Origin of the sequence: Bacillus sp. AR13-1 (genome assembly GCF_008042285.1) — a bacterium.
In the GTDB taxonomy this organism is placed as follows: domain Bacteria; phylum Bacillota; class Bacilli; order Bacillales; family Bacillaceae_G; genus Bacillus_A; species Bacillus_A mycoides.
In genome coordinates, this window is the sequence record NZ_QNUA01000021.1 from 1 (window position 1) to 115,343 (window position 115,343).

The following is a 115,343-nucleotide window of genomic DNA, read 5'->3' on the forward strand; positions in this document are numbered from 1 at the left end:
TATTACTTATTACTTATTACAACTACATTGTATGACTAAGTAGATGGAATGTCAACTCGATTTTTAAATTTTTTCTTAAATCCGCTTTTGCCTATTGGATACTGAATATATTTTTAAAAACTACGCTATTCAGTATTACTCATTACCACTACATTGTATGACTATGTAGATAGAATGTCAACTCGATTTTTAAATTTTTTCTTAAATCCGCTATTATCTATTGGATACTGCCTATTTTCTTCTTAAGAAATCTCACCACATACCTATCCAGCTAAGAAAAGGAAATACCCAAAACAAAAATTCCGCATTTTTATTTTGGGCGTTATAATATTCCGAAGTTAATGAATGTGGATAGCTCTCCTTATTAAAAAGACGGATCATTCTTTTGTTCTTCTACTAATGCACCTGTGCATCTAATACATGAGCTTGCGAATACATACAAACTCTTTATAAAGTCAACTCTACATATAGGACATCCTTTTTGTTACGATAACATCATATTCATGTCTTCTGCTGCGGTTGTAATTAGTTTTAAACCGAATGTCTCTTGTAATACATCAAGCACGCCAGGTGAAACAAATTCAGGCGCCTTTGGACCAATGCGAATATCTTGAATTCCAAGACTAAATAGCCCAAGTAAAATAGCAACCGCTTTTTGTTCAAACCATGATAAGACAATACTTACTGGCAATTCATTCACTTCACATTGGAAAGCATCTGCTAAAGCGGCCGCTATTTTCACTGTAGAAATTGAATTATTGCATTGTCCTAAATCAATGTAACGCGGAATCTCCGTACCAGGTACAACACCATAACTCACATCATTAAAACGGAATTTCCCGCAAGAAGTTGTTAAAATAACCGTTTCTGGCGGAAGCGACGTTGCTAATTCACGATAATATTCTCCGCCTTTTCCCGGAGCATCACAACCTGCGATGACAAAGAAACGCTTAATCTTTCCTTCTTTTACTGCATTAATAATTTCCGGAGCTAATGATAATACTGTATTATGATGAAACCCTGTTACTAACTGCTCATCCGACTCCATATGTACTTCTGGAAGTTCAAGCGCTTTTTGAATCAATGGTGCAAAATCATCATTTTCAATTTTTTGTACACCCTCTAAACCTGCAATATCATATGAAAAGAATCGATCAGAGTATGATCCTTTAATTGGCATAACACAGTTCGTTGTAGCTAATATGGCACCTATAAATTTTTCGAAAAGGCGTCGTTGATCATACCATGCCTTACCAATGTTTCCTTTTAAATGTTTATATTTTTTCAGTTGTGGATATCCGTGTGCTGGTAGCATTTCAGAATGCGTATAAATGTTAATTTCTTTTCCTTCTGTTTGCTTTAATAACTCTTCTAATGCAAATAAATTATGACCAGTAACTACAATTGCCTTACCTTCTACATGGTTCTGCGTAATTTGAACAGGCTCCGGAACACCAAAGTGATTCGTATGTGCCTCATCTAATAACTCCATTACTCGTAAAGCCGATTTCCCTACTTTCATAGCCATATCAATATGTTCTTGTTCATTAAAGTTAGAATTTGTTAATGTCATATATAGCGCTTCTTGAGTTGTAGCATCTACAAATGCATCTGTATACCCTAGCTGCGCAGCATGCGTACGATAAGCCGCTATTCCTTTTAATCCGAACACAATCGTATCTTGTAAACTTGCAATTGTTTCATTCTTACCACAAACACCCATCACTTTACATCCGCCTGTTGGCGTTTGTTCACATTGATAACAAAACATATCATCCCACCCTCTCCCAATCATTCGTTACAAATTAAGCATAATACCCATTGAGAAAAAGGGATGTGATATGAATCACAATAATATATATAAATTTGTGACAGTTCATATTGTTGACATAATATTTTTATTGACATCAAAAAAACATACAGAAAAATGGACAACTTTGTTGATGCTTTCAAATAGCTAGATAATTGATTTAGAGAACTATTAGCAACTAATAAGCATACAAAAACGCTATTCTATCATTCAACAGAAAGAATAGCGTTTTTTCATTTTGAAGAACTATCAATTTTTTGATTAAAGATTTTATAGGAAACCTCTTTATTTACAATACATTTACACCATCTTAACATTTTTTACATTATTTATATGATATATTTATATAGAAACTACTTAAGAAATTTCATGTACATTGTTATCTTTATGATCTCTTATTTAATTGATAAGAGGTCATGTTATATTTTTATAACAGGGGTGAATTAGGATGACTGAAACTTTAAAGACACTTATAATGCTTGATGTTACTTACGTTGTTATAGCAATTATGACGGTACTGGTATTTGTATATTTAGAATTAAAATCTCAGTAACATATTTAGGCGTAATCAATAGCTTCGGCATTTCAATATAGTTAAAAGAAAAAGAGGAGGAAATAGTTTTCTCCTCTCTTTTGTATTCCAAAAATTTCTTAAATCTACAATTCGCTTCATTATTACTTTATTTCTTGTTTCTTATTTCAACAAATTCAGTGTATGTAAAAGCAATCCTTTATCACCTATATCACCATGACCAGGTACTACTGAATTCGTATTTCCATATCGGTTCAATACATTCTCAATCGATATCGACCATTCATTTACATATGCATCAGCAACATTCCCTAAATCTTTAGCTTCCGCAGATTTCACTAAACAGCCTCCAGCTAAAATGTTGTATTGCGGTAACCATACGACAATATTATCTTCTGTATGCCCTTTCCCTGGATAGAACGTTTCTACTTTTATATTTCCAAACTTCATATTCGTAATTGTTTGTAAGTCTCCAAGTGGCTCTTCATATCCATTTTTCTTTGCTAGTTCCGCAGTTAATGCTGTACTATGCGCTTTAATGCCTCTTTCTTTCAACGTTTTTATCCCGCCAATTCGATCAGCATGCGCATGTGTAATAATGACATCCGTTACGCACTTCTGAAATTTCTTTTCTACCATCTCTATTAGTTCCTTCGTTAACTTATCATCCCAAGAAGAATCGACAAGCACTAACCCTTTAGAAGTGTTAAGAACTAGACCGTTCGAAGGAACTGCTACTCCATTAAAATAACCTAACTCAGTATGAACCCATACATTTTTGTTTAACTGAGAAATTGAAATAGTTCCTGTCTCATTCTTTATTACTTTTTGCTCTAGCTTTTGTTCCGCTTTCACAGAAGAAATTGTGCTAACAAATTGAATTGTTCCTAGTAAACTAACACATACCCCTACTTTTAATAATATATTCTTTTTCATTTTCTCCACCCCTTCTTTCAAACTAAATAGTTATTTCCTATATTAGACAATTCGTCTCAAATGTTTGTTCCATCTTTTTTTACATATTTTTCATACCATTAATAAAAAGCGCACAAAATTTTGTGCGCTTTTTAACCTTCCTTTTACCATTCACGTTTTTTATTAATCATCATTTTTTCTTCAAACGCCTTCTCTAAATCAATTTCTAACTTGTTTGCTAAATCACATACATTCCAAATTACATCAAACATTTCTAAACCAATCTCTCTTTTCGAATCTTGTATTTTATCACGCTTTAATATAACTTCCGCTAATTCACCTAATTCCGCCATCGCATACATCGTACGCTCTTCAATTGTTGTATCTTGAAATCCTTTTTCTTTACTGAAACTCGATACATATTGCTGGAATTCCGAAATATTCATATGTAATCTCCCTTCATCGTAAATATCTCATTTTTAATAAACTTAAAATCAAAAATGTATTTTGTTAAATTATAACATTCATACTATAATTTATTTATAGCCCTTTAACGGAGGTGTTCTCAATGACTCTCTTCGCTTCGCCATCATTATTCATACTAGCCATCATTTCATTTGCACTAGCTTATTTCATCGGAGTAAAACAATACACTTGGCTCTTATCAGGATTCAATGAACGCCGTGTACCTGACAAAGTGAAGTTATCAAAAATAGTTGGTCTTTATAATTTAATTGCTGGTGTTATTGCCACAATTGGCAGTGTCTTCATTACTCCTAATGTTAAAATTATATTTCCCATCATTATTATTGGCCACGTTATAATCGCTGCTTATGTAAATACACGTATGGTTCAGTAAAAAAAGACCATCCAATTGGATGATCTTTTTTATAACTTATCAACATATTGCTTCGCTTCTAACAATGAAAATCCAAAAGCCTCTCTTACTCTCTTAATTGCTGTAACTGTTTTTCCTTCTTCCACAAGCTGGCGTAATTCTTTATTAATTTCAGGTTCTCTATCTACAATTCCCATTTCTTTCGAAATTAATTGTAATCTATCTTCCATCCTCTTTAAACGCGTATCTGTTTTCTTTTCGATTTTATTTAATTTTTCAGCGAGATACATAAATCCAAAGGCCGCTATCGGTATGACAATCCAAAATTCCAAGACTGTTCCTCCTCACTAGCATTGTTTTATTTAAGTAATTTATGTAAATTTTACCACAGGACACATTTAATGTATAATAGTAATATACAACATTATTGATAAAGTGAAACTTTAATCAGTGGGGGTTTTGTTCGTCCCCCACTGATTATTAGTCTTCACCAATCGGGTGTTTACGGGCAGCCCGACTCCCACCTAACTTCTTTGCCCCAGTCGAATTTTGAGGTGGGAGTTTTACTGCCCGTTAATGCGGGATAAAACCTTTTATTTTAGGGGACACTTTATGAAGAGATTTTTTAAGACGTTACTACAATTTGTAGTTCTTTCAATTGCACTACATTTGTTATTTGATATAGTTGGTTGGCTTGTTTTCAATGCACCAATTAAAAACAAACAAATCTTTATTTCCTTTATAACAGCCTCATGGCTTATGTACATGTACAGAGATAAATTTTTTAAAGCATTTACTTCGAATTAACTTAAACTAAGAAAACACTTCATCGATAAAAGATGAAGTGTTTTCCTTTTCTCTCTATTTACTACTGTATAGTAAAGTTAATATTCTGTTTTTAAAAGAAAGGAGTCACTATGAACTTAAAAAGTAACAATATATATGAGAAAATGAACCAATATTCTGTTGCAGGGTTAAGCTTTGCCGTTATACGTGACGGTAAACTTGATGAAGCTACTGCTTTCGGAACACTTGAATCTGGAACAACTAGAACTGTCACTACGGATTCCATATTCAATTCTTGTTCTATTAGCAAATTCATCACTTCAATGCTTGTACTAACGTTATCAGATCAAGGAATCGTATATTTAGATGAAGACGTAAATGATAAACTCACATCTTGGAACATCCCTACCAATCTATTTACTTCACAGAAAAAAGTCACGCTGCGAAACTTATTAAGTCACCAATCTGGAATCATTGATCCTCCCAATAGTTTTGAACATTATAAGCTAGTGCAAGGAATACCTAAAATCCCTAAGCTCCTTGCTGGTAAAACATTATATTGCCCAGTACCTATAGAAGTAACTTATGCACCAGAAAGCCAATTCCACTACTCTGACGCAAATTTTTGTATTATCGAACTACTACTTGAAAATATAACTGGAAAACGATTTAACCTTTTACTTGAAGAATATATCTTTCAACCACTTCAACTGAAGAATAGTACGGTATTCCCTACTGAAGATATAAATAAATTAGATACATTTGCTTGTGGACATAATAAAGATGGCACCGTTACAAATGAGAAGTATCCATTTTATCCATTCGCAGCTGCTTCAGGCATTTGGACAACACCAACTGACTTATCAACTTTAATTATTGAAATCATTCAGTCCTTACAGGGAAATAGCAAACTGGAACTTTCTCAAAAAACAGTACAAGATATGATTTCTCCTCAAGGATGCACCAAATGGACTGGGTTAGGTGTTTTTCTAGAGTATTCTAATGAAGACTTACAAATTCATTCACTTGGCTGGGGTGTTGGATTTCAATGTATGATGGTATGTAATCCATACCGAGGTAATGGCGCTGTTATTATAACGAACTCGGATTTAGGTGTTCATCAAAAGGATGGGATTATTGGTGAGATTTTAAAAATGTTATCCTTATAATTAACGAAGTAAAACAAAGAAAGAAGCTGATTCTCCCAGCTTCTTTCTTTATATAACATTTTTCACCACAATTTTAATATGTTCTGGTGCGATAATTTCAGTTATACTTTCTTGGAAATCTTCATGCAGCAGTTCTTCAATATGCTCTAACTGCACTTCGACATGTGTGCATTCTAAATTATGTATGTTTAATAGTGCATAATGATCTTTCTTCTTAATTACTAAATATTGATTTTCTTCTGTTATGAGTACAGAACCTAATCGTATTCCTAGTAGACGTTGATCATCAAACTTCACAATTTTTTCCCCTTTCCAACTGCGAATGTAATTACTATACAAAAAACCTAATTTAAGGAAAAGAATCTTATATAGACTATATCATAATTTACTAAAATATAAATATCATATTTTCTTTCAATAGAAATCCCCGTTTTTTTATATATTTCGATACAAAAAACTTTCTCAACAAAAAATTACAATTTTCAGTTTTTTATTTCATGAAAATCTATTATACTAAAGCTAATAAACGTTTGAAATGTTTGACCTCTCCTAATTCATGTACATATGGATGATCAGTAGCTGTTGCTACTGATCTATTTTTTGATTTCAGAAAGCAAATACACCGCATCCTTTCCTACACCACAAATAAGCGCAGAACCCCTTTGAGATTGCCACGGCAGTCCAATATAATACAATCCTCTTACTGGACTCATTCCCTTTGTATGATTAGGCAATCCATTCATATTCACTGCCTTTTCTATTTCAATCCACTTATAATCTTGAACAAAACCAGTAGACCATATAATACTTTGTGCACTATACGTGCCACCATTCTGAAACATAATATTATTTCCTGATGCACTTACCACTTTTCCCTGTAGTTTTATTGCTCCACTACGAATAAGTTCCTTACCTTCAAAACCAAAAATGGGATCCTTTCGCTTCTGAAACCACCTTCCTCTCTTTGTATGTATTTCGGCATACAATAAACCCATTTTTTCTAACCAATTAAAAATGCTTTTTCTAAAAAGATATAACGGTAAAAAGGTTAACGGATGACTTATAGCCATTGTAACTTCATGAGTTTTTGCAAGTTCTACTGCTATTTGCATGCCTGAATTCCCACCACCTACTACAAGTACTTTTCCCTTTGGAATTTGTAATGGTGATTTATATTGTGATGAATGTATTTGAAAAATATGTGATGAAAGATGTTGTGAAAATGAGGGGATGAATGGTTGCTGAAAACCACCTGATGCGATAATAACTTTTTTCGATTGTAAAATTTCTGTAGGAGTGTGTAATTCAAATATTTCTTTCTCTTTTCTTATTTTTAAAACTTGAGTCTGTAATTGTACCGGCAATTGAAAATACCTTGCATATTCTTCTAAATAAATTGCAATTTCATCTTTACATGGAAATCCACTCCCTTCTCCTTTTAATATCATACCTGGTAAACTACTATATTCCCTTGGTGTGAAGAGCTGCAAAGAATCATAGCGGTCTCTCCAAGAATCGCCAATTCGGTTTCCCGCCTCAAGTAATAAGAAACTATATCCTTCCTGCTTCAAGTAGTATCCCATTGTTAATCCAGCTTGACCAGCTCCAACGATAATTATATCTTTCATTCCAATTCCTCCTTCTCACAAACACATGAATACATGTTCATATGTTCATACGTTTCCATAATCATAACATTTTATTTTTTTATAATTCAATATCTATCCAAAATAAAAAAGAGCAGTTCACTATAAAGTAAACTCCCCTTAATATGTATCATCTCGTTACTCATTAATATTTCAATTGTCCCCAAAGGATCTAACGGCCCATACACACTATCACCTAAATTTATTATCATTTCGAATATCTTTTAATACCGCCTTTAAAGCGTGACTATTCCCATTAATATCTGAAATCATCGCTATTTTTCTCTTCATTGTAACCCCTACTTTGATAAATTATTTATAACACCTCAATTTCTAAACCCTTTCCTCATAAAATGTAATTCTATTTGAGAACGGATCAATCACAGTTAATTCAATTGTATCCCAAGGTGTTCTCTCTATATCAGGTTTTGAATACGCATAATCTTTACTTGATAAAATAGCATAATAACTTTTTAAATCCTCTATTTTCACACGAATTGCACCGCCTGGTGAAGCATCCCCATGATGTTCAGATAGATGTATTACAGTATCATTTAACGAAATTTGCATATATAATGGCATATTTTCCTCATACCGATGTTCCCAATCCAGTTTAAACCCTAAAAAATTCAAGTAAAATAACTGAGCCTTTTCAATATCAAAAATTCTAAATATAGGTGTAATCATTTATAATACCCTCCTATTTATAAACATCCGCCGCCAATTCCCGCAAAACATCTACATTCATCACTTCAAAGCAACCATTATTTTTCTTTATAATTTCTTTATCACAAAAAACATTTAATGTACGTAATAAATGCCGATAACTCGTCCCTAACAATTCAGCTATTTCCGTTAAATTCCCACTAAACACAATTCTATTTCCGTGCTGAACCGCCCGTTCCCCTGCTGCTAACATGTAACTCGCAAGTCGATTTTCAAGTGGATACAGTAAATTAATTGTACTATTTTTTGAAAGTCGATTTAATTTATGGGCTAAAGAACCGCAAATACATCTTAAAAATTTCGCATCATGAAATAATTGGTTTCTCACTTTCCCTAAAGGTAGCCCAACACAATATGAGTCTGCCATAACTTGTACGTTTGAATTGATTCTTTGAGAGTGAATTAACTCTACATCTCCTAGCAACTGCAAACTGTCATAAAAACATAATAATACAGATTTCCCGTTACTTAATGTGTTAAACGCTTTCGCTTTTCCTTCAACAAAGAAATATAAATAATCTATCTCTTCGTTTTCTCTGCAAATGAACTCATTCTTTTTAAAAAATATAAGTTCCATATATGGTTTCATATCACTACTAAAAAATGAATCAATATTATTTTGTTTCATATACTCTGCTAATTTATTAGAATTACATACTTTCTTCATAGTCCCCCACCTTTACAACTCATCCCAATTGTAAACAAAATTTTCTTCTTTCACTATGACATATGTCATAGTAATACACAATTTCAGCATGATACAGTCATTACAAATATGAAATATAAAAAGGGGATATTACATTGTATAACTTTCTTTCTGTCTTTATTGGTGTCCTTATTGCCATTATGCTCCCATTGAATGGGATTTTATCTGAAATAATCGGTAATTATACAGCGAGTGTTGTCATTCATCTTGTCGGTTTAATAGCAGTTATTTTCGTTTTAATCCTTAACAAAAATAAAATCCATTTTGATAAAGGTATTCCACTTTTTTTATATAGCGCTGGGGCAATTGGAGTATTCACTGTTCTTTTTAATAATATAAGTTTCTCTGCTCTTGGTGCCTCTATTACGATTGCATTAAGCTTACTTGGTCAATCCATCGCTTCCATAGTTATTGATCATTTTGGTTTATTAGGAATGAAAGTTTCGAAGTTTGATAAGAAAAAATTAATTGGATTATTATTCATCTCTTCTGGAATTATAGTCATGACAATTTATTAATGGAGGCAAGAAAATGTTATATATTTGTATCGCTATTTTAGCTGGTGTTTCTATCGTTGTTGCTAGAATTATTAACGCGAATTTAGCAAAGGAAATTGGAAATTGGGAAGGCACATTTTTCAATTATATTACTGGATTATTTTTCTCCATGTTATTTTTAATTTTCAGTTCAGATTCGTTGTATATTTCTAGTCATACGTTACAATCCATACCTATCGCTGTATACTTAGGCGGATTAGTAGGCGTTATCGTCATCTCATTATCAAACTATATTACTCCTAAAATATCAGCATTTTATTTAACATTACTCATCTTTATCGGACAATTGTTTACGGGGACTATCATCGATTTCTTCCTGTCACACGAACTATCAACCGGAAAAATTATCGGTGGAATTCTCGTATTAATAGGGCTCACTTACAATTTACTCGTTGATCGCCCTATAAAAACCGTGAAGCATAACCACGTTCAACTATAATACTTTACGCTTACCTATCATATATTAATAGAAAAGCTCTTCACATGAAGCCATAGAGAGGAGAATACCCTATTAAGAAAATCATTTTATTGATAGGTAGCGCATTGATTGTTTTTGGAACCGTATGGTTTTTAAACTCTGGAAAATCTATTCAAGATCTCTATACAGCAAGTAAACCAAAGAAGAAAGCTACTATTATTTCAACTCAAAGAGACCCAAATGCACCTCCTGTTTTTTTAGGAAAGCAGGAAATAAAAGATATACATGTAGAGTCGCTTAAGACAAAAAAATCTATCTTCCTTACAAAAACAGATGAATTAAAAACATTCATTAACAGTATGGATACAGCAAAAAAAGGCGATTTAACGCTAGATGAAGAAGGTTCTGATTTAGTAGATTGTAACATGTGGATTACTTTCCAAGATGGAACTTATAAACAATATTTAATTTGGATAGTAGATAACAACAGTAGTGAAGTTATGATTGCCCATCAAAACACTCCTGATGACGTAGACCTTACTTATTATCAATTAAATGAAGGTAATTCAAAAAAAGTATATAACTTATTTAAAAAGGTTATTTAATAGAAAAAGTCATGAGCTACTAGGCCCATGACTTTTTCTATTTATATATATTCAGGGAACACTTTACAACTCTTTTCCTGCTCTATATCATGTCCAAAGAAAACAATTGGGTTCTCTTTCCTAACAACTTCTTTTAAACGTTTAATTGAAGATAAAGCTAATTCCGAATCAAATCCAGCGAACGGCACTTCATCTTCAAAATTTTCTTTCGTATAAGATGCATCAATCGTTAATAACACAGGACCGGATTTTTCTGTCTCAATTAATAGCGACTGATGCCCCGGAGTATGTCCTGGTGTATACAATAATTGAACTCCTGGTACGACTTCATAATCCCCTTCAATGATCTTGTAGTTTAAATTTGGCAAGATACATTCTTTCATATATTCTTCACTATGTTGTGCCGCCTCGTATTCAGCACGCTGCACAATAATCGGTGTATTTGTAAAAGCACCATTTCCTCCTGCATGATCAAAATGTAAGTGAGAACTAATAATATAAAGAAGGTCTTCCGGCTCATAACCAACGCGTTTTAAAATATTTACGATTCTATCTTCTTCCGTCATTTTCGGTAAAATCTGTCCTTCAACAAATGTACCGTTAAAAAGATCTTCGTTATTAACGGCACACTCTGGCATGCCTGTATCTACTAAAATAGGTCCTTCTTCAGTCTCCAAAAGATAACACCAAACCGGTAAGTCTAATAATTCCCCTGGTGTTAATGTACTGTTAACAGACGAATGATCCAACATACAACGACCTGCTGGGACGAAATAAAGCTTCTTTACTGTCATTATGTATCCACCTTTACAAATAATTTAAGATAAAACAATACTATATTTCGCTTATGAGAAATAAACTCCTTCTCACCTTTCATTATTTCAACTATTATCTTTTCAATTGTTCACAACTTTTCATTCCAAATCCAGTGATACTGGAAAGCCTATGCAGAAATCCAATCCTCCTTTAAGTATATAAGATAAAAGTATCACTTTTTCTTATAATAACACTTCCATTATCTGAAAACAGAATATATTTTATATTTTCAGATAATTAATTAAGTCGTCGAAACCAAGACGTTAAAACGAATTTTGGACATAAAATAACCGACTACCTACATGTTTAAAAAAAGGAGTCGGCTATTTTGCTTATTTATTATTGATTTGCATGCTCTTTATATGTGATGAGCGAAAATTCCCAAGATTAATATGCTACTTTAGTTTCCATGCTTTTTCACTGAAATACTTCCGTTATGTGTGTTTAATTTAATTTGATTTTCTCCCTTCCCAATAACTGCATTTCCATTATATTTATTCAGGATATTCGCTTTTCCATTGTCGACAGAGACATTAAATTGAACATTAGTTGGTTCTTTTTCAGTTTCAATATTAATCTTGCCATTGTGAGTCGTAAAATTGAGATTTCGATCAAGTTCATTTGTTTTAAGAGAAAGACTTCCGTTTTTAGATTGCCCTTCTAGTTCACCTTCAACATGATCTAGCATTATTCGTCCATTATTCGATTTCACATGAATATTTTGTGCCGTTATATCTTTAAAGTCCATACTTCCATTATTTGTTTCCGCATTAATTTTTTGCGAATTGATCTCTCTTAATTCAACACGCCCATTGCTTGTATTGATATCAAAATGCGTTGTATTTTGTTGTTTTGCAGAAACGTAACCATTGTTATTGGAAATTTTTAATGAATCATATTGTTTTTCAGGCAGATAGACATTTAATGTTAATGGGACCAATACTTCAGAAATGTTGAAGTTGAACCAAATCTGTTGTTTTTCTTTGTAAGAAATGAGAAGCGTTGAATCTTTTTCATCCGTAGCTAATGTTCTTTTTATGTTAGGATTAACTTCCCCATCTAATGTTACTTTCATGTTACTTTCTGTTGTAGGATTGATGTTAACACGCACGTTATTCGTATCGATAATGACGCTTGACACATTATTATTGTTAATGACCTTTTCTTCTGAAATTGGTACTGTGGCAATTGAACGATAAGTGAATAGACTTCCCACAATCCCAATAATGAAAATAATACCTGCAATGATTGAAAGTTTCTTTTTATTTATCATGCTTAAAACCACCTTTTACTAGTGCTATATTGAACTTTAAATAACGAACAAATCCATTCTTTGCTAACTTCGTTAAAGATAACATAGCGATTACAATGAAATATCCAAGTCCACAAAGTGCTAAAGAAACGAAAAGGTTAAAAAGTAAGAATGTATTTGGAGGCACAATGGTATCAACAATAACAAGCAGTGGTGAACACAAAAATGAGATTCCTAGAGTCCACCCTGAAAAAATCAATGCGGTTACTGCAATTGCAGGTCCAAGCACGATTACTAAATTGAAAAATCCTAATCCAATTACTGCCCAAATTGCCCGAAAAACATTCCCTGTTGTTGCACTCGCTGTTACTTTCTCAATATGATAACCTGCTAATAACTCTTTGGCGATTTGAGCTGGCGAACCTAATGAAGCTGTAATTTCTTCTTCAGTTTTTCCTTCCTCTAATCCGAAAGTAAAATGTTCTTCATAATCTTTTAAAATATCTGCACGTTCTTTTTCAGATAATCTTTTTAGAGATACGTTTAATTGTTGTAAAAATTTATCTTTCGTCATTACGTACACCTTCTTTTATTAATTGATTGACACCTTGTGAGAACTCATTCCATTCCTCCAAAAGTTGGTACAAATACGTTCTACCTTTATCCGTCAGTTTATAATACTTCCTTGAAGGCCCTTCTGAAGACTCCTGTAAATACGTTGTAAAATATTCTTCTTTAGTTAATCTACGAAGTAGAGGATAAACAGACCCTTCTGATATTTCAATTTGATTGGAAATACTTCGAACTAATTCATACCCATAACGGTCTTGCTTATCAAGTAAAACAAGAACACAAAGTTCTAAAACTCCTTTTTTAAATTGTACATTCAATATTCATTCACCCTATTCTAATTGGCATCTACTACTACTTATTGTTTAGTACTGTTTTATAATAAGTAACTACAAGTATAATATAACACTTGGTATTGTTCATTGCAAGGTACACTGGAAAAATAAGTATATATTTCATCCGACGCTTATAAAATCAAAACGATGGCTCCTCTCCATTTACAAAGTTCTAAATGAGGCTGAAACCAGCCTTTAACAAAATGGAAAGGACTCAACTTTTTTACATAATGACACTTTACCTACTATAATAAAAGAGAAAAAGACTCTTACTTTAATGGAGGGAATAAAAATGAAAGCAATTGGTTTACATGAATACTTACCTATTGAAGAAGAAAACAGTTTAATTGATATTGAAGTTGAAAGACCTGTTGCCACAGGAAGAGATATACTTGTAAAGATTAACGCTATTTCCGTTAATCCAGTTGATACAAAAGTTCGATCTCCGAAAGATAAAAAAGAAGATATAGCAAAAATACTTGGCTGGGATGCTAGCGGTGTTGTCGTGCAAACTGGCGATGGTTGTACGTTATTTAAAGAAGGCGATGAAGTGTTTTACGCTGGAAGCATTACAAGGCAAGGTACATACAGTGAATACCATTTAGTTGATGAAAGAATTGTTGGTAAAAAACCAAAAACGTTAAGTGATGCTGAATCTGCAGCACTTCCTTTAACAGCCATTACCGCATGGGAAGGTTTGTTTGAACGTTTAGGGATTGATTATAATAAGAAAGATGAAAATTCATTTAAAAACATTTTAATTATCGGCGGAGCTGGTGGTGTTGGCTCGATTGCTATTCAGTTAGCTAAATGGGCTGGACTAAACGTAATCGCAACCGCATCCCGCAACGAAACTATACACTGGGTGGAAAAATTCGGTGCCGATTATATAGTTAATCATCACCAACCTTTAAAAGATCAAATATTAGAATTTGGGCTAAAAGATGTAGATTATATCTTCTGCTTAAACAATACTGATCAGCATTGGCACGCGATGGGTGACATCATTAAACCACAAGGTAAAATTTGCTCTATCGTAGAAAATGAACACCCTCTTGAGATGGGAATTTTAAAAAGTAAAAGTGCTACATTCGTTTGGGAGTTTATGTTTACAAAAGCGATGTATGAAACTGGTGATATGAGTACGCAGCACGAACTATTAAATAAAGTAAGCGAACTATTAGATGAAGGCATTTTAAAGACTACATTAAATGAAACATTCACACCAATTAACGCTGAAAACGTAAAGAAAGCACATGCACAACTTGAAAGTGGGCGTACAATTGGAAAGATCGTTTTAGAGAAATTTTAATAATAAAAAGTCCGATTTCTAAACGGGAAATCGGACTTTTTACTATCTTTATTTACTTGAAATCTCTTGATCATTTTGAACATCTAACGGAGGTCGTTTCCCTATTCCGAAAGCATAGAAACTAATTGTGACGATAGCTAAGAAAACAATACCTACAACTAATGAAATACGCGTATCATCGTTAAACCACATTCCGATTAATACCATAATTAAAAAGGCAATTGTCAAATAGTTTGTAACAGGAGCAAATGGCATTTTGAATGGATGATCTTTCATCTCTGCTCCTTTTTCTTTTCTAAAATTAATTTGACTAATTAAAATGACAAACCATGGCACCATACCAGGAAGTACACTCGCACTATATACATATACGAATAAGTTTTTTGGTGCAATATAACTTAAAACAACACCAACCGCTAAACCGATAATTACACCAACTGTACCGAATAAAGGTACACCGTTATTAGAGATCTTCGTAAAGTATTTCGGTGCTTGTCCATTTACTCCTAGTGTATAAAGCATACGTCCAGCACTATAAATACCACTGTTACAACCAGACATTGCGGCTGTAATAACAACGAAGTTAATAAGTCCCGCAGCTGCCGTAATACCAACTTTCGCAAAAGTTGCTACGAACGGACTACCAATTGAACTTAATTGATCCCAAGGATAAACAGTTACAATAACGAAAATAGCACCAATATAGAAAATTAAAATACGCCAAATTGTACTTTGAATTGCTCTAGTAAGTGTCTTCTTCGGATCTTTCGCTTCACCAGCAGTAATCCCGATTAATTCCACACCTTGATACGCTCCAACTACAAGTGATAATGCAAAGAAGAATCCTGAAAAACCACCTGTAAAGAAACCGCCGTTTGCCCAAAGATTAGATATGCCAATCGCTTCTCCGCCGTTACCAATTCCAAAGAAAATAAGTCCAAATCCCGCAATAATCATTAATAGAATCGTAACGATTTTGATCATCGCAAACCAAAATTCAAATTCACCAAATGACTTAACCGAAATTAAGTTGGCCGCACCAAGAATAACCATCGCGATAATACCAGGTATCCAAGCCGGTAAATCCGGGAACCAATATTTCATATACGCTCCAACTGCGATAATCTCTGACATTCCAACAATAACCCACTGGAACCAGTTACTCCACGCTGTCATATAACCAGCTAATGGATGAATATATTTGTGACCAAATGTCGCAAATGAACCTGTGCTTGGCTCCATATACAACATTTCTCCCATGGCACGCATAATGAAGAAGATGAAAACACCTGCGATTGCATATGCAAGCATTACTGACGGACCTGTCCATTTAATCGTGCTGGCTGACCCCATAAACAAACCAACACCAATTGTTCCGCCTAAAGCAATCATTTGAATATGACGTGCTTCTAAACCTCGTTTCAATTCTTTGTTTGCCACTTCATTTCCCCCTCTTAGATGATTCATAGCCGCATTTAAAGTAAGATGGTGTACCCTAATTCCTTTCGGCCCTGAAAATGATGAAACAAACGTCATTTTAGACTAACTTTAAAGCTATCCTAAAATCTCATTTTGCCTCTTATAAAATTTTCCAAACCCCTCATCTTCCTATTTTCTATAAAATTTAAAATTGCTCACTTCATATTAATTCATTTATCTGAAAAGTTCAATTATTTTTTCAGTAAATTATTATATATTAGTTTGATTAATTTTTAACTAAATTAACAATAAAATACATCTATTCAATATGATTCCGGTATAAATATTATTACAATATAAATAACCGAGGAGATCCTATCTTCCTCGGTTTCATACCGCATATACTTCACTATTTATAGTTTGTACCGTAATTGCTTACACATGCGATTAACACCTCTCACATAAATTTAATATATTAGTAAAACAACAAAGTCACTAGCTTCTACATCTCTTATTTATCCCGTTCTCACAACTAAAAATTCTCTATCCCATCTCCTACTTTAAGAAAAATATAACTACACTTAAAACAATCAACAATACACCGGAAAGAGGAAAACTCTTCTCCTCAGCTTTTATCTTTTCCTTAATAATACCTTTAATTTTTGTCTTTATACCCTCTGGGCATTTTCTAAATAAAATATTAGTTGTATGTAATGGTCTATTCAATATTCGAATTTTAACAGGAGATCCTGATAAATATATATTATTTTTATCCAATGTAAATTCTATGTTCGCTTCGGTTAACCCGTCTTTCACTAATATATTCACTCGGCTAGAAGCTAGATTAAATACCGTATAATCGTTAAAAGCGAGCCCTCTAATCTCGAAATGTGAGTATATAAGAATAAAAGTTATCAGCAACAAACATAGTATCAATATGGTTTTTGTTAACGAAAGTTGCTCTAATACGTAGGAAGATGTTGTCATATAAGCACAAAAGAATGCCATTAAATTACAAAGATAGTGGTTTAAAATGAAAGTATTTCTTACAACTATAATAAGTCCGGAAATGATTAGTAGAGCGCATACTAGATTCATTAACATATTTTTACCCTCCCTAAAAACTATAACTATACAATTTTGTTATATTTTAACATTAATTATATATTCATACCTATAGTTATTTTCATAAAATATAAAAGAGTCTCATTAAAAAATGAGACTCTTTTACCATTTCATATTTAAATCGTTTTTGAAGTTTGTTTACCAAAAATAAACACTTTAGTAAATACCATCATGATAACTACTATAGCCAGAAAATAAAGCGGCATCACCATTAACGAGCCCGTATGAAGCTGACTCATTCCCCAAATTGTCATCGTTACAATTACATAGTAGCCTAAGCTAAACAATGCTCCAGCTGTACCAATGACATCTTGAAAATCTACTAATGCTAAACTTAAACAGTTAGGCAATGCTACCCCAATTCCTAATAGCAATATAAACATCGCTACTAAAAATCCAATCATATATATTATGTTTGGATTTGATCCAAATGAATTAATAACAGTTAAGAAGATAGCTCCTCCTGTCATTACAAGACAACCGATATATATAATTTTCTCTGGTTTATAAGTAGCAAGTAACCGCTTTGAAACTTTCGCCCCAATAATAGAAGCGGAAGCAACAACAATTCCTAGAAATCCGTACATACTAGGCGATAACTGAAAGTATTCAATAAAGATAAACGGCGCTTCTGCATAGTAGCTAAATAAAACACCATTCGCTCCTCCAATTATTAACCCATATGTTACTACTTTCGGATTTGTAATCAACCGTTTTAATACAGAAAATACATTTATTTTCTCCGTTACTGATTCCGTTTTTGTTTCCGGAAGAGAAACAAACGTATATAACAAAATCCCAACACTCATAACAACTAAACTTAAAAATACTATTTTAAATCCAAACATTTGATCAAGAAAGCCCCCAATTAGTGGACCTATCGCTGGTGTAAAAGCAATGACTGCCGAAATTTGAGCAAACATAACATGACGTTTATGCCCCTCTACACTTTCACGAAGAATCGTTTGTGTCACAACTGAACCAGCACTTGCTCCAAATGCTTGAATAAAACGACTAAACAATAAAAATTCAATAGAATTTGCAATATAGCATAAGAAACTTCCAGCGCCATATACTACAATTCCAAATAACATTGCTGGGCGACGACCAATTATATCTGATAACCATCCAATAAAAAATACACCTAAAGCAAATCCAGCAAAATAAACACTAAGCGTTAACTGTACCTCATTATTACTTACGTGCAACGCCTTTGAAATATCCGGTAAAGACGGTGTGTAAATTGTTTCACTAATTTGCGGAAATGCCACAAGAATAATCATTAACCAAAGTGATGGTACTGAGACTTTTTTCACTTTTAATACCCTCCTATAACTTTGAAAATCTCAGAAATGAATAGACTTTCCTTAGCTATGGAACAGGAGGGGCCATTATAGAAATTCGATCATAAAACAACAAAGAAAACACCTCAATTACGCATGTTAATACTTATAGGAGGGTAATATTAACATTGATTTTAAAATATAGTCTTTCAATTATATGATAGGTTGTGTTCATTTTCTAGTGTTCATAATCTGAATATTTGTTAGTAGACGAATATCCTTTCAATTCTCTCGGAAAATTAATACGATTTGAAAAGCGCAACTAAACAACTGAAACGCCCCTTCAATTGTTAAAATCATTCTCACAATTGAAGGGGCGTTTTTTTATTGCTACATTTTCACTGATTGTTCTTTTTGATAAATAATTTCACCATCAATAATTGTTGTTTCTACTTTTAAATCTTTAATTTGGTTTGGATTGACACTTAAAATGCTGTCATTTAATATAACTAAATCCGCCAGTTTTCCGGCCTCTATGCTTCCTTTTATCTCTTCTTCAAAACTCGCATAAGCACCATTCCATGTGTATAGTTTAATAGCTTCCATTACGCTTATAGATTGATTAGCACCAACCTCTATTCCAGACTTAGTTTTTCTATTGACAGCAACATGAATTCCTAATAAAGGATTATAGTCAGTAACTGGTGCATCCGAACTACCTGCTGCAATGATGCCACGATCAATAAAATCACGAGCAGCGTACATGTGATTAACGCGATCACCATAGTGCTCTACATATATCTCTCCGAATTCATATGGAAATGGAGGATTTGGAATAGGAATCATCTCGAGTTTTTTCATTCTCTCTTGTAAATCTGGTGAAGAAATTCCCGCATGCTCGATTCGATGACGGTGATTTTTTCTTGGTGATTCCTCTAGCGCCCTTTCTACACAATTCAAATACATTTCAATAGCTTTATCACCTTGTGCATGTACAGTGATTTGATAGCCTTTTTTATGCGCTTCACCTAAAACCTTATAGATTTCTTCCTCACTATAATAAAGAATGCCGTAATTGTTAGGGTCACTTGAATATGACTTACGGGTTGCAATTGTAGGCCCCGTGCTACTTCCATCTGTAAACAATTTAGCTGGTCCGATTTTGAATCTTTCATCTCCGGTACCAGTTACCACACCAGCTTCGACCATTTTATTAACAAATTCATGAGAGTTATTTATTTGACATATCATTGCATATATTCGGACACGAATATCCCTACTCTTCACAGCTCGTTGTAGTAAACGAAAACTCTCCGGTCCATCTCCACCTGCGTCATGTATACTTGTTATGCCAGCTGCAACGAAATGATCTGATGCAATTTTCACAGCCTTCATCATTTCACTTTCTGTATAACTTGCAACCTCGCTCATACTCATATTTGCTGCTTCAATTAACTTTCCTGTAAGCCTTCCTGCCTGATTCTTTTCAATAACTCCCCCACTCGTATCCGGTGTGTTCTCGTTAATTTGCGCAATTTCTAATGCTTTGCTATTCACCACGCTTATGTGGTGACAAGTACGAGTTATAATAATAGGATGTTCAACTGAAATTTCATCCAGCTCAGTAATTGTTGGATAACGCTTTTCCTCCACAGCGGTTTCATTAAAGCCCCAAGCACGTATCCATTCACCTTTTGGCGTTTCTAAGGCCTTCTTTTTCAGATCATCTAATAAAGCATCGATAGAATCAATATGTTCAGCTTTACAACTGACAGCCAACTGATTTAGTCCATGAGAAATGATGTGGAGATGGGAATCAATGAATCCAGGAAGAAGCGTTTTCCCTTGCAGGTCAATTACATCCGTGTTTTCTCCTATAAAACTCTTAACCTCCTGATTTGAGCCAACAACTACGATTTGATTATCTTTTATTGCGACAGCTTCGACTACTGCATTCTTTTGGTCTACTGTAATAACTTCTCCATTTATCAATACAACATCAGCTTTCATAAACTCAACCCTTTCGGAATTACTCTTTTCGAGTAATTCATTCAGTATTTAAAGTTACATCTCCTAATAGGCTCATCCGCTTTTTAACAAGATTTATCAATAATTAATTAAAGTTGAGCTAAACATTCTTTCATTGTTTTAACGATAAAAGTAAAGTCTTCCTCTGTGATGCTTAATGGAGGAGCAAGCTGTAAAATATTATTGTAACCTGCAACAGTGTCACCATTTTTACCAATAATTAGACCTTTTTCTTTACAAGCATTGATGACTTTGTTCATCTTTTCAATGGAAGCCGGTTCTTTTGTTTGCTTATCTTCCACTAGTTCAATGCCTAAAAGAAGGCCCTTTCCGCGAACATCCCCTACGTTTGGATGCTCTTTTACATCCTCTAGCTCATATAACAGTCGTTCACCCAATTCTTTGGAACGTTCAATGAGTTTCTCATTCTCCATAATTTCTAAATTCTTCAAAGCTAAAGCGCAAGCAGCAGGATTTCCTCCGAACGTATTTACATGGCGGAAGCGATCATAATCATCACTACCTACGAATGCCTCATAAACCTCTCGTCTAACTGCTGTTGCTGACAAAGGAAGATACGCACTTGTAATACCTTTTGCCATTGTTATGATATCTGGTTTGACGCCATAATTCATAAATCCAAACGGCTTCCCTGTTCGTCCAAATCCACATATAACTTCATCACAAATGAGCAACGCACCGTGCTTCTCGCAAATTTCTTTTACTTTTTCCATATATCCATCAGGAGGCATTAAAATTCCACCCCCAGTAATGATTGGCTCCATAATCACACCGGCTACTGTTTGGCTTAACTCCCATGTCATGACACGATCGATTTCCTCAGCACTTGCCAGTGTATGAACATCCTCTGGATTTCGATACGTATCAGGCGGTGCTACATGCAGGAATCCTTGCCCGAGTGGTTCATATTTATACTTTCGCTGTGCTTGACCTGTTGCTGCAAGAGCTCCCATTGAGTTACCGTGATAAGCCCGGTAGCGTGAAATAAACTTATAGCGTCCATGATCACCTTTTTGTTGATGATATTGACGAGCAATTTTAAACGCTGTTTCATTCGCTTCCGATCCACTGTTAGAAAAGAAAATAACGTATTCATCATCAAGCCATTCATTCAATTTTTCTGCTAATTTAATAGCAGGAACATGACTTTGAGTCAGAGGGAAATACGGCATTTCTTCAAGCTGCTCAAACGCCGCTCTTGCAAGCTCTTTTCGGCCGTATCCAACATTCACACACCAAAGACCAGACATACCGTCTAAATAACGGTTTCCATCAATATCCGTCACCCATGCCCCTTCTGCTTTTGTGATAATTAAATTCGTTGGACTAGGGGCTGCTCCTCTCATCGCATGCCAAAGGTACTTTTCATCTGTTTTTTTCAAACTTTGTGTTTGTTCTGTCGCTTGCACAATCACCAGCTCCATTCTATCTTTTTATGGTTTTACATCACTCTTTCAATAACGAGCCGTAAGCATTTTCTTGCGAGTATAGAATTCTACGCCATCTTTTCCATTTGCATGGAGATCACCATAGAAAGATTTCTTATAACCTGAGAACGGGAAGAATGCCATTGGAGCAGGAACTCCAAGATTAACCCCAAGCATACCTGCATCAATTTCTTCACGGAATTCACGAATAGCTTTCGCGCTATTTGTGTACAGACATGCACCATTTGCGAATGGTGATGCATTAGCAACATGAATCGCTTCCATCAAGTCTTTTACGCGTACAATAGAAAGAACCGGTGCGAAAATTTCATCTTGCCAGATTTTCATTTCCTCTGTCACGTTATCAAAAATCGTTGGGCCAACAAAATAACCTTGGCTGTTTGCTACATCGTCTTCACGTCCGTCACGAATAAGTGTCGCTCCCTGCTCTACACCGGATTGAATGTATCCGAGTGTCCGCTCTTTATGTACTTCACGAATAACGGGACCAAGGAAAACACCTTCTTCCAGACCATTACCAATCGTAATTGCATTAGCCTCTTGAAGCAGTCTATTAACGAGCTCATCTGCAACGTCTTCTTCCACGACAACAACAGCCGCTGCCATGCATCGTTCACCAGCTGAACCGAAGGCAGCACTTGTAATTTCTTTCACTGTAGAACTAAGGTCCGCATCTTTTAATACGATCGAATGATTTTTTGCCCCTGCAAGAGCTTGTACACGTTTACCGTTAGCTGCTGCTGTTTTATATATATACTCAGCCACAGGTTGAGAACCAACGAAAGATACAGCTTTCACATCCTCATTGTCAAGAATGCCGTTAACGACGTCATGTGCACCATGCACAATATTTAGTACTCCATCTGGAAGACCTGCTTCTTTAAACAGTTCAGCTATGCGATTAGCCAATAGCGGTGTTCTTTCAGATGGTTTTAATACAAATGTATTCCCGCATGCAATCGCGAGTGGAAACATCCAGCATGGCACCATCATCGGAAAGTTAAATGGCGTTATTCCTGCGATTACTCCGATCGGATAACGATACATCCCTGATTCAACACCAGTAGCAATATCGGGAAGTTGCTCTCCCATCATTAAAGTGGGTGCGCCTGCGGCAAATTCAACACATTCAATCCCCCGCTGCACTTCACCGTATGCTTCCTTATAACTTTTTCCGTTTTCCAAGGTTACGAGTTTAGCTAACTCTTCCCAGTTTTCAATCAATAGCTGTTGATAGCGAAATAGAATCCGAGCACGCCGAGGCACAGCGACCTTTCTCCATGTTTTGAATGCTTCTTTCGCAGTTGCTACAGTTCTATCTAAATCTTCTTTAGTCGAAAGAGGCACACGAGCAATATTCTCTCCTGTTGCTGGATTTGGTACATCTTCAACTTGCTTACTTGTGGATTCTATCCATTGTCCGCCAATATAATTTTTCAACGTTTGTACATTTTTCATTACTACCATGGTGAAGCCTCCTATTTTAAGATAACCGTCCTATGTTATCGCCCCTAAAAAGAAAGCGCATTCATTTGACGGTATGTAAACTTATTTACATACATTTCTTCAACATTATTAATCTTATTCATTGAATACGCAGGAGCAGTCATCTGCTTAGCATTTGTCCACTCCCCAGTTCACATTATTTCAGATGGATCTCATGGTTCATCTTATAATTCTTTTTCAAAAATACTGGGCAATCCCATTCACAAACAAGGTCCTTAGCCAAGGAAACGATCCAGTCCTTTGTAATATGATAATTTTCCCCATCAACAGTAATAAACACTTCACCACCTGTCACATAGAAAACTTCCTGATCTTCTACATGCCACGTTCCTTTATTCGGTTCGCCTACCCACGGTTCCCATGCGTTGGCACCTAGTTGCTCTGCTTCTTCTGCTGTAAGTTTTTTCGCAAAAAACATGACAATCCTCTCTCTTTCGTATTGATAATTTTGAAGGAATAAGTCTATAAATCTACTGCCTTAACACTTGGATTTTTTAAACGTTTAAACTCTTTTTTCATAAAGTATATGGCAATGAGAACACCTGGAATTTCTGCAGCAGGAGCAGCGTACCATACACCTTCTACACCCCAGAATTTCGGGAAAATAAATAGAAACGGTAACATGAACAACAATATTTTGCTTACACTAATAAACGTTGCGGACCAGTTTCTCTCTTGCGATTCGAAATAACCGGAGATAAGCAGGCTAACTGCACTAAGCGTAAACAAACAATTGAATACAACTGTCGTCCAAATGCCCAGTTTTTGCAATTCAGGATTACCACCGGAAAAAAATGACACAATTGGATCTGCAAAAATGACTAGTATGGCTGTCACGATTACAAAGAAGGAAACTGTAAAAATGAGTCCCATCTTAATTGCTTGTTTCACACGATCAAGGTTGCCCGCACCGTAATTATAACTAATAATCGGTTGAAGCCCTGTCATCCCACCAAGCGCTGCTAAGGCGAGGAGATTTGTAATATAACCGTTTTGAATCGTGAAAGCTGCAACGTGTAGACCACCACCGTAGCTTTGCAGTAAGTTGTTGGTGAAAATAATTGCAATAAACATCATGAACTGACTCGAGAAAGATGCAAAGCCCGTCCAAACCACTTCACCAATCTTCTTGAGATTAATCATCATATCTTTCATTTTTGGCTTAAGTTTTGTTTTACCAAACCAGAAATAAAAGATTAGGAGAACAGGAATCGATTGCGAAATCGTATTAGCCCATGAAGAACCCATCATCCCCATGTCATACTTCACTACCATAATCCATTCCATACTCCCAGCAACAACCGCTGCGACTAACCAACTGTTCATTGATAATATAGGCTTTTCATCGATATTAGCTAAAATACTTAATACAACGGCCAATATCGTTAATGGCAACGAAATCCATAGCAGTCGGCTATATTGCACCGCATACGGAAGTGCTTCATCACTTGCTCCGAATAAAATCATAATATCATTTTCAAAGACCAACCCAAGTATAGCTAACAAAGAAGATAGGAAAAGAGTAAACCATAAAGTTTGTCCCATAATACTTCTAGCTTCTTCGATTTTCCCTTTCCCCAGTCGAAGTGAAATGACCGCTCCGGCTCCCACACCTAAAAGAACACCAATCATACGGGTAATAACCATGACCGTAAATCCAATTCCGATCCCTTCGACTTCCAGCTCCTGAAAGCCACTGACGAAATAGCCATCAACAACCGATACAACTCCTAAAATTACGTTAGCCATAATTCCCGCCAAAGCAAACCGTAAATATAGTAACGGAATACTTTTGGTTCCTAGCACTGAATCATCCACCGGCTTATTCATTACTTCTGGTTGCTCTATTTTTGATGACGGACCGTTGTCCACTATTTTCATGAGCATATCCCCTTATAAATAATTTATATAGCACGTTTTGCTCAATTAATTCGCATACCACCCTACCGGATTTGCATGCTGGTGGATATTGATTTGCTTCGTTTCCATAAAGTGCTCCAGTCCGGCAACACCTAACGCTCTGCCGATGCCACTTTGCTTATACCCTCCCCAAGGACCTTCCACATAAGCGAGATGATAACTATTAATCCAAGTAATTCCCGCACGCAATTTACTAATGACACGTTTTGCCAGGTCCATATCTTCCGTAAATACAGCACCGGCTAATCCATAAATAGAATCATTCGCTTTTTGGATGGCATCTTCCTCATCTTTAAATTTCTGTACAACAAGGACTGGGCCAAAAATCTCTTCCTTCACAATACACATATTCTCATTTACATCAGCAAAGATTGTTGGTGCAATGAAAAACCCTCGATCGAGCCCATTTTCTGTTAAGCGCTTACCACCACAAACTAATTTTGCACCTTCTTCGATTCCTCTCTGAATATAATGTAAAACTTCATTCATATGAGACTCGTTTGTAAGCGCTCCCATTTCAATATTCTCACTTTCCCCGTTGCCAACTACAATTTTGTTCGCACGCTCGGCCAATCTTTCAACAAACTTATCATAAATAGTCTCTTGTACAAGTAAACGAGATGCAGCTGAACAAACTTGCCCAGCGTTGTGGAAAATACCAAACATCGCATTATCAACTGCGGTTTCAAAATCCACATCGTCGAACACAATAAGTGGAGATTTACCACCTAGTTCAAGTGTGATTTTTTTCATATTGCCTGCAGCTGCGCGCATAATACTTTGACCTGTTTTTGTTCCACCAGTAAAGGCAATTTTGTCGACATCATGGCTCTCTGCAAGCTCATTCCCAACCTTTGAACCAGGTCCCAATACTAAGTTTGCTACTCCATCCGGAAGTCCAACCTCTTCGATAATTTCAAATAATTTGAATACACTTACAGGAGTGACGTCAGCAGGCTTAATTACAATTGTATTCCCTGCGGCAAGTGCAGGAGCAATTTGCCAAACAGCTAACATAAGCGGGAAATTCCAAGGTACAATAAGTCCACAAACACCAATCGGTTCATGAATAATAATCGTTTCTGAAGCATCATCACGAGTGTAAGATTCCTTTTTCATACCTTTAATCAAGTCAGCATAATAGCGGAAGCATTGAATCGATACAGGAATATCTACATAGGTTGTTGCACGGATAACCTTACCGTTATTTGCAGTTTCCAAACGGGCAATTTCAGCTGTATTCTCTTCAAGACGGTCTGCAATCTTATATAGATAGTCAGCTCTTTCATCAGCCGATAAATCCGACCAGATCCCGCTATCAAACGCTTTACGAGCCGCCTTAATTGCTATCTTCGCATCATCTGCTGATCCATGAGCAGACGTTGCGATAACCTCTTCGGTTGCAGGATTGATAATGTTTCGTCTAGCACCCGATAATGCTTCTACCCATTTCCCGTCAATGAACATGTTAATTTTCATAAACACCTCTCCTTTACGCGATAATATCTACCAGTTTGAAACCAATATGTGCTATATTGACCAGCATCGTTTTCTGATTATAGAATGGGAATGATTTAAGGCGTTCTTTTTCAAATCGATATCCACCTGCACTCCCCGTAACGATCCATTGTGCCAATAACTTACCAAACAATGTCGAGAGAGACGCGCCATGTCCCGTATAACCCGTTGCAAAATATGCGCCTTCTTTGGATCTACCGATAACCGGGAACGTATCAATTGTAACCCCGATAAATCCACCCCACCTGTAATCAATCTTGCTTCCTTCTAGTTTTGGCATTATTTTAACCATGGCATCGTAAACATTTTGATAAACAGCATCACCTAAGTTTGGACGAATATCGCCACCGCCAAATATGATCCGATTATCTGGTGTACGCCTGAAATAGTAAAGGAAACTGCTTGTATCAAAAACCATGCGATCTTTAGGAATGACGCTATTCACCAATGATTCTGGAAGCTGTTCAGTACCAAGAATACGTGCCGAAATTGGCAGTACGCCTTTATTCAATTCAGCCATAATTTTTCCGGAGTAACCATCTGTAGCCACAATAATGTCTTTCGCTGTAACAGTACCTTTTTCTGTAATAACTTTCACACTATTTCGGCCGTACTCAATAGATAGTGCTTTCGAATGCTCAAAGATTTTTGCACCGATCGATTTAGCTGCTTCTCCCAAACCAATTGCATAGTTCAGCGGTTGGAACGAGTAACTCGAGTCGTCGACTAAGCAACCATAATATTGCGGGGAATCAATTTCTTGATGCAACTGACTTCGATTAAGCACGCTACAGTCATATCCAAAATTTTTGTTTAAGTATTCACTTTCAAGTTTCAACCCTTCAAAATGCTTGGCTTTGTAAGCCGCCACAATGTGACCTGTCTTTCTGAAGTTACAGTTGATTTGATGCTCGTCAATAATGTTTTTAACTAATTCAACACTAAGCAGAGAAAGATCGTTAAGCTGCCTCGCCTCTTCGGCACCATACTTCTTGGCAAGCTCCTGCATCGTTGACTTATAGCCTGGCAATACCATCCCGCCGTTGCGACCGCTTGCGCCATATCCGATTGTTTCCTGCTCAAGGACAATGACACTCTTCCCTAACTTTTGCAAATGATATGCAGAAGAGAGACCTGTGAAACCTGCGCCAATAATGACAACATCCGCCTCTTCATTTCCTTCAAGAGGTTTTCCTTTGTCATATCTGTTTGCAGTCGCTGTCCATAGTGAGAGTGTATCCATATGATCCATCTTATCCATAGCTAATCCTTCTCCCTTCGTGACATGTATGTTACAATACAGTCAAAAATATTCTTAATATTCAAACTTATCGAGTTAATAATATGACTTAGAGTTTCCTCCAAGTCAATAGCTATTTGAGAGTTTTTTGAATTCATTTTGCGAAAAAAGTGGAGTAACTCCACTTTTTTCATTGGGGGGTACATCTATGAAAATTGGTACATTTGCGAAGCTTTTTCATGTTACGACTGATACCGTTCGTTATTACATTGAACTAGGATTATTAATACCAGACAAAAAAAACACTCAGTATCAAATGAACCAATTGTGTTTCGACGACATGGCTTTTATTACTGAGCTGAAAAAATTTCATTTTTCATTGATAGAAATCCAACGAATTTTATCATATCGACGTGTCACAAACTTCTCGGACCATGAGGATATCGACTACTACAACAACTCGCTCATTGATAAAAAGGACGAGCTAACCAAGAAAAAAGAAGACATATCAAAAGCTATCCAATTGATTGAAAAAGCGGTTCAAACTAGCTCGCCTTCATCCAAAGAAGAAAGTATTACAGGAATCCCGCTTGACTTTGTAAATTTTCTCTATTGTCCAAAATGCCGCATTCCACTTGAAATGAAAGATGTAACGATTAAAAAAGTCTACATTCACACGGGGAGTTTAACTTGTAGCTGTGGATACGAAGCAGCTATCGAGGAGGGTATTATCATTACCGCGAACTTGTACGAGACGTCTCCTTATCCATCTTATTTTTACGATAAAGAAACGATTAAAGAGATCAATCCCAAAATGATTAACTTATTTGAAAAAAGTAATTTTCGATTTCAAAAAGTTCTACAAAATATAGATTTGAAAAACAAATTAATTGTGGAAACAAACGTTGATGCTTTTGTATCACTACCTAAATATATCGATGTTCTTGAACCAAGCGCAAACTATGTATTCAGTGGCTATTCGCTTGCAATGCTCAAGAAGGTGAGAAATAGAATTGAGCGTGTGAATCCGAAGCCACGCGTCCTTTATATTTTGAATTCCGATTTAAATCTACCATTGAAACCGCTTAGCATCGATGTTTTTGTGGATAGTTTTACAATAACTGATTTTTCACTGCTCAACCCAGAGTTCCCAAGTCATGTTCTAAAAAACTATTTACATAACAGTTCAACAATTGTCGGTGGATACTCGTATTATGATAACTCGGCCAAATCCTTGAAAAATATTTCAGCCTTATATCCAAATTCCCATGAGCATATTTTACATCCAAAATACTTAGAAGAAAATTTATCAGTTAACGGATTTCAAATCATGCAAAATGAAAATATCGGTTACTGTACAGATCCAGGACCTTATTTCGATTATCATGTAAGAGACGAAAAATTCCACATGCTCATGTATTTGGCTAATACGAAACAATAGCACAAAAAGCGCCATCACAAGTGACGGCGCTTTTTCTATGTAAGAGCTACTAGAAGGTACCCTTCTAGCCTACTCCCATTTATAAGTCCAAAACTGTTCAAGTTGCAGCCATTTTAATGTTGCTGCGTCTTTGTTTTTTATTTTTGCATGCGTTTCTTCTAGCATCGCTTCCGTTTGTGAACGATGCGCGCCTAGTGCAGCTAATTTATGTTCAAATACTTCACTAATATTATTTACAACATCCGGTTCACCGAGTACTGCTTCGCGATTTCTCGTAATCGCAACCGCATGAATGGCTGGACGTTCTTCTTTAGGCATACGTGATACAGCGCGAACTACAGCGCGGCCAAATGCATCATGATCCGGATGTACGCCGTGTTCTGGATAAAATGTAATAATTCGAGATGGATTTACTTCTTGAATAATCGCTTCGATTTTATCGGCAACAAAATCAACATCTTCAAATTCTAACGTTTTATCATGGAAACCGAGCATTCTTAAATCTTGAATCCCCATCGCTTCACATGCATCTTTTAATTCTTTTTCACGTATATTTGGAATCGTTTCACGGTTAGCGAATACGTTTTTCCCCATGTTACGTCCCATTTGTCCAAGAGTACCACATGCGTACGTTACAGGTACTCCTTGATCTGTTAATAAGCGAATTGTTCCTCCCGCAGCAAATGCTTCATCATCTGGATGCGGAAATACAACAAGTACATGTCTCTCCATAAGTTTCCCTCCTTCTTACTTAAATGGCGTTAAGCTTAGCTCAAGCGCTACCGCTAAGCGGCCTTGGTTATCATGCCCTGCTAGTAATAAACGCTCTTTATCGTCTACTTCCCAGTGCGTAATGCCTTCTGCATATACCCAGCCATGATCCATTTTCAAACCAACTCGGTATGGGTTTGTTCCAGTTATTTTCCCACGCTCAAAGCGAATAATTGCATTTCGAATGAATGCTCCTACTGTCATCATCTTTTCATTAAAGTGTGACGCATACGCTCCATTCGTCGTTTCTAAATGAATATATACATCTTTATTTACAAAACGTTCAATTTCATTTTGAATAAGAGAACTATCTTTTACTATTTCCATCGGAATTCACCTCTTTAAACCATTTTACGCAAAAATAATGTAAATTGCTATCTCTATATTAGAGGACAACGCCCACTTTTCCTAATAATTTGCACTGTGTTTTTTATATTTTTTATATGATATGTAAAAATCACATTTTTTCCTTCACTTTGTTAAATAGTTTTCTTTCTTTTTTGAATTTGCTACAATATATTTTATCCCGTATTAATACAGCGAGATACATTTCGACAATTGAATACATACTTTAAAGAAGGTGACATGATTGGAACAATCAGCACATGAAGTAGCAAATTGGCAATATTATTTTACAATTGCCGTATTTTTAGTCACGTACGGTTTTATTATTTCTGAGAAATTGAATCGTGCTGTAATCGCACTATTCGGTGCTGCTATTATGATTATTTTTGGAATTGTAGATTTACATACTGCTTTCACATCGCATATTCAATGGGAAACGATTACCCTTTTAATTGGGATGATGATTCTCGTACATATTACGAGTCAATCAGGCGTATTTGAATTTGTAGCCATAAAAGCAGCAAAAGCAGCTGGCGGAAAACCAATCCGCATTTTATTATTACTATCCCTATTAACTGCTGTCGGTTCTGCATTTTTGGACAACGTAACAACCGTATTATTAATCGTACCTGTTACACTATCCATTACACGTATTTTAAAAGTAAATCCTGTTCCTTATTTAATTTCAGAAGTACTATTTTCAAATATAGGCGGAACAGCAACATTAATTGGTGACCCGCCGAACATTATGATTGGATCAGCTAATAAGCATTTAGACTTTAATGCCTTTTTACTAAACTTAGCTCCAATCGTAATCATTATTTCTATCGTTACACTTGGCATTATTTACTTCATGTATCGCAACAAACTAAAAACAACGCCTGAGCAAATCGAAAAGCTAATGGCATTAAATGAAAAAGATTATATTAAAGATCAGAGCCTCCTTTTAAAATCCATTACGATTTTAGGACTAACTATTTTAGGCTTTGTACTTCATTCTATTATTCATGTAGACGCTGCCGTTATTGCGATGACAGGTGCTACACTTCTTATGTTAATCGGTGTGAAAGAACATGATATTGAAGATGTATTTGCCCACGTTGAATGGGTAACAATTTTCTTCTTCGCTGGACTATTCGTTCTCGTTGGCGGATTAATTGATATCGGACTTATTTCTTCACTCGCAAAAGAAGTACTCGACGTAACAAATGGCGATATCGGTTTCGCTGCTATACTTATCTTATGGGTATCTGGCATCGCATCTGCGACAATTGATAACATCCCATTTGTCGCAACGATGATTCCACTTATTCAAGATTTAGCTACAGGACTCGGACTATCTGTCGATTCTCCGCAAATTGAAGTACTATGGTGGGCGTTATCACTTGGAGCTTGCCTAGGAGGCAACGGAACATTAATTGGAGCATCAGCAAACGTAGTCGTTGCTGGTATTGCAAAACGTGAAGGACATGGGTTCTCTTATATGGACTTCTTAAAAATCGGTTTCCCCTTAACGATCATTGCGCTATTGTTATCACATGCTTACATTTATTTACGTTATTTAATGTAGAAGTTGTATTGCATGAAATTATGTCGTCAAATAAAAAAGGTTTGCAGCACTATGCTACAAACCTTTTTTCATCACCAAAATATACCTATAATTGCTAATCCACCTAAAATCATACCACCAATTTGTCCGATGATTGTTGGTGATAGTTGAACACCTTTTCTCACTTCAACAACTGGTCTTTCGTGCCTTAGTTGCTGCACTTCACTTTGAAGTTGATGTACACTTCCGTGTAGTTCTTTAATTAGTTCTTTTAATTCAGCGACCTCTTCATTTACTGGCTTACTTTTTTCTAAGTTCATCTCGCATAACTCCTTATAAATTCAATCAGTTCACTGTAAATTTTCGCCAATTATCGTTATATCTCCTGCATACTACATATATAATATGGAATGTACCTTTATTAACAAGACCCTTTTAAGAACAAATTTAGATATTTTAGAAAGACAACTTTCATTAGTTCTTTATATATATATAGGACTAATATATTCAACAATTCTATTCTTTATAGTTTCTTTTTCATACAAAAAGCTTCACTAAAATTTAGCAGGTGTACCTTGATGAAAATACATTTGCCATCTTCCTTCTCTAAATTTCCATATCGAACTACGTAACGAGTGTTGATTATTCATTTCATTGAATATTTGATAAGTAGTTAATGCTACATCTTTGGATAATGGATGTACTTCAAAATCACTCAAAGTCATTTTTACCACACCAATTCCATTTTTATCGATATCCTCATTTTTATATAAAACTTTACCAGAACTCCCAAACTCAAAAAAATCAGCGGCAAGTATCTTTTTAAGCTCCTTTTGAGATGTGCGAACCCCTGGTTTAAGTAATCGTTCCTCTAGCTGATATAAACACTCTCTTAATGAAGATAAACCTTCCATTAGTACACTCCTCCGCTCATAATTACCCAAATATTACAACTTTCCACTCTACACTACACAATTATTCTGTATGTTTTTGCTAGTTCTGCAGCTCTATCCATTCATCACGCAATATCCCCATAATCATACGATCAAAACACTTTCCATCTCTTTGAACTGCTTCCCTCATACATCCTTCCATCTGAAATCCCATCTTTTTATACAGTACAATGGCTGCTTTATTATAAGAAATAACATCGAGACCGACGCGGTGTAGATTCATTTCATAGAACGCATACTTTAAAATAAGATGCACTGCTTCTCTCCCAAACCCTTTTCCTCTATCATTTGCCTCTCCTATATCAATTGCTAATAGACCTGTTCTGTTATTCCACTCTATGCCGTGAATTGCAACAAACCCAATTAAGCGATCATCTTGAACTGTTCTTAACATGAAAGAAACACTATTCGATCTCTGTCCCTTTAATAGCCCATCACTCGCTATTTCATGTAACGATTGCGGGAATGCCAAGTCTGTATCTACATTTCTTAAGTACTCACTATCCTCTTGCCACATAGCCATTACTTCAGCATCTGCTTCTCTAATAGCTGATAATTTAATAGTTTTATTTTGAAAAAGATTCATCGTCATCTAAAACTCCCCCTTTTTTAAATAGCGGGGACAATAATTCTAGCCTATTTATCCCCTTGTTCCATAAACTGTTTTTTTAACGGGATACTTACAATAAGCGCTGACATTGGCACATCTCCCTTGCATTGAATTAACTTCATTGTATAATTTTTCATTTATTCTAACAATAACAACAATAAAAAGACCCTCCAAATTTAGAGGGCCTTTCCTAATAGCAAAACTGTATTATTTCGTAAACATTTTCTCTGCTTCATCCATTGCCATTTTGTTACCTAAAGCAGAATAGTCAAGCCATGGTTGATCATTAATAATGTATACGTGCTTACCTTTAACAGCTTTTAAGTCTTTCCAAATTGGTGTTTCTTGCAGTTGTTTAAATGCTGCTTTTGCTTTATCGTCTCTGTTTACGACAACGAAAATAGCATCCGCATCAAAGTCAGGTAATACTTCTTGTGAAATTACTTCGAAAGGACGGTTTCCATCAATTTTCTCTACACCATTTGCAGGTTGTAATCCTAAGTCTTGGAATAGAATTGGTCCCATCGGTCTTTTCGTACTAAATACACGTAATTCTTTTGCAGTAACGCGAATTGCCATTACTTTTTCGTTATTACCTAACTCTTTATCTATTAAACTTTTTACTCGTTTTGATTGTTCTTCATAGTCTTGAATATATTTATCTGCTTCTTTCTCACGGTTTACAAGTTTACCTACTTCTTTTAAATGATCTCTCCACGTACCTTCATCTAAATTAAAAGTATGTGTTTTTGCAATTTTTTCGTATTTCGCTAAATCTTTGCCAGCATATTTTTCATCCACATAAATTTCAGATGGCTTTAATTGTAGTAATGCTTCCATATTCGGATCTGTTACAACGCCCAGTTTCTTCGTATCTTTCAACTGTTCTTTCACGTGAGGTAAGAAATCTTTTAAATCTCCACCAATTACAGAACCTACCGGTGTAATTCCTAATGCAAGTAAGTTATTCGTTAAATGAATAGACATAGAAGCAATTTTTGGATCATTACTTTTTTCAGTTTTTTTAGTTGCCTCTTCACTAGATTTCGTTTGACCACATGCTGATAATACTAAAATAAACATAATGCTAAATAAAATAGTAAGTTTCTTTTTCATATGTTCTCCTCTTTGAAGTATTTATTTTGTTTTTGTAAGTAAATAAAGAAAATATGGCGCACCTAAAGCCGCTACTACTACGCCAGCTGGAATAGAGTTTGGCTCAAATAAAGATCGCCCTATCGTATCCGCGAGTACTAAAATAATCATTCCAATTATGCCAGCTAACGGAAGGAAATGTTGATATGTACTACCTACTAACTTTCTTGCGATATGCGGAGAAACTAAGCCGATAAAGCCAATTCCACCTGCCATTGATACACTTGCACAAGACAATCCTACCGCTGTAGCTAAAAGCAGTAACCGTTCTTTTTGAACAGATACACCAAGTCCTGCTGCTACACTATCACCTAGTGACAGTGCATTTAACGTTTTGGATTTCAGCCATGCGTACGGAGTTAGTATCAAAATCCAAGGTAATAACGCTAGGACATGAATCCAATCTCTTCCCCACACGTTACCAACTAACCACCTAGAAGCGAATGTATACGTCTCATCATTTAACTTGAGCGAGAAAAATAACGAAAGTGCACTAAAACCAGCTGAAACTGCAATACCAACAAGAATAAGTCTAATGGGAAGTAAACCTTTTGACCGATCACTCGCAAGCAAAACAATAAGAAATGCAGCTAACACTCCTCCGCCAAATGTAAATAACGGTATTAAAATCGATGCACTCTCGTTAATAGAATGAAAGAGAGTAACGAATACAATAATCCCGAAAGATGCACCTGAATGCAATCCAAGAATCCCCGGATCTGCGAGTGCATTACGAGATAATCCTTGCAAAATCGCACCGGAAACCCCAAGGCCAATACCTGCTAACATTGTGATTATAATTCTTGGCATACGATAATCGTATAGCACGGTTGCACTCTCAAAATCACCATAGCCAAAAAGCGTTTGAATTACTTTGAGCGGTGCGATGCTCAGCGTTCCCGTATTTAAGCTAATCAAAATTACAGCGATACTTATACATCCGAAAATTGTAGTTACAGTAATAGCTCTCTTTTTATCCGTGCTAAAAAGATCCTTCACTTATAACTCCCTCCCAACTTTACGTGCTATATAAAGGAAGAACGGAACTCCAACAAGAGCTACCATAATTCCTATCGCAAGTTCTTTAGGAGGATTTACTGTTCTTGCTCCTAAATCAGCTAAAACTAATAAAATAGCTCCTAATAATGCTGACATAGGAATAATAAGTTGATAATTAACACCTACTAATTTTCTAGCAATGTGCGGGATGACCAATCCTACAAATCCAATGGAACCAACAGCTGAAACAGAAACACCTGCTAGAATCACTACCATAATCATCCCGAGTATTCTCGTTCGGTTCGTTTTTACACCTAAATTTGTAGCGACATCATCCCCCATGGATATGAGTGAAATAGATCGCCCTAGCGCTGTCGCAAAAACAATTGTTATGAGAATAATAGGCACTAAAAATTTCAAGTGTTCCCACTTAACCCCCGCAACACCACCAGCATACCAAAACGCTAAATCTTGGCTTAAGTCATAATAAATCGCGACACCTGAACTTAACGAATGTAAAAGCGCGGCCATAACTGCCCCTGCAATCGTTAACCTCATCGGCGTTAGCCCGCCTGATGTTGCTGATCCAATAATAAAAATGAGTACTGTACTTAAAACTGCTCCAATAAAGGAGACAATCATTAAATAGGAATACGGCATATGCGGGAAAAAAGCAAAACTAAGTGCTACTACAAACATCGCACCTGCATTTATTCCGAGTACACCTGCATCAGCTAAAGGATTTCGTGTTACCCCTTGCATAACAGCTCCAGCGACTGCAAAAGCAGCTCCTACAACTGCTGCGCCAATTACCCTTGGGAGCCTTAATTCATAAATAATTTGATGCTGTGTTAATTTCGGATTATAATCAAAAACCGCTGCCCACACAGTTTGCAAATGGATATCCTTTGCACCAAATGCAACGGCTAAAAATATAGCTCCAATTAAACATATAATTGTTAAGCTCATGAAACATATGAACTTAATATGTATCCAGCGATTATTGCCAGCATGTACAGTAGACTTATGTAACATGTTTCATTTCATCCTTTATATTCAGTTCTTTTTTATAATTATTTTTTATTTATAATCATTATTGAAAATAATTATCATTTTCATTTAGATATTATATCCCCACTTTTTTTAAATAGCAAACTATTTTTTTACTTTGTTAAACTATCAAAATACTTATTACAATTCCCTTCTAAAACTTCCAAATACATGCAAAATGACGTACTGTTTTATTTTCAAATTTGTAGTATACTAAGTTATTATTTTGATTTTTCAAATAATAGTCCTGAAGGTGAAAACATGTTTTATGTAAAACAACTACTCTATTTTACTTATGAACAAGCATTATCCTGTTTGTTCCCTGTCATTATTTTTTTAACACTTGCTCTTTCAAAAATCATTTCGATTCCAGGGCTGTACCGATATGATTTCATACTCATCGTATGTCTTCTTATGCAGTGGATTATGTACAAAACAGGTCTTGAAACAAAAGATGAACTAAAAGTAATTACTGTCTTCCACCTCATCGGCCTTTTACTAGAAATATATAAAGTACATTTCGGTTCATGGAGTTATCCTGAAGAGGCGTATTCAAAAGTTTTCGGAGTTCCGCTTTACAGCGGTTTTATGTATGCGAGTGTCGCAAGTTACATATGCCAAGCGTGGAGAAGATTGCATTTACAAATGCATCATTGGCCGAAAGCTATTTTTGCAATACCTCTAGGAGCAATGATTTACTTTAATTTTTTTACACATCATTTTCTATATGACTTTAGATGGGTATTAACTTTAATTTTATTCATTGTTTTCTTTCGCACATTTGTGGAATTTTCATTACGAGGCGTTACATATAAAATGCCGCTCGTACTCTCATTTTTCCTTATCGGATTCTTTATTTGGATTGCAGAAAACATCGCTACCTTCTTCGGAGCATGGCAATATCCAAATCAACGGGAAACATGGAGCCTCGTTCACCTTAGCAAAATTAGCTCATGGTTTTTACTCGTTGTTATTAGCATTATGATTGTTACACAACTCAAACATTTGAAGCAGTCGAAAAGATAATGCTGATTATGTAAAAACAGTTAGCCCATCACTCATTAGAGAGTGATGGGCCTTTTTTAAACCATCCTCATCAAAGGCATTATAGGTTCATCATAATTTACGAGAGCATAAGCAGTTTCACATTATGAACTAGTACTAGCAGAAGAGGTTGCTGCAGATGAAGCGGCAATCGTTGCCATCATAGCTGCCTGTTGTGCTTGTATGAGGACTTCTATCATAGTTTGTAAACCTGTGTTGGTAGCTTTACTCTCCTCACCTTTCTGACTTACAAACAGTTGAATAGCAATAAGAATATTCGTATCTGTATGCCAACGGAAAAATTTCTCCCCTTGCAATTTTTCAATGAATGCTCGAATAGAATGAATCTCTTTTTCTCCATCCTCAAGTAACGCTAGTAGCCCGATAGCTGGATAATGCATCTGTTTCACTTTTACCTTTTCTTGTTTTAACAACTTCCATATGTTTGTGCATTTTGCAACTAATATTTCTTCACGGACATCCTTCTTTAGTGAAAGAATATGACTTAAAAACTGAAGATCATTCCCTTTACGCAAACCAGCTTTCGCTAGTTTCTGATAAAGACGTTCGACTCGGTCCATAAGTGTTTCTACATTCTCTGATTGTCCTGCTAGTAAAACCGCGAGCGGATAATCATTTGTACCTGTAAGAAAAAGATGATCCTCTTTCATCCGTTTATATACTTGCATCGAACGCTGAATGTGCGTGCCATGCTGTTCATTTTCTTCTGTTAAAAGCACAGCTGCTGCGAGATAAGTAAATATACTCCGGCTAAAGCCACCAGCGACCAATTGTTCATATAAATCTAAAAACCTCTGAAAAGCTTCCTTGTAATCTGTAAAGTGAATATCTAATGTTGCGGACACCACAAAGCGATGATAAGACTTTAAGTATGAAAACATCCCTACCTGATTCTTAATATAACTACTAATTTCTAAAAAACGTCCGAGATCAAACAGTTTATCACTACCTGCATACATAGCAGCAATCATCATACCTGTTCGAGAATCACTCGTTTTCCATTTTAGTTCTCCCTTTAACTGTGCATATGTATGTGTGTATTGCTCCAACTTTTGTTCCAATGTAATCATAGTATTCCCCCATTTTCTAGTTCCTCTCTTTTATTATACGTATATTCCATATTTAGGAATACTCTATTTCATACAGATTTTGCAACCTTATACTTTCTTCTGTATTATTTTCAATATTTTTCTATTAAGTAATACAAAAAAAATAATAACTACCATAAAATTTAGGATGTTTCTTTATCCTAATTGGTTGGTTTTCTTTCCTTCTTCATCAGCATCACGATGATTAGCGTTCATAATCCTTAATCCTTCAAGAAGTTCAACAACAAAAAAGGATAGATAATAAATTATCTACCCTTTTTTGTCTATATATTATTTAACATTACCAAAAACTAAAGAGCCTTAATAATACGTTCCATCGCCTTCATTTGCCCAATATGGTCTGCTTCATGATAAAGCATCATACCGTAAAGCTCTCCAACTGTTTCCAACCCTAAAAATGGCTCTGGAAGTTTATTTTCAAATGCTTCTGCTGGAATTTCTTGAATGCGCTTCGCTTGTTCTTTTAATTGAACCGTTAACACTTCTAATGATGGCCCTTCTGTTTTCCATTTAGATGGTCTTGAACCATACCCAAACATACCTGGATATTCAGTTGGTAATTGTTTAAATTCTCTTCCAAACATGAAAGTTTCTGCCGCCGTTAACACGTGACCGATATGCCAGCGAATTGTATTGTTAAAGCCCTCCGGCTGCGTATCCGCAGTTTTATCATCTAACGTTTCCATAAATTGAAGTAATGCCCCACGCGTTATTTCAAATTGTTTTAAACCAATTATTCTATTCATTTTATCGTCTCCTTTTTTATGTACAATTTATTATGAACTAAGGATGTTAAACTTATTAAAGTTTCACCTTGTTTAATCTATCAGAAACAATTAAGAAAAACATCTAATATGCTTAGTAAAAATAATAAAAAGGTTCACCCCTCGTAAATATAGAATTACTTACTACACAAATAGTTTAGTAAATAAAAGAGGAGTGTAGTTGCATGTTACATGTTTTAAAACAGCAATATAATCTTATTAGCTCTACAAGAGAAACTCTATTTTCGTTTTTAGAAGAAATCCCACAAGAAAAATTGCACAGCACAGTTCCTAATTTCGGAAGTGGCAGCATTTTAAAAACCCATATTCATGTAGCTGATTGCTACCGATACTGGCTTGGATCATTCGCATTCAAGCAAAAACGAGCAGATTTTTCATTCGCTAGTGATTATGAAATTGAGCATGCAGATGTCGAGAAAGCTCGTGCTAGATTTAAGTTAGTCGATGAGGTTGTAATGCGTTTTTTAGATGAATACAATGACCGTTGGCTCGAAAATATAGCAAATGAAGTGAAATGGCAAAAAGAACCTTGGAGCACAACTCCTCTATGGCTTTTAACTCATGCGGAAACACATGAATTTCATCATAAAGGTCAAATTGTATCAATGGCTCGTCACCTCGGATACACTCCTCCTGACACAGACCTTAGTTAGTTAATTACTGCAACTGAACTTAATAAAGTGAAACTTTAATCAGTGAGGGCTTTGTTCGTCCTCCACTGATTATTAACCTTCACCAATCGGGCGTTTACGGGCAGTTGATCTCCCACCTAACTTCTTTGCTCCAGCCAAATTTTAAGGTGGGAGTCTTACTGCCCACAAATAGCGGGATAAACACAAAAAGAAAGAGCCCGTTTTGATTAATATTTTTCAAAACATGCTCTTTCTTTCCGTAAATAAGTTAATCGTTTATTATATTACTTCCTCACCTATAACACCTGTTAATTAAAAGATTCCCTCGTTACCTCAATAAATTGCTGCAGTGGCGATGTCATCCATTTATCTTTATGCCAAGCGATTTGCGTATAAATCGGAGCGATTGTATTTTCTAAATGTAACTCTTTTATCGTTCCTTCTCGTATATCTTTTTCTACTACTATCGCTGGTAACACAGCTATACCTAAATCCGCAATGACACATTGTTTAATTGCCTCGACACTAACAAATTCAATCTTATTTGCTGGGTATACATCTTCCGCACGAAATAACTCTTCAAATAAAGTCCGATACGAGCAACCTAGTTCTGTTAGTAAAAGTGTTTCGCTTTCTAAATCTTTTGTAGAAACGGAAGGTTGTTCAAGTAAACGATGCGTAGGAGCAGCTACTACTTTTAATTCTTCTTTCATAAGTGGCTCCACATGTAAAACATCCTCTGTTTTACATTCGTCCAAAATAAATACAAGATCTACTTTCCCCTCCATCAATTGTTCCTTCGCATCTTTATTGGAATGTGCAGGTTTAAATATAAGCTTTATTTGGGGAAATTGTGCTTTAAATTTCTTTAATATAGATGGAAGCCTATATGTACATTGACTTTCTTGTGCACCGATTATTAACGTACCCGCTATTTCCTCATCATCTTTCACAGCCATTTTCGCTTCGTTACTGAGTGCAATCATCTTATCAGCATATAGTTGAAACTTCCTGCCTGCTTCAGTTAAGAAAAGACGTTTTCCTAATCTTTCAAATAATGGCGTACCGAGCTCAGCCTCTAACGTTTTAATTTGCGCCGTTACACTCGATTGAGCAAAGTTCAATTTCTTCGCAGTTTGCGTAAAGTTCAAAGTGTCCGCTGCTACTTTAAATGTAATTAATTGTTTTATCTCCATTTATCATCCCTCTTTTCAATCGGTATTTCCGATTGATTTCATCGAAATAATCCTCTTTTTCTATTGATATTTGTATTGTATGATAAATAGCATCGACAAACAATAAAATGGAGGTATTCCATATGAAAGCACTTTGTTTCGAACAGTTTGGAAGTCCAGATGTACTACAATATAAAGAAATACATGATCCAATCATAAATCCAAATGAAGTTCTTGTTCGCATGCAAGCAATCGGATTAAACTTCGCTGATATTTATAGACGCCGCGGCGATTATCATCTCGCTGGTAACCCGCCTTATATATTAGGTTATGAAGGCGCTGGTATTGTTGAAAAAGTAGGAGCTAACGTTACTACTATCAATCCCGGAGACCAAATTGCATTTGCTGACGTTCCATTCTCAAATGCAGAATTAGTTGCGGTTCCATCTGAAAAAGCAATTACACTTCCAGACTCTATTTCTTTTGAAACAGCCGCTTCTGTCTTATTGCAAGGTCTAACAGCACATTATTTAACGAAAGATAGCTATCAAATAAAACAAGGCGATATAGCTTTAGTACACGCTGCAGCTGGTGGCGTTGGTCAACTTCTCGTTCAAATGATTAAACTACTGGGCGGAACAGTAATCGGTCTTACATCATCAAAAGAAAAAGCACAAGTAGCTACGTTAGCTGGTGCTGATCACGTATTTTTATATACTGAAGCGTGGCATACGAATGTACTTGAAATGACTAATGGCGCTGGCGTAAATGTTGTGTATGAATCCGTAGGTTCTACATTAGAAGAAAGCTTTAAAGCGACTAAAGTTGGTGGTACTGTCGTATTTTACGGAATGGCTGGCGGTAATCCAACGCCTGTAGATCCACGTATGCTTATGGATACTTCAAAAACTTTAACTGGCGGAGACCTTTGGAACGTTCTTACTACGTATGAGGAACGTAAGCAACGCTCTACTCAATTATTTGATTGGATCACTGCAGGAGAATTAAATATCGCGAGTCCAACTACATTCGCTTTACAAGATGGTGCTCTTGCACATGAATTATTAGAGAGCCGTAAAAGTACTGGGAAGATTTTATTAATTCCGTAATCTTTCCACTTTAAAAAGAAAAGATAAGCATATAAAAGAGCATCGATTCCGATGCTCTTTTAGTATGGAATTTTGTTAGTTTCTTTTTATTCCAGTAATTTTCGGCTCATCATATGAAATAATGTCGATGATATGGTTCAAACAAGGAATTTGATAGTGAACGAACTGCTCTTCAGGAAATATAAATTCAGCAATTGTTCCTGCTTTAACAAAATCCAAATATCTTGATTTTGAGTAAACTCTAAAAATTCTACCTTCTGAAATTTCGTAGTCATCCATTACAGTAAACGATTCATTAGTAACGGAGTAAGCAATATACGATTCAAAATCCAATTGCACAATTGGCAGATTGTCATCAACATCAATGGATGATGCTTCTATTTCAACCTCATCTTTAATTTTCATAAGTCCCTTAGTTTTATTAACTTTGCACCTATCAATAAGTACCCTCAATAAATTTTCTTCAGGTTCAAACAATTTGTTTAAATATATATATCCTTTAAATTCCATCAAATCTTGAAAATCCATTATTCCCCCATTTTGAAAATCTAAAAGGAATCGTAATACACCCTGTTAAATTTCCACACTTTCTTTCCCTTTTGCAACATAACTCATATCTCCAACCGATTCTACTGTATATTCCCCATCTTGATATACAACTTTCGTTACACTTGCATTCTCTACTCCCAGTTTTGTTTTACTACTGTCTAACATTTCTATTAAGGCAGTAATCAAAAGCCCATGAACGACAACTAAAACGTTGCCACCTCCATTTTTAGCAGCTTCTTCACTAATTTTATCAATCTCTGTTTTTATGCGAGTAGAAAATAATTCCCAATCTTCCGCTTGTTTCGTAGGGTCTGCTGCTCTAATAAGATTAATCACTTCTTGAATAGAAAACTTCATAAGTTCTTCTGGTGATGCAACGCCCGCAGCTTTTCCAACCACATCCCACATATTTTCAAGTTTTTCACCTTCAAAAATACCAAAATTTAATTCTCGTAATTTTTTTCTTTTCTCAAGTTTTAACTTTGATTGCTCACTATATTTTAATACTAAATTAGCAGTTTCAATCGCTCGGCCGCTATCACTACTATATGCATTCATAAAATGAACATCTTTTAATCCCGTTCCTAAATTAGAGGCAACTTCCACACCTTTTTCTACTAACGGGGAGTCTGCCCAGCCTTGCGCGCGATGATTCGTATTTAATATTGTTTTTCCGTGTCTTGTAACATATAACGTAACTACATTCCCATTGCTATCTGTTTCTCGATTCTTCATCATATTCTCTCCCTTTACATTTCTATATCAATTTTACCACCTTAATTATTCATTGAGCAAAATATACGTAAGTGAATCGTCTTAATAAAAAAGCTACCTTTCTGTATATCCCTACAAAAAGATAGCATCTTTTATGATTATTCCTTAACCGATACTCCTACTCAGCAAAAGCACTCGAATACTGTACAATTCCTTCTACACCTTGCAGAGCGTTCTCACCTAACTCAATCACCATAAACACTTCATCTGGCACTTCAAATGGTGCTTTTATATTCCAATCACTTGCTTTTTTAAATCCAAATTTCGGATAGTACTCTGGATGCCCTAATACCACAACAGATTCATATCCTAGTTCTTTCGCTTTTTCTAAAGCAGCTACGATCAGTTTTCTGCCAATTCCTTTTTTCTGATGGCTTGGAGTAACTGATACTGGTGCAAGTGCTAATGATTTTACAGAAGTTCCATCCTGTTCTATTGTAATTTTTGATAACAAAATGTGCCCCACTATTCTCTCATCAACCGCAACTAATGATAATTCTGGAATAAATGCATCACATTTTCTAATACGTTTTACAAGTTCATGTTCTCTTTTATCACTAAATTCTTCATTTGAAAATGCTTGTTTTACAACTTCTTCAGTTTTACTACAATCATTTTGTTGTTCTTGTCTAATCGTTACCATTCTATATTATCCTCTATTCTTTCTTATTTCTTTTTGGATTTTACGAAGCGCTTTTTTCGATCCGCGCTCCATATCGTGCTGCATTTTTCTTTCTTTATAATCGACAAATAGTGTATTTAAATCATATCCTTCTGGGTATAATTCTTTCGCCGCTACCTCTAAAGTAATACGTTTTACATTCACTTCAACGAATTCACCGTTATAATATACAACAACATTATAGAAATTATCTTTTTCCTTATATACAATCCCGAAATCGTTATGATCTAACAAATTCACACGGTCGCCAATTTTATATTCATAGTCATTTTCTCTTTTTTCTTGCACGAATTTCGGTTTTCTAATTTTACTTTCATTCACTTTTTCTATAGCGTATTCTTTATTTCCCATATACTCTTTCGCTCTTTGCAGTACATGTTCTTTTACATTCATTTTATTTGCAATCCAAAGTGCATTGCTTTCACCAGATTTACCGATCACTAATTTATAAAGTGGCTCCAATGTCTCACTATTAAATTGCATTGCTGCGTTCATAAAATCACCGTGCATTTCTGAAAATCGTTTTATTTCACCGTAATGCGTACTCGCAATTGTAATACATCCCGATAGATAAAACTCTTCTAAAATAGATATCGCAAGAGCCGCACCTTCATTTGGTTCTGTGCCGCTTCCTATTTCGTCAAATAACAGTAAGGTATTATTATTTGACATCCTCATGATTTCAGAAAGATTTTTCATATGAGATGAAAATGTACTTAGTGCATTTTCGATACTTTGGTTATCACCAATGTCTACAAATATATTTTCGAAAATAGCAATTTCTGTTTCTTTATCTCCAGCGATGTGCAATCCTGACATCGTCGCTAAAGTTAACAATCCGATTGTTTTTAATACAATTGTTTTCCCGCCTGCATTTGGTCCTGTAATAATTAAACTACGATAGTTTTGACCGATTTCAAAGTGTAACGGTACTACTTTTCCGCTTAAAAGCGGATGCTTACAATTTACTAAATGAATGTAGCCATGATCATTTAACTTCGGCTCTATTCCATCAATTGATTTACTAAACTTCGCTTTCGCAAATACCATATCATATTGGCTAATTAGTTCCATATTAATTTTTATATGATAAATATTTTCTAATACCATTCCTGATAAAGTCGCTAAAATTTGATACTCTTCCATCGCTTCTTCTGCTTTCAAACCCGCGAGTTCCGCATTTAACTTTGTAACCGTATGCGGTTCTATAAATACAGTAGAACCTTTTGCAGAAGCTTCAACAATACTTCCAGCAACTTGATTTTTATAGGAAGATTTAATCGGAATCGTATAGCGATCATCCTTTTTACTAATAAAGAATTCCTGAATATACTTCTTATTTGCACTACTATTTAAAAACTTCGTTAAACGTTCTTTTATTTTTCCGTCTACAGAATCAATGTTATTTCGAATTCGTTTTAACTCTTTACTAGCCGCTGCATCAATGCTATTTCCTTTAATGGAAAAGTTAATTTCCTCTTCAATACTTTTAAATTCAGTCATCGAATTTGCATAGGAAGCTAATACTGGTGCAAAAAATTCTTTATCTAACATAAATTTTTTAATCTTTCTACATCCACGTAAAAAATCTGAAACACTCACTAACTCTGCTGGATCTAAAATCATCCCTTTTTCTAATTTTTGAATTGTACTAGCGATATTAGAAATTCCGAAGAAAGGCACATGCCCTTCTGCATCTACTATAGCTCGTGCTTCTGTCGTTTCATTTAAGCGATTTCTCACTACTTTTATACTCGTACTCGGCTCTAATTTATTTAATAATTCCTTACCTAATCCACTTACACAATAAGATTTCACTATTTCCATTAATTCGTTATATTGTAACTTTTCAAAAGTCATCGTATTCATTTTGTTTCTCCTCACTATGATTGGTTTTTATCATCAATGAAGATACCTACTCATTAGATTCCAATGAGTTCTACATTATTCAATTATCATGTTTATACATTAAAAACATATACAAAAAAGCTGCGGGGATACCGCAGCTTTTACATTTACAAGGCATGTATAATAACATATGAGAAAATAAGCCATAAAAACAGATGGCAATCCCCTTATTACACGCTTTATAAAGTATTGTAGGTATCTTCATAGGTTTCGAAATAAATGCATGACAAAATTAGGGGTATGATATACATAAAAATCCCCTGGTCTTATCCGATTTATTTCATTAAATTTTTCCTATTTAGTACCTACCGCACTCACAAAAAGCACCTCTCATTAATTTATATTTTATGTTCATTGAAATCTAATTTATTGAAATCATCATACTATATGTTTTGTAAGAAGTAAAGGTGTCATACTTTAATAACTATGCAGAATGTAAAAAAGAAGAGGAAACTTATATTTCAGTCTACCTCTTCTTTTCATCACCAATTTACCGCTGAACATATATGGAAACTGAGCCTCCACTTACATGGAATTGCCCCCATCCGTCCTTATTAATTGTTACAGTATTTGTTTGATTACCCGTAATATCGTACCATACTTCCCCAGCGTTATTCTTTCCAACATCCATCCACTTTGATCCTCCTGGTCCGTCCGAGAGTAATGTCGCTAAACCAGAATTAGCATGTACACCATCGCCTTCTCTTGTCCAGCCAATCACATCTGGATGGTCTAAATAATCACGCTGCGTACCATATGCAAAGTTTTTTCGTGCCGTCAAAATTGGATCAATTTTATCTTTTAACGCTGGAATTTCATAACTACTATTTCCGCTTGTCCCATAGTAATCACCATAGAAAACTGAAGGATAGCCCTCTGCACGAGTTAAAATAAATGCATATGCCAGCGGCTTAAACCACGGACTTACTACAGATTCCAATGACTGCCCAGGCTGAGAATCATGATTCTCAACAAGAGTAACTGCGAGTGCAGGGTGATTTTTCATTACTGTTCCATTTAAAATATTTCTCATATCATAATTCCCATTTCCTGTTGAAGCATAATGAAAATTGTAATGAAGCGGTGCATCAAACACAGATTGATTATAATTGACTTTCGCTAAATAATTGTTTAAAGCCTGAACATCATTTTGCCAATATTCAGCTACTGTAAACATTTCTTTCCCCGTTTGCTGTCTGGCATGATTTACCCAATCGCGTAAATATTCATGATCAATATGTTTAACAGCGTCCAAACGAAAGCCATCTAAATTTAATTCATTCGCATACCATGTTCCCCAATTTTTCATCTCATTCGCAACATCAGGATGATCAAAATCAAGATCTGCATACATCAAATAATCATAATTTCCATTTTCGCTAGACACTTCCCAATCCCACGCTTTATCTACACCCCTAAATTTATAAATTCGATTTAATTTCCTTCCTTCATCCCAATCCGTTCCGTCAAAATGATACCATTTCCATTTGAAATTAGAATAAGCATCTCCGCGCCCTGGAAAATTAAACCCCGTCCATGCACTAATTTGATAATCACCTGATACTTCAATATTTCGATTGTTACGGTCTACCTCAACAGCTGTTACGGTTTCAGTATAATCAGCCCCACCTTTATGATTCATAACTACATCACCGTATACGTCGATGTTTTGCTTATGTAAAGCGTCAATTGCAGATTTCAACTGTGCTTTTGTCCCATATTTCGTCCGCACCGTTCCTTTTTGATTGAACTCCCCTAAATCATATAAATCATAGGCCCCATACCCTACATCATTTTGCGAAGTCCCTTTATATGCAGGTGGTATCCATACAGATGTGATTCCTTTATGAGCTAAACTTTCAGCATCGGAACGCAAACGATTCCAATGATTCCCATCATTCGGAGCGTACCACTCAAAATACTGCATTAATGTTCCATTGTTCACTGTTGCTGCTTCTGCCTTATTTCCCTCATATATATTAGGAAAAAGCAAAATAAACAATAAACAGACTACCGTAATCCTTTTCAACATATTTACACCATCCCTTTCAAGAAAACGTTTGCATAATTTATTAAAGTTATTATAATATTCGTTCTACAGTTAGTAAAGTAACAATCTTTTAATCTCTCACATTATTTTTCAAAATATGAATTCAACTATTCCACAAGTACCCCATATAGTTTAAAATTCACATCGGATTCAAAATTGTTTACAATTTATCTATAAAAGCATAACGGAGGGATTTCTATGACCGACTTTCAAAAACAATTTTTTGCAAGATTAAATATAGAAGAAAAACACAAAGTTTCATTTGAAGATTTATCTCACATTATGTATGAAATGTCACAATCTGTCCCTTTTGAAAACTTAAATATTCTCGAAAACAACTTTAAAGAAATATCAAAAGAAAATCTAAAAGAAAAAATTTTAATAAACAACCGTGGCGGCCTTTGTTATGAATTGAATCCGGCTATGTATTACTTCCTTAAAGACTCTAAATTCGATGTCCATCTCGTTTCAGGAACAGTTTATAACGCTGCAAATTCTATATGGGCTGTAGATTCAGGGCATATCGCAACTGTTTTACAACATCATAATGAACTTTACTTAATTGAAGTAGGTTTCGGATCATATTTACCCCTTTCCCCTGTTCCTTTCTCAGGTGAGATCGTTCATTCTGTAACAGGCGACTATCGTATTCGTAAAGAAACGACTGAAAAAGGTAATTATATTTTAGAAATGCGTAAAAGCAATGAGTTTCTAGATCAATCTTCTACTGATGATTGGACAGTAGGTTATGCATTTTACTTGGAAGAAGTGGATGAAACGAAAGCAAATGCAGCACAAAAAATTATTGTTGAACATGAAGGTTCACCATTTAACAAAGTACCTCTTGTTGTAAAACTTACTCATGACGGGCACGCATCATTAACAAAAGATAGCCTTACAGTAACGAAAAATAGAAATAAAACAAAAGAAACAATTACAAAAGAGCAATATACAAACCTCCTTCATTCAACGTTCGGCATTACATTATAACTTTTAAAGCCTCGCCATTCTCGGCAAGGCTTTTTATTTTCCAGCAGGGATTTTTTGCAATTTGTTGTATTTCATAGTTATATAGGAATATAACTACATATTTAGAAAGGAAATGATTATGACTGAACTTAAAGATCGACTACAAGTAACTGATAAAGAAAAATGGGATTTAACGGATATTTACCATACAATTGAAGATTGGGAAAGCGATTTTCATAAAATTGAAGTATTAACGAATGAATTACACAAGTTTAATGGAAATATTCACGATGGCAATAGTTTATTAGCTTATTTAACAAAGAGTGAAGAAATATCTAGCATAATATCTTTAATGTTCGCTTATGCACGATTACAATCCGATCTTGATACACGCGATACTGACGCTCAATCCCTTGTCGATAAAGTATCACAATTACACGTGAAAGTAAGTGCGGCTAAATCTTTCTTTTCCCCATTCTTACTTAGTGTAGATGAAAACACATTACATTCTTACATAGAAGAAACCGAAGGCTTACACTATTACAAAGAAGACTTATTTGAGCTATACCGTTATAAAAAACACGTTTTGAATAAAGACCAAGAAGAGATTTTATCACAAATGGGTGAAGCACTCTCCTCCCCGCAGCATACATTTGGCATGTTAAATAATGCAGATATAATTTTTGGTGAAGTGACTACTGATGATGGAGAAAAAGTAAACTTAACACGTGGAATGTATTCAAAGCTAATAGAAGATGAGAATCGTGAGAAACGTGAAGAAGCCTATAAAGCTTATTACAAACCATACGTTCAATTAAAGAATTCTATCGCTTCTACTTTGTCCGCAGCTATTAAAAACAATGTTACTGTCTCAAAGCTACGAAAATATCCATCAGCTTTAGAAAAATCATTATTTGGCGACATGGTTCCGAAAGAAGTATATGAAAATTTAATTGAGACAACGAAAAAAAACATTCAATCATTACATACGTATAATGAACTTAGAAAAGAAAAATTAAATGTAGATGAACTACGACAATACGACTTGAGTGTTGATTTAGTAAAAGGTGTAAAACAAGACATTCCATACGACGAAGCGTTTGATATAATGATCGCGTCACTAGCTCCTTTAGGTAAAGAATATATCGAAACATTAAAAAACTTTAAAGATAAACGCTATATAGACGTGAGAGAAACACCAGGAAAACGTTCTGGCGCTTATAACTTTGGTGTATACGGTGTTCATCCTTTCATTCTTTTAAATCATCATGATGATTTAAATAGCCTTTTCACCCTTACTCATGAATGCGGGCACGGTATGCATACGCATTACTCACACGGATACCAACCAAGAATTTCTGCACACTATTCCATTTTTGTTGCAGAAGTCGCTTCTACAGTAAATGAAGTGTTATTAATTCATTATTTATTAAAAGAAGCAAAAGAAACGAACGTACGTAATCATTTAATTAACTACTTTATCGATAGCTTTAAAGGTACTTTCTTTACACAAATCATGTTTGCAGAATTTGAAAAAATCACACATGAAATGGCCGAACAAGGTAAACCATTAAATGCCAAAGTCTTTAGTGAAATTTACGAAAACTTATTTAGAGAATATAATGGCGACTCCCTCGTATTTGACGAAGAAGTAAAATATGGCTGGTCTAGAATCCCTCATTTCTACCGTCCATTTTACGTATACAAATACGCAACTGGATTCGCTTCTGCCATTCAAATCGCCGATAAATTATTAAGCGGTGATCCAAATGCTCAGAAAAACTATATTGAATTCCTTAAAGGCGGAAGTTCTGACTATCCATTAAACCTACTGAAAAAAGCTGGCGTTGATTTAACTACACCAGAACCGATTGAAAGTGCATTAAATCGATTCACCCAACTTGTTGAAGAGTTTTCAGCATTATAGAAAAAAGCATGCAGATTATAGAATCTGCATGCTTTTTCATATAAAATATACATTTCATTTATTCACTTGTTGCTGCGTCACACAATGAATCATACCACCATACGCATACAGTTCATTTACATAAACACCGACAATTCTTCTTCCTGGAAACTGCCCTTCAATGATTTGAAGTCCTAACTTATCATGTTCATCACCGTATATAGGAACCAATACAACTTCATTTCCAATATAAAAGTTCAAATACGAACCTTTACAGTCTGCCTCTTTTACCACTTTTCTTGTCACCGGTACTGGTATGAGCTGAAATGGATTTCCATCTATATTTCTCGCTTGTCGCAATTCTTGATAATGCTTTTCCTGCGCCTCCAAAAGGTACGACTCTCCTTCCCCAAAAGGATCATATTCATAAAGAATTGTATTTTCATTTACAAAACGCGCTGCCCCATCAATATGGTAATCTGTATCTTCATCATAATTATCCTCTCCGCGAATACCAGTTATCCATATAAAATTCGTTACTCCCAAATACTTCGTTAACTCTATTTCAATCTCTTCCTGATTTAGTGTAGGATTTCGATTTTCATTTATAATAGAAGTTTTTGCCGCCATTAAGGTGCCATTTCCATTTATCTCTATTCCTCCACCTTCTATACAGACACTAGATTTAACTTTTGGAATGCTATACATTTCACTTATTTTTCCCGGAATAACAGCATCATTTTCATACGGATATTTATCCCCCCAACCATTAAATACCCAGTGTGCTAAACAGAGATTGCCTTCCTTATCTTTTACAAAGATCGGTCCATTATCTCTTATCCAAACATCATCCGTTTCTTCAATTAAAAAATCAATTTTATCCATATCTACATTCGCTTCAATTAACTTCGATTGTACATGTACTTTTTCTTCCTCATCAAATACAACAATATGCACATTCTCTCCGTAATGAAGCTCCTTTGCCATCGTTACCCAAATATCATCTAGCTTAGATCTGTAACCTTCGCCTCTATGAGCCTTATCATGAGGCCATTGGAGCCATGTTCCCTCATGTTTTTCCCACTCAGCAGGCATATAATATAAACTATTTCCCATATTTCTCATACATGTTCACCCCTTCTTCGAATGTAAGTTCAGTCTAAACTTTGACATCGTGTTAAGGTCAACAGAAATATATTAACTACTTCATAAACTGATTCTTTATTTTCCCTTGTGATACACTACTTCTCCTTGTAAAACCGTCACTAAAACTTTCGCATTCGGAATCTTATCGGCACTCATTTTAGTAATATCTTCATTTAGTAATACCATATCGGCTGATTTACCTACTTCAATTGAACCAGTAATATTATCAAGACCTAATGCTTTGGCGGGCTTAATTGTATATGCATCAATAGCTGCGTATACATCAGACAAGCCCTTTTCATCAATACTTAGTGCATTCGAAATCGTCACAAGTGGATTTAGTTCATTTACATCCCAATCACTACTAAGTGATACGTTTGCTCCTGTTTTCCAAATGCGTCCTAACGGCATAATTCGTTTCATCTGTTGATTTGAAAAATACGCACTTGCCCAGCTTTGTTTAGGATCTTCTGCAAAATCATGGCCTACTTGGAAATCAGCACTAATACCTAACTTAGCAAAACGATTTATATCACTATCTTCTACCATTTCCACATGTGTAAGCGTATAAGGTTGATTCGCCCCTTCTTTTTTCGCTGCTTCAATTGCATTTAAACTTTCTCTTACTCCGCCATCTCCAATTGTGTGGATTAGTGCACCGTAACCAATTTTATTGAGTTCACTCAACCACCACTTCATTTTTTCTTCTGGAATATAGTTCAAACCGTACGGTGTTCCTTTAAACCACTCAAATTTATATTTTTCTAGTATTTTAGCTGTGCTGTTAATGCTAATTCCATCACTATACATCTTCACTTGATTAATAAGCATTCTAGATGATACATCATCACGCTTAATTTTTTTGAAATACTCCATTTGCTCTGCTTCATTTAAGTTCGGATATACCCACGGACGAAGTACTACTCGCGACGTTAACTTTTTCTCATCATTAACTTTATTCCAAACATCTAACCAGCCTCGTTTCCAATAAAGACGTCCATCGCCGACTGTAGTAATACCATTCTTCGCAACCTCATCTAAACCGTCTAACAAACCTTCATAATTTTTTTCAAAGAGATTGGGCTGGGAATTCCATGCTTTTTCCATCACGATATCCCCTGCTGTATCATACAGAAGCCCGAAAGGTTCTCCTGTTTCTGGATCCCGGATGATTCTTCCGCCTTGCGGATCTTTCGTCTCTTTATTTATTCCCGCTACTTCCAATGCTTTTGAGTTAACCCATACAGAATGAGAAGTTCTTTCCATAATTAATACAGGGTTATTAGGAAATAACTCATCAAGAACTTGTAATGGCGTTTGTTGTTCTGATTTTTCGTCCATATCTTTTAACAGCTCTTCCAAACTAAATCCTGTTCCGCTTATCCATTCGCCATCTTTCACATCTTTTTTACAAGCCTTTAAATACGAGCGTTGTTCTTGCAGCGCAGCATCCGGTGAAACACTACAATTCCCTGCTGCTGGTGATTTCGCCTCAAATATATGATTGTGATTGTCCACAAAACCAGGAAGAATAAAACGTCCTTGTAAATCCACCACTTTCGTATCTTCATTTATAAATCCTTCTACATCTTTGTTTGAACCAACAAATATAATTTTCCCTTCTTTAACGGCTACAGCCTCTACAATGTCTTGCTTGTCATTTGAAGTATAGATTGTACCATTTTTAAACACTACATTTTTTGGCAACTGATTTGGTAGAACGAAGCTACCATTCTCACCTTCTCCTACTCCAGGAGTACACGCTGAAAACCATGTCATACTTAGAATCAGACAAATAATCATGATTGTTCTTTTCATATTCTTTCTCCTTTTTATTATGATGAATTACTTACATAAATAGAATAAGGATTGACATAATGTTAATGTCAATCCTTATTCTCAGTCTATTTTCATAACTAAAAAACAAATTTGTGTCACATACTCCTCTACTAAACAATCACATTCAGGTCCCTTTATGTAGACCTCATATGGTGAACCATCTATTAATCCATTTTTCTAACGCAATATAAGCGTAGCCTATATAGTCATAACTTCCATAATGCATAGTAGTAACGATTTGATGTGGATTTAATTTTTTTATTTCATATTCTTGTACTACATCTTTATTGTTCCCATGCATGACCGGAATCCTTAATTCAACATCACTTTCATTTGGAATATACTCTTCATCATAAAAGACCGTAGAGGGCGAACCGACCATTTGTAAGTTATGCTTTTGTACTTTTTCATATAAGTCATAAAAATAATCATCCATATCATCTATATCTATTTGTAGTCTTTGAGTAATTACCGTCATTTCATTTCTCATTCCAATTAATATATCGTAACTTCTATGGCGAGCAATATTTAGACCATGATTCATATTTACCATTTCATTCATTTCTGAAATAACCTGTAAATTTTGTTTCACCTCATGAGACAACTCTATAATTTGTGATTGCATATGTTTAATAAATGAATCTTGATCTGATGATTGAAGAATTATTTTGATTTTCGGTAAAGGAAACTTATACTCCCTTAGCTTTTTAATTTTCAGCGCTATTTCAAGCTGCCCTTGCTCATAATATCTATATCCATTTACCGGATTCACATATGCTGGTTTCAATATTTCCTCTTTATCATAATGCCTTAGCATCCGTGTACTCATTTTACAAATCCGCGAAAACTCAGTAATTGTATACATATAAATACCCCTTGAATACATTCTCTTATATATAAGCTTATTTATTAAAACCAATCAAATATTTTTCTGATTGAAGAACCTTCATTCTGATCGTTCAGCCTTTTCATTTTTGAAGGTAACAAATGACTAGGACAATACCACGTTAAACAATTCATCGCGCCTCCCATTGTCGATATTTCTCCTACATGACTTTGAATAACTTGTTTCTCAGTATGCTGTTGAATATATCTTAAAACTTCCTCATCTTTAGCTAATCCAAACTTAGGAACGTAAAGCGTATCACATGTTTCTAACATATTTATATATAAACCTTTTGCTGACGCTATCTCTTCATCGTATTGACCCTTCTCTGTATATGACGAAGGAACAACTATAAATTCAGCCTCTGGCATTTGCTCTTGAATAATCTCTTGAACCTTATATCTAAATTCATGATCCCCTAAAAAATCACTAATAAACATTGTATGTTCATCAATAAATTTAACCATCCCGTCTGCGTGTGCAAGTACATCTCCCTCTTCAGCAGGAATAATAATAACCCGACTCACATCTAAATCCCATTCCAGTTGCTCTATAATTTCTTCTTCCGTCCAATCATAATTATCATCAAATATGCGTTCCGTTAATATAACGGTATCTTTTTTATTCCAAATAAGATTTCCACCGTCTAATATCAATGGAGATGTCACATATTCAAAATCGTTCTTTTTCAGCCATTTATTAAATTGTTGATCTAAATATCGTCCTTGATCTTTCGGTAAGTAATTCGGTTGATATTTGAATTTAACTAGATGATTTGTTACAACTGGTGCAACATCTCTTAGCCAAATATCATCATACTCAAAAAAGTTTGTATGAAAGTCTTGCTCTTCAACAGATAAAGATATAAGTTGATCGGTAAATGCTTTATTTTCATTTAAGTATTCATTAAAATAAATAATGTCTTCATAAAATGGTCGATAATATTCATTCGATTCATCTGGTATTGCAGTAAAAATAATGCCACTATGTTTTTGTTCCATATTACTTACCTCGCTTTTTAATAATGATTGAATAACTGTTTTCAATAAGCCAACTATTCCCCAATTCATTTCTCTTTTCATTACAATTTTTGAAACGTGCACATTTCATGAATGGATTATAGCACGGAGAAATATTATATATTTATATAAAAAATATAAAGACGTCGTTAAGCCGTAAACTGACTCTTGACAAGATTTTTAAATTTTAATCGTCGTACACAATGAAGGATTAGATGATTTTTTTATCAAGATTCAAATCCATTACTTCTAATAGAGCGTTTTGATTATATAAATTCACTAAATGCGTTTCTACACCATTGCAAATCCCTTCTAGCGGCAGATCGTTTGGATCTTGACCAAATGGATCCTCAATTTCAACTCCTATTGCTTCAATCCCTATAAATGCAAAACTTATAAACGTAGTTGCAAGTACTGTAAACCATCCAAGACTATCAACAAGACCAATCGATAAAGTCCCGCAAAATATGAGCAGTAAAATTTTAATATGAGCAAAATATGCAAAAGGAATAGGCGTTGTTTTGATCCGATCACATCCACCCACAGCCGTAAGCAGAGTATTCAAATCAGCTTCCATATTAATTATTGCATTTGGGTGAATTTGACCCGTTTTCAAACCTTTTGATAGTATAGTTTTTAACATAAAAACTATACTAATCGGTAAATGAATAGACTCAGCCAACATTTCTTTTTCCTTCTCAGAACAAATATCAAACAATGCTTTTATTTCGGATAAATCTTTTTCGTCTCTCAAATGTCCTTTCGCTATCTTTGGAAAAGCAATTAACAAATGTAAAAATTTCAATTTTTCCTGATCCGTCTTTTTCCCTTCAGACTCCCAATAACATAAAAAACTAACTGCCAAATTTCTAGTACAAGCACCAACCGTGCCAAATAACTTTCTACCTTCCCAATACCTATCATAGGCAGTGTTAGTACGAAAAACTAACAGTAGACCTAAAGCTCCTCCAACAATTACCCAAGGAGTTTGATTAATTTTTATTTCTACATAATAATAATTAATCACAGTTACTATCGTTGAAATACATATATATAATAAAATTTGCGGGAAAATATCTCTTATAACTGTTCCCTTTAATGTAAATATTTGATGTAAATTATTTTGATTATTGTAATGAACCATATTTACAAAAACCTCTTTCCTTATTAACCTTTTATTCTTTTAAATTATGAAAGTATACAATTAAATAGTAGAATCATAAACCCTATTATTATAAAACTGGTTAAGATTATTTCTTTCAATACTGTTACTCCTTTTTACCAAAAGATAAAACATCTTTTTTGATTTAAACAACAAACGTTCACTCTTCTAAATCACGACGCATTATTTTAGAATTTGCAATGAATAAAGCACTAATTAATACAAGAATCGCGCAAGCATATATCAATGAATCCATTGGACTATCATGGTCTATAATAATTAGACGAACAATAGCCGTAATACCTATATATATAAAATAACGTAATGGAAAATGAAAGTTCATTTGAAAATACTTTATAATCATTACGATGAATTCAAAATATAAAAAAAATACGACAATGCTATCAATTAAATGATAAATAGATTCCTCACTATTTAATTTAAGTTCTTGTATAAATTGAATGACTTCTTTCATAAGAAACACACTTAAAACAATTCCCAAACAGATTAAAGCTACATTTATAATGTACTGTAGAACGATAGGGAAAAACGAAAATACTTTTTTAAAATTCTTTACCACAAACATTTTTCTCCTTTTCCATATAAACCAATAATGACAATATACTTTTATTCAATTATCGTTACATTAAAATTATACATTCCGTTCTTGTTACAGATGTTAAAACAAGACAAAATAAGTAAAGATAGCATTTCACCTATTTTGTCTATAAAGCAACATAACGAAACTATAATCGATTACTTCAATTGAATCGGTTGTTGCTGTGTCACACAATGGATCATTCCGCCATTTTTATAAAGCTCTCTCACATCAATTCCCACTACTTTACGATCCGGGTATAATTTCTGAATCGTATCGTTTGCGATTTTGTCATTTGGATCATTATAGTTAGGAACCAATACAACTGTATTCCCAACATAATAATTGATATACGACCCCTTATAATCTAGAGTTTTTCCACCTTCTAAAGTAACTTTATCTTTACTAAGCGGTAAGTATTCGTACTTATATTTCTGTCCTGAAGCATTTTTTGCATCTAACAATTTATCCATATCTTTGTTTGACAAGCCCCATTCAGCCAAGTCATCTTCTGCCATCGTTACGATTGTAGATTTATCATGGAATTTAGCAAATCCATCAATATGAAAATCAGTAATATCTAAATTAGGCACTCCATCTAACCAAATAAAGTTTGTCACCCCAAGGTCACTTATATATTTTTCAATTTCCGCTTCTGATAAATCAGGATTTCTATTTTTATTCGTTACTGCGCTTCGAGTTAATAAAGCAGTCCCATTGCTGTCTAATTCAATTGCGCCACCTTCAAGGACAAATTTCCCCCAATCAATTCTTTCAATCCCTAATTGTTTACTAACATTCTCACGTATACGGGCATCATTTTTATATGGAGTTTTCTTTCCCCAACCATTAAATGCTGGATCTAATATTTTTAGATTTTTATTATTGTCATAAACAAAAATCGGTCCACTATCTCTTGCCCACACATCATCAGTAGGAGCGATAAAGAAATCAACTTTATCCATATTCAGCCCCTTATCTATTAAAAGCTTATTGATTCGCTCTTTCTCTTCCTCATCATATGCAACAATGTGGACTTTTTCACCCTCAGTTAAAGCACTTGCCATCTTAATCCAAATAGGTTCAACTTCTTGTTTATACTCTTGACCATATGTGTATTCATGAGGCCATTGTAGCCATGTACCTTCATGTTTATCTTTTTCATCCGGCATCGTATATTTTCCAGCGTTTTTCTGTACCTCTACTTTTTTATCCTCTTTCTCTTTCCCTTTGGCATTTTCATTATTCCCTTCAAAAGAACATCCACTAATAATCGTTGTAGATAATGTAGCTATTAAACAAAACTTTACTATTTTTTTCATTTTTCAACCTCCTGTTCATGTCTACAATACTGTAAGGCTTAACATAGTGTGAAGCTCAAGCTTTTTCATCAATGTAAAAATTACCAATTATTCTTCCGCATGATAATCACATAATTTCAATACAAATAGATGACATTCACAAAATACACTTCCTATATTTAACATCCATATCATTTAACTTCCTTCATAAATTTATTCTAATACTAATCCCCTCTCATACATGCTTGTTCACTAAATAAAAAAATCGGTATTGATAATTTTATATCAATACCGATTTTCAAATAATTATTTTCCTTCTATTAAATCATTCGCTAATTTCCTAAACTCTTGATTAAATGTATCATTCATACCATTTTGTACGTTAGAGAATAATATTACAAACGTTCTTTTATCCCAGTTAAAATTATTAAAAGTGTTCCAGCCAGCTAATACACCATGGTTATGATAATAATCTGGGTAAATATAGAAGCTAAATCCATATTTTCTCGCAGGTGATACTGTAAACATATCTGATAAGCTTTGTTTAGAAATCAGCTTTCCATCCATAATAGCCTCATCTAATCTTTTCATATCTTCAACGGTCGTATACATTTCACCACAACCATACAGCCAGTTCATTTTTAAGCGGGGTGTAGCTATTAACTCATTATCTTTTTTCGTGTAACCTTCTGCTAAGAAAATATCTTCAGGGAGAGTTGCACCCATACCAGATTCATTCATTTCAACAGGAGTAAAAATGTTTTCTTTCACATATTCAGCAAGCGATTTATTCGATATCTTTTCTACAATATACGCAAGTACCATATAATTATAATCTGTATATTTCCATCCTGTCCCTGCAGGAAATTGCAACTTTTGCGCTCCAATCCACGTTACTAACTTTAAACGTGATGCCGCATCAACACTACCTTGTCCCTGATCTGGTAACCCGGACGTATGTGTTAACAAATTTCGTAACGTAATGTTTTTATCTGCTGGAAACGATGGAATATACTTATTTACATTGTCTTCAATATTCAATTTCCCTTTTTCTCTTAGCTGTAATATAGATATTGCAACTACTGTTTTCGTTATGGAACCGATGCGATATTTTGTTCTTGGCGTTGTTAAAACTTTATCTTTTACATTCGCATACCCGTAGCCTTTTCGTAAAACCACATTATTTTTATCCGTTACGAGAACCGTCCCGTTAAATCCTTTATCTTTTAAATATTGATCGAGTTTCGTTGCTGCAATATCATAACGTTTTTGCTGATTCGCATCAACTTTCGGTTGAACATTTCCAACTTTATCCTCAAAATTTGAAAATGCCTTCAAACTGTATTTCTTTTCTTTATTTGCATGTATGAGTGCAGCGACACTCCCACAAAAAATAGCAAAAACAAAGAAAGCGATTAACCATTTCTTAAACATATGGGAACCCTCTTTTATCTAGTTTCACTTTATACTTTTCCATTCTATTCTATATCTTTTAGTTTTTAAATATCTTATAATCTATCTACTCTATTATTCCTCATAGTAAACTAGATTCCTTTTTCTAACGTTCAAATTTTAACTACTCTCTATTGTAGTTCTTTTTTACAAAATTTCCACCTTACAATCGGATACATCCAACTTTAATTTTAATTTTTTATGTAACATTCGTTACACATTAACAAGAATGGAGGCGTTAATTTGAAAAAGACCGATAAGCGCAATCGTTTAGATGATATGATGTTTCATTATCGAGTAACAAAAAACAATATAGTTTTAATTGAATATTACGGAAAACAGATTATAATTTTAAAAGGAAATGATGCTGAAAAATTTTTAAACAAAATAAATCGGGCAAGTAACGAAAAAGAAAAACAGCTTATTATGGCTAAAATTACAGGTAATTTCAAAAGAGGGAATGAGTGTTAATGAAAACGAATCTCATTTATAACTTGATTATACAACATATTAAAAAAAAAATGTCACTCCCACGACATTTCTTTAGATTTTCTTCATAAAAGATTTACATTTTTAATATTCGTTTACTTTTACATAAACTCACTGCTGAAACGCTTAGTAATGCAGCTATCCCCATCCATGCATATGTGTAGCCTTTTCCATCTACTATATAACCAAACAAAGCAGGTGCAAAGATAATAGCAATTTGATTAAGTGTAAGCGCAAAACTCACTGTTAGACCTACCAATTCCTCACTTGCAGACTCAGCAACTTCAACCATAAAAAGACTAAACCAACCGATCGCAAAGAATCCTAGCAGTCCGCTCATCACAAACAATGCCTCAAGTGTCATTGTGTTTATACTCATTACAACAACTAAAATTAAGCAACAAGAAATACATACAGTTATTAATAAAGGTGTACGACGATCACCTTTGTAATATGTATCACTTATTGTAGCTAATATAATTCGCCCAATCATTCCTGCAAATAGCATAACTGAAAATACTTTCCCTGCTACAATAGGTGTTATCGATTTTTCAATGACTAAAAATTTTATAAAATGTCCGACTAATATCATTTGTAAAGAAATCATGCAAATACCTGTAATAAAAATTGGATACAGCTCTTTTTTACATATTACCTTTTTTAACTGCATCCAAAAAGAAATACTTACATTTTCTTGGCTCGTGTGTTCTCGTACGTACGATTCCTTATAAAATATGAAAAACAATAACCCGCCTATTATACATATAGTTGCAATTACATTTATCGTATAAGCTAAACTAAATTTAATTGTAAGCAAAGGGATTATTACTCCTGCTAACGCCCCGCCAATAGGTATACCAGCTTGCCGTATTCCCATAGCTAATCCGCGAATCTCTTTCGGAAACCATTTCAAGATTACTTTACTTCCCCCTGGCTGGGATACGCTATAAAAAGTCCCTATTAAAAAAAGGACAAATAATAACCCAATAAATCCCCTTGCCATATGAGTAAGTAAAAGCGCCCCGCCAAGTAATACGGCACTCGCTCCAATTAATATTCTTTCATTATATCGATCAAGTAACCTTCCGGCAAAAAGCATACAAAACAACGGACCAATATTTACAGCACTTATTAACAACCCAACCTGCATATTCGAAAGTGCATATTTCTGTTTCCAAAATAAAGCGAGTACCCCTACTCCATATGTTATAAGTGTTGCACTTGCCTGTGCTACCGTTGCCAAAGTTAACATGATCCATTTATTATAACTACTGTACTTTTCAATTTTTTCTTCACTTATCAACGTTATCTCCCCCATATACCTTTCATTGTATGAAGGTTCTGATATCATGTAAAATAAGTGTTATTAATAGAATCCATCAAAAAAATTGATACCTTTTTCGGGGTGATAATAAATGGACATTAAAGATTTAACGGTTTTTTTTGAAGTTGCGAAAGAAGGAAATATATCTCATGCCGCTAAAAACTTAAACTATGTACAATCAGGTGTAACGATGCGTATAAAACAACTAGAAAACGAATTAGGCGTACCACTATTTTATCGAAACGGAAAAGGTGTTACTTTAACTTCTAACGGAGAAATTTTATTAACATATGCAAAACAAATCATCCACTTAATGGATCAATCCATTAAAGCTGTTCAAAGTAGCAGAACCCATCCGAAAGGCACATTAAAAATCGGGTGCACAGAATCTACAACAGCCGTTCGTCTCACACCTATATTAACGACCTATTATGAAAAGTATCCAGAAGTCGAATTTATTTTAGAAACAAATACGACCGAATGGTTAACTCAACTCGTCTTAGACCGTCAACTGGATGGAGCATTCATCGCTGGAAATATTCAGCATGTTGAACTTCATACCCTTTTATTTCGAGAAGAAGAACTCGTTCTCATTAGTAAGACTCCTCTATCTTCCTTTAAAACAATAGGAGAACTGAATTTACTCGCTTTTAGTCAAGGATGTTATTACAGAAAACTATTAGAAAACTGGCTTCAAGAAGAAGGGGTTTCACCTAAAAGAATACTAGAGTTCGGAACAATTGAAGCAATACTTGCATGTGTAAAATCAGGTATGGGCGCGGCTATTATGATGAAATCCATTATTCCAGATTATGAACATGGTGTATCTTTAAATACATTACCAAATCACTTTAAAAAGGTTCCTACTACCTTTATTACTCGAAAAGACATTTTTCACTCAGCTGCCTTGCAAAAATTTATGGAGATGATCAACAATGCGTGAACAGAAAATACGTGGTATGAAACGAAGAACACAAACTCTTATAAAAAGAATTGAAGACTCTACTAAAGCATTTCCGTCTACTTTCTATAACGATGAATACTGGCATATGCCTTTACCAGGCTCTCAAGCTTTTATCGATTCTAGTACAACACCTAGGAAAGTAAAGCGATTGTGCATTCAAGCCCTGTTAAATCAAGCGAATCAATTAATGACAATGAAACCGAACGATACAAATACATATCGAGTCGTTGTTATGATCAAAATAGCAAGCTTATGGAACTCACAAATCATCATATTTAAAAACGATGACTACTTTCAAAATTTTTTCAATAGAGATAACGAATTTCAAAAATGGATTCCCCTCTCCAATGCTTCCGACTTCGGGCATGAATGGAAAATATCAATTTCTAACAGCATCCAAACATTGCATTTCCAAGAGATAATCCATGATGAAGATGGATTTTATGATGAAGGAGAACTTTTGTTTATAGGAGAGTTATCATAAAAGGGGAACTGCCAAATGAAAAGCTTCCCTTTTTCTACTAAACAAAATCGCTATATAATGAATTTAACATTTCACTATATAGGAGGTTTTCATATGGTAATCCCTAAATATCCTGAAGTCCCACATCTTACGAAAAAACAAATTGAAGAAATAACCGAAATCGCTTTCCTAAAAAAATCAACACCACAACAGTGTGATGCAATTTTCGTTTTCGGTGGTTCCCATCCTGGTAATTGGCAAGCTCCTTTACATGCTTATCAACAAGGTTTAGGTGCACAAATTATCGTCACAGGTGGTACTAGTTTACATGGAATGAAACATCCAAACTGGCATTATGGAGATTTATCAGAATCAGAAGTAATTGTTAACAAGTTAATTGAACACGGTGTACCGGAAGATGCTATCATTTTCGAGAAAAACTCTCTCCATTCTATCGCAAATGTAATTGAAGCTAAGAAGATCTTTGATTTTACAACAATTAATAGTTTACTATTTGTATGTAAAAGCTTAGGAGCAGGCCGGCAATATAGAGTATTAAAAAAACATTTACCAAAACATATAACTTGTATTCCATATACATTTGATACAAGTTTTGATGGTGATTTTATAATTAATAGATATAATTGGATGGAAAACGAGAAAAGTCGCTCTATGATTTTCGGCGAATACTTGAGAAATGTTTGCTACGGCCGAAAAGGTGGAATTGAACCTCCTGAGAAAGAGATTGAAGGATTAGAAAAATACGTAGTATATTACCAACATCTTGCATAATATTTTTTCAACATAAAAAATATCGGGAAGCCAATATAAAGGCTTCCTGAATATTCTAATGATGCATAAATAACACTAAAATTACTTTTCCTTTTTCATTTTCCCATATTTCAACAAAGAAGAGATATTCATCTGGGAAATCTTCTAAAGATACTGGTTCATCAGTAAGACAAATATTATTGTGATATTTTGTATCCCATTCGGCTCTCACATCATCTATTGATTCACGCTCTAAATTACTTTTTCGATCGTCAAAATAATTGGATATAAACACTTCTTCTATTCCACCGTTATAAATCATTTGTTTCAGTTCTGCCAACGTAGGATTATTAGAATATATTTTATTTGAGACTACGATGTCATTGTTGTATAACCGCTTACTCTCATTGTCTATAAAATAACCTTTTCTTCTCATAACGCTCAGCCCTTTATGTTCATTTTATTATACAGATAAGGCATAACTAGCGATATATTATCATAGACGCCTACCATTGTACACATATTAAGCCAACGCAGCTGGCGGCAATAATTGCGGTCCTTCCCCGATGCGCGCCAATACCCAATCATCGTAATACCACATTTCTGTTTGGCGACGACTCATCATATAATCCCAGCGTACTTCTCGCTCAAATTCAATGATTTGTCCGTCACCACCAATTGTCACCCAGTTAAAACTTCCGTTATTATGCATCATCTTTATCCATAGAACAGGAAACTCCACAGTTTGTCCCCCGTCAACATAATGTCTAGTTTGTTTTTCTATACGAAGTAAAGTTAGGCCCTTTGCATATTGTCGATCAACCTTTTCCATTACATCCATCGCTATTTTCTCTGCCTCATCCTTATGAGGTAGTTTATTAGCGTATACTGGCATCATATTCGTGTAACTTAAAAGATGCTTACTCTTTTGAGAAGTAATAGTTGTTATATGAAAGCCACCATAATTCAGTGGTTCTTCTGCTTTTGAAATACAAGCGGTGTTTTTATATTTAATTACATAATAAACGATTCATTATCTCTTCAAGTAATATACCCGGCTTTACTACCTCATTTTCCGTACGCCATCCAATAAATCCATCTGGTCTTATTACTACCGCTCCTCCATTTTCTATCCCGTATAGTTTTCTAAAAAAGTTACCTTGATGGATAAAATCACCAGTTAAACCTACCTGATACACTTTTATCTTTACTCCTAATCCAGATGAAACAACATTTGCAGCTTCAGTCCAAGTACTAGGCTCTGCTCCAGTAAGTAACACAAAGTTGCTACCAAATAGATCAAGTATAGAAACTTCTTTTCCTTCATAAGTTCCCCAAAAATGTGGCGCACGCGTTCCCGGGCGTCCGTTCAAATCAACTATATTCATTCTATGCGGTGTGTTACATTCGTCTATAATTGCTTCTGAGCAATACTGATAACCAGCAGTGACAGCTAAACTATCCATATTACTCAAATTACCTTCCTCTCTATTCGCAGCACGAAATAATATACTACTCGCATAGTCCGTCGTTAATTTTGCAACAGGATATCTCTCGTCATGATAGGTTTCTAACAATTTTGGATTTGCTTTCCCTTTTATAACAGCCGCTAATTTCCAAGCTAAATTATGTGCATCTTGTATTCCTGTATTTGAACCGAATCCTCCTGTTGGCGGCATAATATGCGCCGAGTCACCAACTAAAAAGATGCGATTGTCCTGAAATTTTACCGCTGTACTTTCACTCGCTTCCCACGGCAAAACACTTACTATTTCTGGCTTAATATCCGTACTTCCAATTGCAGTTTGAATAATTTGTTTACAGCGTTCTATAGAGAAATCCTCTGGTCGCTCCCCTTTTACTGGATCATAAGCTACATGATAAATCCATTTACTTTCGTTATCGACTGGAATAAGCGCACCAATTACTTCTGGATGAAGTATCATAGTAAAACCGAATGCGTCTCCTTTAATAAATTCACTCAAATCCGCTTCAAAATATATGTTCATATAATAACCACCGATTGTACCACGGCCCTCGGTTAAAATACCTAACTGTTCACGTATTTTACTTTTCGCTCCATCTGCTGCAATTACATAATCACAATGAATCATGCTCTCTTCTTTCGTTTTACGATTTCGAATCGTTGCTATTACTCCGTTTCCATTTTGCTCATAAGAAACTAGTTCATGATAAAAAGATAGCTTCCCGCCTAATCTCTGTGCTTCTTGTAACATCATCTCCTCTAAAGTAATTTGATAACAAGCAGTTTGTTTTGATGGGCTAATCTCTTCCACTTTACGAAATGAATTTTCGTTATTTTCATACTGCGCCGCCCTTATTTGTTCCAACTCTTCATGCTTTACCTCAGCTATTGTTTGAACTGCAATTCTCCCGTGACAATTCTCTAATGCTTTACCAGCTAATCTAATTCCTTTTTCTAGACCCAGTTCTCGGAATAATTCCATTGTGCGAAATGTAATTCCACCCGCTTTCGGATGAATCGCAGTAGACGGATGCCTTTCAATAAGTACATAATCAATGTTATGTTTCGCAAGAAATAATGCAGACGATAATCCTGATAATCCCCCTCCAACAATTAAAACTGGTACATGTTTCGATTCCATACATTTTCCCTCCACATATATTCTTCTGAGCTCAGTGACATAAATATAATCAAAAAACCAACAAAAATATAGACTTATATTTCATTTTGAATTATCATATAGATAGATTACGACCCAAATTACTTTTATCCTTTCATACATCTACAAGTCACTTAATTTGTGTGTGTATGAAAGAATAAAAAAGAAGGCCCTACTTTACTTTGAACTATTCTCTGATATAGACATCAAAAATAATAAAAACATTATAAGCGGTCGTAACCTTGTAAATTATACAAGGTTATGACCGCTTATTTTATTGTTAAATGGCTACCCTTTATCCTCGGCAGACAACGCATTGTTAAATCATTTCCTACCGTTCAACTCCATTATTTTCTATACGTACAAATTGATTCGTCTCGATTTTCTTTCTCAATATTGCAGCTCATACAACATTCATGTAGCATTACCGTATCGATGTAATGGTTCATCATCTTAAACCTTTCGACTAATTATTGGAGGTATAGTGATTGAAATGAATAAACAAGAACAATTAAATGTTATTAAAGAAGATTTTATTAATTGTCAAAAAGTATTAGTGGCAATTGGTGACGAAACACGTCAAGCTATTTTGTTAGTTCTAATGAAAACAGAATGTCAAACTGGATTACGTGTTGGCGAAATCACTAAACAAACACACCTTTCTCGACCAGCAGTATCACATCACCTTAAGATTTTACGAGAAGCTGGTATTATTTTAATGCGTAAAGAAGGTATAAAGAACTTTTATTATATTGACATACGTACAAAATTAGGATTATTAAAAAATCTTGTATTAGATATTGAGAAGCTACTGCAAAACTTTTATTGAACTTTGGAGGTATAAGAAATGAGAGCAATGGTGATTGATAAGTACGGGAAAGTTCCAATGCGTATGACTGAGATGCCCACCCCTGAAATAAATGAGTATGAGGTGCTCGCAGAAATTCATGCAGCTAGCATTAACCCAATTGATTTTAAAATACGCGATGGAAAAGTGAAGTTGTTACTTAAATATAAAATGCCCCTTATTCTTGGTAATGACTTTTCTGGTGTCATTGTAAAAGTCGGAACAAAGGTGACTCAATTTAAAGTTGGTGATGAAATATATGCACGTCCAAGAAAAGATAAGATCGGTACTTTTGCGGAATATATAGCCATTCATGAAGATGATATAGCCTTAAAACCGAAAAATTTAACTTTTGAGGAAGCAGCGTCGATTCCACTCGTTGGCTTAACATCATATCAAGCATTACATGACATCATGCAATTACAAAAAGGACAAAAGATTTTGATTCACGCTGGATCCGGCGGTGTTGGTACTTTCGCAATTCAGTTAGCAAAAATAATGGGTGCCACTGTTGCAACAACTGCTAGTGAAGCTGGTGAAAATTTAGTAAAGTCTCTTGGCGCAGATGAAATTATTAATTACAAAAAAGAAAAGTTTGAAGATATACTGAAAAATTATGATGCGGTATTTGATACACTTGGCGGTACAACACTTGAAAAATCATTCGATATTATAAAAAGCGAAGGGAACATTGTTTCCGTTTCAGGAATGCCGAATGCTCGCTTCGGTAAAGAATTTGGTTCAGGATTTTTCAAAACACTCTTATTTTCATTAGCAAGCAAAAAACTTACTGCACTTGAAAAAAAGCATAATGCTCAATATTCGTTTTTGTTTATGAAACCAAGCGGAGATCAATTACGTATAATTGCAAAGTATATTGAATCTGGACAAATCAAACCTATAATCGATCGCATTTTCCCTTTTGAAGATACTCAAAAAGCAATGGAATATTCAGAGTCTGGAAGAGCAAAAGGAAAGATAATTGTAAAAATCAAATAATAATAAAACTCCATTTTTTTAAAATGGAGTTTTATTATTTGCTGTTAAATAGACATAGTGCAATGAAGTCCTTACAATAGATTTCAAGGGGAAATATCATATTATACTTTTAGCTAATTTTACAAAGAATACATACGTACAAATACATAATAAAAAAATAAACAAGGAGGAGATAAAATGACTAAAAATAATGAAGCAGGTTGGAATTTAGATAATAGTTATACGACTTTACCACAATCATTTTATACAGAAATCCCCCCAACTCCTGTACACTCACCGGAGTTAATTAAACTAAATAATTCTTTAGCAATATCTCTTGGCTTTAATCCTGAGGAACTAAAAAAGGACGCTGAAATCGCCATTTTAGCTGGTAATACTATTCCAGAAGGAGCTCATCCACTAGCTCAAGCGTATGCTGGGCACCAATTTGGTCATTTCAACATGTTAGGAGATGGTCGTGCCCTTTTAATTGGAGAACAAATTACTCCTTCAGGCGAACGGTTTGATATTCAATTGAAAGGTTCCGGTCCAACTCCATATTCGCGCCGTGGTGATGGTCGCGCTGCACTCGGTCCAATGCTACGTGAGTATATTATTAGTGAAGCGATGTACGCGCTTGATATTCCAACTACTCGCAGTTTAGCAGTAGTCTCAACTGGCGAAACAATCTATCGCGAAACGAAGTTACCTGGAGCTATTTTAACTAGAGTTGCAAGCAGTCATATACGCGTTGGAACATTCCAATACGCCGCAGCTCGAGGCTCAATCGAAGATTTCAAAGCTTTAGCTGATTATACGCTAAAAAGACATTATCCAGAGGTTGAATCTACTGAAAATCCATATGTCGCACTACTACAAGAAGTCATTAAGAGACAAGCAAGCCTTATCGCAAAATGGCAACTCGTTGGCTTCATTCACGGCGTAATGAACACTGACAATATAACGATTAGCGGTGAAACGATTGATTACGGTCCATGTGCCTTTATGGATAGTTATAATCAAGGAACAGTATTTAGCTCTATTGACACACAAGGCCGTTATGCATACGGAAATCAACCATATATGGCTGCATGGGATCTCGCACGTTTAGCTGAATCTTTAATACCGATACTACATGAAGATGAAGAAGAAGCACTAAAAATTGCACAAGATGAAATTTCAAAGTTCAGTGTGCAGTACGAAAACAATTGGTTCCTCGGAACGAAGAAGAAATTAGGACTATTTAGCAATGAAGAGCAAGATCAATCACTTATTGAGAAACTTTTAAAAGCAATGGAAAAATATAAAGCAGATTATACAAATACATTCCGTGCATTAACTGACAATATATTAGAAAATGCACCTTTATTTGAAAGTCCTGAATTTAAAGAATGGTACGAGCTATGGCAATCTCGGTTAGAAAGACAAAAAGAATCGAAAGATGATGCATACAAATTAATGAAAAATAACAACCCAGTAATCATCCCTCGAAACCACAGAGTAGAAGAAGCACTAGAAGCAGCTGTTAAAAATGGAGACTATAGCGTAATGGAGAAACTTCTTCAAGCTTTAGCAAATCCTTATGAATATTCTCAAGAACAAGCGGATTACTGCACGCCTCCAGCGCCGTCGAATCGTCCTTATCGTACTTTTTGTGGGACGTGATTTAGAGCACTAAGACTGTTTTTCTGCTCCTAATTGTATTATTTATTAGTGTAATTCCCACTAAATTCAAGTACACGATTCGTTATTTTCCATAAAGGAACATTATAAGTAGAAAAGGTGTTTTCGTATAAAAACACCTTTTCTACTTTTTTCTCCATCTTGTGAAAAAAAACGTAATTTAATACTCTAGTTTGCGTTTCTTTTATGTATTACATATCGTTAGCATATTCTATGTGATTACAGTTGTATATTATCACCTCTATCAATTTCCTCCCATGCGAAAAAGATACATACACCAAACAAGCTGTCACGAACAAAGGAGAGCTCCTTACTTCCTACCTATTTCTTTCCTAATACGTTAACTTGGTAACTGTTCTATTAAAATTCTTCTATTCAATCTTCATTTTTTCTTATTATATTCAGGTACATCGATAAGGAACAACTATTCTCGAATATAAAAATCCAGCTATTGTACAAATGTTGATAAAAAATAAAGGAGAAGAGAATGAATCCATTTTAATATAACTAATGAGAATTTGTATGTTCCAATATCTTCACTATATTCCTCAACAATCTTTTATTAAAATTCATTACAATAGTTTAAAATTATGACGGATTACTTTCAACATAATGTGAAGGTAGCTCTAACAACAAAAAACTGGCTTGTAAACCTTTAATGTTTACAAGCCAGTAAATAATATCAACTAAAGCTAGCACTCTTAAAATAATACTTTAGAGTTGTCTTCCCTCTAAGTATACTAACTCAGGTCTCGTTGGAGACCACCCTTCTCCGTGAGTCGATTGTAACTTATTGACGACAGTATTTGCGGTTGCTGTTTGTTGAATCTTTGGAGTAGTATTTATCGTAAAAACTGTAATACCTGTAACAGCTAAACTCATTACCATTAAACTCAGTTTCTTCATTATTTTAACGCCCCTTTAGCTAAATTTGTTTTTCTTGCTTCAAGACTTAAACAAAAATATTCACTAGACGTTTTATAATCACACACCTCATATAACCTAGCTGCCATCACCTCAGCATATTCTTCTACATAATAAGAAAGATTCTCTTCTTTGAAATAAGAAATCCCTGTAACAATTACCCTTTTTAATTCCTCGATAGTCACATTATTATTTAATGCTTTTAAAATATTGAAATGATGTGTATATTCTTCATTCTCTACTTCTAAACAAAGTTCCAATCCTTTTTCAATAAGGATAGAAGATACATTTGTTTCACCTAACTTAGAATATTCCCTAGCTTGTAAAAAAACAGCTTTGAAATGATTAGGTATTTTCTCTGTTACTTCTGATAAGTGACGGATAGCTAATTCAGAAAGGTTTTGATTTGCATATAGCCACCCTAAGTTGTGCCGCACGAATGAAATTAATCTTTCTTCATTATTTTTTTGTAATAAATTTAATGCAGAATTTAAATGTTCCTCGGCCTGTTCAAACTGTTTTAGAGATACACAACTCATTCCAATAGTATTTTCGCAAGAAGCAGTATTACTTTCATAACCTTGGTGTTTAGAGAAGATATCTTTTGAAATAGTTGCATAGTGAACAGCTAAAAGTGGTTCATTATTATTATGATAGAATAAGGCTAACTTAGATTGAAATTCAGCTTGTTCAATTTCTTCTGGAACGTCTTTCAAAAGAAACTCTGCTTTTTCATAATATTTTTTCGCTTCTTTATAATCTTTAATTATAGTAGCATATACCGCTTTACAAAAATGGTAATAATAAGATAAGAAACCATCCGTCGGAATTTTAAAAGAATCTATTTCGTCAAAGCTTCTCTTTGTGATACTAAATCTATCAACAAGCGTTTTATAACGAAAATCTAGTAAGAAATAATATAATAAATTTTGTTCTTGCAACATTTTATTTGATTCTTGTTTCAAAACATCAATATTTTTATCAATTTCTTGTTTTAAATTAGTTGCTTTTGACAATTGTTGTTGTAACATTGCTTGATACCATTCATTAAGTTGCTTTGTAACCTGTTCGCTTCCCTTCACTGGAATGTTCATAAGATCCCCCTTTTTTGAATATTCTCACATAAATAATAACAAATAGATATTAAGATATAAATATCTCATTAATATTTCTCAACATTTATTTAACATTAAATCCATTAAATTAATCACATGCTGTAAATTTTTTAAAACACTAAAGAAAATTGCCCCCATAAATACAGCGTCTAAATCACTATAAAAATCTATAAATACAATATATTAACACTTTATAAATGTGTATTCACACTCCACCATTATTTTAAACACCCTTCTTCATCAACTCTGCAATCCCCCTGCCCCCTTCACTCCCAACTTTCTCAAGTTCTTCTATAACTAATTCTCTTCTCTCCACAGAATGATTTTGACTTAACTTCGCTTTCCCTTCTATTTTATTTATCTTTATTCTGAACCCAACTATTCCCCTACTTAATCCTTCCATATAATTCGGATCTACATCCTTCAGTGAGTAGGTGCTCTTTGAGTTTTCATATTTATGTACTAAATCTTGAAGAGAATCTATTAATTCCTGTTCATCTTCAACAATTTCTAACTCTCCATATACATGGACCGCAACATAGTTCCATGTTGGTACTGCTTTATTTGTTTCATACCATGACGGAGAGATGTAACTATGTGGTCCTTGAAAAACAGCTAACACTTGTTGATTTTCACTATCTTTCCATTGCTCATTTGGACGTGCAAAATGCCCGGATAAAGTAAGTGTTTCCCTATTTAACAATAACGGCAAATGCGTTGCGTACGGTGCTCCGTTATGTTGAGAAAATAAAGTTGCAAAGCTATTTTGTTCAATAATTTCGTACTTCGTCTCTTCATCTTGTATAGTGAAATGTTTTGGTATGTACATAAGCTCCCTCTTTTCTTATCTTCTTATTTCTCATTATATTTACGAGATTTATTATTTGGCAGGGGCAGATTGTAATTGTTTTATAAGGTCAGTTCATATAGTAAAACTTCTTCTTCAAAAACAATAGGTGGCATTATATGATTTCTGCCACCTTAGTCTATTTTCGTATTGATACAAACTCTTCTATTCAACTATCCTTCATAGCTTTTTCTAATACAGCTTCAATAAATTCCGTTTTGCCTAAGCTATAACTTAAGCGATTTTCCGCCGTTTCTGCTAATTCTTTCTTTAGCTTTCCATATTCAATAACAACGTTTGGATTTCCACGAAGGTAATCACGAAACGCCACATGTCTTCTTAACTCTTCACTATTCTTATCGCATACATATAAATGATGTTCCATCCAAATTGTATTCTTCCCGTCCCTCGGAACATATTGATCCTTTCTCCCAAAAGCTTCTCTCCCCTTAAAACTCCACTCTTCTTGATGAAAATAACCTATCTGTTCAAGCCTCTTTATTACTTTCGGAAAAACATCATAATCTTCTATTACAACATCGACATCTAATATCGGTTTAGAAGCAAGGCCTTTAACAGATGTACTCCCAACGTGCTCTATAGAAAAAATGAGTTCTCCCATTACGTTATTAATCAACGTCTGTAATTTACAAAATTCACTTTCCCATTGTGTATTATATTTCTCAACAGTAATAAATTGTTTCAATTGACCACCCTTCTCAAATCACTTTTATAACCTCTGAATATGCGTATCCTTAAAATCAGTTTCATACTTCAATCCATACCCAAGCATTCGATCCATTCCAATATGTGCTGTCCATATTAAACCAACCATTAAAATTGTATCCATCTTTAAATAGACCCCTATTAAAACAAGTAATATTGATATGATATATGTGTGAAATAGATTATAAATTTGTGCACCAACACGTTTGTTAATAGCGTACGCCACCATTGCTAAATCAGGTGCAAAAAGTAATACGATAAATAATAACCAACTAAATCCACATAATGCATATATATAAATCGCAGCTAATAAGACGACCAATCCTTCAAAGTGTATAATTCGTTTCTCCAAAATTCATCATTCCTTATCTGTTAGCTTGAAAATTTTATTCGGATTTAAAATATTTTGCGGATCAAGAGCTTTCTTTATTTTCTCCATTACCAATAATGCCGCGCCATGTTCTTCTTCTTGATACTTCCGTTTTCCGATTCCAACACCATGTTCTCCCGTACACGTTCCACCACGTTTAAGAGCATATAAAACGATACTTTCATTTATTTCATCCGCTTTTTCCACTTCTTCTTTATCGTTTGGATCAACCATTAAGAGCACGTGGAAATTCCCGTCTCCTACATGGCCAAGAATACCACCAACAAGACCTACTTTATCTAATGTCTCTTTCGCATGTTGGATTGCACCCGCTAATTCTGAAATTGGTACACATACGTCTGTACTCATAAGCTTTTTACCAGGATAGCTATGCACGTAAGAGTACGCTAGATTATGCCGTGCATCCCATAATTTATTTCTCGCCGCAGTTTCCGTTTCAAAAGCAACTTCTTTACATTTATGATCAAAAACAATTTCCTTCGTAAATTCAATGTCTTGCTTTAGCCCCGCTTCATTACCGTGAAACTCTAAAAACAATGTAGGCTCTTCTCTGTAACTTGTTTCATTATAATGATTTACTTGTTTCATAGATAATTCATCTACAAGTTCAATTCTCGCAATTGGAATACCCGCTTGCAGTATATTAATAACAGCTTCTACCGCATCATTTATAGTTGGAAACGATGCTCTCGCAGCCATAACATGTTCTGGTATGCCGTATACTTTTAATGTTAGCTCTGTAAAGCATCCAAGCGTACCCTCTGATCCTACGAAAATACCATTTAAATGATAACCTGATGATGACTTCGCCGCTAAATTGCCAGTATGTATCACTTGCCCATCAGCAAGCACCACTTCTAAATCACGAACTTGATCACGCATTACGCCATACTTAACCGCTGTCGTTCCGCTCGCATTCGTAGCAGCCATGCCTCCTAACGTTGCATCTGCACCTGGATCTACACTAAAAAACAAACCGTACTTTTTCAATTCTTTATTGAGCTGAGAACGAGTCACTCCTGGTTGTACTTTCACAAGAAAATCTTTCTCTCTTATTTCAAGTATTTTGTTCATTAATGAAAAATCAACTGTAATCCCCTTTTCATAAGGAATTATATGACCTTCTAAACTAGAACCTACTCCAAATGGAATGACAGGTTTTTTATGCTCACTCGCTACTTTCATTATTGCTCTAACCTCTTCCATCGTTTTTGGAAAAACAACTACATCAGGTAAACTACTATTATGGTAAGATTCATCTTTACTATGTAACTCTCTTACTGTCTTATTAACCACTACTTGATCTTCAGGAAGTACATCCTTTAATTCATTTACTAAACGCTCAATTGTTATTTCCATTACATACTCTCCTTTTATATTATTTACTCTACATTAATTATACCATTTTTATACAAAATAATTAGAATAGTTAAATTTATGAAATTTTATATACAAAGAAGAACTTGCAGTATTCCCTACAAGTTCTTTTTTGAAACTATATTTTAGACGATTTTTTCAATAAAATCATAAACCAAACTAAAGTAAATGCCATCAGAGAATGAGAGAACCCTACAATATAAGTTAACCCTTTAAAGTCCGCTCCATTTAGTTGAAGAAGTCCTCTCGCTGCCAGCGATCCTAACATTAAAGTTAATGCGATATTATGTAAAACAAACCATTTATTAAATCCTTTCACTTCATGAAAAGCGAATACTTTCGCTAATCCTAAAGCAATTAAAAAGAAGAAAAAGCCAAGTACTAACGTATGTGTATGCAAAAGATTTAATAGTGTAGATCCTAGTATTCCTTTAAATTTCCCATACTCCCTAGCGAATATTCCTGATAGTAAACCAATAATTAAATACGTAAACGATGCGTTATATAATTTCTTCATTATGTACCTCCTTAAGTAGAATGTGTAATGTGTCATATTTAGTAATAATGATAGTTATATAGTAAAAACTCCTAGTTTCCTAGGAGTCATTGTATAAGCATCTCACTCTTTACAGTCAATCCTAATTATAAAATATCCTTTTATACAAAACAATCGAACTTTATGTGAACAAGCAGGACTCTATTAAAATATGTTGCGCTTTTGTGTTACACAATCCATACTAATTATTATAACTTATAAAGGTGGTGCAATAGATTGATAGTTCTTGAAACTGAACGACTCACTCTTCGTTGGTTCGATATACAAGATGCTCCGTTTATTCTTGAGTTAGTAAACGATCCTGCATGGATTCAGTTTATTGGTGATAAAAGGGTTAGAAACCTAGAAGATGCTCAAAATTATATTTTAAACGGTCCGGTCGATATGTATAATAAAATGGGCTTTGGTCTTTACTTAGTTGAACGAAAAGAAGATCTCACTCCACTTGGCATGTGCGGCCTTATTAAAAGAGATTCATTAGAAGATGTTGATATCGGCTTTGCCTTTTTAGAAAAATTCCGTTCGAAAGGGTACGGCTATGAATCAGCTGCTGCGGTAATCGAATACGGTGTACATAAGCTAGGTATGAAACGAATTGTAGCAATTACTTCTATAGATAATGCAGCTTCAGGCAATCTGTTAGAAAAAGTAGGATTGCGATTCGAAAAAATAATTTCAGACTCCGGAGAAGATCTAAAATTATTCGGGTATAACGCATAATAAAAAAGGTCGCCATTCATGGCGACCTTTTTGTTACTTCACTTCTACCGTATAATTCCCTGTTCCCCCACCATATTGATATACATGTAAATAATACTTACCTGGATGCGCATTGTAGCTGCCCACTAATTTATTTCCTTGCGTCTGAGCATACGTAACATAATTATTTAAATCTGCTGCTGAATAAAGAACCCAGTTTACCCCAATATTATTTTCCTTCGTTACGTTAATTTGGAGATTCCTAGCTGTTTCCACATTTATTTCAAAGTAATCACTTGTATCACCGTTTCCTAAACTTGCACGTAACAATTGGTTTAACTGCAGTTTATTCGCTGTTTGGAATGAATTATTCGGCTCTTTTTCTACACTGTTATCTTCTTTCTTTTGAACAGTTACACTTGCTGTAGCAGTATTAGTTAATCCTTTATCGTCTGTTACTGTTAATTTTGCTGTATATGTTCCTTCTTTTGTATATACGTGAGTTGGATTTTGTTCACTACTTTCAGTACCATCGCCAAACTCCCATTTATAAGAAGCAATTTTCCCATCTTCATCTTTTGATCCATCGCTTTTAAACGAGATTGCTTCATTTACATTTCCGCTATACGGACCATTTATTACCGCAACTGGTGCTTTATTCACAGCACCTTCTTCTGTATTAATACCATGGAATACAACATCATATTCAAATTGTCCTGATGCATTCACACGGTAATTTACAAAGTACGCTGTTACTGTTTTATAGCCTGTCCATTCTTTTGCACTTAAACGCTTTAACGTATCATTCACGTTTTGTGTAATTGTTTTCCAGTCTTCATATTCTCCTTTTGCAGTAGTACCTGTATACGTTCCTTGTAGTGTAAATGTATTAAAGAACTGTGATTTATTTTTCTTAACTGATACATTACTTAATTTTGCTTCCGCTGTAATTTCTGCCGCAATATCCGAAACTGGTTTCGGTGCATGAGTTGCTAAATAATCATCTGACACTAACGGAACATTATATTTCTCACGATTGTCTACTAACATTTGCATATAGTCTTGATACTCTTTATTTAAATTCGCATCTTTACTTAAAGCAGAGCGGTATGCATCATATGCTGTTACATCATTTTTCCTAATAAGATCATGAACTTTATCAAACATATCGTATCTCTTATTGTACATATACGATTGTAAAGCAAAGGAATAATTGTAGAAATCCCACGTTCCATACTTTGCATTTAACGTTCGCTCTGCGGTATAACGTTCTGCTGGATTCGAAGATAGTCCTCCTATAATACTCTTTCTTGGAACGACGTTGTCCGTTCTCGTTGCACCTGCAAAAAACTCAGCATTCCCTTCTTCAAACCAAGATAATCTCTCATTCTCATACATCTTACCTTGTCCCCAAAGTCCTGGCACTTCATATCTACCTTGTAAATAATGCGTGAATTCATGTCGGAACAATTCTTCTAAACTATAAATACTTTCTTCTGGCGTACGTTCATAAGTAAAGAACGTACCTGTTCCTTCTATATAAAGACCGCCGTTATTCGTTTCATACCCGTACAATTGACGATTAAATTGATATTCAGCCGGGCTATTATAAATAACCATCGTTAATACATCGTCTGGATTTCCTTTTTCTAACGGTTGGTCACTTTCAACCGTACGATGGAATTGTGCCTTCACTTCTTTTGCTGCCCAATATAAACGTTTAACTTTCTCCTCAGTCACTTTATCTCCCGCTTTTAAAACAATTGCACCATCATCAAACGTATACGTTTTCGGCAAATACTTTTTCTTCCCATCTTCTCGTATTTGATCTAAATTAACAACGTTACCGTTTGCATCTTTCCCGCCATAATTCGTCGTAATTTGCTCAGCTGCTACGAAATATTGCTCACCTAAATAAGGATAGATTTTCATCGCATCTGTTACAACTTGTAATCCTTTTGTCCCTGTACTATGGAATGTGCCGAGTCTACCTGTATAATAAATGCCATTATTAATAAGCCATCCGTTTTTCTCTGTAATCGTTCCCATTAACGCGAATCTACTTAATTCATTAATATAGCTATCTATTTTTTGGTACCATACTGTATCTTTCGGTGCTTTTCTCGTATCGTACAAATACGATTGAATATCGTAATCAACACCTTGCATAATATCGTAAATCGCATTTCCAGCTGAAAGATTATCTACCAATGTAGAAAAATTATCATTATATTGCTTAAAAATCTTTGCAGCCGATGTTATCGTTTCCACATCACTCGAAGCATTTCCTATTAATTTCCCATATGATGATACAACTTTATTTTGTTCTAACGTACCGAGTTTGAAATTTGGATTGTTCGCAATCGTTTTTAATGCAGGTAAGCACTTGTCATGATAGCTACGTTCATTTAGTTTACTTAATTCTGTATTATAAAACCCTAAATAAAACCCTGATCGCAAAACTTCCACTAATGTCTCAATCCCTTTTGAATCGTCTTGCGTATAAGCCTGTCCTTGCTGCTTCAATTTATCAATAATTGCCTGCATCCTACTATCATTTTGATAGAATGCAAGACTGTCCTTATTAAACTGAAATAGCCCCGTAATTTGCTCCCAATCGATTGTTACAAGTAAATCTACTAATTGTTGATTGCTTAATTGATTTAATTCAGCAATTGTATAAGTTTTCGCTACAGCTAATTGCTTACTTTCCTTTTTTACTTCAGGCGGTCTTTGCGATAAATCAGCAAATTGTAGCCTTTTCTCAAAAGACTTGCTTTCTAATACTTTCGATGAATGAGCTAATTCTTCCACTGGTAATTGTACACCAACCGGCTCCATTTTTAGCACATTTCGATATGAAACTTGCTCTCCCTTAGTATCTTCCGCCAATATGCTTCCTTGAAAACTCCCTAACATTAAACTAGCAAAACTTACCCCTACTAAAACTTTTTTTGAATAGCCTTTCATGCTCTCCCCTACCTTACATTTTTTAGTGTCCCGCTCCATTATTTTACTATTCTGACTATTTATTCTGTATTGAGAAAAAAGAAGGGAACGTTCACACATGTATCCACTCAAAGCGAAATTAACACTTGACTTCACATGTGATTTATGTCAAAAAGATAGATAATAGCGAAATTCCTGCTACATCTATCCTCTATTTCAACACTATGATTTTAACTTTATAAACGTAATTTCCGGCAATGTTTGCATATGCTGAATAAATGCATTCTTTTCTTCTGACGATATATTTTTCAATTGCATTCCTACCTTATAAACTATTTCTGTATCTTGCTGTAAAGCTTCAACTTCATATGAAAGTATTGGAATACCTTTCACTCGTAGAGTCTCTACTATTTGTTGTACCGCTTCGTGTTTATTTATACACATTTGCACTGTTATATTTTGCGGAAATAAAAATTGCACCTTAAAAATACGACTTACAATCTCTAAACCAATCAAAACGAGAATCATCGCTCCAATCCCTACAACATACATACCTGCTCCAATTGCTAGCCCTATTCCTGCTGTAGCCCATAAACCAGCCGCTGTCGTTAATCCTTTCACTGCCTGCTTTTGAATAATGATTGTACCTGCACCTAAAAATCCAACTCCACTAACAACTTGCGCTGCAATCCGGCTCGGATCAAGAGCCATTTGTTCTTCAAACACAATATCCGAAAAAGCATATTTCGAAACGACCATTATTAAAGCACTCCCTACGGCTACTAGGAAATGTGTTTTTAATCCAGCTTCTTTTGAGCGAATTTCCCTTTCAATACCGATTATCGCCCCTAACAAACCAGCAACACCGATTCGTATAATAAAATCAATATGTAAGCTCACGAGCACTTCCCCCTTTTATTCATTATAGAGAGATAAAACAAAAATTATCACATGCATCTACCCATCGATATAAAAGCATTTTATTAAAATACATTTAATATCCCAGTGATTTTATGTTAATATTTTAAATATTAACATAAATGAAACAACCTACTTCTCATACAAAAAAACTTTAAAGTTCAACGTCTAACTTATTTTCAGTTAAAAATGGCATATGAGTTGCGTGAAATGAGGTTGAGAAATTCAGGAAACGCTTTCATTTTATATCATAATTTTTGTGAAATAAAACATAAATAAAAGGAGCTTACTAACAATGAACGTCTCTTTACTTACACCTACTACTGATTTACAAGAAGAATACTTAGATTTTTATAACGAATGGAAAGATAGCGGTGAAACGATGATTCCATGGGTTATTTCAAAAAATCCTTCTAATTTCACGGCAATGATTCAAGAATTACACGACGCACATAACGGAATAAATATTCCTGAAACTTGGGTACCAGATTCTACTTATTGGCTTGTTACAAATGAAAATAAAATTGTAGGAGTTGTTAATATTCGTCATAGTTTGACGGAGCATTTATTTAATGCTGGAGGCCATATCGGTTATGGTATTCGCCCTTCTGAAAGAAGAAAAGGTTATGCTACAAAGTTACTAGAGTTATCATTAGAAAAAACGAAAGAATTAAACATCACGAAAGCACTTGTCGTTTGCGACAAGGTGAATACTGCTTCAGAGAAAACGATTTTACATAACGGCGGTCTCCGTGATGATGATTTCATTGAAGAAGATGGGAATGTTGTGAGAAGGTATTGGATTGAGCTCTAAATAATCAAAAACAAGCCAGAAAGTGATTAAACACTTTCTGGCTTGTTTTATCCCGCGTTAACGGGCAGTACAACTCCCACCTCAAAATTCAGCTGGAACAAAGAAGTTAGGCGGGGGATTAACTGCCCATAAACGCCCGATTGGTGAAGGCTAATAATCAGTGGGGGATGAACAAAGCCCCCACTGATTAAAGTTTCACTTTATACTGCTTCTATTTCAAACTGCACTGTAATACCACTTGGATCTACTACAGTAAATCCATTTGTAGTTTCATTTATTTCATGTTGTTTTTCTATTAATCTTTCTTTCACTTCATCTAACGCTTCTTTATGCGGTAGTACTATCGTATACACTTTTAGTCCAGTTGCATGTGCTGGTGGATACGGATTATTTACTCCGTTCCACGTATTTGCACCGATATGGTGATGATACCCTCCTGCCGAAATAAATAAGCAATCATCTTCACGCTGCTGCACTTCAAAGCCTACTGTTTCTACATAAAACTCATGTGACTTTTCTACATCAGCTATTCGTAAATGGACGTGCCCAACGACAGTGTCAGCAGGTAATCCATCAAACTCATAATTAACGAGCGTTGCCAGTTCTTTTAAATCTAGTGGCGTACTTCCCCCTGGCCCTTCTCCCCATTGACCTCGAGGGCGATCTGCATAAATCTCGATACCATTCCCCTCTAAATCTTGTAAATAAAACGCCTCACTATACGTATGATCACTTGCACTATTAAATCTTGAAATTGGCAAAATTTCATTTGAATATGTATAACGCCCTTCTTGCTCAGCCGGACTATCAATTACCTTTTTATTGCGAATAACACCAAATAGTGCCGAAGCAAAAGCTTCACGAGTCGGAACTAAAAAGGCTACGTGATATATACCCGTCGTACGCGGTTCTTGTAGCACTGCATCTTCCAACTGCTCAAGAACAAGTAACGTATTCTTACCACCTTTTCCTGTTAAATATGCTTTATTCCCCTCTTGCTTACTTACCTCTAACCCTACTACATTCTCATAAAAAGCAATTTGACGCTCTAAATCTTTTACTTTAAATTCGACATGACCAATACGTGTTTTCGGATGAATTTGTACCATGAATAACTTCCTCTCCAGTTCCCTTTAGTTTTTTATGTAAGTTGATAGGCAATAGGCCCATTCAACGAATACACCTTAATTTTATTTTTTTGTAGCATCAACTTTTAGCCATTTTTTCGATATGTCACTTAATGTTCCATCTTGCTCTAATTCTTTTAACGCCTTGTTTATATCTTCTAACTTTTCACTCTTTTTTGCAAATGGAAATGCAATCTCTCCCCATTCAAGTGGGCCAAATCCAACTTTTACATTATCTAGTTTCGCCTTTGTTATTGTTGTTTCCACTTGAACTTTATCATTATAATAAGCATCGACGCGTCCGAATCCTACTTCGTTCAATTCCACCGTTGGGTCCTCTGAGTACGTTTTAATCGTAAAAGCATTATTTTTATTTAAAGCTTTTAACTCTTGCTCTCCTGCTGTACCAAGTCCAACACCTACAGTCTTTCCTTTTAGATCCTCTAGCGATTTAATTGTATTATTATTTTTCTTCACCGCAAAAACAGAACCTGAATACACATACGGGATCGAAAAGTCATATTTCTTTTTTCTTTCCGGAGAAACGGATAATTCATTTGCAATCGTATCAATACGGCCTGAATCTAATAAACCGAATAATCCTTCAAAATCAGAAACATTCCATTCTACTTTATATCCAGCTTTTTTAGCAGCCGCTTCAATAATTTCAGCATCAAAACCTTTTACTTTCTCACCCTCTTTAAATATAAATGGGCTACGACCTGCAGAAGTCCCAACTTTCACTACTTTTTCATCTGTCTTTTTACTTGCTGCATTAGAACCACATGCAGACAAAGCTCCAACTGATAGTGTTAATGCTAATGTTAGTAATAATGACGATTTTCTCATAACTCTTCCTCCTAAATAACGAAATGGTTTCCTTCTTCAGATGCATTTAATTGCCGCAAAAACTTTTTCGTACGTTCATTTTGTGGGTTTCGAAAAATCTCTTCTGGCGTTCCCTGCTCTACGATAATTCCATCAGCCATAAAAATAACGCGATCAGCCACCTCTTTTGCAAAATTCATTTCATGTGTAACAATAACCATCGTTATATGTTGTCTTGCCAAGTCTTTAATAACTTGTAATACCTCATTAACTAATTCTGGATCAAGTGCTGAAGTCGGTTCATCAAACAATAATACAGCTGGATTTAAAGCCATTGCCCTAGCAATCCCTACCCTTTGCTGTTGTCCACCTGATAACATCGTCGGATAAAAATCTTCTTTATCAGCTAAGCCTACTTGTTTTAATATTTCTCTCGCTATTCCATTTGCCTCTTCTTCACTTTTTTTCTGTACAACCGTTAATGCTGTTGTAATATTTTGCAATGCTGTTTTATTTTTAAATAAATTATAGTTTTGAAAAACCATAGCTGTTTTTTGACGTAATTTTATGATTTCTTTTTGATAAAGTTTCTTCGTATGAATCTCTAAATCTTCAATTCTAATACTGCCATCATCCGGTTGTTCTAATAAATTTAAACATCGTAGTAATGTCGATTTCCCTGAACCAGAAGGTCCAATAATTACTACCACTTCCCCTTTTTTGACAGTAAGTGAGATTCCTTTCAGCACTTCATTATGTTTGTAAGATTTATACAATTTTTTTAACTCAATCACATATATCACCTCATTTCTCTTATAAATACGGTGCATCAAGTTTCTTCTCCAACCTTTTCTGTCCCCAGCTGATTACGATTGTAATAATCCAATACACAATCGCTACCGCTAAATAGCTTTCCATATAACGATACGATTGTGCCGCCAGCATTTTCGCTTGTGCCAATATTTCAGCCACTCCAAGTGCAAAAGATAACGAAGATTCTTTTAACAATCCAACAAAATTATTTCCAAGTGACGGCACTGCTACACGAATAGCCTGCGGAAAGATAATTTGTCGCATCGCTTGTGCTTTTGTCATTCCAACTGATAAACAAGCATCCATTTGCCCTGATTCCACAGCATTTAATGAACCTCGAATGATTTCTGACAAATAAGCAGCATTATTTAAACTGAGGCCAATTAAAGTTGCTTGCATAGCTGTAAGTACTGTAAAAGCCGGAGATATTTGTGGCAATCCGAAATACAACACAAACAATTGAACCAATAACGGTGTTCCTCTAAAGAAAGAGATATACACCCTTGCAATTGGATATAAAAATTTCGTTTTGTTTTTTGTAATGATCGCCAAGCCAATCCCTATAAAGAAAGAAATAATCATTGAAACTACAGTAATCCCTAAAGTTATGTATACATACTTAAATAATTGCGGAAAACTTTCTAAAAAATACGCTACATCAAATTTCACTCTATCCCCCCTCTCTAAACAAAAAACTCTTCTTACACATATAAGAAGAGTTGAATGTTAATCCACTTCCCTTCATCTTCCAAACGCCTTTTACGTTTGCTGGAATTAGCACAGTGCTTTTTTAGCCTGTTGCTGAGATTTCACCGGGCCAGTCCCTCCATCTCTCTTGATAAGAAAACTAATAAATTTTTCCATTTATTTAGTTGTTATTATGAAGAATACAGTTAAAATTAAACAATGTCAATAGGAAAACTAAGAATTAAACTCAACCCTTTTTCGAACATACTAGTAATACATCAATTTACTATTCTTAATAAACTGTACACAAAAGCCATCTCCTCTGAAATTCAGAAGAGATGGCTTCAATTATAGAAACTATAAATATTTTACTTTCTTATCCTTTAACTACATATTTATTTCATCTTATGTACTTCAGCAACTAACTTTCCGCCTTGAATGCCCATATAAAGCTTAACAGGAGCATCATTCGTATTTTCAAATACTAAGTCTAAATATGGATAAGCAATTGTAGCATCTCTTCCCTGAGGGACATAACCTACTGTTTTAGAATGTGTAGTTCTCTCTACCATTTTCAAACCAGCTTGATCTGCTGCATTGTATAGCGTTGATGATGTTTGACAAACGCCACCACCATAACCATCTACTAATTTACCATCTACAATTTCTTTACCTAATTGATATCCTTTATCTGGCGTTGTATCACCGATTAATGCATTGAAAGAGAAACTGTCTCCTTTTGCTAATACAACTCCATTTATGCTCGCTGCCGACAAACGAATATTCTCAATACGGCCACCTGCTGATCCACCTAAATTCGTTTCATATCTACCAATTACCGTGCCACTTCCTTGCGCATCACTTAATGTTGCGGTAGGCTTTTTCTCAACGATAGGTAACTGATATGAAGAATCCCACATACCAACGTTTAATAATTTATCTACTAATTCTTTTTCCATTAATTCAAAAGAAGGCTTTCCTTCTTGCCATGATCCATCAGATGCTATACGTGAAGGGACCATCTTTTTGTCAACACTTTTCCCGACTTCACCTGCAACCTTCGTTACGGATTTTTTGAATTTCGCCTCATCTTCAAAATAACCTAAACTCGATAAGTCTATTTTTTTCACTTCAGTACCAGTACGCCCATCCACTAAGCTAATTGAATCCTGTACATCAGCCTTAGCCTCTACAACATTCCCACCAAAATCACTTACTAATGCCACATCACTTACTTTTGTACCACAACCACTTACTACAGCTACGCATAGCACCCCTACTAATATACCCTTTATTTTTCGGAACAATATACTCTCTCCTTTTCCCCAACATTATTTCTTATGTATTATTTCATTTTTATGTATCTTTTGTTACAATCATTTTACAATATATTTAGAAAATGTTACAAGTTGTTTTTTACTCTATTAAAATTACTCTTTTCTTTTGTAAATGTCTATACATATTTATATAAATTTTCGAGTTTGATAAAATTGTAATTTTTATGCAACCTATCTCCATCCAGTATATACCATTCAACAGATGAAATACAAATGTAACACCCTTTCATTTCACCTCTCTATTCACCTGCATGCTTCAGAAACCGCAATACCGCTTTCTCATATGTGATCATTATTAACAACTTAAACCGAGCTTTTAGCGGTAAAAACAATCATTCACTTCAGGTATATAGGTATTTGCCGTGCCACTACTCCGCTTTTGCACATACATTATGATGAATTTAACCTATTATAAAGAAATGGAGGATGTTTTTATGTATCCCTACAATCCTTATGATCCATATAACCAATATGGTTACCAACCTCAGTATGATTTACAGGCACAATACCAACAATATATAGATCAAACAGAACAAGTTAATCCATATGATCAAAATCGACAATTTCAACTTCCAATCTCTTTCCCTGGTACTGGAAACCGTCAATTAGAAAGACGAGTAAATGAGCTTGAGCAAAGAGTACGTCAACTAGAAAACACAGTTGAGCGTCATACGCGTAGATTAAACCGCTTAAATCAGCGTTTACGTACAGTAGAAAACAGGCTAAATATTCCATTTTCAGCATTAGAAGACGGATTTTAATTTCGAAAATAACAAATATATAAGGAAGGGGCTCCCCCTTCCTTATATAAATTGACGAAAGTTTTTTCCATCTTTATACTGATAAGAGTTAATGAAATGAAACAAGGTGATAAATATGGATTTTGAAATAAATTTTCTTTCTTTTTATGTAGTACAAGTAGAAGGAAAAGGTGAAGCAGTTGATAAGCGCTATAAACATTTTCAAACATTAGACGCTGAAGAGTATGAAGATAGCTCTTTAAAAGAATTTTTGAATGGTGAATTATTAAAAATTTCAAAGCGAAAAGTAGAACGTCACGCAAAAACAGAACAAGCCCCAACGAAGATCGGTCGCTTTATTGTAGAAGAAGGGCATGAACTCGATTCAAACCCTCATTACAACTTATTTAATCGTATTCGCTTTGCAGAAACAAAAGAAAACTTCAAAGATATGAGCGAACCTCTCGTTTATACATACCTTGACACAAGCGCTGTACGTGGTGGTGTGTTTTTAATCGCTCAAGCAAAACTACGCAAATACTTTGATGATCCATTCGTATTCGTAATGAAATGTGACTTCGAACCAAAGGTTGCTTCCATTTCTGATGAATCAACACTTATTCGTAACGTTGAAATGGCCATCACAACAAAGAATATGAAATCTATCCAGTACCCATACATGCCTGAAGAAGGTATGGTGGAGCCTGGCGAACTAAAAATACACCAAGCATCACACGCCCGCTACTTTGAAGACTTCTTAAAATTCGTCGAATACGAACGCTCTATGCCTGAAATTATGAAAACACAAGTAATGGACATGGTATACGACCAAATTGAAGATGTATTTGAAGAAGGTACTGAAGAACGTGAACAGTTCGACCAAGCGATGGAAGTATGGGCTGCCAGTCCGAAACGCGAAATTATGGAACAATTTTCAACAGAAGAAGTAATGGAAGCTACCGCTCAAATCGTCGAGCACGCCCCTGAAGTGGAATTAAAGCTAAAAGCAGATCATATCTCTGTGAAGGCTTTGCTTGCTGATTTCGGAGACCTAATACATATTGCAAAGGTAAACGACCGATATGTATTAATGATTGAGGCTGATACACTTACGTTTGAGAAAGGCTTCTCTCCCATTGAGTTTTTGAAGCCGGATGAATTACAGGACGTAATTGAGCGGATTGAGAATAAACAGCAGTATTCTTATGATTCGAATGGGATCGAATAAATGCTTCCATATACCTATTTTTACTGAGCTCTATTAACAAGCGCTCTTTTATTTGGGACATAGTTGACATTTATACTAAAAACCGATTCTACTAAGAATCGGTTTTTCTTCTTTATAACAAATATGCTTATTTTTAAAAAATATTTTTGCTCCAAGATGACATTTCTTGTAGCATCAAGCAGATTCCTTCCTTGTTGTACAAGCGTATTTCCATGAGAGACATCTACTTCAATATCCCTAGTTGACCAAGTCCTTCTATAAGTTTTTGGTGTTTTTCCTTTTAGTCATTATGTATGTTGTTAAAATGAAAATTTCACTTTACTACCTCAAATTTATTGTACTCGTAAAGAGATAATTGAAAACGATATTCCGGATGCTCTCTCACCCAATCGTAGGCTTCTTCTAAAATATCCATTTTATTTTGCACGTCATTAAGTTCACTACATTCGTTCCTTTTCTGTTTACATAGAGGACAGAACCCACCCACTATCTCGGCATTCATCGCACGAATCGTTTTACTTTCTAAGTCAACTACTAGACGAAGAATAAGAGAATGCTCCGCTTTTGTAGTCACCATCATTTCAGCAATTCCATCCTCATTCCAAAAGACACCATTTAATTCCATCTGTACGGTGACATCTTTGATTTCCAAGTCTATCACTATCACACCTCCCTTGTATAAGACTCTTACCTTACTCTTCGATTTTAATCTTTAATACACCACGAGCTAAAGATATATTAAGCTTTTTCCAATTCTTCTTCTTTGCTATGAAAGGAAGTGTAATTAGTGCAAATAGTGTGGTAAATATTATCAAAAAAACTAAAACGGTTAAAATGTTAAAGATTGCTTCCATTAAACTACACTCTTTTCTATGTATATCCGTACTAAAAACAACAAAATATTCCATTAACAATACAGGACAAGCCGTGAATTTTCCAACTAAACTTCAGCAACTTAATCCTGAAGTCTAGTTGTACATATGAATAAAATAAATTTTATTACTAACTTTCTTCTACTACTTTCTCCATCTCAGCCAAATACCTAAGCTGCCGCTCCGCTTTTCTCACCGCAGTAGGAAAGTGTTTTTTCAGAAGTTCTACTGCTGATTCACTTATATAATATCTTTCCGTTATACCTTCCCACGTGTCACTACTTTCAAATGCACTCCATACAAAAGGACGCTCTGTATTTTTTCTCAGTTCTTTAAACACCCATTTCCGCATCCTTTTTTTCGCTTTTTCTGTTAGTTTTCCGTTCTTTACAAGTTCAAGCTCACCATGTCTCTTGTATCGCTTGTTAATATCTCTCTCGCCATATACTTTCAGAAAGATATTTGCTGTATTCTCAGCATCTGCTAAAGCCCGGTGCTGCTTCCCTTCCCACGTTAAGCCGAGCTGATCCACTGCTAATTGTAAACTTGGTGTATGCTCAAATAATTCTTCATACGCCTGAAAAACAAATTTTTGCACATCAAATCTACTCTCTTTTTCCATACATGGGCATTCTACACCGTATAATGTACAATCTTGAGATAGAAAACGGTAATCTTCTTTTCCCCATGAAACAAATATTGAATCTTCTCCGATGAACTGAATAAATTTCTCTATAATTTGAGGGAAATTCCCTACACCTATTAAATCTTTCTTTGTAATTCCAGTTAATTTTGTTGTATGACGAGTTAATGGGGCACTTGGTTTTACTAACTCTGAAAATTCTCCAATAACCTTCATTGTACTCACATCTATTTTTACAGCTCCAATATCAACTATTTCTGACGGATCTTCTGATTTATACGGCCTAAAATTCCTTTCAATATCAAACACAATGAAGTGTGTAGCGTTTTTCAATTTATTTACCTCTTTCTAAATTCCTTTTCACACACATACTTTATTTTCAGTATTTATTTATTAATGCACTTTATGCATGAAAAACTTCGCATAAAAATCAAAAATTCAGTCTTATTATTACATGTACATAGGAGGATATTCAATAAAAACGCAAAAAAAAAAGAAGGGCAAGCCCTTCTTTTTTTCATAATTACTTCTTGTTTACGTTTGTAGCTTGAGGTCCACGGTTACCTTGTTCTACTTCGAAAGTAACTTCTTGACCTTCTTCTAAAGATTTGAAGCCGTCGCCTTGGATAGCTGAGAAATGAACGAATACGTCTTCTCCGCCTTCAACCTCGATGAAACCGAAACCTTTTTCTGCGTTAAACCATTTTACTTTACCGTTTTGCATTTAAAAAATCCTCCTACAATGTACCTATATGTACATATTCATTTTCAACCACTTTACAATAATACATCATATATTAAAAAACTGCAACCCCAGAGGAGATTTAACATTGCTATCCTCCTCGGAAGTTACAGCTCATTTAAATCTCTATATTATTAAAAGTAAAATGGTTTAAAGTAACTATATCATACCAATATAATAAAAGTAAAGTTTTTTTAAAGTTATACAGCTTTTTTTTTCCACTGCATCGTTTTTAATTCACCTGATCCAGCTACAACATAGCCTTCTTTTTCATTAACAATGCGCCAACCATGCCCTTTAACCGAATCACATACTGTAACAATTCCTTCTTCAAGAAGCACACGGCAAACAGTGCTAATTCCCGCCTTATTTTGCGTTGACGTTGTATATAACACATGTTGATCCACACTTAAATCTAAATAACTACTCGCTTTTTGTTCACTTTGACATGTATGCCAACCTATTTTATCACTTTCGATACTCTCATTTATTCTGCAAAAAGAAATATTTCCGCTAATCCCCTTGCACGATCCACTTGCCGCTACTAAATAGGAATTATGTATAGTCAACGCAGAAATCATCTGATTCATCGCTATTTTAATCCTTTTTAATTTACGTGTCTCTAAATCAAAAAGCCAAACACCACCATATTTAGTATGTATTTTCGTACCGATAAATAAGTAATGTTTATATAAAAATAATGATCGAATAGATGGTGCCTCACTACCGTAATTAAGAAATGGCTGAATAGTCTCCCATGTGGAACCAAAATTATTAGAATGATACAGTGTTTTATCTCCATGAGCAATTACTGTTCCATTCTCATTACTACATACATTCCAGCTCGTTGCTTTCGTTGGAAAGCGCTGGATCGTCCACGTTTCTCCACCATTCATACTACGAATAAAAACTCCTTCGTCTCCTACTCCGTAAACTACGTTACCTTCACTATGTAAATCTCGAATTCGTTTTTGGAAACCAGTTAAAGCCTGTTTCCATTCTCCATCTTTTTCAATGAATAAACCATTATATGTAGTAGCTAACAAAAGCTTTCCATCTCTTAACTTTGTAATAGCAGTTGCACTTAACATTGTTTCCACGTTGACACTCCCGTTCCTAGAACTTCTCGGCAAAAGCAATTGCAAAATCACTGCATTTTTCAACGTCTTCTTTATCTTCTGGAGCTAATTCAATTTTCAATCCTTCTTGTACAAGTTCTGCCCCACATTTTACAAGACGTTCTTCAAATATCGTTACCGCTTCACAAAACAGCTCATACGCCGTATCACCTGATCCAAAAACAGCCACTTTTTTACCCGTTAAATCTATATTTTCTAACTCATCATGGAAATCTTCCGCTTCAAATGGTAATTCACCATCACCCCACGTATAAGATCCTAAAATGATTCCATCATACGCTAATAATTCTTCAGCATCCATACTTTCCATCTCTTGTAATACTACTTCATGATCAAAGGCATCTAAACTTACTTTAATTAAATCAGCAATACTCTCTGTATTCCCTGACATACTTGCATACGCTATTAAAATTTTCGCCACTGTGGCATCCCCCTCTTACAATAAATGATTCTCATTCTCATTATATTAATAATGAGAATCAATTTCAATTATATTTTTTGCTATTTTATTTTATTCCATAAAAAAAAGAACAGATGACTATACAATCATCTGTTCTTTTTTATTACTTTTTAAAAATACCAAAGGGTTTTCCAACTGGTAATACAACTTTTCCGAAGTGTGTATTTAACACAGCTGCTGCTGAACCATAGAAAGATAATAATGAAATACATAGTTCAGAATACGCTGCTAAATTATGCATTGCGTGCGGCATAACACCTAAAGTACTTAATGAAAGACCGATAAATAAGAAATCAATAAGGACGAAAATCATAAATAATACTTTATGTGTTTCCATTGCACCAATTGTCATAAAGATCGTGAAAATCAAGTATCCGATAAAGGCTACACCGAGCTGTTTTGAATCTGCAGTTTGGGCTAATTTTTCGCCAAATACTCCAAGTTGAATTAACCAAGTCATTCCAACACCTAACCAAAATAGGCCGTACGCACCAAATGCTGTTGTACCGAACGTATTGTTGTGCTTTGCATCGTGAATGCATGCAAAGATTTGTGCAAATCCTCCTAAAAAGATTGCCCATGGTAATACAAGTGAAACGCCATCTGTTAAGCCTAACTTTTGAGACGATGCTACAAGTGTTACCATCGCTAATCCAAATAGACCGATTCCAGATGGATCTGCTGTTGTCATTTTCACATGATGTGTAGTAGTTTGATTGCTCATATAAACCTCCTGATTATAAACATACTCGAATACAATACTTAAATCAGAAGGCTATGTCAATGGTTTTTTTTGTATGTTGTCAGACCTTATATTCCATAATAATCAAATACACATTTGGCCACATCATAAGGTTTTACATTTAAATTTGGCAACTCATTTACCGGCATCCATAAAGGAATATAACTCCCTCTATCTTTCAGCTCGAACTCCTCGCCTTTACCACTTCCGAAAACTCCACCTATAATATGGGCATTATAATAATACTCCGTACCTTTATACTCCACCTTTGCAATCAGATGCTCCACTTGTATATGTACCCCTAATTCTTCATAAACCTCTCGCTTCGTTGCTTCTTCAGGCGTTTCTCCTTCTTCAATTCCCCCGCCTGGAAAAACAAAATACATCTCACCTTCTCGAACACGTTTTATAAGAGCGATTTTACCACCTTGTATAATTATAGCTGCACCGCGATTTCTTCTCACTTTATTACCTCAACACCAATCGCAACTGTTCCCCATTCTTTTTCTTGTTCTTTCGTATATATTCCGTATGTACTTTCTAACATTTCTTTTATACTAAGTTCTTCACAATCAAATAATTTTTTATCAATTTGTTCGTACATTGCTTTAAAGCTTTCGTATCGTTTTATCTCCGTTACTTTTACAGCCATCGTTTCTGCTGTCGTAAGGTTCGTAAATACAATTTCATCGTCTTGTTTTATAAGTTGACGTTTTTTATCGTATAAGCGTACTTCATATACTTTTTTTCCTAATTGAATCGACTGAAAAGGTTTATTATATAATCCCATTTCGTATCTCATACATTTCACTCCCTTTTATTCATCTTGCCTACTAACATTTTTGCACATTACTATTTCATACAACATAGTTCGCCTTACTTCACCTTACATATAATGTTCCATATCCATTACTTTCTTTAGAGAGGATGCTAAAATTGGTATGTTATATTTAAATCAAAAACCTGAATATAATAAATATGATATCGGTGATTATACTTACAGTAAAGTAGGCCCTATTATTTTTTCTTGGAATGATGAAACAAAATTAAAAATAGGTAAGTTTTGTTCATTAGGAGAAGAAGTCGTTTTCGTACTTGGCGGTGAACATCGTGCTGATTGGATAACAACTTATCCATTTAATGTCCTCTTCGAAGAAGGAGCACACATTACTGGTCATCCTTCTTCAAAAGGTGATATCGTAGTCGGCAATGATGTATGGATTGGTTATCAATCCTGCATTTTATCTGGTGTTACAATTGGTAACGGGGCCATTATCGGGGCCAAGAGTGTTGTTACAAAAGACGTACCTCCATATGCAATCGTCGCTGGTAATCCTGCCAAACTAGTTCGATATCGTTTCCCGCAAGAAATCATTGAAAAACTAGAAAACCTTGCATGGTGGGACTGGGACATTTCCGTTATAAAAGGAGCTATTCCATTTCTACTCTCCAACAAAGTCAACGAATTTTTCACTTCTCCCGAAGAAGAAGCTACTTGATCTAAACAAAAAGAGCATCCTATTCTTTCAGGATGCTCTTTTTGTTTTTATTTTTTATTTATTCGCAACTGATTACACGGAGAACAGTGAAATGGAATTTTGTCTAAACAATTAAAGTTTGTTTCACAAATTTGTTCTATCGTTGGAACAAATGGAATGACAACTATGTTACTATCTATTATTTGTGTAACAGGTGGCAATACTGTGCCTACTTGATGTTCGAAGCGAATACTCGCTTGATTAATATAATTTCCTGAACCACTTGGTGCACTCTGAACTGTTACTTGGAACGAAACTGTCCGTGCTTCACCTGGATTTAAACTTCCTATAAGAAACCCTGATACTGGGCTTACATTTGGCACTGGCGTATTATCAACAGTTACACTTCCAGGAACAAATTGAACACTACTATCTAACATATCTTGAAAACGAATATTTTGTATCGCTGTATCTCCCGTATTTGTAATAACTGTCGTAAACGTAATAACATCTCCAATTGTTGCTGATTGAAGATCTGCCGTTTTTACGACTGTTGTTGAAACATTTTGAGGAATAAACGGAATAACAACTGTATTACTATCGCCTTCAACTACTACTGGCGGCTCATTAGGATTTACAGTTGCAAGCCCATTCGCTGTAGCTGTATTTGTTACTAAGTTATTTATTTGCCCTCCTGTTATTACAACTTGGAAATTAATAATTGCTGCATCATTCGGCTGAAAATCACCTAAAAGGATACCGGTATTCGGATTGGCAAATGGAAAAGGTACATCATTTACCGTTACCGTGCCATTTATAAATAACGTATTTGGGTCAATGATGTCTGTTAAAATAATATTCGTCACAGGAACTGTACTATCATTTATAACAGCAATTCCGTAAGTGACAACATCTCCTACCATTGCTACTTCAAAGTTTGCTCCTTTTGCAACAAATAAGATTGCAGTATTTACCGTTACAATAACTGTATTACTCGTGTCCATCACTGTAACTGGCGGTTCCCCTGGTACTAAAATATATTCTGCCGATGCCCCAGCAACGTTCACTACTGTACCACCATCTGGAAAACTTGTAATTGTAGCTTCATATGTTACAATCGCCGTCTCACCGACTGGAATGTCTAAAATCGTAAATCCAACCTGCGGATTTACTCCTGGACGTGCTACTCCATTTACCGTTACACTATTTGGTACAAAAGCCGCTTCCGGCGATAACACATCAATAAATTGAACATTCATTGCATCAGCCGTACCAGTATTTAATATGCGAACACGGTACGTTACCGTTTCTCCTACTCCAACAATTGAATGATCTACTTCTTTCAGCATATCTAAACTGCCTCTATTTACTGGTGTGACTGTCGTATTACTTGAATTCGTAATTGTAAACGGTGGTTCTCCTGGAATCAATTCAAAATCTCCAGTTACTCTCACTGTATTCATAATGCTACTAGAAGGCGGAATTACGATTACATTTACTTCAAATGTGATTAATATGCTATCTCCTACTGCAAGATCCGGTAATGAAAAGCCTACAAAAGGATCTAAACCTACTTGTGGAATCCCATTTATTTGTACGCTTCCTGGAACGAATTCTAAATCAGGCGATGGGATATCAATAAACTGAACATTTGTCGCAGCTACCGTTCCTGTATTTGTAACTTGCACACTATAAGTTAACGTGTCCCCTAATCGTGTTGCTTCTTTATTTACGGTTTTTATAACATTAAATCGTCCTCTATTTACCCTTGTTATTGTCGTATTACTCGGCTCTGTTACTACAACCGGTGGCTCTCCTGGTACTAAAGTAAAGCTTCCCGTTATATTTGCAACGTTCGTAATGGTTCCTGATGACGGGATGTTTGTAACTGTCGCTTGAAACGTCACTATAACCGTGTCACCAACTAGTATATCTCCTACTCCAAAGCCAGTAATCGGATTTAAGTTTGGTTGCGAAACTCCATTTACCGTTACACTACTCGATACAAATGACGCTCCTGCTGAAATCGTATCAATAAACTGAACATCGTTAGCTGTTACTGTTCCTGTATTCGTTATTTGCACTGTATACGTTAATACATCTCCAACTAAGGTAGCAGCTCTATTGACTTGTTTAATAACATTAAAGCGTCCTCTATTTACAGTTGTGAGCGTTGTGTTACTTGGCTGATTTACTATAACTGGTGGTTCTCCTGGTACTAATATAAAGCTTCCAGTAACATTTGCCGTATTGGCAATTGTTCCGTTTGATGGAACACTAACAACGGTTACTTGGAATGTGACTTCTACACTTCCCCCTGAATTTATATCTGGAAGTGGGAATCCATTATTAGGATTGAACCCAGGTTGTATCACACCACCTATCGTTACACTATTCGGCACGAATGCTATAGAGGAAGGTAATACATCACTATATTGAATATTCGTCGCTGTCACTGTCCCTGTATTTTGAACTACTGTCGTATATGTGATTGTATCGCCTACTGCAACAATTGGCTCACTTACTGATTTTAAAACATTCAAACCAGGTTCATTTATTTCGGTTAATGTCGTGTTACTTGTCGTTGTTTCAGTAATAGGCGGCTCTGTTTCACTTACAGCAAATGTAGCCGTAACATCTACAAAGTTAACAACTGTTCCACCTTCTGGTATGCTCGTTACCATCTCTTGATATGTGACAAGTACAAAATCATCTACAGGTATATCTGGAACTGTAAAACCGATAAAAGGATCTAATCCTGGTGCTGGTACCCCGTTTATGCTCACACTTCCTGGTACAAATGCTACACCCGCGGAAGTAGTATCTATAAATTGAACATTCGTCGCTGCCACTGTTCCAAAATTAAAAATCAATACATCATACGTTAAAATTTCTCCTACAGTCGCTACTTCTTTATCTACTAGTTTTAACGGAAAAATAAACGCTATATTAATTGTCGTAACGACTAAATTTGTTAATATCGTTTCCGTAATCGGTGGTTCCTGCGGATTTGGTTGTGAAGTAAATGTAACGTCTGCATCATTTAATATGACTTCATTATCTGGAATTTCTGTAATCGTCACTCGGAACGTTACCTCAATACTTCCACCATTAATTAATAATGGAGTAACTGTAAATCCTATTTCTGGATTTAAACCAAGTTGCTGCACCCCACCTATCGTTACACTATCTTCTACAAATGTCGTTCCTTCTGGTATGACATCTTGGAAGAACACATCTGTAACAGGTATAATTCCTACGTTTGAAATTAGCACGGTATACGTTAATACATCCCCAACCGCTCCAGTTGCAACGTCAACTGTTTTTGTTGCTGTTACTTCACCAGGAGGAGGTAACGGTATCGTAACTACTGTCGTATTACTTGTATTCGTCGTTGTTACAGGGGGCTGTAAAGGATTTAATAAAAAAGTGGCTGTTGCAGCTGCCGTGTTTAGTACGGCTCCACGCGTGGATGGCGCAACTACTGTTACTTGGAACGTTACAGTCAATGATGTGCCAGCAGCTATATTAGGAAGCGTAAAACCTATATTTGGATCAAATCCAGGTTGAGGAGTTCCATTTATCGTTACACTATTTGCTACAAATGTTGTTTCTGGAGCAATTGGATCAATGAAAGAGACATTCGTTGCTGTTACCGTTCCATTATTTCTAATGACAACAGAATACGTGTAAATTTCTCCAAGTGCCGCTTGTTGTACAGATGAAGATTTTTGTATATTTAACTGTGCTGTGTTTACTTGCGTCACGACGAAATTGCTATTCGTAACAGTCGTTATTGGAGGATTAGCTGGATTTATAAGAAAACTTGCAGTAACGTTTGATTGGTTTCTAATATTTCCACCACTCGGGACACTCGTCACTATAACTTGAAACGTAACTGTAACGGTTTGCCCAACTGGAATATTCGGAACTGGAAAACCTACCACAGGGTCTGCACCTTGCTGAACAACTCCATTTATCGTGACACTATTCGCTACAAACGCAGTTCCAACAGGAATCGGATCTTGAAAAATAATATTTGTTGCAGGAACAGTTCCTGTATTTTGAATAAGAATCGTATACGTTAACGTATCTCCTACACCTGCTTGCGGTGTGTTTACACTCTTTATTACATTAATTGATCCTACATTCACTCGCGTCACAACAATATTACTAATTGTTACAATTGTAATTGGTGGCTGCAAAGGACTTACTTGAAAATCAGCAGTCACATTTGCATTATTCGGAAGAACTCTATTTGGTGGTACACTCGTGATTGTCACCTGAAAAGCAGCTGTTACCATCCCTCCTACTGGAATATTGGCAAGCGGAAATCCAGTCGTTGGGTTTAAACCTGGCTGAGGTGTTCCGTTTATTGTTACACTATTTGCTACAAACGTTGTTCCAGATGGAATAGGATCGAGGAATGATACATTTGTCGCTGCTACTGTTCCACTATTTTGTATACGAACTGTATACGTTAACGTATCTCCTACACCTGCTTCAGTAGCGCTTACGCTCTTCATTACATTTAACCCTGAAGAATTCACGACTGTCATAACAGTATTACTTGGTACTGTTACAGTAATCGGTGGCTCTGTTGGATTTACAAGGAAATCTCCAGTTACATTCGCATTATTTACGACATTATTTCCTTGGGGAATTTCATCAATTAATACTTCAAACGTAACAATTACACTCGCGCCAGTAGGCAAATTATTTAATGGGAATCCAAGTTCTGGATCTGCCCCTTCTTGTAAAACACCATTAACAAATACACTGTTTTCAATAAATAATGTCCCTTGTGGAATTGAATCTTGGAAAAATACATTTGTAGCTGGTACACTACCTGCATTTATGACTTCGATTGTATATACTAAAACATCCCCTACCGTTGCAACATCCGTATTCACTGCTTTCACAACTTCAAAATTCCCTGATTGTACAGTTGTATTCACAATGTTACTAGGAACATTGATTGTTACTGGCGGTTCGCTCGGATTCACTTGAAAACTTGCTGTTACATTTGCTTGATTTAAAATATCTTCATTTTCTGGATTCTGTACAATTAATACGTCAAATGTGACTACAACGGTTTGAGCCGCAGGAATATTTGGAAGAGAAAATCCTGTATTCGGATTCAATCCACTTTGCGGTACTCCATTAATCGTTACAGTATTTGCAACAAATGAAACAGCGGAAGAAATAGTGTCTTGGAAAAACACATTTGTTAACGGAACGTTTCCTGTATTTTGGACGGCAATCGTGTATGTTAAAGTGTCCCCTACTGCCGCTTGCGTTGTATTCACTTCCTTTATTACATTTAAACCACCTGTATTAACTTGTGTTACAACTGTATTCGTTTGTCTATTAATCGTTACTGGCGGCTGATTCGGAATAACGACGAAATTAGCCGATACATTTCCACGATTCGCAATCGTCCCTCCTGATGGCGTAGATGTGACTCGTACTTGAAAAGTCACTGTCCTACTTCCACCTGGAGATATATTCGCTACTGTAAACCCAGTCGCAGGATTTGCTCCAGGCTGTGAAACCCCATCTACAGTTACACTATTTGGTATAAAAGTCGTTCCAGTTGGGATCGGATCTTGAAAAATAACATTTGTCGCAAGTACATTTCCTGTATTTTCAATTGTAACGGTGTACGTAAGAACGTCATTAACTGTCGCAAAAGCTCTATCCACTGTTTTTCTCGTTCTTATATCAGCTATATTAATAGTAGTAAATACAGTATTACTTGTCGCTTGACCTGAAATTGGTTGTTGGCCAGGCACTGGAGTAAAGTTAAATGTTACACTTGCACGGTTCGGAATTGGATTTACAAGAGGATTAGATGTTACTCGAACTTGAAAGCGTACTACAGTCGTTTGTGAAGCATTAATACTTCCAAGATTAATACTACTTGATGGATTCGCTCCTGGACGTGCTACTCCATTTACCGTAACACTATTTGCGACAAATGTTGTTCCAGCAGGTATACTATCAACAAAAATCACATTATTTGCAGCGACATTCCCATTATTCGTCACATTAACTGTGTACGTTAATACATCATTAAGTGTTGCCGTCTGTAAATCTACAGATTTTTGCAAACTTACATTTGCGCGATTTACCGTCGTCTGTACTGTATTTGAAGAAGCTGTACTTGTGATAGGAGGACTTCCAACAACAGGACGGAATTGGTATGACACCATTGCACGATTTGGAATAGGGTTTGGGTTCGGGAACGATGTTATTCGAACTTGAAATGTAACAATTCTTTGCGTGTTATTTGGGATTGTACCTAAATTAATTCCATTCGCTGGATTCGCACTCGGTTGTGTTACTCCACCTACCGTTACACTACCTGCTACAAATGTCGTTCCGTTCGGAATACTATCTTGTAATACAACGTTTTCTGCACTTCCTGTTCCTGTGTTCGGGACCGTAATCGTATAGGTGAGAGTATCCCCTACCCCTGCAACTGTTCTATTAACCGATTTAACAGGATTAATGATTGGACCTGTCGCATCAATTTGAACACCAAAACCAGCTGCAGCGTATCCATCTCCATTTGTGACAAAGCGAACAGTTGCTGACGTTTGATTGTTTACTAAAGAAGATGAGGCATCTACATTCGTAATATCCCACCCTTGTCTTCGGACCGCTAAAGCGATTCCTAACGGCTGATTCAAATCTCCAAATGTGCCGCTCGTATCTAGATTGCCACTATCATTACAAATTTGTGATTGAAAGAAATTATTCGCGGGGTTTCTCGGACCGAATAATGCGACTGTAGCATTTGCATTCGGTCCAAAGCGAAGCTGATCTCCAACAATGTTAGAATCACCTTCTTGAGCAGTTACGAGCACTCTTCCTGTAACAGCTCCTGTTGCCGGAGTAGCAAACCCTGAAATAGTAGCATCAACTGGCGGGGATGAAGCATCGATAATCTCTTGACCTGCATATACTGACAAATTCCGAAGTGGTAAACTTGCATTTTGATAAACTACCTCAAGCGTCCAGCCAGCTGAACGACTGATTGTTGGATCAGCTGAAGTTCTTGCAGCTGGCACGGCACCTGTTGTATATGTGCCTGCCCCACCTGTATTAACAAGATTCGTTACATTAGCAGAGCGAACATAATAAAACTGGTTCCCAACTGAACCTTGCTGCGCAGTTGCAGGATCTGGTGCAACAGAAAATGTTCCTGCTGGTGTTGTAAATGAAATATTATCATTTAAAAATGCTGTAACATCCTCTGTATCGGTTCGGTATGTGCCGGCCCATACTAGTTCTGCGTATAAAACACTACTTCCTGCTGGAAGGTTCAAAATTGCACTTGAAGAATTTAATGGCCAGTCATTCGTTGTTCCTGCCGGGAATCCAGGCACTTGAAGCGATGTATTTATCGTTGTAAACACATCAATCGTGCCGAAGTTATTGTTTGGTGCAGGTGATGTAGGACTTAGTCCCAACGTGTTCCCAGTGAACGTGACAGCACCAGTTACTGTTGTTGTAAAACGATTCATAAAAGGCACACAATCATCTCATTTCATTTATAGTAAAAAGTGCTCTATACTATAAAATGTAGACAAACTATATAATGTACGTTGTCCAACAAAATTCCACATATATGGAGAGGAGTTTACTATACTATGCGCTACGTTATCGTAACAGGAACTTCACAAGGTTTAGGTGAGGCAATCGCCGTGCAATTGTTAGAAGAAAATACAACCGTTATCTCTATTTCTAGGAGAGAAAATAAACAGCTTGCAAAACTCGCAGAGCAAAACGACAGCAATTATATTTTCCATTCCATAGATCTTCAAGATGTACATAATTTAGAAACTCATTTTAACGAAGTCTTTTCATCTATTCAAAAAGACAATGTCTCATCAATTCATTTAATTAATAATGCAGGAACACTTGCACCAATGAAACCTATTGAAAAGTCAGAAAGTGAACAATTCATTACGAACGTTCATATTAATTTAATCGCACCAATGATTCTTACTTCCACTTTCATGAAACATACGAAAGACTGGAAAGTAGAAAAACGCATTATAAATATTTCATCTGGAGCAGGAAAAAATCCTTATTTCGGATGGGGAGCTTATTGTACAACGAAAGCCGGTGTAAATATGTTTACACAGTGCGTAGCTACTGAAGAAGTGGAGAAAGAATATCCTGTAAAAACTGTCGCTTTCGCACCCGGTGTTGTTGATACAAATATGCAAGCACAAATTCGTGAAACAAATAAGGAAGACTTTATTAACTTAGATCGATTCACCGCATTAAAAGAAGAAGGAAAGCTGCTGTCACCTGAATATGTTGCGAAAGCTATTCGTAACTTACTAGAAACTGAGAATTTCCCGCAGGGTGAAGTAATTCGAATTGATGAATAACAAAGAGGCACGCTATAATAGCGTGCCTTTTCATTCTATTTCTCTAAAAATATAAGTACAGACTCCATAATCTTCTCATAACCAATTTCTTGATAAATTTTATTTGATGTCGGATTTGCCAGGTCCGTATATAATGTCGTTGTTTTGTAGCCTTCATCTAACATACGTTGACTAAGTGCAGCGACACAACTAGATGCGTACCCTTTTTTCCGAGCTTCTTTCGGTGTATATACAAAATTAACTGTTATATTGTTTGTAGTCGGTCTCGTTTTTGCAGCTACAGAAACAATCTTCCCGTCTACTTCTAAACCAAATAGACAACGATTAGTAATTAATGTATGAGCAGTTTGTTTCGCTTCTTCTTTCGTAGTAGGAAGCTTCACATCTTCGCAAAATTGATATATCCACTGCTCTATTAATGTTAGCTCATCACTACTTACTTCTCGAAAGATTCCATCTCCGTTCCACTTTTTCTTTACTTGTTTTAATTCATATATACCTTGCTCCATTGCAACATTAGTTTTCTTATTCTCTAACACTGCAATCTCTTCCGCTAATTTCTGTACGATTTTTTTATTACCAATCAATCCAGGAATATGTGGATATACTTTCGTTAACTCTTTTGCAAGTTCCTTAATAGCTACTGCCGAAATCTCAGACGTAGCAACAATTATTTGTTTCTTTTCTTCTGTTTGAAGAAATACAGCTGCAATTTCTTCCTCTTGTTTTGCTACTCCTATAAATATCGGTTCTTGGACCATTTATAATACACCTAATATGAGATTATTTTCCTGCTCATTCTTCTCTAAAAATGGTTTAACCTCTTCTGTAAAATTAAGAATCTCTTCATATACATGTAGTTGAATCATCGACAATCTCTTCTCTCTATTTATAGTTTCATTAAGTATTGGCGATTAATTCATTAAATCCTTCTTTTACGATTTAATAATGTTCGAAGCTAACGTATTCAAATCATTTTCAGCTTGTAAAATTCTTTGTTTTTCCTTTTCAAATACCTCTTCTTCTTTTTGAAATGACTCTTTTCGATTTTTAATCATACGCTCAATCTCTTTTTTACTCGGTCCACCATATACATTTCTTTTTTGAATAAAAGCTTCTGGTGATATAATTTCTTTCCACTCTTCTTCTAATAAATTTACTTTCAAATTTTCTTGTAAGTATACATTTATCTCTTTGAAATTTAATTCATGTAACTCCTTTTTCTGCTCCAATGACATATTCGCAATCGCACTTGCTGCATGATGTGCATGCCGAAATGGTATTTCATAGTTTTTCGTTAAAACATCTGCGAAATCTGTAATCGTAATCGCGTGTTTATATGAACGACTTTTTAACGTTTCCTCTTCTACTTTCATCGTTCGAATAACTGCGTTCATCATACAAAAAACACGAATCGCCTTTTCGATTCCTTTATATAAATACGGCTGCAAGTCATCCTCCGTATCGACAATATCGCCAAATGGTGTATTATGAATCATTTGAAATACAGTAAATGCTTCCCCTAAAGCACTACTCGTAATAGCACGGGCATGTTCTATTGAAACAGGATTTCGTTTTTGCGGCATAATACTACTTATTTGCACATATGGCTTCGCTACAGTAATCCCATCATATTCTTTCGTCGCTAATAGTAAAAAATCATGAATCCATCTACTCGTATTCGTCATAATAACCATTAGTAACGAGCTAACTTCTAATAAATAATCTGCTCCAGCAACAGCATCATATGAGTTCTCAATTACATTTGTAAACCCAAGTAACTGTGCCACTCGTTTTCTCTTAATTGGGAAGCTTGTTGTAGAAAGCGCAGCTGCCCCCATTGGAGAATGATTTAAAAGATGATACGCTTTTTTCATTCTTTCTAAATCTCGTTGCATCGTATCATAAATTGCCAAAATATAATGACCAAATGTTGTCGGCTGCGCCGGTTGTGTATGTGTATACGCGGGCATAATTGTTTCCATATGTTCACCGGCGAGCTCCAGCATACTTTCTTGCAGCAATAAATGATGTTCCATTAACCGCAATACAAATTGCCGTAAACTCATGCGATACATCGTTACACCCATATCATTTCTACTTCTACCGATATGCATATTACTTACAAATTCACACTTTGCTTCTTGAGAAAGCAAATGTTCAACTAAGAAAAAAAGATCTTCATGTTGCTCTGTATATAGCAACTTCTCCTTTGGAATCCCCTCTACTTTTTTAAGTGCGATTAATATAACTTTCGCTTCTTCTCTTTTCATTAACTTCTCTTCAGTTAACATAGTAATATGTGCCCTATGCACTTGAAACATATCTTTTAATAAATAATTACGCTGAAAATTAAATACGTGCTGTAATACACAATCTACATATGTTTTCCCAGGGAAATCAGCGCCTTCATTCTTAATAAACTCTTCTTTACTCTGTTTCATCACCTTTTCCCCTTTCGCCTAAGTGTTACTACCCATCATACCCAAGGATGGTGAAAAAGTGCTTGTACATAAAAATAAACTCGGCGCTCATAGCACCGAGTTTATTTAATAAAAGTCGCATCATACTTATCACTTTGCAACACTTGAAAGTGTAGATTTGCTAAATGTTTACGTATTTCAGCACTGTCATCTTCATTTAAATTATTTGCCAAGAAAACAATTTCTGTACAGTTTCCGCGTTTATCCATTGCATAAACTGCTTTTGTTACCGTCCATGGTGTATAACCATTCTTTTGTCCAGCATGCCTGAATGTTTTACGATATTTCTTTGCGCTCATATCTGTTTCAACGATATTCGCCCACACTTTTTCTTCCGCTTCTGTAAGACCACCTTGATGATTTGCCTTTTGAAGCAGTACCATATAATCGTTAGCGGAAGCAGCCGGCAATCTATCCGACCAAATTTTGTCGTAACGTTCCTCTAAATACAGAGGAATTTCCTTCTGTAATAATGGTCCCTTCTTTTTTAAGCGTTCATGAATAATCATAGCATATTCACGATATTGCTCTTGAGACATTTCTTTTAACTTTTTCTCTATTTTATATTTTGGAACATGTAATTCTTTATGCAAATATCCCGGAATGTATAAAGATGAAACAATCGGAAATAGCGGTTGATGTGCAGGAAGTGCTAAACTTTGTAAATTCCGATTAATATTGTCTAATCCTAATACCTCCATTAAATATTCAGTATTTGCATTAGAACTAAACTTAACCATTCCTTTTGCAACTTCTTCTAAAGAAACCGCTCCTTCAGTTATCTTTTCTTTTTTTTGCAAATAATTTTGCCATCTATCTTGTGCACCACCATCTGTACCCGGCACATAATAACGATTCACATCATTAATTGAAACGAAACTAGACGGATCGATTTTCCCCTCTGTAACTTGTTTCGTATATTCAAGCGCCACAATTAACTTCATCGTACTAGCAACTGGCAATACAACATCCGGATTTACAGAATACACGACTTTATCATTTCTTTTTATTAAAAGTGCACTATTCTTTTCATCTTTATGTTCTTCAATAAAGGATGCTATGTACTGCGCATCATCATTATTTGAACTCCACACTTTTTTCACTAAAAAGTTACCTGATATCAGCAAAACAAAAATACCCACAATCACTGCGCATACTATAGTTTTTTTCAAGTAAAATTCCTCTCCTATTGTGTAACTCTTCTCTATTTATCTCTTAAAAACAAAATAATGGAGATGATTATTTAAACAATCATCTCCATTATTTTAACTTGTATGCTACTATTATGTCTACGTCATAATTTTCACAAAATCCTCTAGAAACTTTTTATAATGTAAAGACCAGCCAATTTTAACCCAATTTTTCAACGCTTTTGCTTCAGGTTGCGGGCGAAAATCAGCGATACTTTCCCCTTTCGCAACTCCAACCGTATCTACATCAACACGACGATACACGCAATCTAAAAGAGATGGATTTGCCGCTACCATCATCGTTACTACATCATGCACTGGGCTCCCTGTTATTTTAGGATTCAGATTTTTATAAGCTTTATAATAATAATCGAAAATCGGTTCTATTAATTTCTTGAAATTCGTTTTAGAATGTTTCGTAATGTATTTCACCATCTCCGGTGTAATAATCGCTTCTGATGTAACGTTAAGCGGTATTAATGTCACATTTTTCGCATTTTGCATAACTAATTGTGATGCAATTGGGTCACCATGAAAATTGGCTTCCGCGACCGGTGTAACATTTCCGGGCATTAAAAAAGCTCCGCCCATTATATAATATTCTTTCACATACTTCATCATTGGTTTTTCTAAAATAAATGCCGTCGCTAATGTTGTTGATCTGCCGGCATCAACAATGATTAGTTCTCCTTTATATTTTTCAATGATATCGAAAAATGCACAAAAAGGTTTAATATTGGGAGAAAAAGTTTTAGGAGGCTTAATAGGTCCCAAACCGTCTACCCCATGAATTTCCGGATAATATGTTACAAAATCCCCAGATAAAGGAATTTTCGCTCCATTAATAACAGGTATATCTTCCCGGCCCGCCATTTGCAATAAATACGCCGCATTACTCGTCGCCTTTTCCTGCGTTACATTCCCATATCCTGTTACTACTCCAACAATCTCAATATCAGGATGCAATAATCCATACATAATTGCTAAAGAGTCATCAATTCCTGGGTCTCCTAAAAATAATATTTTTTTCATAGACCTCAACTCCATCCCATCAATTGTTATTACTTTATGAATACATGACGGAATACAGAATGAAAAAGATAAATTTTGTATAAACAAAAAACGTAGGAACTTCATATTAGAAGTTCCTACGTTTTTCTATATTTTTATGCTACTTTTTTCATCGTAACCATACTACCAATTATATAAGAGATAAATGCAAAGCAAATCGGGAAAACAACTGTATGTATACCGAATGGATTAGGGTAGCAAAGGTGAATAAACATATAGGAACCTACTCCAACTAAAATAGATGCAAGAGCTCCAGTTGCATTTCCTTTTTTCCAATATAAACCTAACACAATCGGCCAAATGAACGCTGCTTCTAAACCACCGAAAGAAAATAAATTTAACCAAATTAAAAAGTCTGGTGGCTTAATAGCGGCAGCATATACGAGTAATCCTACGATACCAGTAATCAATAGGCTACCTTTCTTTATCGTACTATCCGCGGCATCTTTATTTATGTAGTTCACATATATATCTTTAATAATTGACGAACTTACAAGTAATAATAATGAGTTCACAGTAGACATTATCGCTGCCATTGGTGCAGCTAAGAAAACTCCAGCTAACCAAGGTGGCAACACTTCCATTGCGAGTAGCGGCATTACTTTATCTGGTACCGTTATGCCTGGAAGGACTACTCTTGCAAACACACCTGTTAAATGCATACCAATCATAATTGTACCGACGACAACCGTTCCAATGATTAATGCTTGGTGCATAGCTTTTGAATTTTTATAAGACATAGCACGCACACTAATTTGCGGTAATCCAACGACACCAATCCCAATTAAAATCCAAAATGATGTGACATATGATTTCGTTAAACTTCCATCCGCTCCGAACGGTGTTATTAGATTCGGATTAATTTGAATAAGTTCCTGCATAATCTTTTCAACTCCGCCACCAGCAATGACAGTAGCAATTAAAATGATTGTTGTTCCGACTAACATAATGATTCCTAATAACGTATCTGATAAAGCGACTGCACGAAATCCACCAATTAACACATACACAAGTACAGAAAATGTAAATAAAAATAGTGCCGTTGTGTAGGAAAGTCCTGTTAGCGACTCAATTAATCGTCCGCCGCCAACCCACTGGGCTACTGTTGCTGAGAACAAAAAGATTATAATACATAACGCAGAAAGAACAACTACCGCTTTATTATTGTATCTGCCCTTTAAATAATCAATAAGCGTAATTGCTTCCATCTTTCTAGCGATAATAGCAAACTTTTTACCAATAACCGTTAAAACGATATATCCTGTTACAACTTGAATCGCTGATAACAGCACCCATCCAAGACCCATATTGTAAGCAATACCAGGCCCGCCGATAAAGCTACTTGCACTACCGTACGTAGCAATCATCGTCATAGCTAATAATAAGCCACCAAGTTCACGCCCACCAAGAAAATATTCTTGTAAAAATTTATTATTAGCGGTTGCTTGTACACGTCTTGATGCATATACACCAATTAAAAACACAACGATAAAAGAAATTATCATTGGGATTATTACATACCAATTCATCTATCATTCCTCACTTTTTTCTTCCTCATCGAGTGAAATATCTTGAAATAAAAAACGAACAACTAAAATAAGCAAAATAACCATTACGATAAATCCAACGATACAGCTATAAAAAAACCATGCTGGAAAACCTAATACATATGTATATTCACTTGGATCCTTACTTCCAAGCCCATAAGCAAATCCATACCATATTATAAAATTAATAATAGCTAATCCAAGACCAATTAACGCTTCTCTATGGGCAACTCGAAAGCGCGGATCATCATGATAATTCTTCATTTTCCCCCTCCTCTCACGATGTATAATTGTACCACTGTTTTTCTAGTTTTTCCTACTAGAAAACAAAAACGCGCAGGATTTTTTGTAATTATATAGAATACAATGTTTCATTACATATTTTTTACAATTGTAACGAAAATGAAATTTGAATTTTCAGCATTTTTTATTTATGATTTTAAGTAGAGGCTTTTCATCTAGTTCCCACATCCTTGATTTCGGAATAAACGCCGTCTCGTACTGCGTTTAAATTATATTTTCAAGGGGGTTATACAATGAGTCAACTAGCTGTAAATCTTCATGAAAAGGTAGAGAAATTTCTTCAGGGCACAAAGAAACTATATGTGAACGGAGCGTTCGTTGAAAGCGCTTCCGGAAAAACATTTAAAACTCCTAACCCAGCAACTGGTGAAACACTCGCTATCGTTGCTGAAGCTGGTCGCGAAGACATTCATAAAGCTGTGGTAGCAGCTCGAATGGCTTTCGATGAAGGTCCTTGGTCACGCATGAGCACTGCTGAACGCAGCCGTCTTATGTACAAGCTCGCTGATTTAATGGAAGAGCATAAAGAAGAGCTCGCACAGCTCGAAACGTTAGATAACGGAAAGCCAATCCGTGAAACAATGGCGGCAGACATACCACTTGCAATTGAGCATATGCGCTATTATGCTGGCTGGGCGACGAAAATTGTTGGTCAAACAATTCCTGTTTCCGGTGATTACTTTAACTATACACGCCATGAGGCTGTTGGTGTCGTCGGTCAAATTATCCCTTGGAACTTCCCACTTCTTATGGCAATGTGGAAAATGGGAGCTGCGCTTGCTACAGGATGTACAATCGTTTTAAAACCTGCAGAACAAACTCCACTATCCGCTCTATACTTAGCTGAATTAATTGAAGAAGCTGGATTCCCGAAAGGTGTTATTAATATCGTTCCTGGATTCGGTGAATCAGCTGGACAAGCACTTGTTAATCATCCACTCGTTGATAAAATTGCATTTACTGGTTCTACTCCAGTCGGTAAACAAATTATGCGACAAGCATCTGAATCATTGAAACGTGTTACTTTAGAGCTTGGCGGTAAATCACCGAACATTATTTTACCAGACGCCGACTTATCTCGCGCGATTCCTGGTGCACTTTCTGGTGTTATGTTTAACCAAGGACAAGTATGCTCTGCTGGATCACGCTTATTTATCCCAAAGAAAATGTATGATAATGTCATGGCTGATCTCGTCCTCTATTCTAAAAAACTAAATCAAGGTGCCGGTCTTAACCCTGAAACAACAATCGGTCCTCTCGTTTCCGAAGAACAACAAAAACGTGTAATGAGCTACATTGAAAAAGGGATTGAAGAAGGCGCTGAAGTACTATGCGGAGGAAGTAATCCATTCGATCAAGGCTACTTCGTTTCTCCTACAGTATTCGCTGACGTAAATGACGAAATGACGATCGCAAAAGAAGAAATTTTCGGTCCAGTTATTTCTGCAATACCTTTTAACGATATTGATGAAGTGATTGAACGTGCAAATAAATCACAATTCGGCTTAGCGGCTGGTGTGTGGACAGAAAATGTTAAAACAGCACACTATGTTGCAAGTAAAGTACGTGCTGGTACTGTATGGGTAAACTGTTATAACGTCTTTGATGCAGCATCTCCATTTGGAGGATTTAAACAATCCGGTCTTGGCCGCGAAATGGGATCTTACGCGCTGAACAACTATACAGAAGTGAAGAGCGTTTGGATTAACTTAAATTAACGAGAAAGAACCTGACCTACTCGGTCAGGTTCTTTTCATTATGTATTCATTTACACTTGCAACCCACCGCTCACATTTAATACCTCTCCTGTAATGTAAGACGCATACTCTGATGCTAAAAAGGCAGCTGCGTTTGCAATATCTTCCGGCGTTCCGATTCTTCCAACTGGAATCGCTCCAACCATTTTCTCTTTTACTTTATCCGGTATTGTTTTTGTCATATCAGTATCCATAAATCCTGGACAAATCGCATTACACGTAATACCAAAACTTCCAACCTCTTTCGCTGCTGTTTTTGTTAAACCTACAACCCCTGCTTTTGTAGCCGCATAATTTGCTTGTCCAATATTTCCTTCCCTACTAATAGAAGAAATATTAATAATCCGCCCATACCCTTGTTGCCTCATATAAAGAAGCGCTGGCTGCATACAGTAAAAAACGCCAGTTAAGTTCACTTGTAATACTTGTTCCCAAGCTGATTTCTCCATCTTATGTAACATTGCATCTTTTGTAATTCCAGCGTTATTCACTAAAATATGTAATGTACCAAATTTTTGCACCGCATATTCAATTAACGACTTCGCTTCATTTTGATTACTCACATCACATCGATATAAACTCACATCATACCCTTCATCTGATAATTCACGTGTCGTTTTTTGTAGCTTCTCTTCATTTACATCACTAATTAATACTTTGGCCCCTAGTTTTGCAAAAACTCGTGCGATTTCTTTTCCAATCCCCTGCGCAGCACCCGTTACAACAGCTGTTTTCCCATTCAACAAGTCCATCCCTATCCCCCATTTCTATTAGTTATATTGTATATTTCGGCTCTATGCTTTCCAAATCCTCTTTGTATAAAAAAGTCTATTTGTGTCAAACTAACTTTGCAACGCCGCATAAAACACAAGGAGATTGTTTCGAATGAAAAAAAAGAATGTAGATCGAAACAAAGCTGCCGATGGCATTGATGTTGAGTTCGCTCGCGAACTCGCTGACCACAATGACTTAGAAGCAAACGCACGTGCAAATGCCGCTGATGCACGTCAAAAACGCCAATCAACAGAAAAATAAGGAACTACAACGTTCCTTATTCTTTTCAACAGGGACCTACTACCCATCAAAATAAACCGAGAGTATCTCTCGGTTTATTTTCTATATTTCTTTACGTAGTGCGCTAAAGCAAGTAACGGATATATATGTCCATAACTATGATAGCGAATATAAAAGCCCCCCGGTAACCCTGTACCAGTAGGATATTTTTCATTCATAGTAGACTGCGCGAGCAAATATGAAATTCCTTTTCGAATAATCGGTGTTTCTTGATCGTAGTAAGAAATGAGTGCATCAAGTGCCCACGCTGTTTGTGACGGCGTACTAAAAGGTAAAGAAATAAATTTTTTCTCTACACTACTTTGACAGGATTCTCCCCACCCTCCGTCTTCATGCTGCAAATGTTCGAGCCATGAAGCGGCTTTTTTCAACGCTGGATGAGTAGAAGGCACTCCTAATGCACGTAAGCCTGTCATCGTTGCCCATGTCCCATATATATAACATATCCCCCATTTTCCATACCATGATCCATTCTGTTCCTGTACATCCATTAACCATTTGATAGCTTTCTTTTTTTGCTCTTCAAGCAACTCATTCGGTGCATACGTTCCGAATAATTCTAACACCCTACCTGTAATATCTGGTGTGGACGGATCGGTTATCATATCACTCGCATTTTCAATCGGCAAATTCGATAGTAACTTGCTCGTTACCCCTCGTTCAAAAGCTCCCCAGCCTCCATCATTGTTTTGCAATCCTTTCACCCATTCCACGCCTCTTCCCCACGCATCATCTACTCTATCATTCCCTCTACTTCGCGCTAACGCTCTAAGGGCAGCTGTAGTATCGTCTATATCAGGGATCGTCGTATTAACATCTGAAAATCCCCAACCGCCAGCTACAAGTGATGATGCATGTACGCTCCAATCTACCTTTTTAGTTTGTTGTTTTTGCAATAAATACTCCGTCGCCCTTTGAATCATCTTATTTTCATTTGTAACTTTAGCTTCTTGCAATGAATAGCTAAGTAAAGCGGTATCCCATACGGTAGAAGGAGAATTTTGCAAATGACTTCCTCTGTCCATCTTCCATATATAAGATTTTAATCCTGTCACAGCTTTCTCAATAATTGGAGACTGAATAGAGTGTCCTAATGCAAGAAAAGCATAAATCATATAAAACGTAGCACTGGCGTAACTATATAATGTTCCATTTTCATCTATACGCTCCTTCATAAAGCGCTCTACTTCTTCGTATCCTTTATGATGTAACGATAATGGATAAGATATTACCTTTTTCACATCACCTAAAAACGATTGAAACAGCGGAGACCGCTCCTCTCGAAACCATTGCCCACCCCCGCCTGCAATATGATTTAAATTTGGCAATAACTTTTTCTCTACACGGAATCTCTTATTCATACAAATCATCATCGGAATTAAATGTATACGCGCTGAGCTGCTTAGCCCAAATATACTGAGGGGGGAGTCATCTTGTAAAAATAAGATTGGCGTTGGAAAGTGAAAAAGCGCAGGAAATTCATATTCTCCATGAATCGCTAATAAAAATTTCGTCATAAAATGAGCACGAGAAACTCCCCCGTGTTCCTTAATAAACATTTCAGCTCGCCTCATATTCATAGCTTCTTTCGAATATCTTTCCGAAGCAAGTAAAGCAGCATATGCTTGAATCGTCGCGGATAAATTCCCTCCCTTTTCATCTTCGTATAATTTCCAAGTCCCTTCATTTGTTTGAAGAGATACT

Annotated in this window: 107 protein-coding genes, 4 pseudogenes and 1 riboswitch (1 of these 112 running past the window's edge); of the genes and pseudogenes, 29 read left to right on the top strand and 82 right to left on the bottom strand. The window is 35.4% G+C overall.

Annotated features, from left to right (window positions below):
* Nucleotides 1-484: 484 nt before the first annotated feature.
* The 3 genes from hcp to DN408_RS16845 form a co-directional block, all read right to left on the bottom strand.
* Nucleotides 485-1,771 (bottom strand): hydroxylamine reductase, encoded by a 1,287-nt coding sequence (gene hcp, locus DN408_RS16835; RefSeq protein WP_033734180.1) that lies wholly within the window; start codon nucleotides 1,769-1,771, stop codon nucleotides 485-487.
* A gap of 733 nt (nucleotides 1,772-2,504) precedes the next feature.
* Nucleotides 2,505-3,278, bottom strand: a complete 774-nt coding sequence (gene bla2 / locus DN408_RS16840; protein WP_078179271.1) for a BcII family subclass B1 metallo-beta-lactamase — start codon at nucleotides 3,276-3,278, stop codon at nucleotides 2,505-2,507.
* 143 nt (nucleotides 3,279-3,421) lie between these two features.
* Nucleotides 3,422-3,703, bottom strand: coding sequence for a MazG nucleotide pyrophosphohydrolase domain-containing protein (locus DN408_RS16845; protein ID WP_012261329.1), 282 nt, complete (start codon nucleotides 3,701-3,703; stop codon nucleotides 3,422-3,424).
* Between the two features lie 122 nt (nucleotides 3,704-3,825).
* Between DN408_RS16845 and DN408_RS16850 the strand changes: the two genes are divergently transcribed.
* Nucleotides 3,826-4,116 (top strand): DUF3784 domain-containing protein, encoded by a 291-nt coding sequence (locus tag DN408_RS16850; RefSeq protein ID WP_002190266.1) that lies wholly within the window; start codon nucleotides 3,826-3,828, stop codon nucleotides 4,114-4,116.
* Nucleotides 4,117-4,145: 29 nt separating this feature from the next.
* On the opposite strand, the gene DN408_RS16855 is transcribed toward DN408_RS16850, so the two are convergent.
* Nucleotides 4,146-4,427, bottom strand: coding sequence for a hypothetical protein (locus DN408_RS16855; RefSeq protein ID WP_002128376.1), 282 nt, complete (start codon nucleotides 4,425-4,427; stop codon nucleotides 4,146-4,148).
* A gap of 280 nt (nucleotides 4,428-4,707) precedes the next feature.
* Between DN408_RS16855 and DN408_RS16860 the strand changes: the two genes are divergently transcribed.
* Nucleotides 4,708-4,902, top strand: coding sequence for a hypothetical protein (locus DN408_RS16860; RefSeq protein ID WP_002087600.1), 195 nt, complete (start codon nucleotides 4,708-4,710; stop codon nucleotides 4,900-4,902).
* A gap of 110 nt (nucleotides 4,903-5,012) precedes the next feature.
* A complete protein-coding gene (locus DN408_RS16865; protein WP_002185284.1) occupies nucleotides 5,013-6,050 on the top strand; it encodes a serine hydrolase domain-containing protein in 1,038 nt (345 codons plus the stop codon).
* A gap of 48 nt (nucleotides 6,051-6,098) precedes the next feature.
* Here DN408_RS16865 and DN408_RS16870 read toward each other — a convergent pair whose 3' ends face one another.
* The 5 genes and pseudogenes from DN408_RS16870 to yeiL all read right to left on the bottom strand — a co-directional run bounded on the left by DN408_RS16870 (nucleotide 6,099) and on the right by yeiL (nucleotide 9,089).
* Nucleotides 6,099-6,347, bottom strand: a complete 249-nt coding sequence (locus DN408_RS16870) for a hypothetical protein (RefSeq protein ID WP_002087603.1) — start codon at nucleotides 6,345-6,347, stop codon at nucleotides 6,099-6,101.
* 296 nt (nucleotides 6,348-6,643) lie between these two features.
* Nucleotides 6,644-7,678 carry a flavin-containing monooxygenase gene (locus tag DN408_RS16875; RefSeq protein WP_002128378.1) on the bottom strand — a complete coding sequence of 345 codons (1,035 nt, stop codon included), beginning with the start codon at nucleotides 7,676-7,678 and terminating at the stop codon, nucleotides 6,644-6,646.
* A 131-nt stretch (nucleotides 7,679-7,809) separates the two neighbouring features.
* Nucleotides 7,810-7,987: pseudogene (locus DN408_RS32510) on the bottom strand (metallophosphoesterase family protein); the annotation flags it as partial.
* A 42-nt stretch (nucleotides 7,988-8,029) separates the two neighbouring features.
* Nucleotides 8,030-8,383: a glyoxalase superfamily protein gene (locus tag DN408_RS16880; RefSeq protein ID WP_002014124.1), complete on the bottom strand. Its 354-nt coding sequence runs from the start codon at nucleotides 8,381-8,383 to the stop codon at nucleotides 8,030-8,032.
* Between the two features lie 13 nt (nucleotides 8,384-8,396).
* A complete protein-coding gene (gene yeiL / locus DN408_RS16885; protein WP_002033401.1) occupies nucleotides 8,397-9,089 on the bottom strand; it encodes a transcriptional regulator YeiL in 693 nt (230 codons plus the stop codon).
* A gap of 134 nt (nucleotides 9,090-9,223) precedes the next feature.
* Between yeiL and DN408_RS16890 the strand changes: the two genes are divergently transcribed.
* The 3 genes from DN408_RS16890 (at nucleotide 9,224) to DN408_RS16900 (ending at nucleotide 10,708) form a co-directional block, all read left to right on the top strand.
* Nucleotides 9,224-9,646, top strand: coding sequence for a DMT family transporter (locus DN408_RS16890; protein ID WP_002128381.1), 423 nt, complete (start codon nucleotides 9,224-9,226; stop codon nucleotides 9,644-9,646).
* A gap of 13 nt (nucleotides 9,647-9,659) precedes the next feature.
* Nucleotides 9,660-10,124: a DMT family transporter gene (locus tag DN408_RS16895; RefSeq protein WP_002014128.1), complete on the top strand. Its 465-nt coding sequence runs from the start codon at nucleotides 9,660-9,662 to the stop codon at nucleotides 10,122-10,124.
* A gap of 104 nt (nucleotides 10,125-10,228) precedes the next feature.
* The gene (locus tag DN408_RS16900; RefSeq protein ID WP_002128384.1) at nucleotides 10,229-10,708 is read left to right on the top strand and encodes a hypothetical protein; all 480 of its coding nucleotides are present in this window, start codon (nucleotides 10,229-10,231) and stop codon (nucleotides 10,706-10,708) included.
* A gap of 41 nt (nucleotides 10,709-10,749) precedes the next feature.
* Here the strand turns inward: DN408_RS16900 and aiiA are convergent, their stop codons facing one another.
* The 4 genes from aiiA to DN408_RS16920 all read right to left on the bottom strand — a co-directional run bounded on the left by aiiA (nucleotide 10,750) and on the right by DN408_RS16920 (nucleotide 13,666).
* Complete coding sequence (aiiA, locus tag DN408_RS16905; RefSeq protein WP_002185272.1) at nucleotides 10,750-11,502, bottom strand: quorum-quenching N-acyl homoserine lactonase AiiA; 753 nt, start codon at nucleotides 11,500-11,502, stop codon at nucleotides 10,750-10,752.
* 422 nt (nucleotides 11,503-11,924) lie between these two features.
* On the bottom strand, nucleotides 11,925-12,797 hold the full coding sequence (locus DN408_RS16910) for a DUF4097 family beta strand repeat-containing protein (protein ID WP_002185271.1): 873 nt from the start codon (nucleotides 12,795-12,797) through the stop codon (nucleotides 11,925-11,927).
* Nucleotides 12,787-13,350 (bottom strand): HAAS signaling domain-containing protein, encoded by a 564-nt coding sequence (locus DN408_RS16915; RefSeq protein ID WP_147740259.1) that lies wholly within the window; start codon nucleotides 13,348-13,350, stop codon nucleotides 12,787-12,789. Before DN408_RS16915 ends, DN408_RS16910 begins: the two co-directional genes overlap by 11 nt.
* Entirely contained in the window at nucleotides 13,337-13,666 is a 330-nt protein-coding gene (locus DN408_RS16920; protein ID WP_002165328.1) for a PadR family transcriptional regulator, read from the bottom strand. The genes DN408_RS16915 and DN408_RS16920 overlap by 14 nt, the downstream gene beginning before the upstream one ends.
* 307 nt (nucleotides 13,667-13,973) lie before the next feature.
* Here DN408_RS16920 and DN408_RS16925 point away from each other — a divergent pair, with 307 nt between their 5' ends.
* A complete protein-coding gene (locus DN408_RS16925) occupies nucleotides 13,974-14,993 on the top strand; it encodes a zinc-binding alcohol dehydrogenase family protein (protein WP_002128387.1) in 1,020 nt (339 codons plus the stop codon).
* A gap of 48 nt (nucleotides 14,994-15,041) precedes the next feature.
* Here DN408_RS16925 and DN408_RS16930 read toward each other — a convergent pair whose 3' ends face one another.
* From DN408_RS16930 to DN408_RS16975, 10 genes are all read right to left on the bottom strand, one after another.
* The gene (locus DN408_RS16930) at nucleotides 15,042-16,433 is read right to left on the bottom strand and encodes an amino acid permease (RefSeq protein WP_002167898.1); all 1,392 of its coding nucleotides are present in this window, start codon (nucleotides 16,431-16,433) and stop codon (nucleotides 15,042-15,044) included.
* Nucleotides 16,434-16,967: 534 nt separating this feature from the next.
* Complete coding sequence (locus DN408_RS16935) at nucleotides 16,968-17,516, bottom strand: hypothetical protein (protein WP_002167897.1); 549 nt, start codon at nucleotides 17,514-17,516, stop codon at nucleotides 16,968-16,970.
* A gap of 137 nt (nucleotides 17,517-17,653) precedes the next feature.
* Nucleotides 17,654-18,853 carry a multidrug effflux MFS transporter gene (locus DN408_RS16940; RefSeq protein ID WP_147740260.1) on the bottom strand — a complete coding sequence of 400 codons (1,200 nt, stop codon included), beginning with the start codon at nucleotides 18,851-18,853 and terminating at the stop codon, nucleotides 17,654-17,656.
* Nucleotides 18,854-19,210: 357 nt separating this feature from the next.
* Nucleotides 19,211-20,830 (bottom strand): amidohydrolase, encoded by a 1,620-nt coding sequence (locus DN408_RS16945; protein ID WP_002128391.1) that lies wholly within the window; start codon nucleotides 20,828-20,830, stop codon nucleotides 19,211-19,213.
* A gap of 107 nt (nucleotides 20,831-20,937) precedes the next feature.
* Complete coding sequence (locus DN408_RS16950) at nucleotides 20,938-22,293, bottom strand: aspartate aminotransferase family protein (protein ID WP_161793966.1); 1,356 nt, start codon at nucleotides 22,291-22,293, stop codon at nucleotides 20,938-20,940.
* Between the two features lie 30 nt (nucleotides 22,294-22,323).
* Complete coding sequence (locus tag DN408_RS16955) at nucleotides 22,324-23,784, bottom strand: CoA-acylating methylmalonate-semialdehyde dehydrogenase (protein WP_078178869.1); 1,461 nt, start codon at nucleotides 23,782-23,784, stop codon at nucleotides 22,324-22,326.
* 175 nt (nucleotides 23,785-23,959) lie between these two features.
* A complete protein-coding gene (locus DN408_RS16960; RefSeq protein ID WP_078178868.1) occupies nucleotides 23,960-24,241 on the bottom strand; it encodes a cupin domain-containing protein in 282 nt (93 codons plus the stop codon).
* Nucleotides 24,242-24,285: 44 nt separating this feature from the next.
* Nucleotides 24,286-25,704 (bottom strand): MATE family efflux transporter, encoded by a 1,419-nt coding sequence (locus DN408_RS16965; protein ID WP_016127359.1) that lies wholly within the window; start codon nucleotides 25,702-25,704, stop codon nucleotides 24,286-24,288.
* A 45-nt stretch (nucleotides 25,705-25,749) separates the two neighbouring features.
* Nucleotides 25,750-27,222, bottom strand: coding sequence for an aldehyde dehydrogenase family protein (locus DN408_RS16970; protein WP_002128396.1), 1,473 nt, complete (start codon nucleotides 27,220-27,222; stop codon nucleotides 25,750-25,752).
* Between the two features lie 13 nt (nucleotides 27,223-27,235).
* Nucleotides 27,236-28,522, bottom strand: a complete 1,287-nt coding sequence (locus tag DN408_RS16975) for an NAD(P)/FAD-dependent oxidoreductase (RefSeq protein WP_147740261.1) — start codon at nucleotides 28,520-28,522, stop codon at nucleotides 27,236-27,238.
* Between the two features lie 187 nt (nucleotides 28,523-28,709).
* On the opposite strand from DN408_RS16975, the gene DN408_RS16980 reads away from it, so the two are divergent.
* Nucleotides 28,710-29,942, top strand: coding sequence for a MerR family transcriptional regulator (locus DN408_RS16980; protein WP_002185253.1), 1,233 nt, complete (start codon nucleotides 28,710-28,712; stop codon nucleotides 29,940-29,942).
* 69 nt (nucleotides 29,943-30,011) lie between these two features.
* Here the strand turns inward: DN408_RS16980 and bshB2 are convergent, their stop codons facing one another.
* Both bshB2 and DN408_RS16990 read right to left on the bottom strand, forming a co-directional pair.
* Nucleotides 30,012-30,674: a bacillithiol biosynthesis deacetylase BshB2 gene (gene bshB2, locus DN408_RS16985; protein WP_000439465.1), complete on the bottom strand. Its 663-nt coding sequence runs from the start codon at nucleotides 30,672-30,674 to the stop codon at nucleotides 30,012-30,014.
* Between the two features lie 15 nt (nucleotides 30,675-30,689).
* The gene (locus tag DN408_RS16990; RefSeq protein ID WP_000407039.1) at nucleotides 30,690-31,040 is read right to left on the bottom strand and encodes a YojF family protein; all 351 of its coding nucleotides are present in this window, start codon (nucleotides 31,038-31,040) and stop codon (nucleotides 30,690-30,692) included.
* Between the two features lie 262 nt (nucleotides 31,041-31,302).
* Here DN408_RS16990 and DN408_RS16995 point away from each other — a divergent pair, with 262 nt between their 5' ends.
* Nucleotides 31,303-32,628: an ArsB/NhaD family transporter gene (locus DN408_RS16995; RefSeq protein WP_002014220.1), complete on the top strand. Its 1,326-nt coding sequence runs from the start codon at nucleotides 31,303-31,305 to the stop codon at nucleotides 32,626-32,628.
* Nucleotides 32,629-32,699: 71 nt separating this feature from the next.
* Here DN408_RS16995 and DN408_RS17000 read toward each other — a convergent pair whose 3' ends face one another.
* The 6 genes from DN408_RS17000 to DN408_RS17025 all read right to left on the bottom strand — a co-directional run bounded on the left by DN408_RS17000 (nucleotide 32,700) and on the right by DN408_RS17025 (nucleotide 37,359).
* Nucleotides 32,700-32,927: a coiled-coil domain-containing protein gene (locus DN408_RS17000; RefSeq protein ID WP_002033458.1), complete on the bottom strand. Its 228-nt coding sequence runs from the start codon at nucleotides 32,925-32,927 to the stop codon at nucleotides 32,700-32,702.
* A 234-nt stretch (nucleotides 32,928-33,161) separates the two neighbouring features.
* Nucleotides 33,162-33,521: a nuclear transport factor 2 family protein gene (locus tag DN408_RS17005; protein ID WP_002128400.1), complete on the bottom strand. Its 360-nt coding sequence runs from the start codon at nucleotides 33,519-33,521 to the stop codon at nucleotides 33,162-33,164.
* Between the two features lie 79 nt (nucleotides 33,522-33,600).
* Entirely contained in the window at nucleotides 33,601-34,152 is a 552-nt protein-coding gene (locus DN408_RS17010; RefSeq protein WP_147740262.1) for a GNAT family N-acetyltransferase, read from the bottom strand.
* Nucleotides 34,153-34,377: 225 nt separating this feature from the next.
* Complete coding sequence (locus tag DN408_RS17015) at nucleotides 34,378-35,286, bottom strand: iron-hydroxamate ABC transporter substrate-binding protein (RefSeq protein ID WP_002014213.1); 909 nt, start codon at nucleotides 35,284-35,286, stop codon at nucleotides 34,378-34,380.
* Nucleotides 35,287-35,307: 21 nt separating this feature from the next.
* A complete protein-coding gene (locus DN408_RS17020) occupies nucleotides 35,308-36,324 on the bottom strand; it encodes a FecCD family ABC transporter permease (RefSeq protein WP_002014212.1) in 1,017 nt (338 codons plus the stop codon).
* Nucleotides 36,325-37,359 carry a FecCD family ABC transporter permease gene (locus DN408_RS17025; protein WP_002128403.1) on the bottom strand — a complete coding sequence of 345 codons (1,035 nt, stop codon included), beginning with the start codon at nucleotides 37,357-37,359 and terminating at the stop codon, nucleotides 36,325-36,327.
* A gap of 276 nt (nucleotides 37,360-37,635) precedes the next feature.
* Between DN408_RS17025 and DN408_RS17030 the strand changes: the two genes are divergently transcribed.
* Complete coding sequence (locus DN408_RS17030) at nucleotides 37,636-38,400, top strand: DUF817 domain-containing protein (protein ID WP_063225733.1); 765 nt, start codon at nucleotides 37,636-37,638, stop codon at nucleotides 38,398-38,400.
* Between the two features lie 122 nt (nucleotides 38,401-38,522).
* On the opposite strand, the pseudogene DN408_RS17035 reads toward DN408_RS17030, so the two are convergent.
* Nucleotides 38,523-39,559, bottom strand: a pseudogene (locus DN408_RS17035) (DUF4003 domain-containing protein).
* A gap of 279 nt (nucleotides 39,560-39,838) precedes the next feature.
* Complete coding sequence (locus DN408_RS17040) at nucleotides 39,839-40,294, bottom strand: DinB family protein (protein ID WP_002014205.1); 456 nt, start codon at nucleotides 40,292-40,294, stop codon at nucleotides 39,839-39,841.
* 203 nt (nucleotides 40,295-40,497) lie between these two features.
* Between DN408_RS17040 and DN408_RS17045 the strand changes: the two genes are divergently transcribed.
* A complete protein-coding gene (locus DN408_RS17045) occupies nucleotides 40,498-40,986 on the top strand; it encodes a DinB family protein (RefSeq protein WP_016127367.1) in 489 nt (162 codons plus the stop codon).
* Between the two features lie 287 nt (nucleotides 40,987-41,273).
* On the opposite strand, the gene DN408_RS17050 is transcribed toward DN408_RS17045, so the two are convergent.
* Nucleotides 41,274-42,161 carry a LysR family transcriptional regulator gene (locus tag DN408_RS17050; RefSeq protein WP_016127368.1) on the bottom strand — a complete coding sequence of 296 codons (888 nt, stop codon included), beginning with the start codon at nucleotides 42,159-42,161 and terminating at the stop codon, nucleotides 41,274-41,276.
* Nucleotides 42,162-42,283: 122 nt separating this feature from the next.
* On the opposite strand from DN408_RS17050, the gene DN408_RS17055 reads away from it, so the two are divergent.
* Nucleotides 42,284-43,249: a quinone oxidoreductase family protein gene (locus tag DN408_RS17055; RefSeq protein ID WP_078178796.1), complete on the top strand. Its 966-nt coding sequence runs from the start codon at nucleotides 42,284-42,286 to the stop codon at nucleotides 43,247-43,249.
* 75 nt (nucleotides 43,250-43,324) lie between these two features.
* On the opposite strand, the gene DN408_RS17060 is transcribed toward DN408_RS17055, so the two are convergent.
* The 5 genes from DN408_RS17060 to amyS all read right to left on the bottom strand — a co-directional run bounded on the left by DN408_RS17060 (nucleotide 43,325) and on the right by amyS (nucleotide 49,194).
* Nucleotides 43,325-43,777 (bottom strand): hypothetical protein, encoded by a 453-nt coding sequence (locus DN408_RS17060; RefSeq protein WP_002014201.1) that lies wholly within the window; start codon nucleotides 43,775-43,777, stop codon nucleotides 43,325-43,327.
* A gap of 45 nt (nucleotides 43,778-43,822) precedes the next feature.
* Nucleotides 43,823-44,533 carry a histidine phosphatase family protein gene (locus DN408_RS17065; RefSeq protein ID WP_078178795.1) on the bottom strand — a complete coding sequence of 237 codons (711 nt, stop codon included), beginning with the start codon at nucleotides 44,531-44,533 and terminating at the stop codon, nucleotides 43,823-43,825.
* 157 nt (nucleotides 44,534-44,690) lie between these two features.
* The gene (locus DN408_RS17070) at nucleotides 44,691-45,215 is read right to left on the bottom strand and encodes a GNAT family N-acetyltransferase (RefSeq protein ID WP_002185243.1); all 525 of its coding nucleotides are present in this window, start codon (nucleotides 45,213-45,215) and stop codon (nucleotides 44,691-44,693) included.
* Nucleotides 45,216-45,221: 6 nt separating this feature from the next.
* Nucleotides 45,222-47,123 (bottom strand): endonuclease MutS2, encoded by a 1,902-nt coding sequence (locus DN408_RS17075; RefSeq protein ID WP_050000672.1) that lies wholly within the window; start codon nucleotides 47,121-47,123, stop codon nucleotides 45,222-45,224.
* Nucleotides 47,124-47,652: 529 nt separating this feature from the next.
* Nucleotides 47,653-49,194, bottom strand: coding sequence for an alpha-amylase (gene amyS, locus DN408_RS17080; RefSeq protein WP_033729931.1), 1,542 nt, complete (start codon nucleotides 49,192-49,194; stop codon nucleotides 47,653-47,655).
* Nucleotides 49,195-49,410: 216 nt separating this feature from the next.
* Here amyS and DN408_RS17085 point away from each other — a divergent pair, with 216 nt between their 5' ends.
* Together DN408_RS17085 and pepF are read left to right on the top strand one after the other, a co-directional pair.
* Nucleotides 49,411-50,202 (top strand): arylamine N-acetyltransferase family protein, encoded by a 792-nt coding sequence (locus DN408_RS17085; RefSeq protein ID WP_078178794.1) that lies wholly within the window; start codon nucleotides 49,411-49,413, stop codon nucleotides 50,200-50,202.
* A 118-nt stretch (nucleotides 50,203-50,320) separates the two neighbouring features.
* Nucleotides 50,321-52,108 carry an oligoendopeptidase F gene (gene pepF, locus DN408_RS17090; protein ID WP_078178793.1) on the top strand — a complete coding sequence of 596 codons (1,788 nt, stop codon included), beginning with the start codon at nucleotides 50,321-50,323 and terminating at the stop codon, nucleotides 52,106-52,108.
* Nucleotides 52,109-52,162: 54 nt separating this feature from the next.
* On the opposite strand, the gene DN408_RS17095 is transcribed toward pepF, so the two are convergent.
* The 8 genes and pseudogenes from DN408_RS17095 to DN408_RS17130 form a co-directional block, all read right to left on the bottom strand.
* Nucleotides 52,163-53,212 (bottom strand): agmatine deiminase family protein, encoded by a 1,050-nt coding sequence (locus tag DN408_RS17095; RefSeq protein ID WP_078178792.1) that lies wholly within the window; start codon nucleotides 53,210-53,212, stop codon nucleotides 52,163-52,165.
* A gap of 96 nt (nucleotides 53,213-53,308) precedes the next feature.
* The gene (locus tag DN408_RS17100; protein ID WP_147740263.1) at nucleotides 53,309-55,051 is read right to left on the bottom strand and encodes an amidohydrolase; all 1,743 of its coding nucleotides are present in this window, start codon (nucleotides 55,049-55,051) and stop codon (nucleotides 53,309-53,311) included.
* 81 nt (nucleotides 55,052-55,132) lie between these two features.
* A pseudogene (locus tag DN408_RS17105) lies at nucleotides 55,133-55,937 on the bottom strand (MerR family transcriptional regulator).
* A 44-nt stretch (nucleotides 55,938-55,981) separates the two neighbouring features.
* Nucleotides 55,982-56,959 carry an agmatine deiminase family protein gene (locus DN408_RS17110; RefSeq protein WP_002128426.1) on the bottom strand — a complete coding sequence of 326 codons (978 nt, stop codon included), beginning with the start codon at nucleotides 56,957-56,959 and terminating at the stop codon, nucleotides 55,982-55,984.
* Between the two features lie 229 nt (nucleotides 56,960-57,188).
* Entirely contained in the window at nucleotides 57,189-58,121 is a 933-nt protein-coding gene (locus DN408_RS17115; protein ID WP_147740264.1) for a bestrophin family protein, read from the bottom strand.
* Nucleotides 58,122-58,299: 178 nt separating this feature from the next.
* The gene (gene psiE / locus DN408_RS17120; RefSeq protein ID WP_147740265.1) at nucleotides 58,300-58,719 is read right to left on the bottom strand and encodes a phosphate-starvation-inducible protein PsiE; all 420 of its coding nucleotides are present in this window, start codon (nucleotides 58,717-58,719) and stop codon (nucleotides 58,300-58,302) included.
* 176 nt (nucleotides 58,720-58,895) lie between these two features.
* Entirely contained in the window at nucleotides 58,896-60,059 is a 1,164-nt protein-coding gene (locus DN408_RS17125) for an agmatine deiminase family protein (protein WP_002167874.1), read from the bottom strand.
* Between the two features lie 285 nt (nucleotides 60,060-60,344).
* A complete protein-coding gene (locus DN408_RS17130) occupies nucleotides 60,345-61,472 on the bottom strand; it encodes a serine hydrolase domain-containing protein (RefSeq protein WP_078178921.1) in 1,128 nt (375 codons plus the stop codon).
* Between the two features lie 261 nt (nucleotides 61,473-61,733).
* Here DN408_RS17130 and DN408_RS17135 point away from each other — a divergent pair, with 261 nt between their 5' ends.
* On the top strand, nucleotides 61,734-61,961 hold the full coding sequence (locus DN408_RS17135) for a hypothetical protein (RefSeq protein WP_078178922.1): 228 nt from the start codon (nucleotides 61,734-61,736) through the stop codon (nucleotides 61,959-61,961).
* Nucleotides 61,962-62,055: 94 nt separating this feature from the next.
* Here DN408_RS17135 and DN408_RS17140 read toward each other — a convergent pair whose 3' ends face one another.
* Nucleotides 62,056-63,282 (bottom strand): MFS transporter, encoded by a 1,227-nt coding sequence (locus DN408_RS17140; RefSeq protein WP_147740266.1) that lies wholly within the window; start codon nucleotides 63,280-63,282, stop codon nucleotides 62,056-62,058.
* A gap of 112 nt (nucleotides 63,283-63,394) precedes the next feature.
* Between DN408_RS17140 and DN408_RS17145 the strand changes: the two genes are divergently transcribed.
* The 3 genes from DN408_RS17145 (at nucleotide 63,395) to DN408_RS17155 (ending at nucleotide 65,522) form a co-directional block, all read left to right on the top strand.
* Nucleotides 63,395-64,246 carry a LysR family transcriptional regulator gene (locus DN408_RS17145; RefSeq protein WP_078178924.1) on the top strand — a complete coding sequence of 284 codons (852 nt, stop codon included), beginning with the start codon at nucleotides 63,395-63,397 and terminating at the stop codon, nucleotides 64,244-64,246.
* On the top strand, nucleotides 64,239-64,751 hold the full coding sequence (locus DN408_RS17150) for a DUF3916 domain-containing protein (RefSeq protein WP_016127385.1): 513 nt from the start codon (nucleotides 64,239-64,241) through the stop codon (nucleotides 64,749-64,751). Before DN408_RS17145 ends, DN408_RS17150 begins: the two co-directional genes overlap by 8 nt.
* A gap of 93 nt (nucleotides 64,752-64,844) precedes the next feature.
* On the top strand, nucleotides 64,845-65,522 hold the full coding sequence (locus DN408_RS17155) for a YdcF family protein (RefSeq protein WP_016127386.1): 678 nt from the start codon (nucleotides 64,845-64,847) through the stop codon (nucleotides 65,520-65,522).
* Between the two features lie 55 nt (nucleotides 65,523-65,577).
* Here the strand turns inward: DN408_RS17155 and DN408_RS17160 are convergent, their stop codons facing one another.
* The 3 genes from DN408_RS17160 to DN408_RS17170 form a co-directional block, all read right to left on the bottom strand.
* A complete protein-coding gene (locus DN408_RS17160) occupies nucleotides 65,578-65,937 on the bottom strand; it encodes a hypothetical protein (RefSeq protein ID WP_078178925.1) in 360 nt (119 codons plus the stop codon).
* Nucleotides 65,938-66,024: 87 nt separating this feature from the next.
* Nucleotides 66,025-66,396 carry a hypothetical protein gene (locus DN408_RS17165; protein WP_078178929.1) on the bottom strand — a complete coding sequence of 124 codons (372 nt, stop codon included), beginning with the start codon at nucleotides 66,394-66,396 and terminating at the stop codon, nucleotides 66,025-66,027.
* 115 nt (nucleotides 66,397-66,511) lie between these two features.
* Nucleotides 66,512-68,128, bottom strand: coding sequence for an FAD-dependent oxidoreductase (locus tag DN408_RS17170; RefSeq protein WP_078178926.1), 1,617 nt, complete (start codon nucleotides 68,126-68,128; stop codon nucleotides 66,512-66,514).
* A gap of 502 nt (nucleotides 68,129-68,630) precedes the next feature.
* Between DN408_RS17170 and DN408_RS17175 the strand changes: the two genes are divergently transcribed.
* The 3 genes from DN408_RS17175 to DN408_RS17185 all read left to right on the top strand — a co-directional run bounded on the left by DN408_RS17175 (nucleotide 68,631) and on the right by DN408_RS17185 (nucleotide 71,636).
* Complete coding sequence (locus tag DN408_RS17175) at nucleotides 68,631-68,975, top strand: ArsR/SmtB family transcription factor (RefSeq protein ID WP_078178927.1); 345 nt, start codon at nucleotides 68,631-68,633, stop codon at nucleotides 68,973-68,975.
* Nucleotides 68,976-68,993: 18 nt separating this feature from the next.
* Nucleotides 68,994-69,992, top strand: coding sequence for an NADP-dependent oxidoreductase (locus tag DN408_RS17180; RefSeq protein ID WP_002190327.1), 999 nt, complete (start codon nucleotides 68,994-68,996; stop codon nucleotides 69,990-69,992).
* Nucleotides 69,993-70,169: 177 nt separating this feature from the next.
* A complete protein-coding gene (locus DN408_RS17185; protein WP_078178928.1) occupies nucleotides 70,170-71,636 on the top strand; it encodes a protein adenylyltransferase SelO in 1,467 nt (488 codons plus the stop codon).
* Nucleotides 71,637-72,368: 732 nt separating this feature from the next.
* Here the strand turns inward: DN408_RS17185 and DN408_RS17190 are convergent.
* The 7 genes from DN408_RS17190 to DN408_RS17220 form a co-directional block, all read right to left on the bottom strand.
* A complete protein-coding gene (locus DN408_RS17190) occupies nucleotides 72,369-72,560 on the bottom strand; it encodes a Phr family secreted Rap phosphatase inhibitor (RefSeq protein ID WP_002165311.1) in 192 nt (63 codons plus the stop codon).
* Nucleotides 72,560-73,672, bottom strand: coding sequence for a response regulator aspartate phosphatase (locus tag DN408_RS17195; protein ID WP_002128443.1), 1,113 nt, complete (start codon nucleotides 73,670-73,672; stop codon nucleotides 72,560-72,562). Before DN408_RS17195 ends, DN408_RS17190 begins: the two co-directional genes overlap by 1 nt.
* A gap of 244 nt (nucleotides 73,673-73,916) precedes the next feature.
* Nucleotides 73,917-74,522: an FMN-binding negative transcriptional regulator gene (locus DN408_RS17200; protein ID WP_016127389.1), complete on the bottom strand. Its 606-nt coding sequence runs from the start codon at nucleotides 74,520-74,522 to the stop codon at nucleotides 73,917-73,919.
* 187 nt (nucleotides 74,523-74,709) lie between these two features.
* Complete coding sequence (locus DN408_RS17205; protein ID WP_000808566.1) at nucleotides 74,710-75,246, bottom strand: GrpB family protein; 537 nt, start codon at nucleotides 75,244-75,246, stop codon at nucleotides 74,710-74,712.
* Between the two features lie 24 nt (nucleotides 75,247-75,270).
* Entirely contained in the window at nucleotides 75,271-75,618 is a 348-nt protein-coding gene (locus DN408_RS17210) for a DUF4260 domain-containing protein (protein WP_000415340.1), read from the bottom strand.
* A gap of 6 nt (nucleotides 75,619-75,624) precedes the next feature.
* Entirely contained in the window at nucleotides 75,625-77,016 is a 1,392-nt protein-coding gene (locus DN408_RS17215; RefSeq protein ID WP_016127391.1) for an FAD-binding oxidoreductase, read from the bottom strand.
* A 136-nt stretch (nucleotides 77,017-77,152) separates the two neighbouring features.
* Nucleotides 77,153-77,551 (bottom strand): DUF2871 family protein, encoded by a 399-nt coding sequence (locus DN408_RS17220; protein ID WP_002146401.1) that lies wholly within the window; start codon nucleotides 77,549-77,551, stop codon nucleotides 77,153-77,155.
* Nucleotides 77,552-77,806: 255 nt separating this feature from the next.
* Between DN408_RS17220 and DN408_RS17225 the strand changes: the two genes are divergently transcribed.
* Nucleotides 77,807-78,310, top strand: a complete 504-nt coding sequence (locus tag DN408_RS17225) for a GNAT family N-acetyltransferase (RefSeq protein WP_000636220.1) — start codon at nucleotides 77,807-77,809, stop codon at nucleotides 78,308-78,310.
* 33 nt (nucleotides 78,311-78,343) lie between these two features.
* Here the strand turns inward: DN408_RS17225 and colA are convergent, their stop codons facing one another.
* Together colA and DN408_RS17235 are read right to left on the bottom strand one after the other, a co-directional pair.
* The gene (gene colA / locus DN408_RS17230; protein WP_002128448.1) at nucleotides 78,344-81,259 is read right to left on the bottom strand and encodes a collagenase ColA; all 2,916 of its coding nucleotides are present in this window, start codon (nucleotides 81,257-81,259) and stop codon (nucleotides 78,344-78,346) included.
* Nucleotides 81,260-81,460: 201 nt separating this feature from the next.
* Nucleotides 81,461-82,138 carry an MgtC/SapB family protein gene (locus tag DN408_RS17235; RefSeq protein WP_147740267.1) on the bottom strand — a complete coding sequence of 226 codons (678 nt, stop codon included), beginning with the start codon at nucleotides 82,136-82,138 and terminating at the stop codon, nucleotides 81,461-81,463.
* A gap of 313 nt (nucleotides 82,139-82,451) precedes the next feature.
* Between DN408_RS17235 and DN408_RS17240 the strand changes: the two genes are divergently transcribed.
* On the top strand, nucleotides 82,452-82,970 hold the full coding sequence (locus DN408_RS17240; RefSeq protein ID WP_147740268.1) for a GNAT family N-acetyltransferase: 519 nt from the start codon (nucleotides 82,452-82,454) through the stop codon (nucleotides 82,968-82,970).
* 200 nt (nucleotides 82,971-83,170) lie between these two features.
* Here the strand turns inward: DN408_RS17240 and DN408_RS17250 are convergent, their stop codons facing one another.
* From DN408_RS17250 to DN408_RS17270, 5 genes are all read right to left on the bottom strand, one after another.
* Nucleotides 83,171-84,079 (bottom strand): VOC family protein, encoded by a 909-nt coding sequence (locus tag DN408_RS17250; protein WP_098632815.1) that lies wholly within the window; start codon nucleotides 84,077-84,079, stop codon nucleotides 83,171-83,173.
* 81 nt (nucleotides 84,080-84,160) lie between these two features.
* Nucleotides 84,161-84,946 (bottom strand): amino acid ABC transporter substrate-binding protein, encoded by a 786-nt coding sequence (locus DN408_RS17255; RefSeq protein ID WP_147740269.1) that lies wholly within the window; start codon nucleotides 84,944-84,946, stop codon nucleotides 84,161-84,163.
* A gap of 11 nt (nucleotides 84,947-84,957) precedes the next feature.
* Nucleotides 84,958-85,719: an amino acid ABC transporter ATP-binding protein gene (locus DN408_RS17260; protein WP_179957902.1), complete on the bottom strand. Its 762-nt coding sequence runs from the start codon at nucleotides 85,717-85,719 to the stop codon at nucleotides 84,958-84,960.
* 19 nt (nucleotides 85,720-85,738) lie between these two features.
* Complete coding sequence (locus DN408_RS17265) at nucleotides 85,739-86,407, bottom strand: amino acid ABC transporter permease (protein WP_002066492.1); 669 nt, start codon at nucleotides 86,405-86,407, stop codon at nucleotides 85,739-85,741.
* A gap of 69 nt (nucleotides 86,408-86,476) precedes the next feature.
* Nucleotides 86,477-86,583, bottom strand: a riboswitch (SAM riboswitch).
* A 237-nt stretch (nucleotides 86,584-86,820) separates the two neighbouring features.
* Nucleotides 86,821-87,732 carry a VanW family protein gene (locus DN408_RS17270; RefSeq protein WP_002128453.1) on the bottom strand — a complete coding sequence of 304 codons (912 nt, stop codon included), beginning with the start codon at nucleotides 87,730-87,732 and terminating at the stop codon, nucleotides 86,821-86,823.
* A 464-nt stretch (nucleotides 87,733-88,196) separates the two neighbouring features.
* Here DN408_RS17270 and DN408_RS17275 point away from each other — a divergent pair, with 464 nt between their 5' ends.
* Nucleotides 88,197-88,523, top strand: a complete 327-nt coding sequence (locus DN408_RS17275; protein ID WP_002087720.1) for a hypothetical protein — start codon at nucleotides 88,197-88,199, stop codon at nucleotides 88,521-88,523.
* A 115-nt stretch (nucleotides 88,524-88,638) separates the two neighbouring features.
* A complete protein-coding gene (locus tag DN408_RS17280) occupies nucleotides 88,639-89,730 on the top strand; it encodes a DUF3900 domain-containing protein (RefSeq protein WP_002128454.1) in 1,092 nt (363 codons plus the stop codon).
* A gap of 313 nt (nucleotides 89,731-90,043) precedes the next feature.
* Here the strand turns inward: DN408_RS17280 and DN408_RS17285 are convergent, their stop codons facing one another.
* From DN408_RS17285 to DN408_RS17320, 8 genes are all read right to left on the bottom strand, one after another.
* Nucleotides 90,044-90,391 (bottom strand): hypothetical protein, encoded by a 348-nt coding sequence (locus tag DN408_RS17285; RefSeq protein ID WP_142333433.1) that lies wholly within the window; start codon nucleotides 90,389-90,391, stop codon nucleotides 90,044-90,046.
* A gap of 341 nt (nucleotides 90,392-90,732) precedes the next feature.
* The gene (locus DN408_RS17290) at nucleotides 90,733-91,578 is read right to left on the bottom strand and encodes an exonuclease (protein WP_002167856.1); all 846 of its coding nucleotides are present in this window, start codon (nucleotides 91,576-91,578) and stop codon (nucleotides 90,733-90,735) included.
* Between the two features lie 190 nt (nucleotides 91,579-91,768).
* Nucleotides 91,769-91,969 carry a cold shock-like protein CspB gene (cspB, locus tag DN408_RS17295; protein WP_001179147.1) on the bottom strand — a complete coding sequence of 67 codons (201 nt, stop codon included), beginning with the start codon at nucleotides 91,967-91,969 and terminating at the stop codon, nucleotides 91,769-91,771.
* Between the two features lie 218 nt (nucleotides 91,970-92,187).
* Nucleotides 92,188-93,087 carry a WD40/YVTN/BNR-like repeat-containing protein gene (locus DN408_RS17300; RefSeq protein WP_002087724.1) on the bottom strand — a complete coding sequence of 300 codons (900 nt, stop codon included), beginning with the start codon at nucleotides 93,085-93,087 and terminating at the stop codon, nucleotides 92,188-92,190.
* Between the two features lie 16 nt (nucleotides 93,088-93,103).
* Entirely contained in the window at nucleotides 93,104-93,547 is a 444-nt protein-coding gene (locus tag DN408_RS17305; RefSeq protein WP_147740271.1) for a flavodoxin, read from the bottom strand.
* Nucleotides 93,548-93,689: 142 nt separating this feature from the next.
* On the bottom strand, nucleotides 93,690-94,310 hold the full coding sequence (locus tag DN408_RS17310) for an acetate uptake transporter (RefSeq protein ID WP_000070943.1): 621 nt from the start codon (nucleotides 94,308-94,310) through the stop codon (nucleotides 93,690-93,692).
* An 86-nt stretch (nucleotides 94,311-94,396) separates the two neighbouring features.
* A complete protein-coding gene (locus DN408_RS17315; RefSeq protein ID WP_002128457.1) occupies nucleotides 94,397-94,792 on the bottom strand; it encodes an NUDIX hydrolase in 396 nt (131 codons plus the stop codon).
* Nucleotides 94,789-95,130, bottom strand: a complete 342-nt coding sequence (locus DN408_RS17320) for an ASCH domain-containing protein (RefSeq protein ID WP_002128458.1) — start codon at nucleotides 95,128-95,130, stop codon at nucleotides 94,789-94,791. The genes DN408_RS17315 and DN408_RS17320 overlap by 4 nt, the downstream gene beginning before the upstream one ends.
* Before the next feature lie 139 nt (nucleotides 95,131-95,269).
* Between DN408_RS17320 and DN408_RS17325 the strand changes: the two genes are divergently transcribed.
* The gene (locus DN408_RS17325) at nucleotides 95,270-95,827 is read left to right on the top strand and encodes a CatB-related O-acetyltransferase (protein ID WP_002128459.1); all 558 of its coding nucleotides are present in this window, start codon (nucleotides 95,270-95,272) and stop codon (nucleotides 95,825-95,827) included.
* 47 nt (nucleotides 95,828-95,874) lie between these two features.
* On the opposite strand, the gene DN408_RS17330 is transcribed toward DN408_RS17325, so the two are convergent.
* Nucleotides 95,875-103,347: a DUF7507 domain-containing protein gene (locus DN408_RS17330; protein WP_147740272.1), complete on the bottom strand. Its 7,473-nt coding sequence runs from the start codon at nucleotides 103,345-103,347 to the stop codon at nucleotides 95,875-95,877.
* A 117-nt stretch (nucleotides 103,348-103,464) separates the two neighbouring features.
* Here DN408_RS17330 and DN408_RS17335 point away from each other — a divergent pair, with 117 nt between their 5' ends.
* Entirely contained in the window at nucleotides 103,465-104,214 is a 750-nt protein-coding gene (locus DN408_RS17335; protein ID WP_002128461.1) for a (S)-benzoin forming benzil reductase, read from the top strand.
* Between the two features lie 35 nt (nucleotides 104,215-104,249).
* On the opposite strand, the pseudogene DN408_RS17340 reads toward DN408_RS17335, so the two are convergent.
* From DN408_RS17340 to DN408_RS17365, 6 genes and pseudogenes are all read right to left on the bottom strand, one after another.
* A pseudogene (locus DN408_RS17340) lies at nucleotides 104,250-105,083 on the bottom strand (GNAT family N-acetyltransferase).
* 66 nt (nucleotides 105,084-105,149) lie between these two features.
* A complete protein-coding gene (gene argH / locus DN408_RS17345) occupies nucleotides 105,150-106,658 on the bottom strand; it encodes an argininosuccinate lyase (RefSeq protein WP_016127399.1) in 1,509 nt (502 codons plus the stop codon).
* 101 nt (nucleotides 106,659-106,759) lie between these two features.
* Nucleotides 106,760-107,869, bottom strand: coding sequence for a serine hydrolase (locus tag DN408_RS17350; RefSeq protein WP_002128464.1), 1,110 nt, complete (start codon nucleotides 107,867-107,869; stop codon nucleotides 106,760-106,762).
* Nucleotides 107,870-107,986: 117 nt separating this feature from the next.
* A complete protein-coding gene (locus DN408_RS17355; RefSeq protein WP_078178578.1) occupies nucleotides 107,987-108,919 on the bottom strand; it encodes a nucleoside hydrolase in 933 nt (310 codons plus the stop codon).
* 134 nt (nucleotides 108,920-109,053) lie between these two features.
* The gene (gene panF, locus DN408_RS17360; RefSeq protein WP_002087740.1) at nucleotides 109,054-110,487 is read right to left on the bottom strand and encodes a sodium/pantothenate symporter; all 1,434 of its coding nucleotides are present in this window, start codon (nucleotides 110,485-110,487) and stop codon (nucleotides 109,054-109,056) included.
* A gap of 3 nt (nucleotides 110,488-110,490) precedes the next feature.
* Entirely contained in the window at nucleotides 110,491-110,769 is a 279-nt protein-coding gene (locus DN408_RS17365; RefSeq protein ID WP_002014357.1) for a YhdT family protein, read from the bottom strand.
* Between the two features lie 272 nt (nucleotides 110,770-111,041).
* Between DN408_RS17365 and dhaS the strand changes: the two genes are divergently transcribed.
* On the top strand, nucleotides 111,042-112,526 hold the full coding sequence (dhaS, locus tag DN408_RS17370; protein WP_078178579.1) for an aldehyde dehydrogenase DhaS: 1,485 nt from the start codon (nucleotides 111,042-111,044) through the stop codon (nucleotides 112,524-112,526).
* A gap of 50 nt (nucleotides 112,527-112,576) precedes the next feature.
* On the opposite strand, the gene fabG is transcribed toward dhaS, so the two are convergent.
* Nucleotides 112,577-113,317, bottom strand: coding sequence for a 3-oxoacyl-ACP reductase FabG (gene fabG / locus DN408_RS17375; protein ID WP_002128467.1), 741 nt, complete (start codon nucleotides 113,315-113,317; stop codon nucleotides 112,577-112,579).
* 133 nt (nucleotides 113,318-113,450) lie between these two features.
* On the opposite strand from fabG, the gene DN408_RS17380 reads away from it, so the two are divergent.
* Nucleotides 113,451-113,600 (top strand): YfhD family protein, encoded by a 150-nt coding sequence (locus DN408_RS17380; protein WP_002128468.1) that lies wholly within the window; start codon nucleotides 113,451-113,453, stop codon nucleotides 113,598-113,600.
* 74 nt (nucleotides 113,601-113,674) lie between these two features.
* Here the strand turns inward: DN408_RS17380 and DN408_RS17385 are convergent, their stop codons facing one another.
* A protein-coding gene (locus DN408_RS17385; protein ID WP_078178580.1) for a terpene cyclase/mutase family protein crosses the window boundary here: on the bottom strand, nucleotides 113,675-115,343 show its 3' portion. Its footprint extends 185 nt past the window's final position; the window shows 1,669 of its 1,854 coding nt (coding positions 186-1,854); its start codon lies beyond the right edge, outside the window — the gene reads right to left on this strand; its stop codon occupies nucleotides 113,675-113,677.

Bases quoted from the DNA above. Each gene is read 5' to 3' on its own strand.
- hcp (WP_033734180.1), bottom strand. From the start codon at position 1,771: ATGTTTTGTTATCAATGTGAACAAACGCCAACAGGCGGATGTAAAGTG.
- bla2 (WP_078179271.1), bottom strand. From the start codon at position 3,278: ATGAAAAAGAATATATTATTAAAAGTAGGGGTATGTGTTAGTTTACTA.
- DN408_RS16845 (WP_012261329.1), bottom strand. From the start codon at position 3,703: ATGAATATTTCGGAATTCCAGCAATATGTATCGAGTTTCAGTAAAGAA.
- DN408_RS16850 (WP_002190266.1), top strand. From the start codon at position 3,826: ATGACTCTCTTCGCTTCGCCATCATTATTCATACTAGCCATCATTTCA.
- DN408_RS16860 (WP_002087600.1), top strand. From the start codon at position 4,708: ATGAAGAGATTTTTTAAGACGTTACTACAATTTGTAGTTCTTTCAATT.
- DN408_RS16865 (WP_002185284.1), top strand. From the start codon at position 5,013: ATGAACTTAAAAAGTAACAATATATATGAGAAAATGAACCAATATTCT.
- DN408_RS16875 (WP_002128378.1), bottom strand. From the start codon at position 7,678: ATGAAAGATATAATTATCGTTGGAGCTGGTCAAGCTGGATTAACAATG.
- DN408_RS16880 (WP_002014124.1), bottom strand. From the start codon at position 8,383: ATGATTACACCTATATTTAGAATTTTTGATATTGAAAAGGCTCAGTTA.
- yeiL (WP_002033401.1), bottom strand. From the start codon at position 9,089: ATGAAGAAAGTATGTAATTCTAATAAATTAGCAGAGTATATGAAACAA.
- DN408_RS16895 (WP_002014128.1), top strand. From the start codon at position 9,660: ATGTTATATATTTGTATCGCTATTTTAGCTGGTGTTTCTATCGTTGTT.
- aiiA (WP_002185272.1), bottom strand. From the start codon at position 11,502: ATGACAGTAAAGAAGCTTTATTTCGTCCCAGCAGGTCGTTGTATGTTG.
- DN408_RS16910 (WP_002185271.1), bottom strand. From the start codon at position 12,797: ATGATAAATAAAAAGAAACTTTCAATCATTGCAGGTATTATTTTCATT.
- DN408_RS16915 (WP_147740259.1), bottom strand. From the start codon at position 13,350: ATGACGAAAGATAAATTTTTACAACAATTAAACGTATCTCTAAAAAGA.
- DN408_RS16925 (WP_002128387.1), top strand. From the start codon at position 13,974: ATGAAAGCAATTGGTTTACATGAATACTTACCTATTGAAGAAGAAAAC.
- DN408_RS16935 (WP_002167897.1), bottom strand. From the start codon at position 17,516: ATGTTAATGAATCTAGTATGCGCTCTACTAATCATTTCCGGACTTATT.
- DN408_RS16945 (WP_002128391.1), bottom strand. From the start codon at position 20,830: ATGAAAGCTGATGTTGTATTGATAAATGGAGAAGTTATTACAGTAGAC.
- DN408_RS16950 (WP_161793966.1), bottom strand. From the start codon at position 22,293: ATGGAGCTGGTGATTGTGCAAGCGACAGAACAAACACAAAGTTTGAAA.
- DN408_RS16955 (WP_078178869.1), bottom strand. From the start codon at position 23,784: ATGGTAGTAATGAAAAATGTACAAACGTTGAAAAATTATATTGGCGGA.
- DN408_RS16960 (WP_078178868.1), bottom strand. From the start codon at position 24,241: ATGTTTTTTGCGAAAAAACTTACAGCAGAAGAAGCAGAGCAACTAGGT.
- DN408_RS16965 (WP_016127359.1), bottom strand. From the start codon at position 25,704: ATGAAAATAGTGGACAACGGTCCGTCATCAAAAATAGAGCAACCAGAA.
- DN408_RS16970 (WP_002128396.1), bottom strand. From the start codon at position 27,222: ATGAAAATTAACATGTTCATTGACGGGAAATGGGTAGAAGCATTATCG.
- DN408_RS16975 (WP_147740261.1), bottom strand. From the start codon at position 28,522: ATGGATAAGATGGATCATATGGATACACTCTCACTATGGACAGCGACT.
- DN408_RS16980 (WP_002185253.1), top strand. From the start codon at position 28,710: ATGAAAATTGGTACATTTGCGAAGCTTTTTCATGTTACGACTGATACC.
- bshB2 (WP_000439465.1), bottom strand. From the start codon at position 30,674: ATGGAGAGACATGTACTTGTTGTATTTCCGCATCCAGATGATGAAGCA.
- DN408_RS16990 (WP_000407039.1), bottom strand. From the start codon at position 31,040: ATGGAAATAGTAAAAGATAGTTCTCTTATTCAAAATGAAATTGAACGT.
- DN408_RS17000 (WP_002033458.1), bottom strand. From the start codon at position 32,927: ATGAACTTAGAAAAAAGTAAGCCAGTAAATGAAGAGGTCGCTGAATTA.
- DN408_RS17005 (WP_002128400.1), bottom strand. From the start codon at position 33,521: ATGGAAGGTTTATCTTCATTAAGAGAGTGTTTATATCAGCTAGAGGAA.
- DN408_RS17010 (WP_147740262.1), bottom strand. From the start codon at position 34,152: ATGACGATGAATCTTTTTCAAAATAAAACTATTAAATTATCAGCTATT.
- DN408_RS17015 (WP_002014213.1), bottom strand. From the start codon at position 35,286: ATGAAAAAGAAACTTACTATTTTATTTAGCATTATGTTTATTTTAGTA.
- DN408_RS17025 (WP_002128403.1), bottom strand. From the start codon at position 37,359: ATGTTACATAAGTCTACTGTACATGCTGGCAATAATCGCTGGATACAT.
- DN408_RS17030 (WP_063225733.1), top strand. From the start codon at position 37,636: ATGTTTTATGTAAAACAACTACTCTATTTTACTTATGAACAAGCATTA.
- DN408_RS17040 (WP_002014205.1), bottom strand. From the start codon at position 40,294: ATGAATAGAATAATTGGTTTAAAACAATTTGAAATAACGCGTGGGGCA.
- DN408_RS17045 (WP_016127367.1), top strand. From the start codon at position 40,498: ATGTTACATGTTTTAAAACAGCAATATAATCTTATTAGCTCTACAAGA.
- DN408_RS17050 (WP_016127368.1), bottom strand. From the start codon at position 42,161: ATGGAGATAAAACAATTAATTACATTTAAAGTAGCAGCGGACACTTTG.
- DN408_RS17055 (WP_078178796.1), top strand. From the start codon at position 42,284: ATGAAAGCACTTTGTTTCGAACAGTTTGGAAGTCCAGATGTACTACAA.
- DN408_RS17060 (WP_002014201.1), bottom strand. From the start codon at position 43,777: ATGGATTTTCAAGATTTGATGGAATTTAAAGGATATATATATTTAAAC.
- DN408_RS17065 (WP_078178795.1), bottom strand. From the start codon at position 44,533: ATGAAGAATCGAGAAACAGATAGCAATGGGAATGTAGTTACGTTATAT.
- DN408_RS17070 (WP_002185243.1), bottom strand. From the start codon at position 45,215: ATGGTAACGATTAGACAAGAACAACAAAATGATTGTAGTAAAACTGAA.
- DN408_RS17075 (WP_050000672.1), bottom strand. From the start codon at position 47,123: ATGAATACGATGACTTTTGAAAAGTTACAATATAACGAATTAATGGAA.
- amyS (WP_033729931.1), bottom strand. From the start codon at position 49,194: ATGTTGAAAAGGATTACGGTAGTCTGTTTATTGTTTATTTTGCTTTTT.
- DN408_RS17085 (WP_078178794.1), top strand. From the start codon at position 49,411: ATGACCGACTTTCAAAAACAATTTTTTGCAAGATTAAATATAGAAGAA.
- pepF (WP_078178793.1), top strand. From the start codon at position 50,321: ATGACTGAACTTAAAGATCGACTACAAGTAACTGATAAAGAAAAATGG.
- DN408_RS17095 (WP_078178792.1), bottom strand. From the start codon at position 53,212: ATGAGAAATATGGGAAATAGTTTATATTATATGCCTGCTGAGTGGGAA.
- DN408_RS17100 (WP_147740263.1), bottom strand. From the start codon at position 55,051: ATGAAAAGAACAATCATGATTATTTGTCTGATTCTAAGTATGACATGG.
- DN408_RS17110 (WP_002128426.1), bottom strand. From the start codon at position 56,959: ATGGAACAAAAACATAGTGGCATTATTTTTACTGCAATACCAGATGAA.
- DN408_RS17115 (WP_147740264.1), bottom strand. From the start codon at position 58,121: ATGGTTCATTACAATAATCAAAATAATTTACATCAAATATTTACATTA.
- DN408_RS17125 (WP_002167874.1), bottom strand. From the start codon at position 60,059: ATGAAAAAAATAGTAAAGTTTTGTTTAATAGCTACATTATCTACAACG.
- DN408_RS17130 (WP_078178921.1), bottom strand. From the start codon at position 61,472: ATGTTTAAGAAATGGTTAATCGCTTTCTTTGTTTTTGCTATTTTTTGT.
- DN408_RS17145 (WP_078178924.1), top strand. From the start codon at position 63,395: ATGGACATTAAAGATTTAACGGTTTTTTTTGAAGTTGCGAAAGAAGGA.
- DN408_RS17150 (WP_016127385.1), top strand. From the start codon at position 64,239: ATGCGTGAACAGAAAATACGTGGTATGAAACGAAGAACACAAACTCTT.
- DN408_RS17155 (WP_016127386.1), top strand. From the start codon at position 64,845: ATGGTAATCCCTAAATATCCTGAAGTCCCACATCTTACGAAAAAACAA.
- DN408_RS17160 (WP_078178925.1), bottom strand. From the start codon at position 65,937: ATGAGAAGAAAAGGTTATTTTATAGACAATGAGAGTAAGCGGTTATAC.
- DN408_RS17165 (WP_078178929.1), bottom strand. From the start codon at position 66,396: ATGCCAGTATACGCTAATAAACTACCTCATAAGGATGAGGCAGAGAAA.
- DN408_RS17170 (WP_078178926.1), bottom strand. From the start codon at position 68,128: ATGGAATCGAAACATGTACCAGTTTTAATTGTTGGAGGGGGATTATCA.
- DN408_RS17180 (WP_002190327.1), top strand. From the start codon at position 68,994: ATGAGAGCAATGGTGATTGATAAGTACGGGAAAGTTCCAATGCGTATG.
- DN408_RS17185 (WP_078178928.1), top strand. From the start codon at position 70,170: ATGACTAAAAATAATGAAGCAGGTTGGAATTTAGATAATAGTTATACG.
- DN408_RS17190 (WP_002165311.1), bottom strand. From the start codon at position 72,560: ATGAAGAAACTGAGTTTAATGGTAATGAGTTTAGCTGTTACAGGTATT.
- DN408_RS17195 (WP_002128443.1), bottom strand. From the start codon at position 73,672: ATGAACATTCCAGTGAAGGGAAGCGAACAGGTTACAAAGCAACTTAAT.
- DN408_RS17200 (WP_016127389.1), bottom strand. From the start codon at position 74,522: ATGTACATACCAAAACATTTCACTATACAAGATGAAGAGACGAAGTAC.
- DN408_RS17215 (WP_016127391.1), bottom strand. From the start codon at position 77,016: ATGGAAATAACAATTGAGCGTTTAGTAAATGAATTAAAGGATGTACTT.
- DN408_RS17220 (WP_002146401.1), bottom strand. From the start codon at position 77,551: ATGAAGAAATTATATAACGCATCGTTTACGTATTTAATTATTGGTTTA.
- colA (WP_002128448.1), bottom strand. From the start codon at position 81,259: ATGAAAGGCTATTCAAAAAAAGTTTTAGTAGGGGTAAGTTTTGCTAGT.
- DN408_RS17240 (WP_147740268.1), top strand. From the start codon at position 82,452: ATGAACGTCTCTTTACTTACACCTACTACTGATTTACAAGAAGAATAC.
- DN408_RS17250 (WP_098632815.1), bottom strand. From the start codon at position 84,079: ATGGTACAAATTCATCCGAAAACACGTATTGGTCATGTCGAATTTAAA.
- DN408_RS17255 (WP_147740269.1), bottom strand. From the start codon at position 84,946: ATGAGAAAATCGTCATTATTACTAACATTAGCATTAACACTATCAGTT.
- DN408_RS17275 (WP_002087720.1), top strand. From the start codon at position 88,197: ATGTATCCCTACAATCCTTATGATCCATATAACCAATATGGTTACCAA.
- DN408_RS17280 (WP_002128454.1), top strand. From the start codon at position 88,639: ATGGATTTTGAAATAAATTTTCTTTCTTTTTATGTAGTACAAGTAGAA.
- cspB (WP_001179147.1), bottom strand. From the start codon at position 91,969: ATGCAAAACGGTAAAGTAAAATGGTTTAACGCAGAAAAAGGTTTCGGT.
- DN408_RS17310 (WP_000070943.1), bottom strand. From the start codon at position 94,310: ATGAGCAATCAAACTACTACACATCATGTGAAAATGACAACAGCAGAT.
- DN408_RS17320 (WP_002128458.1), bottom strand. From the start codon at position 95,130: ATGAGATACGAAATGGGATTATATAATAAACCTTTTCAGTCGATTCAA.
- DN408_RS17325 (WP_002128459.1), top strand. From the start codon at position 95,270: ATGTTATATTTAAATCAAAAACCTGAATATAATAAATATGATATCGGT.
- DN408_RS17335 (WP_002128461.1), top strand. From the start codon at position 103,465: ATGCGCTACGTTATCGTAACAGGAACTTCACAAGGTTTAGGTGAGGCA.
- argH (WP_016127399.1), bottom strand. From the start codon at position 106,658: ATGAAACAGAGTAAAGAAGAGTTTATTAAGAATGAAGGCGCTGATTTC.
- DN408_RS17355 (WP_078178578.1), bottom strand. From the start codon at position 108,919: ATGAAAAAAATATTATTTTTAGGAGACCCAGGAATTGATGACTCTTTA.
- panF (WP_002087740.1), bottom strand. From the start codon at position 110,487: ATGAATTGGTATGTAATAATCCCAATGATAATTTCTTTTATCGTTGTG.
- DN408_RS17365 (WP_002014357.1), bottom strand. From the start codon at position 110,769: ATGAAGAATTATCATGATGATCCGCGCTTTCGAGTTGCCCATAGAGAA.
- dhaS (WP_078178579.1), top strand. From the start codon at position 111,042: ATGAGTCAACTAGCTGTAAATCTTCATGAAAAGGTAGAGAAATTTCTT.
- fabG (WP_002128467.1), bottom strand. From the start codon at position 113,317: ATGGACTTGTTGAATGGGAAAACAGCTGTTGTAACGGGTGCTGCGCAG.
- DN408_RS17380 (WP_002128468.1), top strand. From the start codon at position 113,451: ATGAAAAAAAAGAATGTAGATCGAAACAAAGCTGCCGATGGCATTGAT.